Here is a 111921-nt window from a genome sequence, read left to right as displayed (position 1 = left end):
ATGTCGGCGGTACGCACGACACACAGGAACGTCCATTTCGGATCACTGGACAGCGTGCGGTTCCCCCACAGCCGGAAGCCGTTCTGCCGAATCACCGTGGCCACGTTCTTGCTGTTCAGCAGGTTCGCGCGGCTGGTGGTATCCCCCAGCACGAAATCGATCGGGCGAGCGGTGCCGGTAATGCCGCTGATAGTCTGGTTGGACGGCGACCACCAGAAGCCCAGCGCGTTGTCCACCTGCGCAATAAGGCCCGCAACGCACGAGCTGACGTAGGAAACCACGTTGTTGCCGCTCGAATCGGTTTTCGTAATCGGCGGATCAACCAGGAAGATGCGCTTGCTGCCGAAGTCGCCTGCGTAGGCAATGGCGTCTGCATCGGTCGTGCCGGGGCCGTCCGCAATCACGACGGCGCGCAGCGAATTCAGGATGGTTCCCTGCAGCACGCTAACCACTGCGTTGGCCACGGTGCCCACGGTCGATGCGAACGTTGCCGCCTGGGTCGGCGCGCCGGCGGATGCGGGCATTGCGAACGCGGGCGCCGCCGTGAACTGGTAGCCGTTCTGGACGATTTCCGTGGACTTCACGATGCCGCCCACGACAGTGGCCGTTGCGACCACGCCGGAACCACCACCGCCCCCGGACGGAACCAGTGCATAGGTGCCGTCCGTGTAGCCGGCGCCCCCTTCTTCGATGGACAGCGTGGATACGCCATCGGCAACGCGCTGGTGCGTGAAGCCAGGCGCAACGATAATGCGCGGCTTGAAGCCCAGGACGTGCTCGGCAGCCATGAGAGCCTGCAGGCCCGTATAGTTGCCGTTCACGTCGGTGCCGCCGATCACCAGCGCGCGCTGCGCGTTCACGTCCTGGGCCACGTCTACGCGGATCACGACGATAACGGCTTTCGCCTGGTTCAGAATGCTGTCGATTGCATCCGGCAGCGTGCCGTTATCGGCGGACGTGGTGAGCGCGACAAGCTTCGCTGCGTCGCTGCGCGAGCCTGCAATCAGGACGGGCGTATTGAGGGGGAAGGCGGTCGGGTCCGCATTCGGCGCAGTGCCGATAATGCCGATCACCGAACTGGACGCGATGCTAATGCTTCGCGAGCCGTCGTCAATGTCGAGAACTTCGACACCATGCAGAAAGTCAGTGGACATATGGCCTTTTGTGGCGGTCTGGTTTCAGATTGGCGCCATGATCGCTTTGCGGCCGCACACGTTCCACATGAGGGTTTCGGCATAAAAAAGGGCGCCCGAAGGCGCCCAGTGGCTGCTCCCGCCTGAATGTTATGCAGACACCGCCGCGACGGCGTCCGCCGTGGTCGCTGCATTCACCTGCGCGACGGCTGCCGCGTACTTCGACTGTGCCGCCGTGCGGAACGCCACCCAATCCACATTCACCTGCGCCACCTGTGCCGCCGTGTGCGCGGTGTACGCCCAGGTGCCGGTTTGATCCTCGCACCACAGCGGCGTGGCCCATGCGCCCGCCTGCCCTCCCGACGCGGCCACCGCGCTTTGCAGGTTGTCCTGGTCGTTCTTCTGCGACGGGTAAGTGTGCGGGGCGCCCAGCGCCGACGACGCGAAGCCCGCGACAAGCGCCGCACCGCACGCGGCCTGCAGCGCCGAAATCTTGACGGCCTTCGCGCTTGCGAGAACCACGGTCGGATCAACCGGCGGCGCAGCCATAACGGCAATTGCCACAGTGTCCACGACGTACGCACCAGGGCTGGCCAGGCATGCCTGCCACTGGTCGTTCGTGATCGCCAATTTCAGCGTGCCAGCGGGCGGCATGCCGATGGCGTCATCGTAGAAGCCGGTGATTGCCCCGGTAGCGTCATAGGATGCGTATTTCTGGCTCATGATTAATATCCGAGTACGAGAAGCATTGCGCCGGGAATTGCAGCGTTGTATGTGTTACCCACAGTGACGGCAGTCTTGGATGGGGTGGTCGGGTTCACCCGATACGTAGCCGTAAAGCCGCCGTCCACGGAGTTTGCAAACGCAACAAATCCCATCGTAGGGAACGCTATTGGCAGCGTAACCGACACGCTCCCCTGCGCTCCGATCGACCCGAGCGTCATCCACTGGATAATCAGACCGCCTAACCACGTCGGGAACGCGATATAGCCATTCGCGCCCAGCGAAATCGAAAACCCCGCGCGCAGTTTCTTCGGCGTGACGATAGTGGTGTCGTCGGTGCCTGCGTTCGTGATCGCCTGCGTAGCCACCTTCGATGTGCCCTGCACGGTTTCCTGGGCCTGCTCGGCCTTCATCCACGCCGTGGTGGCCAGCGCCGTGCTGTTGTCGCCCGACGCGGGCGTGGTGCCGTTAATGATGCCGTTGGCGGCCGCCGTCAGCAGCCGCGCAAGCGCAGCGAGATTGGATGCGAGTGACATATTGTTTTCCCTCCCTTAGTTACCTATCGCCATCCACCACGTTTGTCCGCCCGTAGCGGCGCTGGAGGTGCATATGAACGCGGAATTACTGCTCGCGGAGACAGCCGCCACCACCCCGCCGATACCGCCAATGGCGACAGCCCGAACGGCAGTCGGGAAAGTAGTGGGGAAGGCAACGCCAGTTCCCCCAGGGGATGCCCCTGTAATCCCCCACTGGATAATCAGGGCGCCCAGCCATGACGGGAAAGCCACATAGCCGTTTGCCGCCAACGAAATCGAAAACCCCGCGCGCAGCTTCTTCGGCGTAACCGCCGTGGCATCGTCGGCGCCTGCATTCGTCAATGCCTGCGTGGCCACCTTCAGCGTGCCCACATTCGTTTCCGTCGCCGCCTCGCCCTTGAACCACGACGTGCTGGGAACGTTCTGGCTGTTGTCGCCCGCCGCTGGCGCCGACACCGTAGAACCGGCATACAGGGCAAGGGGGCCGCCCATCGTGTCGCCCGACTTCTGCACGGCGTTGGCCACGTTGAACGTCGAGAACAGATAGATTGTCAGCGTGTCCGCTGCCACCAGCGCCTGCGTGAAATTGATCGTCTTACCGTCCGTCGCCGTGAAGTCGGGCGCAGCCGCGGTGCCCGGCTCCAGCATGGAACCGTTCTTCTCGATCATGAGAGCGCCTGGCGTGTAGCCGCCCGTGATCGTGATGGACGGACCTGCCTGGCCACTAATCGGCACGGCACGGAAACCCGCCTGCCCGCCTGCGCTGGCGAATTTGATATTCGTTCCGTCCGACTGGACAATAACCGGCGAGCCAACCGGCAGCACGACGCCTGCGCCGACGCCGCCGGTTACTTCTGCCGTGATGTTGTAATTGCCCGTGGCTTCGTTGTCGATAATCCACTGCCCCGTCTGCGCCGGGAACAGCAGATTTTTCGAAGCTGGCAGCGCGCCGGTAAGCTTCAGCATGCCCACGCCATACTGCGCCGCTGTCAGGGCGGTATCGCCGGCCGCCGACACGTCCACGTTTTTGAGGCCGTTGAACGCCTGAAACAGCGCGGCCATATTGGCCACCTTCGTGGACATATCGCCAGTGGGCGCAGTCGGCACGCGAGCATAGCCGCCCGACACTGCCATGATTACCCACGCACCGCCATTCGCAGCGTTCAGCGCGGTATTCAGACGCGCACGCACGCCCGCACCTGCAGGCAGCTCGCCGCCCGACAGCGCCGCATGGTCGCCGCCGTACAGCGGCAGCGTGGCCAACGCATTGCCGCCCGCGTTCGTCAGCGCGACATTTACCGCGTTGTCGTTCGTGACGGCCACGCGGAAATTGATTTCCATCCCGTCTTTCAGCGCTGGAACGGGCAGCGGGTAGACAAGCGTGATAGCGTTTTTCGCGCCGCTGTCGCCAATGAAATTCAGCACGCCGTCCAGAATGCGATTCAGCAGGAAGCGCGTGCGATTCGCCAGCGATTTGGGCGGCGTGTTCATAACGCCGTTTACGCCACCCAGCGCGTTATCGTTGGTTTCCCACTGGTAGACGCCAGTGTCGAATTGGTCTACTTCGGGCAGGTTCGCCATTAGTCAACAGTGCCAAGGTTATAGGTTCCGTCCAGCTTCACGGTCCCGTTTAAGATGAAAGCCGCTTCCGTGAAATCCAGCGCTTCGAGATAGCAGCGCGCTGGCGCGGTGTTCGCTAGAATCCGCTTCACCTGCTCCACCTGGCTATTCGCAATCGGATTGGCAAGCTTCACGCGATACCACGCCCACTTCGTGCCGTCCGAGTCGCCCAGGTAACTGGTGCCGTCGAGATTGCGCGAGCCGTCCAGCATCCACGCGCCAGCGCCTTCGACCACTTCCGCGTTCGGATAACCTGCAGCGGCCAGCGCCATCTTTATGGACGCTGGCGTGCCCTTGATTCGATGCACGGCAACGCTGGACGCGATCACGGCGCGCTTAGTCGACTCGGGCCAGTTGCTGTCCCACTCGCCAACCGAATAGGCCCATGCGAGCCACGGCAGCAGTTCTACGGGGCACGTTTCCGCGTTGTAGAGGGATCGAATTGGCACCGGCACGTCAGACAGGCGTGCGAGGCTGTTCGCAATCGCGCGCTCTTGATTCGTCGCACTCGGCGGCAGAAGGCTAGGATCGGCCATCAGACTGCAGCCCCGCTAACCGTTATGCCAGTGCAATACGATGCATGCGTTTTGTCCGCTGCCATGTCGGCCTGAATGCCTCCGGCATTCAACACGACATTTTGCACGCCCGTGGCCCACAGCGCTGCATACACGCCCGCAAGCGTCGGCGCACCACCGCACTTATGCACGCTGTCTGCGTAGGCCTGCGCGTTCTGCTGCGCGAGTGCCAGCACCGCTGCCTGGTCGACGTTCGCGTAAATGTCCAGCGTCGCATTGATCGTATACGGCAGGATCGTGGCGAATTGCACAATTACCGTATCGCACAGCGGGCGCACGTTCTCAGCGCTCAGTGCCGCAGTGACTGCGGCCAGCAGCGTTTCGTTCGGATCGTTGTCCGCGCCACCGTCGCCGTTCGCATGCAGGATCGTTACCAGCACCGTGCCAGGCGTCGGGCTTGTCACGCTCACGTCCAGCACCAAACCGGACGCCGACAGCGCATAGAACTCGTATGCGCCCACGGGGCCAGCACTGGTGAAGCCTTCGAACGATTGCTGCGTGCGCGAGCGCAGAGCGTCGTTCGATTCCATGACGGCAGCCGTGGGCGGAACAGTGGTGTTGTCTGCCGACGTAACCGTCAGGCGCTCCACGTCGAACCCAGCCGCAAGCTGGTCCAGGTCGCCGTCCTGCGCGTAGGCGAGCAACAGCGCCTGCGCGGCTTCGTTCACGCGCTGGCGCAGCAGCGTTTCGCGATACGCGGCCACCTGCAGAACTTTGTATGTCGGATCGGACTCCACCAGCGCGGAAAACGTGGTGTCGCGCGACATGAGATCAGTCAGCATGTCTGCGAAAATCGTGTCGAAATCCAGCGGATCAATGATCTGCGGCGGCGGCAGCGTCGAAAGATCAACGGCAATGTAGGCGCCCGACATTACGACACCCTGATTCCGTCGAGCGTGATGGCCTGGCCATCCGGCTTATAAATGCCGTACAGGTCCAGCACAACTTGCCCAGGCTGCGCGCTACTGGCGACAACCTGCTTTACCTGAAAACGCGGCTCCCACTTGCGGATCGCGTCTGCCGTCGCTGCATAGATGCGCGAAAGCACGGCCAGATTCATGGGCGCATCCACAAGCTCGGGCAAGTCGCTGCCGTAGTCGCGACGCATCACGCGGCTACCTTTCGGAGTATTGAGGATATCGGTAATAGACTGCCTCAGGTGTTCGATACCTGAAAGCGGCTTTCCCGTGGTCGCGCTGGTCCCGTTCATGGGCGGAATTCTGGCTTTCGCCAGCATCCCGTTCCACATGAGGGTTTCGCTTTACGCCTCGGCGGCGCTTGTCGGCGGCCCGTCGTGTTCAGTGTGGTGGTGCGACTTCACGCCGATACCGTCCACGTTCACGTCGCCGCCGGTCACGTTGACACCGCCCACAATAGCATTGGCGCCCCCGCTGTTGCCCGCTGCCCCCGAAACACCAGCCATCCAGGTAAGCAGCTTGGTGACGGTCGCCGCGCCCATGAATGTGGCCTGGTCGCCGTCATGCTCGATCTGCGAAACCTTGAGCGCCAGTTTGCCGTCCGTAAGCGTCATGGACGAGCCGCCCACCTCCACCGTGAAGCTGCCGCCGCTGGGTATCTGCAACAGATACGCGTGCGCGCTCTTGTCGTACTGCTCCACCGCCCCGTCGCTGTACGTGCGACGCCTTACGTTCGGGTCCGTCGTCGGTGCGGCGTAGGCGTCCTGATACAGTGAAAACAGGATGATGGCCTGCGCCATGTCGCCATACGGCGCGAATACCAGCACCTGTTCGCCCGGAGAGGGTGCCCACCAGTCCGCATCAGTGCCGGCGCGAATCGTGGCCCATTGCATCGGGTCCGACTGCACGCCGCCTATCTCTACGACGGCCGTATCTGTTCCCGCCACGAGCTGCACCACGGTGCCGATGCGCAGAAGCTGCGATATCTGGCGCTGCAGCTCGCCAATGTCCTGCATCATGATGGCGCACCCGGCGGCATGACGGGCTGATAGGCCGATTCGTTGCCGGCGCCGATATCGGGCGAAAAGCTATACGTGGGATTGGCTGGCGTCGTGCCGTCGAAGTCCGCAGCCCATATGTCCTGCCCAAGTTGTAGCACCTGCGTCCACTCCACACGCCAAACCACATAGCGGTCGCACCCCGGCGCGAAGTCGTCACGGTAAGCGCCGATCACCTGCGCCGCCTCAGTCCACACATTGGCGCCCGTGAATCGCTTCAAGCGAAGCCACGCGGCGAGCGCACCGGCTGCCGTGCGCGCGGCGGTCTTTGCCTTCGTCGTGCGGTAGCCGATGATTACGCGAGCCTCCAGCCTGCCGCGCATCGAAAGCTGCCCCGTGCCACGATCTTCCACGCCTTCGTTTTCGAATTCAGTCAGGTCAAGAAGGATCGCCGGAAGATCGACGCCCTCCAGCTCGTCGCGGTCGGTTTCCTCGCGGTCGAATTCAACCGTCTTGAAGTCAGGGAACGTAGCCTGTATCTGTGCCACCACGGCGTCCTGATAGGCCGAAATGTCCACTACCGTTTCTGTCGCCATGCCAGTTCGTGTTCGAATGTCTTGTAAAGCTGCGTCGTGAAGTCGGAGCCACCCAGCAGGTGATCTTCGATATAGGTCTGCGCGGGGTCGCCAAGCTCGACCGTGACTTTCTTGATTGGCAAGCGTGACTTGCCCTTTCGGATGAACACCTGCCGATTGCTCGACGCGGGGCCGTTGACGCCCGCTCGCCCGTTCGCGATGAAGGCGCTTTTCACGAAGCGGCCGCCATAGGCCGTTACGCCCTGCCTTGTTTGCCTCGCGTTCAGGTGGATCATTCCCATGGGGTCCAGTCCGTACCACACGCGTACGCCCTTGCCGCCCGCCACGCGGGCCAGCCGGAACGTTCGAAGGCGGCGCCGTACTTCCTTCTGCGGCAGCATCAGGTGCTGCGCCAGTCCGCGGACGGATCGCGTGGTAAGCCAACGCGCAACCTTCACACACGTGGACGCCAGCGCCGCGTCCACCTGCTTGGGCGTCGCCGCCAGAAACGCTTCGATATTCTCCAGACCGCTTTCGTTGACGGCGATATCAATCACAGAGACGGCTCCAGAATCACCACGGCGAAACCGTCGCCGGTACGCCTCGGCGTCTTGTGCGCCTCGTAGTTGCCACCCTCGACCACCAGCGCGTCGCCGCGCCGAACGCGCGACACGTCCGACCATTTGCACGTGAACGTGGGGCGCGTGGTGTCCTGTTCGAACGTGCCCAGCGCGGCAGACTCGCCCGGTTCCTCGAACACGCCCGCGATGTCCTCCAGCACCGTGCCATCGGCCAGCGTGAAGGTTCCGAGACTCGCGAATTCATCGGGGTTCAGGAACGCGTTTAAATCGTCCCAGGACGGCTGCGCAGGCATCAGGCGCCCTTACCCTTCGACACGGGGCGCGCGGGCTTGTCCGTGAGCGTACGCGCGGCCTTGCACGCCTTCAGGTCGCGCGCCTCACGCTCGGGCAGTTCCAGGCGGTCGCCGGTTTCCATCAGTTCGCCGCCCACCCATACAGGGCGAAGGATTTCCACCACTTCGCTACGCTCGAAAGCCATTTTCCTTGCTCACCTGTGAAACAGGCCGCTTTCGCGGCCTGTCGTTTCAATCTACTGCTGCCGTATCGGTAGCGCTCTCGTTACACCGCCGGTTTGCGGCCCAGCGCGAACGATTCGACGCGGCGCACCGCGAAATCCACGTCCTGGTGGACCACGACACGCACGCCGCCCGACTTCGAGAGACTGTACGGGTCAACCATCAGGTCCAGACCGCCCCACATGGCGATGATGAGGTCGGCGAAGTTGCCGAAGAACACATCACCGGCCGCGAGCTGGTTCGTGACTTCCGTGCGGTAGCCGTTCATCGTGTCGCCCGGCTCCCACAGCGTGGCGCCGGTCGGCGTGCCGGGGAATTTCTGCGTAGTTTTGGCTGCGCCCTTGGTCGCCGCGTCCAGGACATACGACAGATTGCCGATTGCCGCGTTTTTGCTGGCGATGGCCGTTTCCATCGCCACGATTTCGGCGTATGCCGGGAACTCGCCGACGAACGGCACAGCACTGATTCCTGCCGTGTTCGCGATGCCCAGCGGCTGGAAGTTGTTTCCCGTGCCGTAGTAACCGGCGTAGTCGATCGCCAGGCCAATCGCTTCCGCGAGGTCGGCGCGCACCAGCGCTTCCACGTCCAGACTCGATTGCTGCATCAGCTTGCGCGAAATATCGGTGTACGCCGCAACGGTCTTGGGCGACAGCGAAATCTGGCCCAGGTCCGGTTCCTGCGCAGTGGCGTCCGCTTCTTCGCCCACCCAATAGCCCTGCGAGCGCGCCGTTTTCTTCGGAATGTCCACGTTGCCGACCAGGCCGCCCAGCGTGCGGCCCAGCCTCATGATGGTCGTGGCATTGATAAGCATGTCGATGAACGCCGACGCCATCAGGTTCGTTGCCACCGATGCGGCACCCGTGTTGCCAGCGCCCACTTGGCCGTTCGAACCCATGTTCAGGGAGCGCAGCGAGCGCGCCAGCACTTCCGGCGGCACCATGATGCCCTGCGCCTGTTTGCCCAGCCGATCCGCTGCGGCGCGGCTCGCGTCGAACTCGAAAGCAGCCTCATTGCGCAGCTTCGCATCGCCCGGATTCGCCAGCGAGCGCAGCGCCCGCATGAAGCTGTAACTGCGGATTTCGTCATCGGTGAGGCCCACCGACGCGTCGCGCGTCTGCTCGGTGACGGGGCGCGACTGGCGCTTTTCGACGTGATCCAGCAGCGCGCGCTGGAATTCGGCCACGCTCTTGCCATCCTTGATGAACGAGCGCGCGAGGTCATGCGCGCCGTAGGTTTCGCCCATCGTGAGGATTTCGCTTACGCGGGTGCGCTCAGCGTCGCCTCCCTCACGGCGCACCGCGCTGGTGTCGATTTGCTGCGGCGCTGCGTGCGCCGGCTGGTTCTGCGTGTTCGGGTCCATGTGGCGGCTGCCTTCAGTTGGAGTGTGTTGCTGCGGATTTTGCGGTTGTGCTTGCACGGGTTCCACATGAGGGTTTCCGGGCGCGAGGGAGCGGCCAACGCCAACGGTGGTATCGGCGGGAACGGCGACCCAACTAATTTCGTAAGGCAGCCAAGACGTGACGGTGTACACGTCGGGGCCATCTTCGCTTTGCTCCGTCAGCACGATTTCCAGCACGCGGTATCCCACCGAAACATGCTTTCGGATGCCGTCGATAACGTCCTGGAAAATTTCCTGCGCACGCGCGCTGCGGCTGAAGCGGATCAGGGCGCGGCCCATGCCGTCTGCGTCGATGGTGGCCGACTCGATCACGCCGACTTGATCGGTCCAATCGTGGTCCATCAGATTGGCACCGAAGTTGTTCAGGCGCGACATATCCACCGCGCCGTCAGCGTGAGACAGGATTTCCATCCCGTACCACTGGCGCACAGGCGTTTCCGACGAAAACGCCACCTGCACGGTGCGCGCCTCCGCGTCGATTGCGCCCACTTCCATCTGGCGCACGAAGTCACCGCGGCCATTGATTTCGCGGACGGACAGGGCTTGTTTGATCGTTTGTGCCATCGTCGTTAGCTGTTCGGTTTTGCGCCTTCGCTGTCGGTCGGGGTCGCCAGCTTTTGGCCAAGGGTTGCCATGATGAAGATTTCTGGAATGCCGGCCGCCTTCATGGCTTCGATATCCGCCGCGAACTCGGCCCACACTTCCACCGGGTCACCGCCCCATTCGCGGATGATTTCTCCGGGGCTTTTCAGCAGTGCGTTTTTCGAATTCACTGCCGCGTCAACGTCGGCGGTCGGGTCGATCCACTGCCAGCGGCGCGGCTGCCAGCCGCAAGCCTTCAGCAGCTTCGCGTACAGCGAGGCAGCGAGGGGAACGCCGGTGCCCGATACGATGCGGCCTTTCAGCAGGCTGTATTTCAGCCACGCTTCGAACACCGGCTGCACCAGGTCTTCAATCAACCACTCCTGCAGTTCCTTCCAGTGTTCGCGCTCGTCAAGCGTCCCCTGCCGAATGCTGGAGAAATTGACGCCTTCCAGGTCGTTCGCGAGATTGTTGTACGCCACGCCCATACCGGCGGTCGCGCCGCGCAGAAGGGTTTTGTATGTGGGCAGGAATTCGCCAACCGGGTATTGCGGAAGCCATTCCTGCAATTCGGCGCCATCCGGAAGCACGGGAAACGTGCCGGGTTCTGCGTCAATCTCCAGCGTGGGTTCTTCGCCTTCTTCCCACGCAGGCGCTTCGCCGTCCTTCCACTGGACGAAACCCATTTTCGATGCGCCCACGCGCGCATTGATAACGGCGGCATCTTCGAAGCCCTTCATGTGGCGCATGCGGAACAGGGCTGTGGCCATCCACGGCAGCCCGCGCTTTTGCCCCACCAAATCTTCTAGATAGCCGTGAATCATTTCCTCGGCGGGGATGCGGACGTGCCCGACACCGCCGTATTGATATTCGGCCTCGCCGTCGTCAACCGTCGTCAGGTGGTACGCGACGGGGCGCCCGTACTGCGTGAACTCGATACCGTGGCGAATGAAATTCTTGCCGTTGTATTTGTCCACGTTGTAGTCGATAGGGATGCGCAGCGGGTCGATAACCTGCAGCGCGAAACCCCACGGGCCAGCCTCGGCGCCCATGACGATGCGCACGAAAAATTCGCCGTCCTGCGCAGCGCTTTGCACGCATTGGCGCTGGATCGCGTTCCACGAACGCTTACCCGTAACACTCGCGTTTTTCTTGTGGCCCCACTCTTCCCATGCGGCCTTCAGCGCAGCGCTTGTGTCTGCATCCGCACCGCCACGGGGCTTTTTTACGGATACCTTGAGAACAACGCCATTCGGCCCCACGACGTTCTGGCGACACAGCCTCAAAAACGCCTTGGCGTAGTCGTTGTTCATGCACTGCTCGCGCGAGCGTGCGACGAGCGTGCGCAGGTTGCGCGTGATGATCCAATCCGCCGGAACGGAGAATGCCGCCCAGCTTCCGTTCAGGCGATCATTGTCCGCAGCCTGAAACGAGAACGCCGAACGGATAGCGCGCTGCGCGACGCGCATGCTGCTGCGCAAGGTCGTATTGGGCGACGCTGCAGGCAGCGGCGTGGCGGGCAACAGCCCACGCGAGCGGATGAAATCGAATATCGCCATCAGAAGGTCACCTTCACCTGGCGCCCGAACAGTGCGCCACGTTGCGCGGCCTTAAGGCGCTGCAGCTCTGCGCGATAGTAGCTGCGCAGCTTGAGAAGATCGCCAATCGGCGTTCGGTGAAGCTCGCGATTGTTGATCGTGTAGCGCTCCTGGTCCATCGTGGCGCGCTTCTCGATCACAGCTTCAATGGCAGCCAGGACGCGCTGGGCGTGCACGCGGGCGTCGGTTCCGTCTGCCATCGTGGACAGGTCAGCCTCGACCGTAACCATCCCGCTTTCGATTTCCAGCACGGTGCCGCTCGACACGGCGCGAAGGGAGAACAGATACTGGCCTGCGGGCCACGCGGCGGTGGTTGCGGCGTCCACCAGTAACTGGTGCTGGCTGCCGCTGTCCGTGCTGCTGAAGCCAATCGCCTTCGGCCCACACAACAGCGCCTGCACCTGCCACGTGGGGGCTTGGTACAGGTCCAGCTTTACGGTCAAATCGAACGTGACGCCCGCTCGAATGGTTCCGGGGAATTGGCCGCTCATGTCTTACCAGTTTGTGGCGAACCCTCCACGGCGTCGGCCAGCGGTAAGCGATTTCGCCCGTTTAATGGGCTTAGTTTCCCCTTGCGGCTTGTCCGGTTCCACATGAGGGTTTCGCGCTTTCGCCTGCGTTGCGTCGCGCGCGTCGGTAAGCAGCTTGGCCAGCTTCACTGCGACTTCACCGGCTGTAATCGGCTCTTTTTCGGTGTTTTCAGCCGTTTTCGCCGTTTCTGGCGCAAAAACCCCTGTTTCGGAGTCCAAAATCAGCCGCTTTGCCAGCGATTTCATGCTGGGGTTCATGATGCGTAGCGCAGCGAACGCGTACACGCGGCAGTCCAGTGCTTCATTGCGCGCCTTGTCGGGCTTCTGCCACGTGCGGACAGGAAAGCCGCGCACGAAATTCGTTACCAGCTTTTCGGCGGTAAGTTGCTTGAAATAGTCGCTTTCGTGGTCTTCATCCACAGGGAAACGGCAGAAGCCGGGGCCGTCCTTCTGCAGCGCGAGGCGGCGCATTACTACCAGCTTCCCTTCGTCCACGCCCACATTGAACAGGTCAACCTTGCGGCTGCGTTTGCCGGATTGCTTGCGCTGCGGCTTCTCGACCACCGCGCGGCCCCAGCCGGGGATGCCCTTCACTGCGAAGATGCGGCGCCCCTTTCGGGCGCGAATGTAGTCGTATGCGGCCTGCGTGTAACCCGTCGTGCCGCCCGTGTCCACGCATGTGGCCTGCACCGTAAGCGCTACGCCGCTTTCGTGCTGCCATTCTTCGGCCAGAAGGTCGTCCAGGTCGTTCCATACGTCGTTCGCCAGCGGATCGCCCCACAGCACGCGATACGCTACAGACCACGAACGTTCAAACAGCCCCCACGCCACGATTTCGACTTCCAGGCGATCGGTTTGCATGTCAACCCCGGCAGTCAGGTAAAGGGCATGCATCGGCACGGCTGCCGCGTACACTTCGCGCCGGTTGTAGAGCGAATCCGGGTCGGCCTTCTCGGCGGTTTCTTCGAATGTTTCGGCCAACGACACGTTGACGAACGATTGCAAGTCGCCTGCGGCCAGCTTGTTCAGGTAGGACTGGACGATATCGCGCAGCCGGCGGAACGTTGAAAGCATTTCGGGAGCGTGGAACGATGCATGGCCCTTGAACGGCTTCGACGCCTTCCAGCCGCCGCCGTTCTGCTCTGCCGCGCGGATCGCTGCGACGCGCTGGCCATCGTCCCACAGGCTGCCGCAATGCTCGCACGTGTAGCGCGCGGTTTCCGGTTCCTGCTCGCCTTCCAGATTGTCGCGGCCATTCCAGATAACCTGCGGCCACTTCAGGTATTGCTGTTCGCCGCAGTGCGGGCACGGCACGTAATAGCGTCGCTGGTCGCCAGCGAGATAGGAAGTCTCGATACGCGAAGCGCCTTTGATGGTCGGCGTGCTGCTCTCGGTGCGCAGCTGCAAATCACCGAACGTGGCCGCGCGCTGGGCTAGCAGTTCGAGCGGATCGCCTTCGCCCGTGTCGGCCAGCATGCCGTCCACTTCGTCCGCCTGGGTGACTGGCGCAGAGCGGCCGCGCAGCGTGCGTGGCGAGCCCGCCCAGCCGAACATAAGCCAGCCGCCGATATACGAAATGATGCGGCTGTTGTTCGCGCCCTCGCGCCCTCGCGCCTTCGCCATGCGGGCGGTAATCTTAGGGTTCGCGTCCAGCATCGGGCGCAGCTTCGTTTCCTGGAACGTCTGCACGTCGCCCTGCGTCGGCTGGATGAAAATCTGCGAGCGCGGATCGTGTTCGATGAAAAAGCCGCTAATCACCTGCTGGACGGTGGTTTTCCCAAGCTGCGCGCCCGTCATGTATGACACGCGCTGAATCCCCGGCTCCACAATCACGTCCAGCATGCCGCGCTGGTACGGCGCATTGTCGAAGCGGATAAACCCCGGCACGGCATTACCGGCGGGGATTTTCAGGTTAGCTTCGCCCCACTGCGACGGCAGCATGGGGGGCGCCGGCACAAGGTTGCGCGCGGCGCGACGCATGGCGCGCGCGATGGCTGGAATGTTGCTGAACTGGTGGCACACGAAATGGCAATCAGACGCTGGGGGCTTGGGCGCGCTTCACGCGTGCGACGGTTCGAATAGCCACGCATGGCAGGTGCAGCGTGTATACGGTGCCGATAAAATCGCCATCGCGAATATCGTATTTCCCAATGCCGAAAAAATACGTGTAGCGGTTCCCGTCCGCGAATGTGTTGTACCAAAGCTCATTCGAGAATGACACGCTAAGGCGCCACCGGAAAAAATTGAAAACCTTTTTCTTCGTCGTCATTCGTCGTCGCTCCAGTTAATGCATTCATTGCGCGAAGCGGCGCGCATGCGTGCATCGTGGCGTTTCGTGAGGCGCCGGTCTGCCTCGCATGCCCAAGCGGCAACGACGAACACGGACACGGGAAACGTGATCGTAATGAACAGGCAAAACACGACGCACAGCAAGCTACCAAGCAGCGCGTGCGCTTCGTCCAGCAAGTCGCGCCACCCCTCCCACGTGAAAAGGCAGACAGGAATGGCCTTGGCCGATTTCTCTAGGTAACGCCGGTATGCTTTCAGCCACGTTTTCATTCTTCGTCGTCGTCCGGTTCTTGTTCGTCGGCTTCCAGGATCGCTTCCACGTCCGCAGACGTTTCAAGCGCCAACGCTATTTCCTCGCGCAGCACTTTTTTGAAGGCGGTTTCGTTCGTTTCGCCCAGCAGCCGCAGGACGGCGCGCTGGGGAATGTTCAGCATGTTTGTGCGGATGGCGGCCATAAGGCGCGCGGTGGCTTTCTCGAATTCGGCCACGGGCGCCACTTCGTCTTTCGCCTTCGATAGCTCCAGCTCGGCGCGCACGGTGTCGGCGGTGGCGCGACGTAGGTCCAGTTCTTCGCGCGTGGTCGGCGTGGTGGCTGCGGCTTGGCGTGCGCGTTCATCCTCGCGCCAACGGGCCACGTCGGCGGTGTTGAATGACCATTCGATGCCCCGCGCGCCGCGCTGCAGGACGGGGCAATTACCCCGCACCCAGGTGTCGATGGTCGTCAGCGCAACGCCGTGAATCTCGGCAAGCTCGCTGCGATTCACGACTTTCCCTCGCCCCTTTGGCGCCATATGTTTACTACTTCTCGAAAATCACTTTCGCGTTTACACTCAAAAACCTACGCGTCGCGATATAGTTGTAGTCCGCGATCAAAAAATCCTCTCAGAAATTTAATCTCGCGGTGTCTTGGGCCCCGCACCCATGCCGGCCCAGGAAGGACCCACAGTTATCCACAGGCCCACTTATCCACAGCCCCACCATCCTCACCTGTGGATAACTACGCAGTGCGAACCATGGTTACGGAACAATGTCAATACCATTCTGCGATTTGATTGCATCAATCAAATCCGCGTCACGCTTCTGGCACGAATGGTATTGAGTAGCGCTGTCCACATGGTTCTGCAGTAGCGTCACCAGCCTCGCGTCACTTGCCGCCGGAAGTGTTGCCGGGCACTCCACCAGCAGCGACTGGCGAATCGTCGGGTGTTTGTCCACCGGAATTACCGATGCCTGCGTTTGCGTCGTTCCAGATGCGCAGCCCATCAGCAGACAGGACAGCATCAGCAGCACTGCCACTGCCAGCCACGTCAGCATCGCCGTTGCGCTGAACCGATACAGGGGCATTCTTCGCATAGTCTTGAACTCGCTTGGTCAATTGATCGTGCACCGTGGCAACATCGGCCTGGTGCTGGTCTGCGGCTGCTGATACCACCCCTGCCGCGTGATAGTTCGCCAGCGCATCGCTGGCCGCTGCTGCAATGGTCGCGGTTTGCGCTTGGCTCACCGCTGCCGTTTGCTTGTCCCACTTGTCCTGCACTTCGGCCATGCCAGCCGTATGGCCTTTGCTGTAGATGAAGCCAGCGAAAGCGGCTATCGCCAGCACAACAATGGCCACAATCGCCAGCTTCAAGTACAGGCTGAACGGATTGGCTGCGCTCACTTCCTCAACATCGCCCAAGAGGCTCATACCTGCTCCACCCTCATGAAATGCGCCGGCGTACACGCCGACTGATTAGCGTCCAGATGGCCGCACACGTAACCGCCAATGAACGCGGAAATGCAAATCAGCCACAGCCCGAAGGTGTTCATGCCAGCACCCCGCCCGCTTGCTGATACGCCATCGTCAGCGCGGCCATCGTGTTCTGCCGCTGGCCGTAGTTATTCCCCGGAAGCGACGCCCAGCGCGACGTACACGCATAAACCGCATCAGCAAACTTCCCCGCGTCGATCAACGGCAGCGCCCTGCATTCACGGATCATCTGCAGCGCGATCAAATCCTGCGATACAGGCCCGAAGTCGGGCAGATTCAATTGCGCGATGTACGCCGTGGCGAACTTGTACAAATCCTGATAACGCCCCGCAGCCGTCGAATTCAGCGCAGCGTTATAGATATTCGGATGCGTCGCGTAGCTCGGGAACGTAAGTAGCGATGCGGCAATGCCCTTACTCGGGATCGGACCATGCGAACCCACCAGCACGTTGTAACCGTCATCGCTATTCGCGAGCGTCCACGCGTCGATTTCGCTCACTGCGATCATGTCGAGAAACGCCACACGGTTTGCGCCGCCGGCCTGTTGAATACAGATTCGTGCCATTACCTCGGGTTCCTTGCGAATGCGATGAAATCAAGCACACGCTTTTTCAACGTGCGCAGGTAGTAATGCCGGACGCCCAGCGCCGCGAAACACACCACCAGCGCCTGATACGTCCACATCGTTGCGCTATGTACGACGATGGCAAGCGACAGCACCGCGATAGCTGCATACACCAGCTTGCCCACGATGCCGTCGTTCACGCTTCGCGAAAAACCACACCAGCACGCCCACACGATCAAAGTGAAAGCGGCTATCACGGTTAGCGTGTTCATTGGCCACCACCCCCGAACCGGCTGCGCACCAGTTGCCACAGGTCGGCTTCCTTGATGGCTCGAATCACAGCGGACAGCATCGAACCGCCGAACGCGCCGACGAGAAAGCCAACGCCACCAGCGGATTCGGGATTGATATGGAAGTAGCGCATCACGGGCACTGTGAGGAAGTAGCCGCACGTGACGCCCGTGAAAACGAACATGGCAAAGCCGCGCTTCGTTTTCAGGTCGTCGTGGAATGGCACCGCGACTACCGCACCGAACAGTGCCGCAATCGCCCACTCCGCACCTGGGAAATACTTGTGGATGAACTCAAGCACAGGCAGCCCCGTGCGTCGTTTTTTGCATAGTAGAAACCCCGTCGTGGATCACGTCAGGATTTTGTGCTTCGCATTCCCGTGTTTCCACTGCAGGGTTTTTCTTCGGTCGACCACCTTTGTTGCCCGAACACCCCGCAGGCTGGAGGCATTCGCCGCCGAAGTGATGGACCATCTTCGCGGCATCTTCGAAGCCCAAAAGATGCACCAGCAGATGGTCATGCGTGATTCGCTTCGGCACGTAGAGCATTGGCCGATGCGCTTTCTTGCCGGGATTGCCCGAATAACACGTGGGCAGATTGCGCACCAGATACAGCGCCTTTTCAGCGCCGATCACGTCCGCGATTTCTTGTACGCTTTTGGGCAATTCGCCCGTGGTCACTCGTTCGGATTTACTCACTCGTCGGTCCAATCATGAAAGGCGGTTCGTGGGCGGGGCTGTTCTTTTGGGGTCGATGGCACCAAGAATTGATGCCGTCATTGGATAACGACAAACGAGATGCCGTGATGCGTGAGCCAGTCACCGAGCGCATGGCGCAAGGCAGGATCGCGCGGCCATACAAACTCAATCTGCAAATCGCCCGTGCCATCGACAATCTCACCCGAGTGCGGATAGCCGTCAAACTGGATCAGCGCTGCACTCGATTCCCCGTCGACCGTTCGGCGCGCCGTTTCAAGCAGAGATTCCGGCACGTCGGCGTATTGGATGTAAGCGTGTGCACTCACTCGTTGGCCGTCCATTCACGATCGCTGCTAGCAAAGAAAGCCGCCAACGACTTCCTGTTGTCCTTGAGCAACGCCAGACACCAGACGTATTCGCCATCGATCAGCTTTCCGGTTGCGCGAAGGTGCTGCCTAAATTCTTCCTTCACGAACGCTTTTGCCCAAACGCAGCTCTCGCTAAGGACGCCCTTGAATTCGTGGCGCCGCAAGCCGTGAACCAACGTCTGCGTCGGCTGCTCAATCTCTCCGATTCCCGAACGGCGGCCGATGCTGAACACACCGATTGCCGGCATCTGAACCAACAAGGAAATTGGCTTCATGCGGATTCCCCCTTGAGCGATTCCGACAGCCATCGCCATTCGCCCGATTGCCTAAACTCACGCGTCGCCTCGTTATTCCTCGATAGGTGCGTGCTGATCGGCATCCATGCCAGTTTTTCCGTCGCCCACTGATTCGGCCTTACGTCGCACTTGTACATACCAGGAACCTCAACCAGCGCGGCGACCTCCTGTACGTCGCCACGAGAGTCGCGCGCTTTGCACCTCTGGAGCCCGAGTGCGAGCAGAACAGTGCTTCGCGCGACCCGCACAGTTTCCGAACGCAGCCCGACTAGATGCACCGTGGCCCGAGATCCGGGCCACATAACCTCGACGCGCACCGGCTCCATCAGGCGAATTCCATTGATTCGTCGTTCGATCAATCCACCCTCATCTTTTCGGCACGTACCGGAAACCACTGCTCGTAACCTTGATCCCATACGGCAAATTTCGCCGCGCGGGTCGCCGGGCCCTGATCGATCCATTGGTGACATGACGCACAGCCCGGCACGGTGTATTCGTGCTTCGCCTTTATCCCCATGCCCTTACCGTGTCTCGATTGATTTGAGTGACACGGCACAACCGTCGCCGTCGAATGCAGGCATACACCGGGAACGCGCAGATAGCACGGCTCACCGCGGCACGCCGCCAGATACTTCGCGCCGTCCGCCACGGTCGGCTTATTCACTCGACGTTTCATCGCCTTGCGCCGCAGCACTGTGGCGCGATTCGCAAAGCTGCTGAACGACGAGCTCGCCTTACGCGCGAAGCCACTCCGCTTCATTGATCCTCCGGAAGTACGCGCAGCTCGACCGGCGCACCGCTCGCCGCAATGAGCGATTGCCGACCAGCGCGCCAGAAGAGAAACCCGACTGCGCACAGCGCGTCGGACACGTCAGCACCAGCAAACTCACGCGCGAACCACGCGTCGTACTCTTCGCGCTCGGTCATACGGCCACTTGCTGAATGAGGGTTGCAAAAGGGTTCTGCGCGGCGCCTGCGCGAATACTCTTCCGGGCACGCCACGCACGAGACGCCTCAGTTTTGGTCCTGGGCGCTGGCTTCGAGACGTCCGGTAGATCCGCCATATCCCAGCGCATTACCCAGCGGTGGTATCCGCGTGCCCAGCCCGCTATGCGGAACTTCTTGCCGTGGTATTTCCTAATGGCGTCGCCGACAGATGACTCATCGGCGCCGATCTCCTCCGCAAGCTGCTGCACCGTCATCGGCACATCGCGACCAAGGCACACTTCGATGGCGCGCAGGATCCACGAGTAGCCAGTACGCCCCTTCGTGCCGCACCGGGCTTTGCCCGTGATCCCGAGACGAAACGCCTCGGCGCGGGCCGCGATGTAGCCGCGATGCGGAAGCAACCGGTCGACAGCCGCTTTCACGGATTCCTTGCTGCGGTAGATCTTGCGCAGCGTGGCGCGCTCCATCTCAGTCCAGTCGCAGTGAGCGGAAAGCGAAATGCCGAGATTCGATGCCTTGGTCTTCGCCGCCGAGAATGTGCGCCCCGGAAGGAGATGCATCTGGGTGGCGAGCGGCTTTTCGCTCGCGCCTATCAGGCGTAACGCCGCAACTTCCTCGTCAGTCCAGCTCGGCGTGCGCACCTTGCGCGGCGTGTCGTTCCTTGCCATCAGATTTCCTTGATCGTGATGTCGTGCACGGCCAGCATTTGCTTACGCTTTTGCACGTATGTCCGGTTCTTGCGCGTGGCGATCGATTTCACATCCTCGACAACCCGCCTGCCCGTCTCCGCGTCGACGTAGACGAAGTCGGCGACGTACTTCGATGCGCGCTCCCACGTGCCGTCGTCTCGGCGCTTGCGCGGCGTGAGTTCAAACGCCACCTGCAGCTGCAGATCGCGGATCTTGCCCGCCGCCTGCAACTGGATCAGGTGGAACCAGTGCGAGCGCTCTTTCTCGCTGTCGAACTTGATGCCCTCGTGCTCACACTTCCGATTGCCGTACTTCAGCGCTCTCCTCGGCTTCGACATGCCGAGAGTCGGCGCGGCGTCGCGGCGATACGCGGGCGTCAGCGCGTGGCCCGCGCCATCCCCATCAGCGATCTCGTCAAAGCCGTGCGCGGGCTGCACGCCGAACTTCTCGGCCAGCTTCTTCTGCGCGTAGCCCGTGCTCGGCGCGTCGTCGCGCACGCGCGCAGTGCCAACCATCTTTGTGCCGGCCGGGACAACCATCGGCCACGATGTAGCGCGCCTCGTCATTTCCTCGCCTCGCGCCGGTAGTACGAGTCGCAGCCACAGCACGGGCAGACGTGCTGCTGCGCGTTAGCAAAGCGCTTGTGTGGCGCGCTGACGAGATCCGAATGCATACCCTTCCAGCCGCATTTGCGCGTCTTGCTGCACTCGATCGGCTCGTCACGCGCCTCGCGCGCCGCCGCGTTCCACTCTTCCGGCGTTGCGTTGTCGATGCTCATTGCCTTTGGCTCCATTTCGGCGGGTTGAGGGTGCATTGCTGGTGCCCTGGCACGAACACGTATTCCGGCTTGTGCTCGCAATTGCGGTAGCCAAGGCGGTACATCTTTTCGTAGCCGGGCGCCGTGGTCGCGTGCTTGCAGTCGTGGCAGGCATTCATGCCGCCTCCGCAAGCGCGGGCTTCTCGCGCGGAATGTCGTTGAAGTAGGCGTACAGGGCTTCGTAGCGCTCTTCGCTCTCGCGGCTCACCGCGCGCAGAAGCTCTTCCATCCATTCGCCCGGGCCAGCCAGCTTGCAGACCTTCGCCTTGAACTGCTCAAAGAACTGGAATTTCGAGCGGTCGACGCCGAGCTGAGCACCGCGAGCGAGATAGCCGCTTTCCGTTTTCCACCAGTCGGACGGCGCCGCCATCGCTCCGCTCGCGCCAGCCTGCTGCTCATCCTTCACGGGGAACAGACCCGTCCAGCCGCGCAGTACCGCTTCTTCGATGCATGCCCTTGGGTTGTGGCCCTGCTCGCGCAGCTTCGTCAGCTTGCGGATGGAGACTAGAGCTGCGACGCGTGTCCACGGCGCATCCTTCGCTTTCGCCTCGCGGTGCTCGCACCACATCGACCATTCGTCCGCGGTGAGCCAGTCGGGAAGTTCGATCGATCGCAGTTCGGCATTCAACGCAACTCGCGGCGCACGCCGCGCAGGTTGATTGTTCCCTTCCTGTTCCTCATTGTTACTAATCGTTCCGTGTCCCGTTTTTGGGACTGTTTCAGGTGGAATTTGGGACTGTTTGGCGTCGGAATTGGGACTCTTTCCGGTTAAATTCGGAACTGTTCCGCTTTTGGAACTGTTCCGCTTTTGGAACTGTCCCGTTTTCGGCACTGTTGTCGATTCCATCGCGCCGATGCGCACCTCAACGCCGCGAGCAAGGTTGATCTGGTACACGATGACCTGTCGCGTGCGGCCAGTGCGCTCGCCCGTGTCGCTGATCCAGCCGTCAGCCTTCAGGCGATCGAGGTTCGCCAGCACAGTTTTACGGTCCTGCTCCGTCCATTCGACCAGGCGGTCAACGCTCGGATAGGCGATGAATTGCTCATTGGCGTAGTCGCACAGGGCCATGAGAATTGACTTCGCCGGCCCCTTGCCGACCTTCTGATGGCGCGCCCATGTGGTTGCATCGAGGCTCATGTCTTCCTTAGTGGCCGCAGGGAATGGAACCGTCGTCGTGCTGCTGCGCGCCACATGACAGGCACGTCTTCCGCTCACAATCGAGTGCCGCCCACTCGATTTCGTGTTCAATGCGGTTATCCGCCGCATCGGTGCCCGCGGTCAGGAAGGCTTCGTTGCTCATGCTGCTTGCTCCGTTTGCCGGCCATACTTGCGCTGCAGATAGACCTGCCCGCGTCCAGTAACCAGCGTTTTGAAGGTGGGATGCGGCTCCTTGGCCGCGTCGAGCCAGACGTTCTCGACCAGGCGGAAATAGCCCCGGTCGATGTAGTTCTGGTAAGGCTGGTTTTCGGCCATCAGGATGTGATCGGCGCGCAGTTGCCGGAAGAGCCGGTTCTGGCCAATGCCGAGCACGCGCGCCATATCGCCGACGCTGATAGCGTCAGACGTGTTGCGCACCGCTCGCGCGAAATCAACAGCCGGCTGCTGATGCTCAAGCTGAAGGCGCTGGACCTCGATCTGCTCCGCCTGATCCGCCGCAAGGCGTAGCGCGTCGGCGAACGTCTGGGGTACGGCCGGCGCGGCGCCTGCCGCCTGCGATTCGAGTTCCTGCCAGCGATCCACCAGGCGCGCAGTGAATTCGGGCGAGAGCTGCGCGACGATTACGTAGCTGTCGCGCTTGCCGACGCAATAGACGATGCCCGGGCGGCCGCCATTGGACTTTTCCGCCAATGACGTAAAAGTGATCAGGGCGCGGTCACGCAGGCGATCCATCGTGAGCTTGACCGTGTCGTGCCGGGATTCGACAAGCTCAGCAATCTCCCGGCTCGACATGGTGATCGCGCCAGCATTCAGAACGTGGGTGTTCAATCTGGAGATCTCCCGCGGCGCGGTGCCGCATAGGACTGCTAATCTGAGGCAGGAGGCGGCTGGATTGCCAACCACCTCTTGTTACGGATCAGCTTTGATTCCAGCTTGTCGGGCCGCCGTGGCGGCCTACTCCTCCCCTATCTGTCCCTGTTTAGGCCGTGAATCAAAGGCAACCACGAGGGGGTGAAGCGCCCCGTACGCGCCCCTCAGTACGTAATTTCCGAGCAATTCGGGCGTCGAGACACCCTTTGCTGCCGCTCGCACTGCCAGATCAGCCGCCTCCGGTTCCGGAAGCTCCACCGTCAAGCTGGTCTTGCAATGTGTCATACGGCCACCCGCGTCCCAAAGTGGGCCGCTTCGGCACTGCGGTCGAGAAGATTCGCTGGCAAATTGCCAACCGTGCCAAACAACAAAAGGTCTGTGATGCGAGCCAGCGCCGCCGAATCGCTTTCGATCCCATGCAATGCCTTGAACGCCTGCATTCCCTCGTACGCGCGGTCAGACAACCGCGTCTTCACCTCATTGCGGTATTCCGTGCGACGTGACATAACTCCCTCCATTTCTCCAATTGAAACTACTGATCTGGTGCGAGCCTGTTATCGCGACACGTCACGAAGCTCGCGCAACCGCCGCCAACTTCGAACCTTTGTTGATTCCGCCAACAGGAGGCTGAACGTCATCGGAGGCGTCCAACCCCTCGCGATTGGGGACGCACAAAACGGAACGAAGGCTTGCCCAATTCTCATTCGGATTGAGGCGTTCGCACGCAACCCCTGTCGCACTCTCGATGGCTGCGCACATGCTCGCGTCAGTTACAACGCCCGATCTCTTCCAGTAGGAGACCATCTGCTGGGTGGAGCCGATAAGCGCGGCGAGCGCCTTCTGGGACCCGGCGCGGCTTATTGCGTCGTCGATTCCAGTCGTTGTGGGGTTCGTGGGTTCGCTCATTTTTTGCAGGCCTGTTTCTACAAGCGAATTTGTAGCACGTTACAAACACTTTTGCAACATACTTATACAAAATCCTTTGTATGAATACCTTCGCAGACCGCCTGGAATGGGCGATGAAATTGGCTGGGCTTGACCCACAATCTGATCAGAGTGAACTCGCGCGGCGGGTTGGGGATGGCTGCCAGCCGCAGAACATCCAATACTTGCTAGATCGAAACAAGAACGCCAAATCGAGCAAATACACGCCCCGCCTCGCAGAAGTGCTCCGAGTCGACGTGAACTGGCTCGCTTACAATCGCGGGCCAACCCCAACTCTTCCGTCAACCAAATCACTGACTGGCAATCAAGAAGGCCTGGTGACGGGATCGCATGAAAAAGCGAATTCAGGTAGGCTCGCAAGCGAACTACAAAGACCAACCGAAGAAGAGTTTGCGTACGTGCCTCAACTTGACGTATCAGCCGCATGCGGTGAAGGCCGGTTCCAAGACCATATTGTTGTTAAGGGTGGCTTGGCCTTCAAACGTTCTAGTCTCAGGGATTTCGGCGTCCCAGAAAATGCAGCGCGCATTATTTACGCGTCCGGTGGGAGCATGATGCCTACGATTCAGGACGGCTGCGTTGTGTTGATCAATACGGCGGACACCAGCCCGGTTGAGGGAAAGGTGTACCTGATATGCAAGCCGGATGGCGGCCTTGTGCTTAAGCGGCTGATCCGTGACTACCACCCAGCGTTGGGTGGTCAAGCGTGGATTATGCGCAGCGACAATCCCGACAAAATATCGCATCCAGACAAGGTTTTACCGCCAGATGATCGAACGATGATAGCGGGCCGCGCCGTTTGGAATGATAATCGTCTCTGAGCGCTCCTGAGTCCGCTTCTGTCATCGCGCGTTCGAAGAAAAATTATGCGAAGTGAATTAAAACTCATTAACCGAGGTAATGATGAATATCTGGGGATATTTAGCGATTCTTGCACTGAATTTTGTTGTATCCGCTTATTCGGGCCGAAAAGGAAAGAATAAATTTGTTTGGTTTATCATCTCCATCTTAATCAGCCCCTTCGTGGCAGCACTCATCTTATTCTTCCTCAAGCCAAGCGGCGCGGCTGCCGATCAGCCGCCTAAGTCCAGTAAAGATCTACTTGGAGCTGGCATTGCGCTCACCGTCATTTTCTTCGTCATCATCGCGGGAAGTGACCTTGGAGAGCGGTCGACATCGCCTTCCCGGCAAGTTGAAGCAACCGCATCCAACACACCAGCTCCGGTGGCTGCCGCACCCACGCCTGCAGTTGCTGCTGATGATGATGCTTCACGCTTTACCGTCTCAAGTTTCACCCTGCATCGGAATGAATATGGTGGCGTAAGCGTCGGAGGTGTTCTGCAGAACAATACTGGCAAGGAATACTCTTATGTTCAGATTGAACTTAATGTCTACGACAAGGACGGCACGCAGCTCGGTAGCGATCTGGCAAACGTCAACAACCTTGAGCCGCATGCGCGCTGGAAATTCGAGACACCCATCATCCAGGAGGGCGCGGACAGCGTGAAGATTAAGAACATCACCGCCTTCTAAGCACCCATTCCTCAAGCGCCCCGGTCGGGGCGCTTCCTCCCCTTTCCTCATCTCGCGTACGGCCTCCGCTTCGCGCTACGCTGGCATCTACAAATTAAATTGTAGAAACCTCTTGCCAATCTACAAACGTATTTGTAGAATTCATCTCAAGCGCTCCCCAAGAGCGCCCAGCGTCAGAAGTGGGCTAAGCGGAGAGCATTGCCGCACAGTGCTCTGTACTTAGCCCACCTCTCACCACCCCGCCAGATCGCTGGAGTGAGAGATGAATGCCCGCAAAGCCCTTCGCCGTGCAGCTACAAAGTCTCTCGATGGACATTGCCGATTCGTTGCTCATGTCGGCTGCTATGTAGTTGTCCTCACTCTCAGTGATCTGGCTCGTTACCCAACGGCACGTATCCATTTGGCCTTCTCGGGCGGCAAGCTCGTCGCGCCGAGAGGACTGGAGAGTTGAGATGGCACGCAAAACGGTAGCTCAGGGGGACATCGGCCTCTATCGCGCTGGATGGAATTGCGCAATGCGCGGCGGTCGTCCCGAATCGTTCTCATTTTTCTATCTGCAGGGCTTCCGTGATGCGAAGAGGCCGCGCAATGACTAACTATCGCGTCTGGATCGGCGCTGGCGTCGCGGTCGCGATTTGGTTGTTCAGCAATTCGCATTTCGACTCCAGCGCCGCCATTTTCACGGTCTGCACCGCAGCTCGTTGCACCTGACCCCGTAGAGGCTCACCAATGGACATAGTCGAAGTTGTTTGCATCGCAGTTCTTATCGGATTGGCTGTAGGCGCAGCGGCCGGCGTTTTCGTTGGAAAGCGCCCGAGGATCGAGCGCGAATCGCACCCGTTCGATGAGCCGCTCAGCACGCGTGACGATGAGCAATACCCGCGCCGGTACGAATAATCCAATTGGAGGAAATCATGCCCCGAACGAAGATGAGTGACGAAGCGCGCGCCGCGAAGCAGCGCGCTCGGGCCGAAAAGAGGGTCGCTGAGCGCGAAGCCGCTAAGGCTGCGTTGCGAGAACAGATTACCTCGCTCGCCAGCCACATCCCCGAACACGTGCGTCAGGGGGGGGTGCAGACAGTTCACGCGTGGAAAGCCGCTCTCGACAAGGCCACTGGCGTCGCAGAGTTGATGCGCGTGTCTGTAGACCGTCTCAAGGATGTTTCGGACCTCCTCAGATCTCAAGTTGAACATCACGCGGAATAGAGCGAAACGCAATTCTCGATAAGGATACCAAATGAAGATCACCACCGACCTGCTGCGCCAATGGGAAGCCTGTACGGATGGCTATGGCTGGTTCATCCGTAAGTTTCCGCAGGGTGCCGATTACGGCGTCGTGCAGCAGGCGCTGCGCGATGACAGCCGATTCGACGATTCGTCGTGGCTCACCGATCACGCCTTCGGTCATCTACTGGTCGAGCCGGCGGCTGTAGGAGACATCACTGCCGACGCGAAGGCCGCGAGCGACAAGCTCATCGCCGACACGACGGCGCTCAAGGTTGAGGTCGAGAAGGTGGGCGTACCGGCCGAGAGCGATAACAGCGGCGACTACGCGCGGATCGGCTCCAGCGGCTACTCCGCGCAGATCGGCTCCAGCGGCAACTACGCGCAGATCGGCTCCAGCGGCAACTACGCGCAGATCGGCTCCAGCGGCGACTACGCGCAGATCGGCTCCAGCGGCAACTCCGCGCAGATCGGCTCCAGCGGCGACTACGCGCGGATCGGCTCCAGCGGCGACTACGCGCAGATCGGCTCCAGCGGCTACTACGCGCGGATCGGCTCCAGCGGCAACTACGCGCAGATCGTGGCCGCTGGCGAAAACGCCGTCATCGCGGTTGCTGGGTTTGGCGCGCAATTCAAGGTCGGCCCCAATGCATCCGTATCAGTCGCCTATCTCGACTCCAATGAGCGCGCCCGCTTCGCGGTCGGGTACGTCGGCGAGAACATCAAAGCCGATACCTGGTATCGCGTTACCGAGTCTGGCGTTTTCGAGGAGGTTGAGACTGGAGAGCTGGCCGACGCAGCGTGACCGCCATGCCCATGCGCGCTTACCCAGCATTACTCGCAGTCGCGGCTACCGTGACCGCGGCGTGCCTCTCAATCATGGCTGGCTGGCAGCGTGGCGGCTTTTTGGCTGAGCGCGCTCTGTGGGTCGCCGTAGGCGTCGTGCTCGTCGTCGCGGCTCACCTGCTGCCCGCCCTCTGCCGGCCGCACGGCTGGTCCGTTCGGGTGATCGGCGCGGTGCTGTGGGTCAGCTGCATGGCCGCTACCTGCTACGGACATGCCGTCTTTTTCCTTATGGCGCAGAAGCATGCGGGTGAACTGCGCGCCGCCGCGGTGCTGGTAGTCACGGCACAGGGACGCGGTCTGGCCGAGATCGCACGTGACCGTGCAGACGCAGTAACGCGACTGGCCCGCACCAATGCGCGTCGCTGCGTCGAGCCATGCCCAAGCCTGACCGCCGAGCGCACCGCTGCTGCTGCTCGCGTCGGCGCACTGAACATCGAGCAAGCCGAAGCGCGCCGCGCTGAGGCCGCACAGGACCGCGCCACCGCAGCCCGAGCCTCCGCCCTGGCTGATCCGGTTACCGGCGCCCTGACCGAATTTGGCGTGGCCGCGCCGCGCGCCGAACTCGTGACCGGCCTCGCCTTCGCCGCCGTACTGGAAGCCGTCGCGTGCTTCTGCTGGCTGCTCGCACTTCGCCCTACTGACCTGACTGAAATCGCGGTAACGCCCGCCACTAAAGGCAGTCACGCCGAGTCAGTAACGGCAGTCACGTCCGCGAGTAACGCCGTTGCGCCGGTCGCGGAGCCGGTCGCAGTCGAGGCCGCCCCGGTGCTTCGCCTGCCAGTAGTCGAGCAGGCAGACGACGTGACCCGAGTCATTACCGCAGTAGCAGCCGGCCAGCTGCGCGCGACGGTGACCGAGATCCGGAAATTCCTGGGCTGCTCTCAGGCACGCGCCGCAGCAGTCCGCAAGCAGATCGAACCCTCAACCATCTGAATGGGCTGAATCATGAAAAAGACCGCAATCATCGCCGCCGTTCTCATCGCTATCGTCGGCCTCTCTGGCTGCAACAACGATGCCGATGTGGCATCGCAGAACCTGTCGACGGCCGCCGACAACTTCCAGATCAACCGCCGCATCGTGTTCTACAACGGCTTCACCGGCGAATACATGCTGACCATCGAGGGCTTGTGTTCGAAGGACAACTCCAGCACGGACACGAAGCTGGCGATCATCTGCAAGACCGGGCCCAACGAATACAAGAAGCATTTCCTCGGGCTGTCGAACAACGTGACGTACTTCATCGAGCAGCTCGATCCCGCCGCCGCGAGCACCTACCACTACAAGGTGGTGTTCAAGCCGTCCGTGATCGTGCCGGACATCTCCATCAAGTGATCCCCACCACGTAACGGCAGAGAGATATGAGCCAAACCATCGCCGTCCTATTTGCGCGCCCCGACAGCATCTACAAGACGCTGCCCAACTGCGATGTGTGGGACATCGACCGCGACGCGCGCAACTGGCCCGGTGGATCGCCTGTGGTAGCGCACCCTCCATGCCGCGCATGGGGACGGCTCGCACATATGGCAAAGCCCCGGCCCGATGAAAAGGACCTCGCACGCTTCGCGGTGGCCATGATTCGAAAATACGGCGGCGTGCTCGAACACCCGTCGGCGTCTCGCCTGTGGGTAGACCAGCAGCTCGGCACAGTCGCCCAGCCCGACGCGTGGGGCGGTTGGACGCTGCCAATTCATCAGCATTGGTTCGGCCATAACGCCGAAAAATCGACGCTGCTCTATATCGTCGGCTGCCCGCCGGCGGAAGTGCCGGAGATGCCTATGACCCTCGGCGAAGCTCCGATGGTCGTGAGTACGTCCGGCCGACGCGCTGACGGGTCGCGCAGTCACCGGCGCCCCGAAATAAAAAAAGACGAGCGCGAGCACACGCCTATCGAGTTGGCGAAATGGCTCGTCGAGTTGGCGCTGCGCTGCCGAGTCACCGAAGCAATGACCGCCTGAAACGAGGAAACGATGAAAGCCGAACTGACCACGGGCGAGATCGTCACCCTGCCGAAGGACTGCAACTGCTCCACGCACAACGATCCGCACTGGACGTACATGGACCGGGTAACGCGCGCCATCAATCGAGAGTTGCTTGACCCCACCGACAAGACACCCGAACAGCGCTATTACGGCGCGATTGGATTTGCAAAAGAAGACCTCGTTCGCGTCGAGGCGAAGCTTCGCGATATGCAGCAGCGCGGGATCGTGCGCCTGATTCCCGAGGCGTCCGATGAGCCCACCGACGAGCAGCGTGCACAGCTTGAAGAAAACCGGCAATGGCTGCTTCGACGATACGAAGCGGCGCAGCCGAAGCCGGCCGAGGCGCCGAAAACGGACGACGAGGTGCGACGCGAACGTAATGACCGCCGCGACGAAGTTCGCGAGCATGCGAAGTCCGCTCTTTGAACGCATAACGAATCGAGGAAACGATGGATACGAAACAACTGATCGCAGACGCTGAAAAGCTCGCCGCACGACTCGAAGCTGACTCTGACCGCTGGGTGGCCACCGATGACCGCTTCGACGCATTCCGCCTGCTACGCAAGCTGAGCGCTGCTCTCCCTTCCGATGTAGCGCAAGCGCCGGTAGCGTGGCTTGTCCGCTGGCCCAATGGTCAATTCGATCTGTTCGCGGATGAAGGAGAAGCGCTCGGCGAGGCCGAGAATTTCCGTGCTGTTCCGGAGCCGCTCTACGCAGCTCCCGTAGCAGCGCAAGCGCTGCTTACCAACGAGCAGCGCACCACAATCCAGACCGCAGCCGATACGGCGCATCGCGTTCTGTGCGCAGGCGGCGACTACGGTGACGAACTGAGCGACGCTGGACTTCGCCGTGACTTGAAGGCCGCACGTGATGCGCTGCGTGCGCTCGCCGCCGCTCCCGCGCAGCAGGCGGTAACGCTGCCGGACGCTGCGCGCGAACAGGCGTTTGAAGACTTCACGGCAGGTTACGACCTCGAATCGAGCGAATGGCTCGACATGGACGCGCAGCAGACGTTTGTTCATGGATGGGATGCCGCGGTGGAAGCCTTTGCATTGGCACAGGGAGGCACCCAGTGAGCGACGTGGTTGAACAAAAACTTGTGCTCGACCCGTGCTGCGGAAGCCGCATGTTCTGGTTTGATCGTCAGCACCCCAGCGTGATTTTCGGGGATCAGCGTCGCGAGACGATAACGGTGACGGACCGATCACACCGCGACGACGGCACTCGCACGCTGCATATCGAGCCTGATGTCCTGATGGACTTTCGCGATCTGCCTTATCCGGATGGTTCGTTCAAGCTGGTTTCGTTCGATCCGCCTCATCTGGTGCGTGCTGGCCCGAAAAGCTGGCTCGCGGCGAAGTACGGAAAGCTCGGCGAGGACTGGCGCGAAGACATTCGCAAGGGCTTCGCAGAGTGCTTCCGTGTCTTAGCGGAGCACGGGACGCTCGTTTTCAAATGGAACGAGACGCAGGTGAAGGTCGCAGAAGTCCTCGCGCTGACGCCCGAGAAACCCTTGTTCGGGCATGTATCCGGCCGTCGTGGCCTCACACATTGGCTCGTGTTTATGAAGCGAACCGACGCCGCCCTGCAATCCCATTCCGAAGGAGAGAATCAATGAAGCTGACCGACGAACAGCGCGGCACGATTCAGCAGGCCGCAGACACAGCGCATCGCGTTCTGTGCGCCGGCGGCGACGACGGCGACGAACTGAGCGATGCAGGCCTTCGCCGTGACTTGAAGGCCGCACGCGACGCGCTGCGCGCGCTTCTCGCCGCTCCCGTCGCTCCTGCTGCGGTAGCGCCACTGACAAAGGAGCAGAGTGAGGTCATCGCCGACGCCGAGCGCGTGCTGTGCGAGAACTGGGAGCACGAGACGGCCGATCGCTTGCACGAGGCGTTCGCTTCCGCGGCGGCGCGAGCCACAGTGAAGGGTGATACGCAAGGATTTATCCCGGGGCGCCTCACCGCCAGCCAAACTATAACCAGTCAATATGCGCATGGCTGGAACGATTGCCTTGCGGAGATCGAGCGAAACCTGTCTCAACAGCGCTGCACCGACGCGACGCCGCAAGTCGTAGCACTGTCGGATGAACAGCGCGCGACGCGTGACACCCGTTTCACGCATCCGGGATGCGAGTGCTGCGCGTGCCCGGCTGGCGTTTGTCAGGCAGAGGCGGCGCGGCACGACGAGCGCGCGGCGTTGACTGACCAGCAAATCTACGACAAGTTTTATTTTCTGGAAGGGCTTGTAAGCGAGGGAACGTACCGAAGAATCGCTGACGCAGCTATCGAGATTTGCAGATCGGCAGTATCGCAATCCACGGTGAATGGCAGCGAGACGGATATGCGCGCCGTGACGGAAGATCGCAAGGCCGTAGTAAAGGCAGAGCGGGCCATTCGCAATAACCCGTCAGCAACTCTCTCGATCGTTCGCGGGTTGCAGGCCGCTTTGGATGAGGCTCGCGCGGCAGTATCGCAAGCCACGAAGGGCGACGATCAGGAGGCGTTCCCGTATCAACAGACGTTCAACGCCATTGCGGCCGCAACGAAGATCGATGGTGGCCATATCGGTATCTCCGTGATCGCCTTCCGCGAAGCGTTCGGCGCGACAGCACCGCAAACTGGGGCGATGCTGGATGAGCCGGGCCTGACGAATCCCCTTGCGCCTTACGGGATGCTCGTGCGGGCACTCCGTATCGTCGCGAACACAACGTTGCTCGACATGGCGAAGAGCCTATCCAGTACACCGGCAACGCTCTCGGCCGTCGAGTTTGGACACAAGCCGCTGACCGACGCGATGGTCGCCGCTACTGCGGCGTTCTTCTCCAGCCTCGGCATCCATGACACGCTGCACGCACTGAGTGCCGCCCGCGACGGAGCCGCCGATGTTCGCTGATCTCATGCTCGTTACCTCGTGGTTCTCTGCAATGTCCGTTTTCCAGTCAACGTGGGCATTCATTACGTTAGCGTGCACGAGAGGTAACCGCTCTCCCATAGATGGTAACCAGAAAGGAGGTGCTGCATGAGCGAACAACTGATGAAACAGGTGGACCTTGTGCACATCACCGGCAAAAAGCGCTACTCGAAACAGGTCGAATGGTTCAAGCGCATGTTCAGTGTGGATGTGGTGCGTCGCGACGACGGTAGTATCGTGATGACGTGGGCGACTTACGAGTCGCTAAGCGCGAGGCGCGTTGGCATCATGCCCACCTCTTCCCATGGGCCCGCACCCGTTGAGTTGTGTTTCGACTGATGGCAACCGAGCGCAAGAAAGCGAAGTATCCACGCGTTTATCCGAAGCATGGCGCCTGGTATTGGGTCGAGCCACGCACCGGAAAATGGATCAGACTGTGCGCGCAAACTGACAGCGAGACACTGCTTGTCGAGCGTCTCGCTGTTGAGCGCAAGCGATTCGAGAGGCCGGATGGTACTGGCGACATGCGACCGCTGATCGATGAGTATGTGAGAAAGCACACAGCGCTGCACAAGGAAAAGGCGTGGCCGAGGTATGGTAAGTACGCCGGTAACGGCTTTCGGAATGCCAATTTGGCCGACATTAGGCCGACGCATGTGTCGAGCTGGCTGAAAGTGAAATATGAGGGAAAGCTCCACATGCAACGCACGATGCGCGCGTTTCTCTCTGGATTCTTTCAGTGGTGCGTCGATGCGGGAAAGATCGACTCTAACCCATGCCGGGAGGTGAAAATCAAGAAGCCCAAGGCGAGCACGGTTTACATCACCGACGAACATTTCGCAAAGATTCGCTCGATGATGCTGTCGTACAGCTACACCACGAAGGATGGACGGAGTATCGTCTCGCCAGTTTCCACCGGCCCGATGATGCAGTGTTTCGTGGATCTGTGCTACCTGACTGCGCAGCGCTCGACGGAAATCCGACTGCTGAAATGGAAGGATGTCGACCAAGAGCGCGGTGTGATTCACTTTCTGCCGACAAAGACCGAAGACTCAAGCGGCGCCGCAGTCGACTTTGTGATTTCGCCAGAGATTGCCGCGGTGCTCGATCGTGTGCGCGAGATCGATGGCGGCATGCAGCGCATCGGCGACGCGAACGTGATACACGCGCTCGACGGTGGCCAGTACGACAACACGGCGATGCGCTCCGCGTGGAAGCGCGCAACCGAACGCGCCGACCTGGACGGTTTGGGTTATACCGTCAAGACTATCCGGGCGAAGGCGCTCACTGACGCCGCGCGTGCTGGCTACGGCATCGAGGCGCTGAAGGAGGCTGCAGCGCATACTGATACAAAGACGACCGAGATTTACCTCAAGCAAAAAGACGTTCCGGTTGCTGATGTGCGGCTGTCAATCCCGGTCATGAAGTCAGCCTAGCGCGCCGTCACGCCAGATATTTATTAGACAGCCGTTAGACTTTGCATTAGACAGTGCGCATACTGATACGCTTAAATGGCTGTCAACGCTTGAAGAAAAAGGCGCCGAAATGCACTCAACCATGCTGATTTTTCGACAGTTGATCGACCCGCAGTCGTCCACGTATACCTATCTGCTTGCCGACAGCGAATCGGCCGAGGCGGTGCTGATCGACCCGGTGTTCGAGCAAGCGCGACGCGACGCCGCCCTGATCGAGGAACTCGGCGTGCACCTGCTCTACACGATCGATACGCACGTTCATGCCGATCACGTCACCGGCGCGTGGTTGCTCAAGCGGCTTACGGGCAGCCAGATCGCCGTTTCCGCCGCGAGCGGCGCACAAGGCGCCGACCGCTACCTGGACCATGGCGATCGCTGCCATTTCGGCGCACGCCACCTCGCCGTGCGCGCGACGCCGGGGCATACGCGCGGCTGCATCAGTCTCGTGCTCGATAGCGAAAGCATGGCCTTTACGGGCGATTGCCTGCTCATCAGGGGAACGGGCCGAACCGACTTTCAGCAAGGCGATTCCCGCGTGATGTTCAGATCAATCCATAAACAGCTGTTCACGCTGCCTGCGTCCACCCTGCTGTTCCCCGGTCACGACTACCGCGGGTTGACGGTGACGAGCGTCGGCGAAGAGCAGCGCTTCAATCCGCGCCTTGGCGGCGATCTGTGCGAGGACGATTTCACGGGTTTTATGCACAATCTGAATCTGCCGCATCCACGGCAGATTGCCGTCGCCGTGCCTGCAAACCTGAAATGCGGCGCTGCGGCGTGCGACCCGACCCAGATCGCGGAACCCGATTGGGCCGTGCTGACCTACACCTTCGCAGGCATATGGGAAATCAGCCCGCAGTCGCTCGAAGAGCAGCTCGCGGCCGTGCAGATCATCGATGTCCGCGAGCCCGACGAATATGAAGGCCCGCTGGGGCGCATTCCCCATGCGACGCTGATTCCGCTGGGCGATCTTGCGCAACGTGCCGGAGAAATTCAGCTTGATCGCCCGGTCGTGACCGTCTGCCGCGCGGGAGGCCGTTCGGCACAGGCAACGACGATCTTGCGCAAGGCCGGTTTTCCGGCCGTCGCCAATCTGGCGGGCGGAATGCTGCGCTGGCGTGCGGAAGGCCGCATCGTCGAAAACGCCAGCCCCTGAATTTTTTGTGCGGGGCGGGAGCATTTCGTACGCAAATTCATGCGCGAACGCAGACGCAAAGTTTCTTCGTCGGCGTTTGGCGCGGCGAGCCGGTCGCGTGCCTCGCCGCCGTTGCCTATGACGAACGCTTTGGCTTTGTCGGTCTCTTCATCGTGAAACCCGGGTTTCGCGGCAAAGGCTTCGGCATGCGAATCTGGCAGTACGGCCTGCGTTACCTTGGAGAACGCAACGTCCGTCTCGATGGCGTCATTGCCCGGCAGGCGAACTACAGGAAGTCCGGGTTCCGGCTCGCGTACCGCAACATCCGCTATCAGGGGCGCGTGGACAGAGTCGGGTGCGCACACGTGGCGGCAGCGGCCGACGTGCCGTTCGAGCAGTTGCTCGCCTACGATCGCCGGTGCTTTCCCGCCGCGCACGAGCGTTTCGTCTCCGCCTGGATCGCGCAGCCGGATGCGGTTGCGCTCGCGACAGTCGACTCGGGCCGTGACCCCGGATACGGCGTCGTGCGCCGCTGCAAGGTGGGCCGCAAGATCGGCCCGCTCTTCGCCGACGACGCGGGCGTCGCCACTGGGCTGTTTCGCGCGCTGGCGGCGAGCATGCCCGGCAAGGCCATCGTGCTCGACGTGCCGGAAACGAATCCTGCGGCCGTCGCGCTGGCGGCACGGCGCGGCACGGCACAGCACAGCACAGCACAGCACAGCACAGCACAGCACAGCACAGCACAGCACAGCACAGCGAGCGTCTTCGAAACCGCGCGGATGTACACGGAAAACGCGCCCGCAATTGCGATCGATTGCGTGTTTGGGGTGACGTCGTTTGAGCTGGGGTGATGGGGCGGACGGGTCTGGGCGTTACCGGTCAGCTTCTAAAGCTCAAGCCGCTGAACATATCCCGTGAGTTCGAGATAGCCGCGTCCTATCGGTTTTGCGGCGCTTGTGCTCTCCGAAACCGGCCTGCCGGTTGCCGCACCAGCCTGAAACGCCGTCACCGCTCCCTCCCAATACACCGCGCCGGTGCTCGCGCGGCTGTCGAATTCCTGATCGTCCATTAGCGGCACGAGCGTCAGATGCAGGTCCTGCGCGTCGACGCGCATCGCTACCGGATAATGTGCGCCGGTATGCGGTGAACGCCACCGGCGCAGCGGCGTGAAGCTCACGCTCCCGGGGGATAGCGCATGCGTGCTTCCATCGGCGGCGCGCAGCGTGCCGCCTGCCCAGAACTTGCGGCCTGCCTTGTCGCGGATCTGAATGGCCATCAGCGCGCCGCCGTCATCGAGATCGATGCCGATCCAGTCCCAGCCGACCGCGCCGTCCGCGAGCGGCGCCGACGACCATTCGTGATCGAGCCATGCCTGCCCGCGCACGCGCTCACCACTGCCGGGCGAATGACCGCTGCGCTTGAGCACGCCGTCGACGCGCAGCCACGGCTCGCTGTAGTAGTAGCTGGCCTCGTCCGGAAGCGGACCTTTGCGGCTATACCCGCTTGCGCCGTTCACGAGCACCGGCTGCGTCGGCTCCAAAGTGAAGGCAAATGCAAAGCCGGGCGTGGCGACGTTCAGGTGGTAGCGGCCGTCCATGTGGCGCTCGAGCGACCACTCGTCAATGTGTACGGCAGTGTCCGTCTCCCTCGCGTCGGCCAGGCCGAAGCCGCGGCGCGCAACGCGCTGGTCGTACTGCAGGCTGCCCACGTGTGGATCGCTCAGCGCCATGTTGGCGAGCAGCAATTGATTCGGCGCGAAGCGGCTCGGATTCGCGTCGTCGAGGGCCGGGCGCGAGCGGAAGAACGTCGCTTCGAAGCCCAGTGATGCATCGGCAGCGGCGCTCGGCGAGGCATCCGTTGCCGCGTTGGCATGCGTTTGCAGCCAGCCGGTCACGTACCACCATTCGTTGCGAAAGCTCGAATGCGCGCCATAGTCGCGCGGGAACACAAGCGGCTGTCCGCTCGCCACCGCTGGAAATTCCGGCATGCGCGCCCACGCAGCACTTGGCGCCTGGGCGGCTAGCGGCCATAACAGAAAACTGCGCAGGAACGTGCGTCGTCTCATCGCGTCACCAGTCGTCGCGCACGGCGCGCACCGCATCGAACGACATCGCCGCGCGCGAACTCAAGAGCGCCGTGAGCGCAGCGGCAACGACGACCGCCGACGCCAGAGCGGCCAGCAACCCCCACGGCATGTGCACGCTCATCGTCCAATGAAACGATTGCGGGTTGACGACATGCACGAGCACCATCGCGAGACTCGAGCCCAGCGTCAGGCCGACGAGCACGCCGAGCAGCGCAACGAGCGCGCCTTCCATCGCGAGCATGACCGCGATCTGGCGACGCATTACGCCGATGTGCCGCAGCATGCCGAACTCGCGCGTGCGGGCGAGCGCTTGCGCGCCGAAGCTCGCGCCGATGCCGAACAGTCCGATGATCACCGCCACCGCTTCCAGCAGATACGTCACGGCAAAGCTGCGGTCAAAGATTCGCAGGCTCGCAGCGCGGATCTCGCGAGGCTGCGCGAACTCGAGATGCTGCCCACCGGGCAGGCTGGCGCGCAAGCGTGCGATCGCCTGCGCCGGCGCCACGCCCACGTCGAGCCATAAGGCGGCATCGGTCACCCGGGTGTCGCGAGTCAGCCGGCGATAGTCGCTCGCGTCGATCACGATGGCGCCGAACTGGCGTGCATAGTCGCGCCAAACACCTGCCACCGTGAACGGAAAGCGCTGTCCCGCCAGCGGCAGCGTGATGCGCTGGCCGGGGCGCATCCCATACAGATCGGCGACCGCCTCGCTGATCCACACCGGAGGCGGGTCGCCGGTTTGCGGCACAAGCGGCGCAGTCGTCAGCGGCAGGCGCGCGGCGGGATGGCGTGGATCGATGGGGCGCGCGAGCAGGCTGACGGGCGGCAGACGAGCGTCGAGCGAGATTTGCGTCGCGCGAAGAAACTCGGCGCGTGCAACACCTGGCGTGGCGGCAATGGCCGCCTGGTCGCCTGGCGACAGGAATGCGCTGTCGCCACCAGGCGAAGCGCGCAGATAGAGCGGCGCGGGCAGCAACAGCTGCAGCCAGTCGTCGACCGCGACGCGAAAGCTCGACACCATGATCGCCATTGCCGTCATCAGGCTGAAGCTCGTGACGATGCCCGCCAGGCCGATCGTCGCGCGGCCGGGGGCATTGGCGAGCTGCGACAGCACGAGCTGCGGCAACACATGGCTCGAGCGGGGCAGCACGGCGAACACGGCGCGCGCGACGGCCGGCATCGCGAGCACGCCGCCCAGGAGCAACAGCGCGATGGCGAGATAGCCGAACACCGGCAAGCCGGCCACGGGCGGTAGTAGCGCTGCTACGAGCCCGGCGCCGATCGCGAGCAGCGCCGCCGTAACGGTCCGCTTCGTCGTGAGCAGTGCAGTCGGCGCTTCCTCGTCGCCCGCTTTCAGCGCCCGTGCGGGTCGTGCCCGCGCCGCTTCGAGCGCCGGCGCGAGACTGCCGAGCACCGACGCGGCCACCCCCAGCGCAAAAAATGTCGCCGCGGGCATCGCATCGAAATGCACATGTGGTTGAACCCCTTCGAAATAGCCGCTGCCCAGATCGCCGCCCGCATAACGGAGCACGGCGGCCGCGAGCGCGAAGCCGACGGCGAGACCCGTGGCGGCGCCGAGCACCCCGAGGATTGCGCCCTCCGAGACGACGAGCCGCAGCACGCCACGGCGCGTCACGCCTATCGCGCGCAGCAGCGCAAACTGCGCGCGGCGCCGCAGCACGGCGAGGGCCTGCATCGTGAAGACGAGGAACGCACCCGTGAACAGCGCGACGAGCGCGAGCACGTTTAGATTCGCGCGATACGCACGCGACAGCATTGACGTGCGGTGTGCGTTGTCGCCCGGCGTGACGGCGGTGACGCCCGCAGGCAAGAGCGACGCGATCGAACGCGCGAACACTTCAGCGTCGACGCCCGGCTTGAGCTTGACGTCGATGCGCTCAAGCGTGCCGAGGCGCTGCAAGCGCCATTGCGCGGCGCCGATGTCCATTACGCCAACGCGCACCGCATCGCCTGATGCAGGCAGCACGCCCGCCACGCGCAGCGCGACCGAAGCGAGCCCAACCTGCACCGTCAGCGAGTCGCCGGGCTTGAGCGCGAGCCACGTCAGCGCGGCCGGCGAGAGAAGCACGGTGTCGGGGTCGAGCAGATCGAGGCCGGTGCCTTTTGTGCCATTCGTGCCATTCGTGCGATCCGTTTGCTCCACGCGTCCGACGAGATTCGGCGTGACGTAGCCCGCGCGAAACACATCGACGCCGAGCAGCTTCAATGACTCGTCGCGTCCCACGACGCGCGCATCGACCTCGACCACCGGGCTTGCCGCCGCGACGTCAGCCAGGCGGGCAATGCGCGGGTACAGCGCTTCGTCGAAGCCCGCGCGCGGGCCGCGCAGCTCGATATCGGCATTACCCATCAGCGAGTTGACGGTGGCCGACAGCTCACCCAGCGCCGCGCGATTGATCAACTGCACGGCATAGCCCATCGCGACGCCCGCTGCGATCGCGAGAATGCCGATCAACGTGCGCAGCGGATGCCCGCGCATTTCGCCGGCGATGAGCGCCGCGCCGACCCCGCCAGCGGGCATGCAATTGCCCGGGCGGCGCGATGACCGCGATGAAGCGCAGTCGCGCGATGGCCGCACGGCGCCGGGCCAGCGCATCGCCGACTACACTCGGCCTGCGCCCGGCGCGTACGGCTCGAGCCCGTCGGGCGTGAGCCGCAGCACGCGGTCGGCGCTAGCCGCCACTGCCGCCGAGTGCGTCGCGAGCAGCACGCCCGCGCCGTTCTTTTGCGCCAGCTCGCGCAGCAGCGCGAGGATGCGCATCGTCGTGTCGTGATCGAGATTGCCGGTGGGCTCGTCGGCCAGCACAAGACGCGGCTGATGCACGAGCGCACGCGCGATCGCTACGCGCTGCAATTCGCCGCCCGACAATTCGCGCGGCAACGCGTGTTCGCGCCCGCCGAGCCCGACCGCGAGCAGCACGAACGACACGCGCACCGGCACGTCTTTCGCGCGCATGCCGTTCAAGAGCAGCGGCAGCGCGATGTTCTGCGCGGCGGAGAGGTTCGGCAGCACATGGAACGCCTGGAACACGAAACCCATTTTCTGGCGGCGCTGCAGGGTGGTAGCGTCGTCGTCGAGCGTGGCGAGATCCTGTCCGTCGAAGACGATTTGTCCCGCATCCGGCCGGTCGAGTCCGGCCGCGAGATTGAGCAGCGTCGATTTGCCGACACCCGATTCGCCCATGATCGCGACGCGTTCACCTGCCCGCAGTTCGAGATTCACGCCGCGCAGCACGTTGCGCGGCGTGGTGCCGTTGTAGTGCTTCGACACGTTGGCGAGCGTCAGCATCATGGGTCGTCAACCCCTCAATCGCCGTTCTGATTCGCTGCGCCGGACCGGTAGCGCAGCAGATGATCGGTGCCCGATTCAGTAAGTCAGCCTTCGCCCGGGCAGCCCATCATCTGGCGCACGTTCGCGTGCTGGTGCGCCAGCTTGAAGCTGTCGAAAAGTGGTGTCTGCTGCGCGTGCGCCTCGGAATGCGGCCGAATCCGAACACCAGAAACGGATAATGCGTGTACCGCACCACGCCGGCCAGATCGGATTCGAGGATCTTGTTCAGCACTGCAACGACCGGCTCCTTCTCGATCTCAGTCATGTTGCCTCCAATGCAAGGCAAGTGAGCGGTGGCGGTAGTTCATAACCCCTCCGTCTCGCAGAAAGCGCTTGCAAGCGCGCTGACGAGTTCGATTGTTGCACTTATCACGGTTTGCCGCTGTTCATCCTGCTCTCCGCGGCCGCCCGGCGACTACGCGATTGCGGGCAGCGACCGCGAGCGGCCCTGACGCTGTCGACCAGCAGCACACAGAACGGCCCTTCGCGATAACGTCGCCTGCCCCGATGAACTCCGGAATGTGTCCCTGGATCGCGATTTCGAGGCGATACGATGGCTGTATCGCCGTACCCGCCATCGATCAGTCCGTGCCGGCCGGCCGGGAAATCCCGGTCAACGACATGGCAGGGCGATAACGCTCGACAGGACCGCTACTCGATATCGATAAGACGTGCCTCAAGCAGGCGCGCGAGCGCCAGGCCGCCTTCTCGCATGATTGAATCGTGATTCCAGCGGAACGCCAGCCGCGCGAGCGGCGCGAGCGCGACCGCGTTCATCCAGGTACTGGCAGTCCTGACGTGCCAGTCGTAGCGCACTACAGTGCGGCTGCCGTCGGCTGTGAAATGCCAGCGTCCCACGCCCTCCAGCGCGCCGCTTGCCTCTCCCTCCAGCGCAACGAGCGGCGCGACGCGCGTGACGCGCACGTCGATGATCACACGATAGGGCAACGCACCCTTCCACGTGTAACGATGCACGGCGCCCAAACCGTCGGTCCCGCCCGCCTGCAGTTCGCGCACCGCCTCGACATTCCTCCACCACCTCGGCCAATCAGGTGAATCGTGGATCGCGTCCCAAACCGGCTGCACTGGCGCCTCGATGCACCACAAGGTGGTCAAACGGAATTCCGCCATCGTTCTCTTCCTCCTTGTTTGCGATACGGCTACGCATGCATACAGGCCGGCTCCGCGCATTCACGTGTATTTGCGCGAGCATTGCAAGGTGCAAAGTAGTGCTCCAGAATCACCCATCATCCACGTCCGAGTATAGGAGGCGGCGATGCGCATACTGGTAATCGGGGCCACAGGGCTTCTGGGCACGGAAATCGTGCGGCTCCTGTCCCGCGACCACGAGGTAATCGGCGCGAGCCGGAAGGGGCCTGCGCTCACGGTGGACATTTCCGATAAGGCGTCGATCGTCGCGATGTACCGTCAGGCCGGCGCACCCGATGCGGTGATCTGCGTGGCCGGCACCGCGAAATTCGCGCCGCTCGACGTGCTGGCGGACGAGGACTTCGCATTCAGCCTGGCCAACAAGTTAATGGGGCAGATCAACCTGGTGCGCTGCGCGCCCCTGGCCGTCAAGCCGGGCGGCTCTATCACGCTGACGAGCGGTGTGCTCGCGCAGCATCCGATTCCGGGCAGCGCGGCGGTGAGCGCCGTCAATGCCGGCATCGACGCGTTCGTGCGCGCCGCGGCGCTCGAACTTGCCGGCAAACTCCGCGTGAATGCGGTGAGCCCAGGCTGGGTATCCGAGACCTTGCAGGCGATGGGACGTGATCCGGATGAAGGGGTGCCGGCCGCCGTCGTCGCGCAGGCGTACCGGAAGTGCGTGGTGGAAGACATCACCGGCCAGGTAGTGTCGGCCGCGTTGAGTCCGCAGTAGCGCAAACCTGTGCGATGACGGACACGCCGCTTCCGGACCGGGATTTCGTTTCCGATGCGCAGGCACGCTTCGATGCGCTCTCAAACTATCAGGTCACGCTGAAATCGACATCGGCGGGAGCAGAACCGGTGGAGGTACGCTATTGCTACCGCAAGCCGGGCTTCGTTCGGATTGACTTCATTCGTCCGCATGCCGGCGCGACACTCACCTACAACCCTGAGACGGGGAAGGTCAAGCTTTGGCCATTCGGTTTCGACACGTTTCCGCTCCTCATGCTGAGCCCCGACAGTCGCATCATCCAGAGCCCGCAGGGTCATCGCGTCGACCGGTCCGACATCGGCGCATTGCTCGTCAATGTCCGTGAACTCCAACAGCATGGCGACACGCAGGTCGTCGGCGCTGAGACTATCGGCGTGCGCCGAGCGTCGCGTTTGATCGTGACAGGCAGGCCCGGACACGTAGTGACCGGCGTGTTCCGCTATGAGTTGTGGTTCGATGTGAGCCATGGGCTGCCCGTCAAGGTCGCGAGCGAGGGTGCGTCACGTAAGCCGATCGAAACGGTGCTGATGGAGGACCTGCGCATCGACGTGCCAGGGTCGCAGATCAGACCGTTCGGCTAGCGTTCCTCGCCAAGCTTCAACGACTTTTTGCGGAAGGCGACTTCACCGCGACCATCGGACAGCTGGGTTACCTCCTAATGCTTTTCCTGAATGGGAACTGAGTTAAAACCGATTTCCCCGACCGATGAATGTCCATTTACATCGTGATCGCCGCTTTGCGCCAATGACCGGTTTCGAGTGCGTCTCGTGATTGCGATCACTGCCAGAACGACTGGCGCAACTGCCAGGCCTTCAGCCAGCTCTGGCTGGATGGGCAGACTGAGCACGTGCAAAGCCTTGAATGCAGCCGCCGCCAACGAAAGTACGTAGTAGGATATCGCGGCAACCGACAGGCCTTCGACAGCATGTTGCAAATGCAACTGGTTCCGTGCCGTGCGCTCCATGCCAGCGAGCAAATGGGTGACGTCCTTTTCCTGCGCGAGATTGACTCGCGTGCGTAACAAATCGACGGCGCGCGCAATACGGGAAGCGAGCAGTTCGTGCCGCGCCCAGACACTGCGACAAGTCTCCATAGCAGGCGCGAAGCGGCGTTCCATAAACTCCTGAAGCGTCGGCATACCTTCGATGCGCTCTTCACGCAGCTCCTGAATTCGCCCCAGCACCAGTTTCTCGTAGGCGCATGATGCGCTAAAGCGTCCGCCCAAGCCTGAAAGTGACTCGACGCGAACCGCAAGGTGCGTCAGCTTGACAAGCAGCTGTGAGTCGTCCCCCTCCGCACCATCCGCCTCCATGCGTTGCATCAACGCATGAAGCAAGGCGTGAATCTCATCCAGGTCACGGCTCATTTGACGCGCGCCAGGCAGCGCCAGGAGCGCCATCATCCGGTACGTTTCAATTTCGTACAGTCGCTGCAGCAGCCGGCCACCTTGCTCGTCTCGAAAACCGTCGTCGATGACAAGAAATCGCGTGAAGCCATCGGGCCGCACACACCAGTCACAAAACACCTGACCTCCGCCGAGCACGTTACTACCAACGAGTATCGGCCCATCGATCCATTGCCGTACCGCGCCCCGTGCCGCGCGCGCCTCTTCACCCGTGAGAAGTTCCATGCGTGACGCGACGAGACGGCTACCGGCGAGCTGCGCAAACCAGTTGGCTGGAACACCCTGGATGGCGACATCGTTGAAAAAGTCTTTATCGCAGCGAGACTGGACGAACGTAAACGTCGAAAATTCAGTGTGACGCTCCCATTTGAGACGCCACCCGTACGGAGATTGAACGGAATAGTGTGTGGCACCTTGCGCTGGCATCGGGATTCCTGCGTCACAGCACAACGTCTGCAATAGAGCTTCATGTAACCATGGTTTTTGTTCAGCAAAGACTGCATAGTGTACGAGCGAGACGGATTCCGTCAGTTTAAGAAACGGACGTGCATGCAGTTCTGCGGCCAGCGTGGCGCGTAGCGGATGATCCAGGTATTCCGGGGTCGGCATTTTCACGATGTTATTCACGCAATGGGAGTGATGCTTCGAAAAGGTGTCACGATTGATTCCCCGTTCTTTATGTCCGCCTCGTTCTTGTTTGCACGACCCTGCTTCCGGAATCGGAGCCGCGTGAACGGCAGGCACGCACCGCGCGGCTGCCGCCGGCACTCAACGTCTTGAGCGGGTCCGTTGCCACCATTCATGGTGATCAAGATTGCGCAGAAGATCAGCACGACGCCGCTCACGGAGGTAGTGCGCAGTCACACCGGCCATAGCGATAACAAGCACGATCGTGCCAACAGCCATACCCAGCCAGGTTTGTGCCAAATCCGTCTCCCCGGTTACACCCCGGATCATCGCCTCGTGATGCCGACAGTTCGCATCGGGAATATAGCCCTCCCCGGTAACAGGCAATCGGCCATGTGCCACCGTTCAGCGCGCGCGGGCAATCGCACGCAGGACTGCGTCGCCTCGCGGGGTCAAGCGAGGTATAGGCAGACCCGCTTCGGGCGGCTCGATCGCAATCAGATCGAGCTCACGAAGCACGCCAAGCTCCAGGCGGTCCGCCTCCATCCACTCAGGCGCATCCTTCACCAGCATCAACGTGGCAAGTTCGTGGGGACTCAGCATGGCATTCCCTGGCGTCGGGGCGTTGGGAAAAAAACCGGTATCGAGCGGCGATCCGGATGGCGTGCAACGCTAGCACTACGGCCTTCGTCGCCTGCGCGCAGTCGGCGCCGCGCCGGCGACAGAATCCACATCCTTGCGTGCACTGTCCTGCAAGGTCGCAGGGGGTATCGCAGCGACGGCGCAATCCGAATCATCGGAAACCGGAATGGCGGACTTCATCATGACGTCGACGATCCTGACGCTCCTGGCCATCGCAGCGATTGCCGCTGTCGCGTGCCGGACCGTTTCGACATAACCATCGAGGGCGAACCGGTTCAGCGCCGCCGAAGTCTGCAACGTCATCTCGATTACGGTGCTGGTGGGCACGGCGAACTGCGCAGCAAACGGCGGCAACCCGCCGGTCTGGCTCCAGGCATGCGGCACCGGCGTCTGCAACGGCAGCAGGCTCTCCCGGTTGTTCTGCACGCCAACGAGGACCGCTGCGTACATCGAGAGGTTCAACCGCGCGAGTTCACTGAAGCCGGCAACCATATGGCCGGCCAGGAAGGGGAACGCAGCCGCACAGGCTGCGGTCGTGGCAAATGTTCTCTGGTCAGAACCGGTCACGATGGCTCCAGGTAGTCACCAACAGGCATGGCCGCCGCCACTGCGGCCGATCGTCGACATGCTGGCACCAGCGAATCTGTGCCAGGCCCGCCGATCAATCTAGAGGCATCATTCTAACTTTGTTAAATCCTCGCTATTAGTCTGTGTTGTCCAGGAGTTTCCCCAATATGTGGGATTCGGCGGCTGTGATGATTCGCCCGGCTACCGCGGTCGACGCGCGGTCACGGAGCACTACGCGCTACCCGGATTGCGATGGCGGGCAAACGCCCGCGAGCACGCCTGCAAGAGCCTGGCACGGTCACTCGCGCAAAGACACGGCACCGCGCGGCCCGCTCAGCTTTCTCCCGGCATCGGGAGATCGGGCCGCACGGCGGCCAGCGCCGCGTGCAGTGTCATGTAGATGTTTTCCGTGCCGATGACCGGCGTGATGCCGTGCCGGTCCATATCCGAGCGCAGATAGCGATTCACACGGCCGAACACGAGCCTCACGCCGCGCTGGGCGAGCATCCCGCACAACGTTTCGATCGAGCGGCCAGCCGAATAGTCGAGATCGGCGATCGCCGCCGAAGCGACGACCACGCAGTGCACCGGTGTCGGCGCACCGTCGATCAGGCGGCGCACCTCATCGACGAACAGGTGGTCGTTCGCATAGAACAGGTCGGCGCCGAAGCGATAGACGATCAGGCGCGGCCCGGTCTGCATGCCGGGCTCCGCAGGCCTGGTCTCCGGTCACGCGAGGCGGCATCGACCGGGCACTTTGCAGCGGCTGCCCCGCGCAATAGAACCAGGCCCCTACTCCGATGGCTGACGTGTGGTCCTGGTCAAAGACGCAAGCCGTTCGACTGTGAAACTGACGCGGCGACCGAGTGTCTTTCCTGCGGCGAGAACCGTCAGCCCATGCACATCCTCTCCCTGCCCGATATAGCTTTGCTCCGATTGCTCATTCACTACCTGAAACGAAAACGAGTCGTCTTCGCGATGAGCGCAGAGTCTGTAGCAGTCGGTATTTCCCACAATCGCGAGGGAAAACTGCCGCGCTGGCCATTCGACCAGCGCCTTTCCGCCCCAGCGAGTGAAGGCATGGTCGATTTTCGTCGCTGACAGACGGTGGGTCACCCCAAACTGCCAGGCGAATGGCGTGGGAACGAGTCGTGGAGCGCTGCCGGCCCCTCCTGCAATCCAGATGCCACCAGCGGGTGCACTGATGCGTGCATGCGGGTCCCGCACCAGGACAGCCTCAATATCGATTCCGCACCGTAACGGCGTACAGCCGCTATTCTCGAGCTCGACGGTTATTTCGAGCGTGGGACCGTCAAGCTCGTAGGTCTGGACCGCCCGACAGCATTCCGCAACGCCGGTCCGCAGGCGAAGTGATGTCTCTTCGGCAAAGTCGACTTCCCAGTCATCCACGAGTGCCGCACTGGACACCGGAAGCGGTCTACCTGCACCAGTTGCCCACACTCCGGATGACATTGCCCGACTCTGGACGACCTGCGCCACATCTGGAATCCGGATCACGGGTTCACACGAGAGCTCACGGGAAACCGGAAGATGGCTCCGCTTATCTGGCCGCCGAAAGACGGGCGTCCACATACCGCGGTCATTCCAGTCCATCTGTACAATTCCGCCATGCGTTCCGGCCTTGACACCGAGCCTCAGATGCGCATTGGACAGCGTCAACGTCGTTTGGCGAAGCGCGCTCTCTGCTTCGCCACATTCAGGCTCGCCAGGTCGACGCGCCTTCGCGAAGACCAGCTTTCGTGAATCCGCTTCCCGTGTATCGAGCACGTCCCTCTCCTCCATCAGACAGTCTGGATGGCAACCCGGGATGGTTCAGGTCGTCGTGACGAGTTCACCACCGCCGCGCCCGTCCTGCCCGCGCTGGCCGTCATGCGACGGCTTCCCGGTTTTCGGCCCCAATCCCGCGCCACCGGTACGACGGCGTCCGGCATGCCGCTCGATGACCCGCTGAAGCAGACAGAGACAGGATCAGACTGCGCGCTTGCTGCGACGGAACTGGTCGAACAGCACCGCAAGCAGCAGGATGCCGCCGCGAATCAGGTACTGATAGAACGTCGGCACATTCATGAGGCTCATGGCGTCCTGCACCGCGCCCATGATGAGCACGCCAACCAGCACGCCCGAAATCGTCGCCACGCCGCCCGTGAGCGACACGCCACCCAGCACGCACGCCGAGATCACGCCGAGTTCGAGACCCACCGATGTCTTCGGGTCGCCGAGGCTCATACGCGAGGCCAGCATCACACCCGCAAAGCCCGTAATGAGCCCTTGCAGCACGAACACTGTGATCTTGATGCGCGTAACCGGCAGACCCGCAAGCCGCGCCGCTTCGCTATTGCCGCCCACCGCGAGCACGTTCTTGCCGAACACGGTTTTCTTCAGCAGGAAGCCGAACACCACGAAACCGATGATGTTGCTCCAGATCGGGAACGAGATGCCGAGGAACGAGCCACCGCCCAGGTCGAAGAAGCGCTCTTCCGAGATCATGACGGCGTCGCCGTTCGAGGTGAGAAACGCGAGACCGCGCACCGCTTCCATCATCGCGAGCGTGGCGATCAGCGAATTGATCCTGAAGCGCGCGATGAGCACGCCATTCACGAGCCCCACCGCGCCGCCCGCGAGCACGCCCGCGACAATGCCGAGCAGCACGCTATGTGACTGCGTGATGACGGTCGAAGCCACCACGCCCGAGAATGCCACGATGGACGCCACGGATAGATCGACCTCGCCGAGCGCGAGCACGAACATCATCGTGACGGCAATCGAGCCGATCAGCGTGACGGAGAGCAGCAGGCCCTGAATGTTGCGGGTCGTGAGGAAGTCGGGCACCGTCGCGGAAAGCACCGCGAACAGCACCACGAACACCACCACGATGCCCGACTTGTTGATCATGTCCCACGCGCGCGCGCGCTGGGGCGTAATGGGCGCGGTGGCCTCGTTGACGGTAGGGGTGCCTTGTGGCTGCATGGCTTCACTCATCTCGGGTTCATCGTTACGAATCGGCGGCGCCCTTCGGGCTGGAGCTCACGGTGCGCGCGACCGGTAAGGTAAAAACATTTATCGTGGCAGCGCCATCCTGATCAGTTCGTCAGGCGAGGCTTCGGCTTTCGGTACACTGCCGGCAATGCGGCCTTCGCGCATGACGATGATGCGGTCCGACACGCCGATAACTTCGGCGAGATCGCTCGACACCATGATCACGGTCTTGCCCGCTTCCGCGAGGTCGTACAGCAGGTTGTAGATCTCGGCGCGCGCCCCCACGTCGATGCCGCGCGTGGGCTCGTCCATCAGGAACACTTCGATGCGTTCGGCGAGCCAGCGCGAAAGAATCACCTTCTGCTGGTTGCCTCCCGAGAGCGTGCCGATGGCAGTGTCGCCGTTGCGCGTCTTGATCGCGAGTTTCCTGATGTAGTCCTGTGTAAGCGAGCGTTCGCGCTTCGCGTCCAGCAGGAAACGCGCGGGACTGAAATGGCGGCGCGCGCTGATATTGAGGTTGTCGGCCACCGAGGCGATTGCCACGATGCCTTCCTGCTTGCGGTCCTCGGGGCATAGCGCGAGACCCGCGCGCACGGCGTCGCGCGGGCTCGCGAAATTCACGCGCTTGCCGTCCAGTTCGACATAACCTGCACTTGAGCGCGTCGCGCCGTAAATCAGCTTCATGAGTTCCGACCGACCCGCGCCCACCAGCCCGAAGAAGCCGACGATCTCGCCGCGCCGCGCCCGGAACGACACGGGTTCGGCGAGGCCCGGCCCGAGCAGCCCTTTTGCTTCGAGCAGCACGGAACCGGCTTCGCGCACGCGATAGCCGTACACGTCCTCGATCGAGCGACCCACCATCGCTGCAATCAGGCGGTTGCGGTCGAGGTCGGCCACCGAATCGAAGGTTTCGATACGCTTGCCGTCGCGGAACACCGTCACGCGGTCGCAAAGCTCATAGACTTCGTCCATGCGATGCGTGACGTAAATGATTGCGCGACCATCGGCGCGCAGTGCGTTGATGATGCGAAAGAGGTTCTCGGTCTCGCGTGCCGAAAGCGAGCTCGTCGGTTCGTCGAAGGCGATCACGCGCGCGTCGCGCATCAGCGCCTTGCCGATCTCGATCATCTGACGCTGGCCAATGGAGAGATTCTTCACAGGCGTGCGCGGATCGATACGCTCGCCCAGCCGCTGCAATTCGTCCATCGCGCGTTTGACGAGCGTCTGCTCGTCGAGCACGCCGAGGCGGTTGGGCAACTGCCCGAGCATCAGGTTGTCCGCCACGGTCAGCTCGGGCACGAGATGCAGTTCCTGATAGATGATCGCGATGCCTGCGTCGAGCGCCGCCCGCGTGGTCGTGAAGCGCTGCTCCACGCCGTTCAGGCTCAACGTGCCGGCCTGCGGCTGGTTCACGCCCGAGAGCACCTTGAGCAGCGTGGACTTGCCCGCGCCATTCTCGCCCATCAGGCCGTGCACCTCGGCCGCGCGCACGTCGAGCGCGACGCGGTCGAGCGCCTTCACGCCCGGGAAGCTCACGGTGATGCCGTCGAGCTCCAGATACGCGCGCTGCCCCTGTCGAGCCCCCGCGTGGTGCGTACCTGCGGCGTTCGTTGCATCTGCATGTGTCATGGTTTCAGTCATTGCATCCCTGCCCTTGCCGTCGCCTCCGTATTGCTACGGGGTACTTAGATACCAAGTTCGCTGCGCACAGCCGTCCAGTTGCCGCGCGTCATCAGCTTGCCGGTGGTCTGAGTGTCGGCGGGCGGCTGCTTGCCGGTGTGGATCCAGTCGACAAGATTCTGCGCGCTGTCCTTGCCGTGGTTCGTCGAGCTCACGGCGATCGTGCCGTAAAAGCCGGTGGGTTCCTTCTTCTGGAATTCGGCGAACGCCTCGCCCGCGCCATTGATGCCCACGCCGATCACATCAGCGGCCGGAATGTGCAGCTGTTCCGTTGCGCGCACCGCACCCAGCACGCTTTCCTCGTTGAGTGCGAATACCACCCACTTCTTGATGTTCGGATGCTGTGCGAGCACCGGGGAGGCCGCGTTGAAACCGCCTTCGTCGTCGGTGGTCTTTTGCGGGGCATCGAAGATGTTTTCCTTCTTGAAGCCACCGGCCAGCAGCGTTTGGGTAGCACCGTCGGTGCGCAACTTCGCCGTGGGCAGTTCATAGTCGGTGATACGCAGCGCGCCCACTTCCTCCGGCTTCCAGCCCCGCTTCTTCATCTCGTCGCTGATCGCCTGTCCCACCTGGTTGCCGATCTTGAAAGCCGACATGCCCAGATGCGGCACACCCGCGAGCGGCTTGCCCGACGAGTCGACCAGTTGATCGTCCACCGTCACGAACTTCATGTTGTAACGTTTGGCGCGCGCCTGAATGGCCGGTCCAAGACGCACGTCGGGTGCGCAGATCACGAAGCCCTGCGCGCCTTGCGCACCGAGATTGTCGATCGCGGCCAGCACCTTTTCGCCGTCCGGCGTGCCGATGTTCACCACCGAGAAGTTCTCCTTCTGGCCGAGCGCCGTGGCAGCCTTCTGCTCGTTGATGAACCACGCCTGCTCGGGCATCTTCACAAGAAATCCGATCTTGGTGGGCGAGTCGGCGTGTGCCGCCATACTCATGCCGAGCGGCGCGACGCACAGGGCCGCGAACACGGCGCGAAGGGTGAACCGGCGGATGTTGCTGGTCATGCTGTGTCTCCTCTGATGACGCTTTTGCGTGGGGTGAAACGGTTACGCTCTGTGACGGAATGCTCAATGGCCAAACGCCTCGACTTCGATATGGCGCCCGAGCAGGAATGCGTCGGCCACAAGGCGCAGCGGACGCACGTCCACGTCGTCGGCGCCATGCGCGATCAACCAGTGAAAGCGCTCGTAGAGCGCCGAATATTCCCGTTCGGCGCCAGCTTCGACCGGCTCGCCTGCGATGGCGAGGCGCTTGCCGCCTTCGGAGATCGAGAGCAGGCCCTCGGTGGTCTCCACGTCGATTTCCCATTGCTCGACCGGGCCGTGGCGCCAGTCGAATTCGGCACGCACCGGCACGCCGTCGGTGTCGATGCACTCGAGTTCGGCGGCGATGGGCGTCGAACAGTCGGACGGTACATGCAGCGCCGCGCTGCGCAGCAGCACCTCGCGCGGCAGAATGCGCGTGACGATCGACAGCGCGTTGATGCCCGGATCGAACACGCCGAGGCCGCCCGGTTCCCAGATCCATTGCTGGCCCGGATGCCAGCGGCGCACATCTTCCTTCCACCGCACGTGCACGGCGCGGATCGTGCGCCCGGCCAGCCACGCGCGCGCCGGTTCGACGGCGCGCGCGCAGCGCGAATGCCATGTGGCGAACAGCGTGCGCTTGTGCTGCTTCGCGAGTTCGCGCAGCGCTTCCACTTCGCTCACGCTCGCGCCCGGCGGCTTTTCGAGCATCACGTGCTTGCCCGCTTCCAGCGCGGCGCGCGCCTGCTCGTAGCGCACCTGCGGCGGCGCGCACAGCGACACGGCGTCGAGGTCGCGCTCGGCGGCCAGCAGCGCGCCGATATCGGCGTAATTGCGCACGCCGTCCACCTGCGCGTTGCGACTCGCGGCGGCCACGAACTCGAAGCCCGCGTTACCCGCGATGGCGGGCAGATGCTGGTCGCGCGCGATCTTGCCCACGCCCACGATACCCAGCCTGTACGAGGCATTCATACCGATCTCCAAATCTTGTTTTATTTCGCATCGCGAATCGATGGGTCACTTGCCCCAGCGCAGCACCAGCGGATCGAGACGACGCGCGATATCGACCAGCTCCTTGCGTGTCTGCGGATGCATCGCGGGCAGCGGATGGCGCGGCAGCTCGCAGTCGATCACGCCGCCCTCCTTCATCAGCGCCTTGCAGGCGAGCAGGCCCGCCTGGCGGTTTTCGTGATTGATGAGCGGCAGCCACTTCTGGTAGAGCGTGAAGGCGTCGTCGAGACGGCCTTCGCGGTGCGCCACGATGATCGGGCGAATGCCGTCCGGGAATCCGCCGCCCGTCATCGCGCCGGTCGCGCCCGCGTTCAGGTCGGCCAGCAGCGTGATGCCTTCCTCGCCGTCCCACGGACCCTCGACCGCTTCGCCGCCAAGGCGGATCACCTCGCGCAGCTTGTTGGCCGCGCCTGGCGTTTCGATCTTGAAGTACGAGACCTGCTCGATCTCGCGCGCCATGCGCGCGAGGAACGGCGCGGACAGCACCGTGCCACTCGCGGGTGCGTCCTGAATCATGATGGGAATATCGATGGCGTCCGAGACGCCCTGGTAGAACGCGTAGATTTGCTGCTCGGGCACGCGCAACGTCGCGCCGTGATACGGCGGCATCACCATCACCATCGCCGCGCCCAGATCCTGCGCGCGCCTGCTGCGCGCCGCGCACGCGATCGTGCCGTAGTGCGTGGTCGTCACGATCACGGGCACGCGGCCCGCCACGTGTTCGAGCACGGTGCGCGTGATGATTTCGCGCTCGTCGTCGGTGACCGAGAACTGCTCGGAGAAGTTCGCCAGAATGCACAGGCCGTCCGAGCCCGCGTCGATCATGAAATCGACGGCGCGCTTCTGGCTCGCCAGATCCAGTTCGCCGGTTTCGGTGAAGGTGGTCGGCACGACGGGAAAAATGCCCGTGTAACGGGGCGTACGGCTTGCAGTCATGTTGTCTGTCCTGCTTCGAATTTTGGCGGCGGTGCGCTTCAGGCGCTCTCGGGCTGACCCGCGAAACGCCGCTTCACGTGCAGCGGATTCGCGTCGCGCAACGCGTCGGGCAACCAGCTATCGGCGAGATTCTGGTAGCAGACCGGGCGCAGGAAACGCTCGATCGCCGCCGTGCCCACCGAGGTGCTGCGGCCATCCGAGGTGGACGGGAACGGGCCGCCGTGCACCATCGCATCGCAAACCTCGACACCCGTAGGAAAGCCGTTGGCCAGCAGACGGCCCGCCTTGCGCTCGATGAGCGGCAGGAGCGCGCGCACGAGATCGCCGTCGGCGGCGTCCGCGTGCAGCGTGATCGTCAACTGGCCTTCGATATGGCGCAGCACGCGGCGCAGTTCGGCTTCGTCCGCGCATTCGACCAGCACGCTGCTCGGGCCGAACACTTCTTCGCCGAGCGATGCGTCGGCCAGCAGATCGCTTGCGCTCACGCGCAGCAGCGCCGCCTGCGCGCGGCCGGGTGCCGCCGCGCCGCGCGCGAGCGTCGTGACCTTCGGATGCTCGACGAGACGGCCGATGCCGTGCTCATACGCGCGCAGAATGCCCGGCGTAAGCATCACGCCCGCCGCCGCCGCGCTAAATTCGCGCGCGGCGTTCGTGGCGAAGGCCTCGAAGTCCGCGCCTGCGAGACCGAGCATCAGGCCCGGATTGGTGCAGAACTGGCCGCAGCCGAGCGTCGTCGATGCCGCGTATTCACGCGCCAGCGTCTCGCCGCGCGCGGCGAGCGCGCCCGGCAGCAGCAGGTTCGGATTCACGCTGCTCATTTCGGCGTAGACGGGAATCGGCTCGGTACGCGCCGCCGCCAGCTTCACGAGCGCAAGACCGCCCGCACGCGAGCCGGTGAAGCCGACCGCGCGGATCGCCGGATGCTGCACGAGCGCGCTGCCCACTTCGTGGCCCGCGTCGAACAGCAGCGAGAACACGCCTTCGGGCAGGCCCGCCGCCGCGACCGCCTGCTGGATCGCGCGGCCGACGAGTTCCGAGGTGCCCGGATGCGCCGGATGCGCCTTCACGACCACGGGACAGCCCGCGGCCAGCGCCGACGCCGTGTCGCCCCCCGCCACCGAAAACGCCAGCGGGAAATTGCCCGCGCCGAACACCGCGACCGGGCCGACGCCGATGCGCCAGAAACGCAGGTCGGTACGCGGCGGCTGACGTTCGGGCAGCGCCGGTTCGATCCGCACGTCGAGCGCATCGCCGCTGCGCACGAGCGTGGCGAACATGCGCAATTGATTCGCAGTGCGTGCGCGTTCGCCTTCGAGGCGCGCGCGCGGCAGGCCGCTTTCGGCCATTGCCCGTTCGATCAGTTGTTCGCCGAGCGCTTCGATGCGCGCGGCGCAATCGTCGAGGAATTGCGCGCGTTGTTCAGCGGGCAGCGTGCGATAGGAGTCGAAGGCGGCGTCCGCGAGTTCGCAGGCCTGTTCGACATCGCCTCGCAGCGCGCCGTGGAAAACCGGTTGCGCGAGGGGCGTGTTGCTCGCGGCGTCGATCGCCTGGAACGCCGCGCCTTCGCCGCGCTTCGCGCGCGCGCCGATCAGCAGCTCGCCGGTGAGAGTCGTCGTCATGATGGCAGTCCTTGCGCGTGCGTCAGTGCGAGTGGCGCGGCACGGCCGAGCCGCGCTTGCCCACGAGGAAGTCGAAGTCGCAGCCTTCGTCGGCTTGCAGGACGTGATTGACATAGAGGCGCGCATAGCCGCCCTTGCCCAGTTGCCCGGCGACGCCCGGCGCGGCGGCCGGATCGACGTCGCTCAGGCGGCGCTGCAGTTCCTCGTCGCCGATGTCCAGATGCAGACGGCCGTTCTCGCAGTCGAGCTCGATCCAGTCGCCGTTGCGCACCGCCGCGAGCGGGCCGCCCGCCGCCGCTTCCGGCGCGACGTGCAGCACCACCGTGCCGTAAGCCGTGCCGCTCATGCGCGCGTCCGAGATGCGCACCATGTCCTTCACGCCCTGGCGCAGCAGCTTGGGCGGCAGGCCCATGTTGCCCACTTCGGCCATGCCCGGATAACCCTTCGGGCCGCAATTCTTCATGACGAGGATCGAGTCCTTGTCGACGTCGAGCGATTCGTCGGCGATGGTCGCCTTGTAGTGATCGAAATTCTCGAACACCACGGCGCGGCCGCGATGCTTGAGCAGTTCGGGCGTCGCCGCCGACGGCTTCAGCACGGCGCCGCGCGGCGCGAGATTGCCGCGCAGGATGCAGATGCCGCCGTCCGCGATCAGCGGATTGTCGATCTGGCGGATCACTTCGTCGTTGTAGTTCGGCGCTTCGCGCACGTTGTCCCAGATGGACTTTCCGTTCACAGTGAGCGCATCCGGATGCGGCAGCAGGTTCGCTTCGCCCAGACGGCGCAGCACCGCCGGCAGACCGCCCGCGTAATAGAACTCTTCCATCAGGAAGCGGCCCGAGGGTTGCAGGTCGACGATGGTGGGCGTGTCGCGGCCGATGCGCTGCCAGTCTTCCAGTTCGAGCGGCACGCCGATGCGGCCCGCGATCGCCTTCAGGTGGATCACCGCGTTGGTCGAGCCGCCGATGGCCGCATTCGTGCGGATCGCGTTTTCGAACGCTTCGCGCGTGAGCACCTTCGAGAGCTTCAGGTCTTCGAGCGCCATCTGCACGATGCGGATGCCCGACATGTGCGCGAGCACGTAGCGGCGCGCATCCACGGCCGGAATCGCGGCGTTGTGCGGCAGCGAGACGCCCAGCGACTCGGCCATGCAGGCCATCGTCGAGGCCGTGCCCATCGTGTTGCAGGTGCCCGCCGAGCGCGACATGCCCGCTTCGGCCGAGAGGAAATGATGCAGGTCGATCTCGCCCGCCTTGAGCGATTCGTGCAGACGCCACACGGCCGTGCCCGAACCGATGTCCTTGCCTTCGAGCTTGCCGTTGAGCATCGGACCGCCGGTGACGACGATGGCGGGCACGTCCACGCTCGCCGCGCCCATCAGCAGCGCGGGCGTGGTCTTGTCGCAGCCGCACAGCAGCACGACGGCGTCGATCGGATTGCCGCGGACCGCTTCCTCGACGTCCATCGAGGCGAGATTGCGCGTGAGCATCGCCGAGGGACGCAGGTTCGATTCGCCGTTCGAGAACACCGGGAACTCGACCGGGAAGCCGCCCGCCTCATAGATGCCGCGCTTGACGTGTTCCGCGAGCAGGCGGAAGTGCGCGTTGCAGGGCGTCAGTTCCGACCAGGTATTGCAGATGCCGATGATCGGCCGGCCATCGAATTCGTGATCGGGGATGCCTTGGTTCTTCATCCAGCTTCGATACATGAAGCCGTTCTTGTCCATGGTGCCGAACCACTCTCGGGAGCGCAGTTTAAGTTTGGTATCCGACATTGCCAGTCTTCAGGTGAGTTGAGTTTTCGTGCAGTCTATGGACAAACCTGATAACCTTCCAATGAAATATCGGCTGCATCTCATACACATTTTCGTATTGGTATAAATACCGATCCGCACCATGCTGGACACGACTCCCGGATACCTCCGCACACGTCTGAGAACCAGGCAGCTTTTGCTCGCCGTAGCCCTCGCTGAGGAGGGCAACATTCACCGCGCCGCGGCGGCGCTCAACATGACGCAACCCGCAGCATCCAAGATGCTGCGCGAGCTGGAGGAAATGCTGGAGGTGATCCTTTTCGAGCGTCTGCCGCGCGGTGTGCGGCCTACGCTCTACGGTGATGCACTGGTCCGCCACGCACGCACTGTGCTCGGCAGCCTGGATCAGGCGCAGGAAGAGCTGATTGCACTGAAGGCAGGCCGGCTCGGCCATGTGGCGGTGGGGGCGATCACCTCCCCGGGCGTCCGTGTGCTGCCAGCTGCCATTGCCGCCGTCAAACGCAGGCATTCGAACGTACGCATCACGGTCGAAATCGACACGAGCAATGCGCTAATCGAGCGGCTGGCGCAGGACAAGCTCGATGTAGTGGTCGGACGACTGTCGGCAGAGCACGACAAGCTGCAGTTGCGCTACGAACCCCTGGCCGGTGAGCCAGTCAAGGCGGTCGTGCGGCGGGGGCACCCCCTTCTGGAGAAGGGCGAGATTGTGCTGCCCGAAGTCCAGCGCAGCGCGTGGATCGTACCGCCGGCGGGCAGCGTACTGCGTCACCGGTTCGAACTCATGTTCCAACGCGCAAGCCTTGCGCCGCCCTCCAACGTGGTGGAAACAGCAGCGCTTCTCTTCATCACGCGTGCGGTTGAGAAAAGCGACATGATTGCCGTCCTTGCCGAAGACGTCGCGCATTACTATGCAGAGCACGGGCTGGTCGAGATCCTGCCTCTGGCAATGGAATGCAAAATGGACGATTTCGGCCTGATTACACCCACCGAAAAACTCCTTTCGCCTGCTGCAGAGCTGATGATCGACGCGCTTCGCACCGCCAGTCTCGAAACCTACAATCGGCCGATCGCGGCTTGAAACAGGAGCGTCTGGCGGCGCACATCAGTTGGTCGTGGTAAGTGTGGTTACCGGTCCGACACTTGATGTTGCGGTGGTCCCGCTCGATCAGATTGTTGAGATATTTTGACGGTCGATCCTTCGCGTCTTCAGGCAGCAGGCCGGCTTCGGATTCCTGACCGATGGCTTCGCCACGCTGCAGATTCTCTCAATCGTCACGCAGCAGGCATCAATCAACATCGTACTCGCCGCCGGCATGACCTTCGTGATTCTCACGGGCGGCATCGACCTTTCGGCAGGTTCGATTCTCGCCGCATCGGCGGTCGCGGCCATGCTCTGCTCGACAATCGGGGGCTGGGGCTGGCTCGGCATCCCCGCCGCGCTCGGCGTGGGCCTTGGATTCGGCGTCATCAACGGCTCGCTGATCTCGCTCCTGCGCCTGCCGCCCTTCATCGTGACGCTCGGCTCGCTCACGGCGGTACGCGGCATCGCGCGCCTGATGGGCCACGACACCACCATCTTCAACCCCCAACTGTCGTTCGCCTTCATCGGTAACGGCACGGTGTTCGGCGTGCCCTGGCTCGTGATCATCGCGCTCGCGGTGGTAGGCATCTCGTGGTTCGTGCTGCGCCGTACGGTGCTCGGCTTCGCCCTCCAAGGTGTACATGCCGCCGACAAGCAACTGAAGTCGATCGGCATCACCGTTGGTTCGCTTGGCAATCCTTACTTCGTGACCATCGTGAAAGGTGCGGAAGCGAAGGCCAGGCAGATCAACCCGAACGCGAAAATCACGGCTGTGTCCGCCGACTACGACCTGAACAGGCAGTTTACGCAGATCGACAACTTCATCTCGGCGCACGTCGACATGATCCTGCTGAACGCCTCCGATCCGAAAGCGATCGAGCCGGCTGTACGCTAGGCGCGCGCCGCGGGCATCGCGGTGGTGGCCGTGGACGTGGCCGCGGCTGGCGCCAACGCCACCGTGCAGACCGACAACGTTAAGGCAGGCGAGATCTCGTGCGAGTACCTCTCGAAGAAGATCAACGGTAAGGGTAACGTGATCATCGAGAACGGCCCGCAGGTTTCCGCCGTGATCGACCGAGTGAACGGCTGCAAGCAGGTGCTCGCGAAGTCGCCTGGCATCAAGATCCTCTCCGACGACCAGGACGGCAAGGGCTCGCGTGAAGGCGGTATGAACACCATGCAGGGCTATCTCACGCGCTTCCCGCAACTCGCCGGCGTGTTTACGATCAACGACCCGCAGGCCGTGGGCAGCGACCTGACCGCGAAACAACTGCATCGCAGCAACATCGTGATCACGTCGGTGGACGGCGCACCCGACATCGAAACGGCGCTGAAGAGCGACACGCTGGTGCAGGCCTCGGCAAGCCAGGATCCGTGGAAGATGGCGCAAACGGCCGTGCAGGTCGGCTACGACATCATGAACGGCAAGAATCCCGCCAATCCGATGATCGAGATGGCGCCCCAGCTCATCACGCGCGACAACGTCAGCAGCTACAAGGGCTGGTCGTCGCCGCACTGAGCGGCTTTAATCGGCATTGCCCCTGAAAGGATCAAGGGGCAAGCCGCTACTTATATGCAAAGTAATGCTTATTTCTTGAGACTGGAACAACTCAGCCGGATGAATGGGGTGTGCGTAGCGCTCCCCCTATCCGTCCTTTCACGACGTGCTGCACTTTAATACCGCTTGACAGCATGCGGGCGCACGAGCAAGAACGTGGGCACCTTCGCATCCCGCTCGGTGATCACCTGCTCGCGTCTGCGTTCCTGGATGGGGTCATGGCCGCTATCGACCTGGTTGCGCATCGCCAGCGCGGTCGGTCAGCATGGGCATAGGGTATTTCCCCAGGATTTTGACCCGCCATCCAGCCCACCACTAGACACATGGCAGCAGTCGGACCAAAATGGATCGAGCCAGGCAAAACATATTGACAACCTATTGATTATAAAAAGAAACTTAGAGAAGCTTGTGGATCACACCGGATGAATCTCTAAAACAAGGGATCGACAAATGGATTTCACTCCCGAAGCCATCCGAACCATTGCTCTCGTCGGCCACGCTGGCTGCGGCAAGACATCGCTCGCGGAAGCGCTGCTGTACCAGGGCGGCACGTTACGGGCAGCAGGCAGTGTGGATCGCGGCACATCCCTGTGCGATTTCGATCCCCTCGAGCGCAAGTATCACCACTCGCTCAGTTCCTCCATCGCTCATCTGCATCACCGCGACACCCGCATCTATCTCGTCGACACGCCAGGCTATCCCGACTTCGCGGGGTTGTCGATCGGCGCGCTGCCCGCGGTCGAAACCGCTGCCATCGTCATCAATGCGCGCACCGGCATCGAAATGACCACGCGCCGGATGATGTCGTATGCGCAGGACCGCAAGCTGTGCCGGATGATCGTCGTCAACGGCATCGACGGCGAAAAGGTCGACCTGCCCGGACTGCTCGCGCAAATCCAGGAGATGTTCGGCAAGAACTGCCTGCCCATCAATCTGCCCGCGCATGGCGGACAAGACGTGGTGGACTGCTTCTTCAACCCGGCAGGCGACGCCGATTTTCTTTCCGTGGAGTCCGCGCACAACGCGCTCGTCGATCAGGTGATCGAACTGGACCCCGCGCTCATGGAGCTGTACCTGGAGCAAGGCGAAGCGATTCGCCCGGAGCAACTGCACGAGCCTTTCGAGCGCGCATTGCGTGAGGGTCACCTCGTGCCGGTCTGCTTCACTTCCGCCGCAACGGGCGCGGGCATTGCGCAATTGCTCGACGTTTTCGTCAGCCTTCTGCCGAATGTCACCGAGGGTAATCCGCCGCTTTTCTATCGCGAGGCGGGCGGCAAGATAGAACCCGTGCATGCGGAACCGGCGGCCGATAAACACGTGCTCGCGCACGTGTTCAAGATCGTGATGGATCCGTATATCGGCAGAATGGCCGTGTTTCGCATCCACCAGGGCACGGTCGTGCGGGACAGCCAGCTCTATATCGGCGATGGCCGCCAGCCGTTCAAGGTCACGCATCTGCTGACGCTGCAGGGAAAGGAGCATGCGGAAATTCAGCGCGCGGGCCCCGGCAACCTCTGCGCGGTATCGAAGGCCGAGGACATCGGCTTTGACGCCGTGCTGCACGACGCGCCCGAAGACGGCAACATCCACCTCACGCCGCTCAAGTTCCCCACGCCGATCTACGGTCTTGCAATCGAGGCGGCGCGTCGCGGCAATGAACAGCGCCTGTGGGAAATCCTGCAAAAACTCGCCGCCGAAGATCCCTGCCTGTTGATCGAACACCCGGCAGGCACCAACGAGACGGTCGTGCGCGGACTCGGCGAGCTGCATCTGCGCTACATGCTCGAGCGCCTGACCGAGCAGTACAAGCTCGAGGTCACGACCAGGCCGCCGACAATCGCGTGGCGCGAGACCATTGGCGGCAAGGCGGAGGGACATTGCCGGCACAAGAAGCAGACGGGCGGCGCCGGACAGTTCGGCGAAGTCATGTTGCGCGTGGAGCCGCTGCCGCGCGGCGCGGGGTTCGAGTTCGTCGATGCCGTCAAGGGCGGCGCCATTCCTTCGCAGTTCATTCCCGCCGTGGAAAAAGGCATTTTGCAGATCATCGAGAACGGACCGCTGGCAGGCTTTCCGATGCAGGACGTGCGCGTGACCGTATTCGACGGCAAGAGCCATCCGGTCGATTCGAAGGAAGTGGCGTTCGTCACGGCGGGCCGCAAGGCGTTTATCGATGCCGTGCTCAAGGCGCAGCCGATCGTGCTCGAACCGATTGTCGACATCGAGGTGATGACACCGGAAGCGGCGATGGGCGACATTATCGGCGACCTGTCGTCGCGTCGAGGACAAGTCAATGGCACGCGCGCGCTGGGCGGCAATGCGATGGTAATTGCGGGCAAGGTTCCGCTTGCAGAACTCGACGACTACCAGTCGCGTCTGAATGCACTGGCGGGCGGGCACGGCAACTACAGCATCCAGTTGAGCCACTACGATGTGGTGCCGTCAATCCAGCAGGAAAAACTGGCGGCACAACACAAGGCGCGCCAGGTTCCTGAGGAGTAGCACCGAAACGGTTTCGCACGCAACTTTCTTGCGCGACTTGCGATCCGGCGAGTCGTAACGCGACGCCAGATGAAGCGTACGCGCCGGTCAGCGCTCGCCGCGCCGGCCGTCCTCGCGCGCATGAAACACCGGCAAACGCCAGCCGAAATAGAGTGACGCGAGGCGCAGCAGCACGCAGGCAATAACTGCTATCCAGGCGGTCCAGCTCGACGACCATCCGGCCTCGGTCAGCCCCACTTCGAGCGTCGCGCCGAGCAGCGCCGCCGAAGCGTAAATCTCGCGCTCCAGAATGGCGGGCACGCGCGAGAGCAGCATGTCGCGCAATACACCGCCGCCGACTGCGCTCACCATCCCCATCAGAATCGCGAGTTCGGCGCTTTGGCTGTACGAAAGCGCTTTTTCGGCGCCCGTGACGGCAAAGAGCCCGAGGCCGATCGCATCGAAGAAGAGCACGGGGTGACGCAGGCGGCGCACCGTCCCGTACGCAACGATAGTGACTGCGGACGCAACCAGCGACACGGCGAGATAGCGCCAGTTCGACAATCCGGCAGGCGGCACGGCGCCGATGCAGATGTCGCGGAGGATGCCGCCGCCGCAGGCGACCATGAACGTCACGGTTGCGATACCGAACAGGTCGAGCCGCTTTTGACGGGCGGCCACGGCGCCGCTGATTGCGAATGCGAAGGTGCCGACGAGGTCGAGCACGGTATAGGCGGTATGAACGTTCACAGGGCCTCGTTGTCGGCGGGTGCCATCAGACTGGTCGCGAGTTTCGCCAGCAGACGGTCGAGCGTAGTGCGCTCCCGGTCGCTGAGCGCCGCGGCCATTTCCGCTTCCAGCGCCCGGCCCAATCGCTCCGATTCCTTCGCGACCTTCGTGCCCTCGCGCGAGGCCCGCAGCGCGACGCTGCGGCCATCCTGCGCATGCGTCTCGCGATGGATCAGGCCGCGCGCTTCGAGATCCGCGAGGATCTTCGAGAGCAGGGTTTTTTCGACGAGCGCGCGTCGCGACACGGCTTTCGGCGTGATGCCCGGCTCCGCGCAGACGAGACGCAATACGCGCAGGGCGCGCACGTCCAGGTCCCATCGTTCGCGATAAACGTTATTGGCCCGCTCGGTCAGCAACGCGCTCGCGAGATCGAGTCTGAAAGTGAGGAATACCGGATCCAAATGCACGCCTCCGTGATTGAGCCTCGGCCGGTTGGCCGCGAGTATAGAGGATTAGTTGAAAATTTCAACGATATGCCGAACGGGCAGGCGGCGAAGGTCGTTTTTTTTGTTCGCCCGGTTCGAGCGGGAGCCGTCCTCACATATGCACTCGCGATACGCGTAGCATGCGCACATCTCCGTGGATTCCCTGGTGCACATTGCGGCTGCGACGGTGATCCGGGCTCGGGCGCTCCCTGTTTGCGCATCTGCAGGATTCGACCCTGAACGAAGCGGTCTTCGGCTTTGGCGCAATCGCGGCGAAATACATTGTCGGGATCGTCGGCCAACTGCCCATATCGCCCCACATTCCCCCAATAACACGGCGCCGCAGGGACGACGCAAAGCATGCGAAAAACATGATCGGGACACGCGGGAAACGCCATCCGGCAAGCGAGGCCGTGCGCGCACGATTCTCATTTACGCCCCGGCGCACCCGCATTTCCTGCCCTTCGCACAAGATTCGCTCGCGCGCCTTGCCGGAAAGTCTGCACCAAACTCCAAAAAAAGCTGAAAATAGCGCGATAGCCGCAATCAACAACCGTGAGACAGCGAAACATGAGCACGAGCAGTCGCATGCAGTTTGTCACCGAACAACACCCCAATCCCACGCCCGCGGACCAGATCGCCGCCCGTCTGGAGAGCCCCGTCTTCGGTCGTGTCTTCACCGACCACATGGTCACGATCCGCTGGAGCGAATCGCGCGGCTGGCATGACGCCAAGGTCGAAGCGCGCCGTCCGTTCCAGATCGATCCGGCCTGCGCCGTGCTCCATTACGCGCAGGAAATCTTCGAAGGCATGAAGGCCTATCGCCACGAAGACGGCTCGATCGCGCTGTTCCGTCCGCAGGAGAACGCGAAGCGTTTCCGCACGTCGGCAGCCCGCATGTCGATGGCCGATCTGCCCGAAGAACTGTTCATGCAAGCCATCGAGGCGCTCGTCGAGATCGACCAGGCCTGGGTGCCCGGCGGCGACGGCAGCCTTTACATTCGCCCGTTCATGTTCGCGACCGAGAGCTTCCTCGGCGTGCGCTCCTCGGCGGAGTATGTGTTCTGCGTGATCGCGTGCCCGGTCGGCCCGTACTTCAAGTCGGGCAAGTCGGCTGTCACCGTGTGGGTGTCGGATCAGTACACGCGCGCCGCGCCCGGCGGCACGGGTGCAGCCAAGTGCGGCGGCAATTACGCCGCCAGCCTGATCGCCCAGACCGAAGCCTCGGCGAAGGGCTGCGACCAGGTGGTCTTCCTCGACGCAGCCCAGCACCGCTGGATCGAGGAACTCGGCGGCATGAACGTGTTCTTCGTGATGGACGACGGCTCGCTCGTCACGCCGCCGCTGTCCGGCACGATCTTGCCGGGTATCACGCGCGCGTCGATCATCGCACTCGCACGCAAGGAAGGCATCACGGTCAATGAAACGCCCTATGCATTCGACTCGTGGCGCGAAGACGCTGCAAGCGGCCGCGTGAAGGAAACTTTTGCGTGCGGCACCGCAGCAGTCGTCACGGCCATCGGCCAGGTGCGGCATGCCAACGGCGAATTCCCGATTGGCGATGGCGGCGAAGGCGAAGTCACGCGCCGTATCCGCACGCTGCTCACCGGCATCCAGCGCGGCAAGGTCGCCGATCCATCGAACTGGGTCTGGAAACTGGCATCGTCGAAGAAGGCGTAAAGCTCACGCCAGTCATGCCGGTCCGGGCGGTTTTTTAGCCGCGCATCGCGGGCCGGTCTCGAAGCAAAGCGGCGCGTGTTCTACGCGCCGCTTTGCTTCGTGCCGCTTTACGTCGTGCCTCATGCCGCCTCAGGCATCCAACCGTTGCGCCGAGAGCCGCAACCCATCGAACAGACGCTCAGCGACGCGCTCCGGAAATCCTTCGGGCAGCGCCGACGCAACCTGCTCGATCACGTCCGGCGTACGTTCAATGAAGCGATCGACGAGCAGCCCGGCGTCCGCGCCGTAGTGACACAGCTGCGCGGTCGTATCGAAATGAGCGCGCTTCACGTCGCGCATCCGATAGTGGCGCGTTCGTCCCCACACAGCCATGGCGAGCGTCGTCTTGTGCCATGACCATTGGCTGCCGCCATCGCCCTCGACGGGCCAGATCGACATCACGTCATAGAGCGGTGCAAGCTGAAAACGTCCGCCCGGCAGCAGGCGGATGCTGAAATTCTTCGCGTGGCCGTCCGGCGCCGCGAGCATCCAGAACGCGATCTGCGCGCCGAGAAACGTTTCGATATCTTCTTGCGGGCGCTGCGATTGCCGCAGGATACCGGCGATCTCGCGCATGCCGGGCCCGCCCTGCGATTCGTACTTGAGATGCGGCGGCACGCCGAGCGCCTGACAAAAATCTTCCTGCGGCAGACGCAGCAGTGCGCCGCTGCGCGACCATGCGCGATCGAAGCGCTCGACACAGAGCACCTTCTGCTCGCGAAAGCGCAGAATCTGCGCCGACGACACCGGCAACCCATACGCCTTCAGTACCGCGAGACAGAGCCATTCGTTTTCGACGGACGTCTGGAAGTCCACCTTGCGGCGCCCGATCAGGCCGAGCGGCAACTTGAGGATGTGCGTGGTGGGCGTCGCACCGCGCGGCAGGCACCACTGGCCCTCGCGATGAAGCAACGCGGTTTTTTCCTGCGCGCCCGCGAGCGAGATGCGCAGCTCATCGCTCTCGTCGCCCGCACCCGACACGGCGCCGGACGTTTCGAGCAGCAGGCGCTCGATAGCGGCATCGGTCATCGGCGTGCCTTCGACCGCGCCGACGTTCCCCGGCACTTCGTCCTCGTCGAGCAACTGCACGGCGCCCACGCAGTCGCGCCCAATCGCCTTGAGCAAATCGAACGCTTCCACAGTCTGCGTGCTGAAGCGGGTCGCAATACGGCGGCGGATCTGCGGGCTATCGGGCAACAGATTGTCGAAGTAGTTGTGAACGCGTTCGCCGCGCAGCGGGCGCTCGCCCACGCCGAACGGCAGCGAGAGCGACAACGGCCGCCCGGCGGCGGACTGCTTCCAGGCGGCGTCGTAGCGCAGCTCCATGTCGCCCGAGGGCGTCACGACCCAGGTGCCGACCCGTTCTCCGTTGGCCCAGATCGACAGTGCGCGCGAATGCGATTTGCGCCCCATCGGCTACCACTCGGGCTGTTCGGCGCGGCCGGAATTGGCCGTGCCGCGCGACTGCACGCAAAGTTCGAGGCCGTAGAGCGCGAGCAACGCCAGCATCTGGTCGAGCGAGATGCTGGCCGTGCCGGTCGTCTCCAGTGCGGAAAGCCGCGGCTGACCGATACCGATGCGCGCCGCGGCCTGGGCCTGGGTCATCCCGCCGGCCTTGCGTGCCGACTGCAGAATTTCACCCAGCCCCGCAGGCGTTTGGACGATGATCTTCATGAAATATTCCTGTGACGCATAAATCGATTATATGTCTGTTACCGATAATTTGCCAATATCACTCACATGAATAAATTCGGAATATCATCGACAGGCATAAAGCTGGACTTGCGTGGTCGCGCGAAAAAATCGTCTGCGCAATGGATCCGCGAGATCCGCGAATTCGTCTCACGCGGCGCACTTCCCTCCTGCGACCCGGCACGTTCATCGCGTGCATCCGGAACATTCGATCAAGACGCAACCCGCGCCGCAAAACTTTTCCACTGAAGAACGTATTCAACCATGGCGCGATGTTGCTATCGCCTCAGCATCGCACACGACACACGCGGCACACCTTCGACGATGCAATCAGCCCCATCGGTCAGACATAACGATGCCGATATTCCTGCGGCAAACGATGAATGCCGGCATACCGCAGTCGCGCCAGGCAAGTTGATTTGATGAAGACTCCCCAGGAATAAACGTCGTACTTTCCGACGTAGGCAAACGTCGAATCGACTGCACATTGACGCATGAAGTTTTCCTGCCAATGGCCCATTTCAAGGCCCTTTTCGCGAGCAATGACTTTGAGTACAGGGTTCGGTTTTCTACAATTCTAAAAATGGCGCGCTGGACAGATTACGGTCCTGAAGCGCGCCATTCGTAGCAGAGGAGGCCATGATGAGCTATCACCTTGAAGGTCGTCTGCTTGAGGTTTGCACCTGCCGGGTGCTGTGTCCTTGCTGGATCGGCGAAGACGCCGATTCCGGAACATGCGACTCCATTGTCGCGTGGCACGTCGATCAAGGCGCCGTCGACGGGGTCGATGTCGCGGGCAATACGTTTGCCGCCGTGTGCCACATTCCCGGCAACATCATGGAGGGCAACTGGACAGCCGCGATCTATATCAGCGACCAGGCCTCGAAGGAACAGGAGGCGGCGCTGATGAAAGTATTCACCGGCCAGGCCGGCGGTCCGATTGCGGAAGTCGCGAAATTGATCGGTACGGTGGTATCGGTCGAGCGCGCGCCAATCGGTTTCGACGTCGTCGGCGCAAAGGGCAACCTCAGAATCGGCACCGACTATTACGCCGATCTCGAGCCCTATACCGGTCCGACCGGCGCGAATACGACCTTGTCGGAAACCGTGTTCTCGACCGTGCCCGGCGCGCCGGTATTTGTCGGAAGAGCGCCGGTCTATCGCTCGAAGAACGCGGCGATGGGCATCGACGTCGACCTCAAAAATCATAACGCCCTGCAGAGCACCTTCATGTTCGAAGCCTGAGCGCGTCTCGGGACATCTGTCTCTACGCCGCCGTGTGCGAAGCACGAGCCGAATATGCGCGCCGCCTCGCAACATCGACGCATTTTCCTGCCCGTGCTGGGCGGCGTGATCGCGCTTGCGTGGATCACCTTATGGCTCTGGGCACGCAGCCCCTATGGACGCTATATGGACCACGGCGACTGGGCAGCCTCGGGACCGGCGGCATTTTTGTGCCAGGCCGTTCCCGGCGGCTCGCCAGTCGTGCAGGCCGCGCTCTACGCGCTGTCATGGACACTCATGATCACGGCCATGATGCTCCCTACCACACTGCCTCTCTTCAACACATTCGAGCGTGTGGTGGCGGGACGGCCCGACCGGTTGCGCCTGTTGTCGCTGCTGTGCCTCGGCTACGTTGCGGCATGGAGTGCGTTTGGATTGCTCGCGCACGGCCTGCACGCACTGCTGTTGAGCGGCGTTGCGCGCGTGCCTGCGATGAGCGCATACAGCTGGCTGATCGGCGCAGCCACGCTCGCCTGCGCGGGCGCGTTTCAGTTCAGCAAGCTCAAGTACCACTGCCTCGAAAAATGCCGTACGCCGCTCGGTTTTGTAATCAGCCATTGGCGCGGCCAGGCGCGCAAGCGTCAGGCATTCGCGCTGGGCGCGCGTCACGGGCTATTTTGCGTCGGGTGTTGCTGGGCGCTGATGCTGCTGATGTTCCTCGTCGGCGCGGGCAGCCTCGGCTGGATGCTGCTGCTCGCCGCTGTGATGGCCATCGAGAAAAACACGCCCTGGGGGCCACGGCTCAGTGCACCGCTCGGCGTCGCATTGTTGACGTGGGCGGTGCTGCTCGTGGCGAGCCATGCCTGAAGCATCGTCAACGCCATTCGTGCGCGTGAATATCGATCGCGTTTTCCGAAGCGTTCACGAACACGGCCCGCATTCACTTCAGGTGAAATTCCCCGCAACACGTCCATTGTGCGGACTTGCTGTGCGCAACGTCATCGAGACCTCGGTTACCATCCCGCTCATGATCGAATGGTTCGACGCCATCGCGCTGAACTGCCTCCCGCCTCCCGCACGTTTCTGGAATCGCTCATGTCAACCCAAACCGCGAAGGAAACATACGCGCTGCGTGAAGTCTGGCTGATCCGTCACGGCGAAACCGCGTGGAGTCTCTCGGGCCAGCACACCGGCCGCACCGATATCGCATTGACCGATCACGGCCGCGAGCAGGCACGCGCGCTCGCGCCTGTACTCGCCGCGCAACCGTTCGACTCGGTGCTGTCCAGTCCGATGATTCGCGCCACCGACACCTGCCGTCTCGCCGGACTTGGCGAGCGCATGATTGAAATGCGCGATCTGCATGAATGGGACTACGGCATCTATGAAGGACGAACCACCGCGGAAATCCACGCCACTACGCCGGACTGGAGCGTATGGCATTCGCCCATTCCCGACGGCGAAAATCTCGAACAGATTCAGGTGCGCGCGCAATCGGTGGTCGAACGGCTATTGACGATGACGGGACGCGTGGCCGTGTTTTCGCACGCTCACTTCCTGCGTGCGCTGGCCGGTTACTGGATGAGTGGTGAAGCGGCACTCGGCGCGCATCTGTATCTCGACACCGCGTCGGTCAGCGTGCTCGGCTTCGACCATGAAGATCGCGCCATTCGGCGCTGGAATACGCGGCTCGATTTAAGCTGATGAATCGTGCGATTCGCCAGGAAGAATTTGAATTAGATCGTTCAGATTCGAATCGTGAGCGGATAAATGCGCGGATAAATCAGTACTGCGTTTTAAATCGACAAAAAAAACGAGCAACGCATGGCCGCAGCCACTCGTTGCTCGCCCGGCCGGAACCCCGCCGCAATATCGCGGCAGGCGCACCGGCACTCACCTGTCAAGACAGCGGCCGCGCCGAAGGAGATCGTGAACCGCGCCGGAAGGCGCAGCCATCATCCTGCGCATCGCGCACGTCATCCGCCTTGACGGCATGCATTACGACGCGTTAACAGCGTCCTTGAATGCCTTGCCAGCCGTGAACTTCACCGTCTTGGCCGCAGCGATCTGGATTTCCGCGCCCGTCGCCGGGTTGCGGCCCACACGAGCAGCGCGCTGGCCGGTCGAGAACGAGCCGAAGCCGACGAGTTGCACGGAATCGCCCGACGTGACCGCGCGCGTGACGACGTCGAGGATCGCGTCGATGGCTGCGCCGGTGGCTGCCTTGGTCTCGCCCGTGCTTGCGGCGACTGCGTCAATCAGTTCCTGTTTGTTCATCTGCTACCTGTATTGAGTTGAGAAAACCTGCATACCCTACAGCACACGGGCGAAACAGGCAAATTACGTTGTATGTGGATACACGTATTTCGCCTGTCCGGCATGCGTTTTACCTTACGTTTCCGGAAGGTACCCGTTGCATGACGCAACTTCACCGCAGTATGCCGTTGCCGGATCAAACGTGCTAACTACATGGCCAGGAACGATTTATGCCCGCCCATGCACGCTCCGCCACGCCCATGCACATTCAGGCACCGCGGGCGCCGCTACAGGAACCAGCGATATTCACGGCTGTTGATCACATTCATGAAGTCGAGGTGATCCTGGCGCTTGTTTTCGCAGTAGACCATCACGAAATCGTCACCGAGCCCCTCGCACACCGCCGGATCGTGGCGCATCGCCGCGACGGCGGACAGCATGTCGCCAGGAAAATCCACGCCGCTCGACCGGTCGACGTTGAGCGGCGCAATCGGTTCGCGGCCCGCATCGAGCCCGTGTTCGATGCCCGTGAGAATTGCCGCCAGCACGAGGTAGGGATTCGCATCCGCGCCCGCGAGGCGGTGCTCGATACGCAGATTCGCATCGTCCGATTCCGGAATGCGGATGCAGGCATCGCGATCCTCGAAACCCCAGCTTGCCCGGCTCGCGGCATTCACCATGGCGCCGTAGCGCCGGAACGCGTTGTGATTGGGTGCGAAGATCGGCATGCAGTGCGGCAGCAGCGCCAGGCATCCGGCCACTGCGTGACGCAGTTCACGCTTATCGTTCGGTGCAAACACATTGCGGCCCGCCTCGTCGTAAAGACTCACGTGTACGTGCATGCCGCTGCCCGGCGCATCGAGCCACGGCTTCGACATAAAGCTCGCACGATAGCCGTGCTTCGTCGCCACGCCGCGTGTGCTTCGGCAGAAAAGCGCCGACCAGTCCGCGGCGCGAAGCGCGTCGTTGCAATGGCCGAAGTTGATTTCGAATTGACCCGGGCCGAGTTCTGCCGTGATGACGGTCGCGTCCACGCCCTGCTCGCGCGCCGTATCCACCATCTCGTGCAGCACATCCGAGAAACGCGAAACACGCTCGATATGCAAATTCGCCTGATCGTCCTCGTCGTCGCACAGCGGATCGCGAGCGTGTTGCGGCAGGCCGTCCTTCAGCTTGCGATCGAACAGATAAAACTCCAGTTCGAATGCCACGACCGGGCGCAGGCCGCGCCGGGTAAAACGCTTGAGCACGCGCGCAAGCACCTCGCGTGGCTCGAAACCAATGGGCGTATCGGTGCCATCGGATGTGATCAGCATTTGCGCGAGCGGCTGCTTTTCCCAACCCACGCGCTTGAGCGTGCCGGGTACGAGACGGCGCGTCGCATCGGGATCGCCGTCGCGAAGGCAGTAATCGCCAATCGGATACACGCCGCCCTGCGTGCCGAGCAGCACGGCGTTCTGCGGCAGCTTCAGCAGCGAGCCGGCCGCGACCTTTGCGAGCATTTCGATGGGGTAACGCTTGCCATAGAAATGTCCGGGAATATCGAGGCAGATTAGATCGACATAGCGTATATCGGGGTGCGCCAAACGAAACGCGCGCACTTCGTCGACAAGACCGGTTGCGAGAGATGTCACGGTTGTGTCCTCGGTTCCTCAATGGATAACGGTTTTTCTTCGTTGTTATATGCACTGCTTATTGTTCAATTGCGTCTTACCGACGCGCGCCGCCGGAGCGGCGCACATCGTATCAGGTGAACACCCAGAGCACCCGTGCGGGCTTGTCACCCAGATTCGCATAGCTGAACCGGCAGCGCGCCGGCAACTGGAAGCTGTCGTTCGGCTTGAGCGTTACGGGATCGTCTTCACCGTCGATCCAGACAGTCAGTTCGCCTTCGAGCACGAAACCGCCCTGCTCGTCGCTGTCGTCCACCGGACGTTCGCCGCTCGTCGCGCCCGGTTCCAGCAGACTCTCCAACATCGAAAACCGCGACGACATGCTGGGCGACACCAGCACGTCGGTAATGCCGCCCGCGTAGTACAGGATGCGCCGCTCGCCCGGACGCGTGACCCAGGGCAGCGCGCGCGGCTTGCTCACGCTGTAGAAGTACGTGGTGGGCGTCTGCAGCGCCTCGCCGATCGCGGTCAGATCCGCCACCGTAGGTCGCGACAGACCGCGCTCGACCTGCGAGAGAAACCCCACCGAGCGGCCGATGCTTCTCGCCAGTTCGCTCAGGGTCACCTTCTTGTGCTTGCGCAGATCGCGAATCAGGATCGCGAGGCCCTCTATCTCTTCCTGCTTGTCCATGCTTGCTTGCTCTGTCACACAACGTCGCGCAGGCGATACCACAGCTTGCCGAGCGCCTCCAGCGGCGCGGCAAACCGTTCGCCGCCCGGAAAGCGCGGATTATGAATGCTCTGGTAGAGCGTTATCAGGCGGTTATCGCCGAGAATCGCATCCGTCACGGCGCGCGCCGCCGCGAGTGTCGGCAACACGCCGTGACCGGAAAATCCCTGCAGCCAGTACCGCTGCCCTTCGCACCCGACATCGGGTGTGCGGCGAATGCTGATGTCGATGTGGCCGCCCCACGCATAGTCGAATTCGACGCCGCGCAACTGCGGAAACGCGCGTTCGAGATTCGGCCGGATTGCCGCGGAAATGTCGTTCGGAATGCCGCCGAGATAGGTGCACGCACCACCAAACAGCAAGCGATGATCGGGGCTCAGGCGGAAATAATCGGGCACGAACTGGTTGTCGATGACACAGCTATCGCGCGGCAGCAGCGATTTCGCAAGTTGCGGATCGAGTCGCCGCGTCGCAATCTGATAAGTGCCGACCGGCAACACGCGACTCGCCATTTTCGGGTCGAGCTTGTCGATATAGGCGTTGCACGCAAGCACGAGCGTGCCCGCACGCACGGTGCCGCGATTCGTGTTCGCGACAAAACCGGAATCGGTTTCGTGCCACGTGAGCACGCGGCTTTGTTCGAAGATTTGCCCGCCCGCCTGCTCGATGGCACTGGCAAGACCAAGCGCCAGTTTGAGCGGATTCAGATGCCCGCCCTCAGGGTCGTAAAGCGCAGCGCGATAGCGGCGACTGCCGATCCATTCGGGCATCTCTGCTTCGGGAATGAAACGCAGCTTGTCGTAACCCCATTTCTGCACGGCTTCTTCGCGCGCTTCCTCCAGCATGCCGATGCGGTTTGGCTTCACGGCCGCCCACAGGCTGCCTGGCCGGTAGTCGACATCGAAACCGTGCCGGGCCGGTAATTCACGCAATTCCGCGGCGGCCCAGCACATGCTGCCCCACAGTTCACGCGTGCGTTCGACACCTAACGAGCGTTCGAGCGGACCCATGTCGCACGACCAGCCGAGCAACGCCTGCCCGCCATTACGTCCCGATGCGGCCCAGGCCACGCGGCTCGCTTCGAGCAGCGCGACGCGCTTGCCTGCGCGGGCGAGCCGCAGCGCCGAATGCAGTCCGCTGAACCCGCCGCCCACGACCAGAACGTCGACGCTGCAATCGCCTTCCAGCGCGGCGCGCACGGGCAATGTGCCCGGATACGCACGCGCGTAATAGCTCTCCACATGCTGAGTCGATTCGACAAACATCGCGATGTCCGTGAAAAATTATTGTCTCAATTTCATGAAAAACTATCATGACAATTTCACGGATGCAAGTCGCCGTATTGTGCAGTGCATCCAACAGTAGATGGCGCAACATCTGCTGGAAATGCGCCGATCGGGGAAGTACGCGCCTATTTTGGCCCGGCAATCCTTTCGAATTATTTTCTATTTGCCGGGAGGTTTCTTCATCTTCGAAGAACGTGCTCCGCCGGCCTTCCGTATCGAGGACGCGATAAGGCGTGGGAACGTCGCGGCTCGACGTGACATCTATTGGGGTATGAGGCTCGCGGGCGCGAATTGCCCGCGGGTGTCACGAGAACCATACGGAGAATTCTTATGAACATCACCCAGGCAGGATTTCTGGCTGCAATCGCCCTCACCGCAACGACGGGCTGGGCACAAAGCGCAGGACCGACCGACCCGCAAATTGCGGCCATCGTCGTGACTGCAAACCAGGTCGATATCGATGCCGGAAAACTTGCCGAATCGAAGTCCGGGTCGAAGGATGTGAAGGCGTTTGCCGAGCGCATGGTGACGGACCATACCGGCGTCAACAAGGCCGCAACCGATCTCGTCACCAGGCTCAACGTCAAGCCGGAGAGCAACCCGACTAGCCAGAGCTTGCAGCAGGGCGGCGATGCGAACCTCGCCAACCTCAAGACGCTCAGCGGTGCGTCCTTCGATCGGGCCTACGTCGATCATGAGGTGACATATCATCAAAGCGTGATCGATGCGATGGACAAAACCTTGATACCGAGCGCCCATAACGCAGAATTGAAGGCGCTGCTGGTGAAGGTGCGGCCGGCGTTCGTGGATCACCTCGAACACGCGAAACATCTGCAGGCGGAACTCGGCAAGAGCGGTGGCTGAGCGATGCAAGGCAATCGCAACAACGCCGATACGGGCGGCCGGTGGTTCGCGCTGCTGCCGTCATGCGCGCTCATTGCGACGGCGCTCGCCGGTTTCGTGCCGAGCGCCCAGGCGCGCGCCGAAACGAAGGTGGTGACGATCGAAAATATGCAATTCAACCCGCCCACACTGACCGTGCACCGCGGCGACCGCGTTACGTGGCGAAACAACGACCTCTTTTTCCACACCGCAACGGCCGATGCGAAGACTTTCGATTCGGGAAACATTGCAGCGAACGGATCGTGGTCCTATGACGCGAGCAAGAAAGGCCGTTACCCGTATGGATGCAGTCTTCATCCGACGATGCACGGCGTATTGATTGTGCAATGAGAGAGCCGCAATGACGGAACCTGCCGCCTGGGTGGACGCACCGCTCGACGATGATCTGTCGATCGCACGCCGTGTGGCCGCTGGCGACCACACCGCATTTGTACGGCTGATGCGTCGTTACAACCAGCGGCTGTACCGCCTGGCGCGGGCCACGCTGCGCGACGACACCGAAGCCGAGGATGCGTTGCAAGACGCGTACTTGAACGCCTGGCGCTCGATCGCCGGATTTCGCGGCGACGCTGCGCTGTCCACGTGGCTGAGCCGGCTGGTGATCAATGCGTGTCTCGCTCGTATGCGGCGTCACGCGCGGCGGCAAAACGTCGTACCGATTGTGAGCATGGACACCCTTGAAAACGAAGAGATCGACGCCGTGCCTTCATTCGAATCCGACGCACCCGATAGAGCCGTCGCACGGGCACAAATGCGGGCACTGATCGAGCGCAAGCTCGATGCGATGCCGGAGGCGTTCCGGATTGTTTTCGTGTTGCGCTCGGTGGAGGAGATGAGCGTCGAAGAGGTCGCACAATGTCTCGACATTCCGGGGGCCACGGTGCGCAGCCGGTACTTCCGGGCGAGGGCCTTGCTTCGCGAGGCCCTCGCGCAAGAGATCGAACTGGTCGAGCGCGATCTTTTTGAGTTCGGCGGAGCGCACTGCGACCGCGTGGTGGCAAACGTGCTGTCACGCATTTCCTCGACGGACGGCGTGCAGGGAGATTGCACATAGGTAGCCTCCCCCGGAGTGAGTCCGTATGACTATCTGCACGCACGCCCGCAGGGTGACAGCGTGACGGGGGCAATACGAACTTCGCGGGACGAGGACAAACTGGCGACGCGCCGAGCGCGGTGTGAAAACTGAAAACTCTTCGTCTCAAGAATCACCATCACCATCGTGAATGGAGTCGTATAAACAAAATAAACTTCATCAATGCCGTCGCCGCCGCTAATCTGACGCTTCCTCTCTTTTTTCGGCGAAGCGTGCAATGGCGAAACTCTATCTGGTGCGGCACGGCCAAGCATCGCTCGGCGCGGAGGATTACGACCATCTTTCGGCTAAAGGCGAGCAGCAATGCAGCTGGCTCGGCGAACATTTCGCACGCAACGGCCTGCACTTTGATTGCGTCTTCAGCGGCACGCTGCGGCGTCACGCGCAATCGCTCGACGCGATTCGCCGCGCACTGCCGGGCGTTCCCCTCGCACACGAAGTTCACCCCGGACTCGACGAATACGATTTCCACGCGCTCTTTCGTGCACTGGGCGACGAACATCGCGATCTCGCCGAAACGTCCAAAAGCAATCCGCGCGAGTTCTTCAAGGCGCTTCGACAGGTGCTGCTTTTGTGGGTCGAAGGCGCCCTCGATGCACGCGTGCCCGAAACATGGAACGCATTTCAACGGCGCGTCGCGGGCGTGCGCGAGACCATCCAGCGCAGCGGTGCGAAACACGTGCTGGCCGTCACCTCGGGCGGCGTGATTGGCGCGTTGACCCAACAGGCGTTGCAGGCGCCCGCAGCGATGGCCATCGACCTCAACCTGCAGATCCGCAATAGCAGCGTCACCGATTGCTTTTTCAATCGCGAAACGTTTCAACTGTCGAGTTTCAATTCGATCTCGCATCTCGACGACCCGCTGCGCCACGCGTTTCAGACCTACGGTTGAATGCCAACAGATACGCACCCAGAGCCATGAACCGCGACTCCACCGCAACCTCTCTCGACCTCGATCGGCTTGCCGCTTACCTGCAGCAGCACATCCCGGGCTTTCTCGGGCCCGTGAAGGCCAGTAAATTCACGGGCGGCCAGTCCAACCCAACGTACATGCTCGACACGCCTGAGCAGCGCTACGTTCTGCGCCGCCAACCGCCGGGGCAACTGCTCAAGTCCGCGCACGCAGTCGATCGCGAGTACCGCGTGCTGCGCGCGCTCGCCGACACCGCCGTGCCCGTCGCGCGCACCTGGCATCTGTGCGAAGACCGCGAAGTCATTGGCAGCATGTTCTATCTGATGAGCTACGAGGACGGGCGCATCTTCTGGAACCCCGCCCTGCCCGAGATCGAGCGCGACGCGCGTCGCGACTATTACGCGTCGATCATGACGACGCTCGCCGCGCTTCACGACGTTGACGTCGACGCTGTGGGTCTGGGTGACTATGGACGCGCAGGCAACTATTTCCAGCGACAGGTCGAGCTTTGGACCAGGCAATACCGCGCCGCCGAGACCGAACCGATCGCCGCCATGGATGCGCTGATCGAGTGGCTCCCTGCGCATTGCCCGACCGACGCGCAACGCGTGTCGCTCGTGCACGGCGACTTCCGCATCGACAACCTCATCTTTGCGCACGACGCGCCACGCGTGCGCGCCATTCTCGATTGGGAACTCTCGACACTCGGCAATCCGCTCGCCGATCTCGCTTACTTCTGCATGTGCCTGCGCCTGCCGTCGAAGGGCAATATCGCGGGCCTGCGCGGCCTGGATCGCTCGGCGCTCGGCATTCCCGAGGAAGAAGAGATGGTGGCGCAGTACTGCGCGCTTCGCAGCCTGCCCCGTATCGAGAACTGGAATTTTTATCTGGCATTCAGCTTTTTCCGCCTGGCCTCGATTGCACAGGGCGTCAAGGCGCGCGCCCTGCACGGCAACGCCTCGAATGCGAATGCGCACGAAGTGGGCGGGATGGCCGGACCGCTCGCAGCACTCGCCGTGGAGTTGATCGACTGAAGCGCCACGCCATTGACCCGAAAGAAAGGAAACGACATTGAGCACGAATCTCTTTGACCTCACCGGCCGGATCGCTCTCGTGACGGGCGCAAGCCGCGGCATCGGCGAGGCGATCGCCAGGTTGCTCGCCGAACAGGGCGCCCATGTGATCGTATCGAGCCGCAAGCTCGAAGACTGCGAGTCGGTCGCGGCGTCCATCCGCGCGACCGGGGGCAGCGCCGAGGCTTTCGCCTGTCACGTCGGCCGCATGGAGGACATTGCCGCGACATTCGCGCATATCCGCGAAAAGCACGGCCGCCTCGACATCCTTGTCAACAATGCGGCGGCCAACCCGTATTTCGGCCATATCCTCGACACCGACCTCGGCGCGTACAACAAGACCGTCGAAGTCAATATCCGCGGATATTTCTTCATGTCGGTCGAGGCCGGAAAGATGATGCGCGCGCAAGGACGCGGCGCCATCGTCAACACCGCCTCGGTCAATGCGCTGCAACCCGGCGACATGCAGGGCATCTACTCGATCACGAAGGCGGCGGTCGTCAACATGACGCGCGCATTCGCCAAGGAGTGCGGCCCGTTTGGCATTCGCGTGAATGCGCTGTTGCCGGGCCTCACAAAAACGAAGTTTGCCGGCGCGCTGTTCGAGAACCGGGAAATCTACGACCGCTGGATCAGCGAGATTCCATTGCGCCGCCACGGCGAACCGCACGAAATGGCGGGCACCGTGCTCTATCTCGTATCGGACGCGGCGAGCTATACGAACGGCGAATGCATTGTCGTCGACGGCGGGCTGACGATCTGACGCACCGTCACATAAGCGCACACCACCGTACTCGAGCATACGTAAGGAACCCATCATGAATTTCGCTTACAGCACCAAGGTCGAAGATCTGCTGCGCCGCTTGCACAGCTTCATGGACGAATACATCGTGCCGCGCCAGCGCCAGTGGCTGGACGAAGTGCATGCGGGCCAGTATCCCGTGTCGTTCATGGAGGACCTGAAGGCCATCGCCAAAGCCGAAGGGTTGTGGAATCTGTTTCTGCCGCATTTGAAGGACGACGAGCCGGGCACGCGCCTCACCAACCTCGAATACGCACCGCTCGCGGAGGTCATGGGTCGCGTGTCGTGGGCTTCGGAGGTCTTTAACTGCAACGCGCCCGACACCGGCAACATGGAGCTGCTGCACATGTTCGCGACGCCTGCACAACGCGAGGCGTGGCTCGCACCGCTGCTCGAAGGCAAGATCCGTTCCGCGTTCGCCATGACGGAGCCCGACGTGCCCTCCTCCGACGCCACGAACATCACGACGTCCATTCGCCGCGACGGCGACGACTACGTGATCAACGGCCGCAAGTGGTTCATCACGAACGCGGCGCATCCCAACTGCAAGCTGTTCATCGTCATGGGCAAGACCGACCCGGACGCCGAAAGCCATCGTCAGCAAAGCATGATCCTGGTGCCCGCGGAAACCGCGGGCGTGACGATCGTCCGGAACATCCCGGTCATGAATCACGTCTCGCCGGAAGGACATTGCGAGGTCACGTTCAGGAATGTCCGTGTACCGGCGTCGAATCTGCTCGGCGAGGAAGGCAGCGGTTTCGCGCTTGCGCAGGCCCGGCTCGGGCCCGGACGTATTCACCATTGCATGCGTTCGATCGGTGCGTCGGAACTGGCGCTCGAACTGATGACCGAGCGCGCGCAGGAGCGCAAGACCTTCGGTAAATATCTGCATCAGCACGGTAGCGTGAGCGAGTGGATTGCGAAATCGCGGATTGAAATCGATCAGGCGCGGCTCCTCGTGCTGAAAACCGCCTGGCTCCTCGATACCGTGGGCGCGAAAGCGGCGCGCAAAGAGATCTCCATGATCAAGGCGCTGGTCCCGCAGGTGTATTCGACCGTGTGCGACCGCGCGATGCAGGTATTCGGTGCGATGGGGCTGAGTCCCGACACGCCGCTTGCCGATCACTGGACCTGGGCGCGCGCATTGCGTTATGCGGATGGCCCGGACGAGGTGCATCTCCAGGCTATCGCGCGCATGGAAGTCGGCGCCAGCAAGGAACGGCTCGGCGCGTCGGCGGCCTACCTGAACATTGCGCCGCGCGATTAAAGCGTCACTAAAGTACAACTGCGGCGCAACTGAAACGCTACTTCGATTCACCGGATCGGCACGGACGCATCCTCACACTCCCGCTCGTTTATGATGTCGGCAAACGGAGAGTCTGAATGCGTCCACTGAAGCTGGATCTGAATCTGTTCGTCGTATTCGCGTCGATTTATGAAAAGCGCAATCTAACGCGCGCGGCCGAAGCGCTTTTCATTACGCAACCCGCCGTGAGCAATGCGCTCGCGCGCATGCGCAAGGCGTTGAACGATCCGCTCTTCGTAAGCTCGCCGTCCGGAATGGTGCCCACACCGCTCGCCGAAAATATTGTCGGGCGCGTGCGCGAGGCACTGCAGCTGCTCGAAGCGAGCGCAACGGCGGGCGACGTATTCGTCCCTTCAACATCGCAACGCACTTTCCGTCTGAGCATGCCCGATTTGACGGAGGCGATTCTCTTGCCGACGCTCGGCGAGCTGCTTCAGCAACAGGCGCCCGGCATGAACATCGAATGCTACTTCACGCCGCGCAGCGAAGTGGCCGCGGCGCTGGAAACGGGCAAGATAGACTTTGCAATCGACGTGCCCTTTCTGGACGACCCGCATCTGCGCCAGGCGCCGCTCGGCAGCGACCGCTACGCTTGCATGCTGCGTCACGATCACCCGTTCAAGGGCGACACGCTGAGCATGGACGACTACCTCGCGCTCGGCCATATCCAGGTGTCGAGCCGCCGCCAGGGAAGCGGCTTCGTCGACGCGGAAATGAAAAAGCTCGGCAAACAGCGGCAGATACGCATGCGCGTGCAACATTACATGGTTGCACCGCTCGTCGCCTTGCGCACCGACCTTGCGCTCACCGCGCCGATGCAGCTTCTGCAACGCCATGACGCGCGTATTTTCGAATTGCCGTTTTCGCTGGCGAGGCTGGAATGGCATTTGTACTGGCATCGCAGCAAGGCGCAGGATCAGGCGAGCATATGGCTGCGAAGCAAGATAATCGACTTGCTGAGCGACCCGGAGATGCCAGCCGAAAAGCCGAAGCGCAAGCGTAAGGCTGCCGTGTAGCGACACGTGCTTCGACAATCCGAACACGTTCCGCGCGCAACGTTATCCAACATTGCCGGCCACAGAAAGATCAAAAACAAAGGCATTCCGTTTCAGTTTGATCAGCATCGCAGGCCGTGTGGAATGACCTTCTCGGCCCGCCGGATCGGCACCACTCATCCGGGAATGAAAGCAGTCGATGCAGCGCGCTTAACTGTGCGCAATTTCTCTTCGATCACGTTCACGAATCGATTGAATTAAGCGCCATTTCACTTATCCTGTTTCAATCGTCGTGCGATAGTCCAGACCAACAGTACGCTCCTCGGAGGTCGCGGCCAATGAGTCCCGTCATTGTCACCCTGCTCGTGCTCCTGGGCATCGCGTTGCTGTTCGCGCTTTGGCTCATGGGCATCTACAACGGGCTGGTGGTCGCCCGGAACCGCTTCGCGAACGCTTTCGCGCAGATCGACGTGCAGCTCAAACGCCGCTACGACCTGATTCCGAACCTGGTCGAAGCGGTCAAGGGCTATATGGGCTACGAGCGGGAGACGCTCGAAGCCGTCATCAAGGCCCGCAACGGCGCATTGGCGGCCGAGCAGAAAGTCGCGGCCAACCCCAGCGACCCGGAAGCCATGAGGGCGTTTAACCAGGCCGAGGCGCAGCTGGGCGGCACCCTGGGGCGGCTGTTTGCGCTGTCCGAGGCGTACCCGGACCTCAAGGCCAACCAGAACATGCTCTCCCTGCAAGAGGAGCTCACCTCGACCGAGAACAAGATCGGCTTCGCCCGGCAAGCGTTCAACGACGCCGCGACCGACTACAACATCCGGCGCGAGGTCTTCCCGGCTGTCATGGTGGCCGGCATGTTCGGCTTCAGGGAGGCGGCGCTGCTCGAAACCGCGGAGGCCGAGCGCGCAGCGCCCAAGGTGTCGTTCCGGTGACCCGGAGCCGCGACGGCTCTGTGCGCTTCATGCTCCCAAAGCCGGGCTGACCATGGCCATCAATTTTTTTCAGCAGCAGGATCTGGCGCGACGCAAGACCTTCGAACTGGTCGTCTATTTCGTCCTGGCGATCCTGATTCTGATCGTCCTTGTGTACGCGCTGCTGGTCGTGTTCAGCATGTATGGCACGCATGAGCCGGTGTCCTGGTGGCAGCCGGAGCTGCTCCTGCTCGCAGCGCCCGGAGTAGGCCTCGTGGTCGGCGGCGCCAGCGCGTTCAAGGTGTCCCAGCTCTCTTCGGGCGGCGAGGCCGTCGCCCTGATGTTGGGCGGTGTGGCGGTGCCCCGCACGACGACCGACGCGCGGCAAAAGCGCCTGCTCAACGTCGTCGAGGAAATGGCCCTCGCCGCGGGCGTGCCGGTGCCCCCCGTTTATGTGCTGGACGAGCCGGGCATCAATGCCTTCGCGGCGGGCTACGCGCCCGGCGATGCCGTGGTCGCCGTCTCCCAGGGCAGCCTCGACTACCTGAGCCGCGACGAGCTGCAGGGCGTGGTGGCCCATGAATTCAGCCACATCCTCAACGGCGACATGCGGCTCAATATCCGCCTGATCGGCCTGATCTTCGGAATCATGGTGTTGTCCATCATCGGCCGCAGCCTCATGTTCGCGTCCGGCAGACGCTCGGGGGGAAGGCGGGATTCCCAGGCCGGCGTGGCGATGCTGGGTCTCGGCGTGTTCGTGCTGGGCCTGGTGGGCGCGTTTTTCGGGCGGCTGATCATGGCGGCAGTGTCCCGGCAGCGCGAGTACCTGGCCGACGCCAGCGCCGTCCAGTTCACGCGCAACCCCGACGGCATTGCCGGAGCGCTCAAAAAGATCGGCGGACTGACCGAGGGATCGCGCATCGAAAACCCCCAGGCCGCCGAGGCCGGTCACATGTTTTTCGCCAATGCCTTCGCCGGTGGGGGATTCGCCGGACTGCTGGCGACCCACCCGCCTCTCGTCGAGCGCATCCGCCGGATCGATCCCGCGTTCGACGGCCAGTTCCCGGCGGTGCGACCGGTCGGCGTCGATCAGGAAGAACGCGAAGGCCGTCGCCCTGGCCGTGTCCCGCCGTTCGGCGGCGCGCCGACGTTGCCCGGGCTGCCGCAGGTTCCGCTGCCGGTCCTGGGGTTCGCCGACGAAGCGGCGTCCCGCGTCGGCCAAGTCAATCCTGAATTGATCGGCTACGCCCAGGCGCTGCACGACGGCATGCCCGATGTGCTCCGGCACGCCGCTCAGGAGCCGTTCAGTGCTCGCGCTCTGGTGTACGCCCTTCTCATGGACCCGCGAGCAGACCTGCAGGAACGCCAGTTGACGCAGCTGAAGGCCGGCGCTGAGCCGCAGGATTTCGCGGAAACCGTGCGGCTGGTTGCCCCCGCCCTGGCGCTGCCGGACACGCATCGGCTGCCCCTCCTCGACCTCGCCCTGCCCGCGCTGCGACAGATGTCGCCTCAACAGCACCGGACTTTCCGCGCCCAGGTCGAGATGCTCATGCTCGCCGACCAGCGGCTGAGCCTGTTCGAATACACGCTGCGCTGCGTGCTGCATCGCCATCTCGACACCCAGTTCATGCCTCAGCGTCAAACGCGTCCCGTGCAAAAATCGCCGCAACAACTGGCGCATCCGCTGGCAACGGTGCTGGCGCTGCTGGCCTGGGAAGGCCAGCCGGAACCCGACCAGGCCGCCCTGGCCGCCCTGGCTTTCGATACGGGCATGCGCGGCTACATCGGCGGCGATCACACCTTCCACTTGCCGCCCTACGAGGCATGCTCACTCGCCGGGTTCGACGCGGCCCTGCAAACGCTCAGTCAATCCGTCCCGGCCATCAAGCGCCGGATCGTCGCGGCCTGCGCAAGCTGTATCCTGGCAAACGAGCAGGTCGACATCCGTGAAGCGGAGCTGCTCCGCGCCATTTGCGATGCGCTCGACTGCCCGCTGCCGCCGCTTGTCGTAGAGCATCGTCGTAGCGAAAGCGGAAAGACGATGAACGACATCGGCGAAAAACGCGTGGAGTAACATTGCGCCTCCACTCCCAGGCAACATCAAATCTGGATTCGGGCCTGGATTCGTGCATTACGGAGCCTCAGCGCGTTTGAAACGACTGAAGCGGAACTCAGGCTCATTGCGAGCGCAGCGATCATTGGCGAGAGCAGCAAACCCGTGAACGGGTAAAGCACCCCGGCAGCCAGCGGAATGCCGAGCGCGTTGTACACAAACGCGAAGCCGAGGTTCTGCTTCATGTTTGCGACGGTCGCCGCCGACAATTCCCGCGCACGCGCGATACCGCGCAGATCGCCCTTCACGAGGGTCACCTGCGCGCTGCTCATTGCCACGTCCGTGCCCGTTCCCATGGCAACCCCGACATCGGCCTTCGCGAGCGCCGGTGCGTCGTTGATGCCGTCTCCCGCCATCGCCACAACGTGCCCGCCTTGCTGAAGCTTCGTCACCAGATCGAGTTTGTCGGCGGGTTTGACCTCACCATGAAACTCGTCGACGCCGAGCTTCTCGGCAACGGCCTTCGCCGTCGCCACACCGTCGCCGGTCGCCATCACGACACGAATTCCGTTTTCCTTCAACGTCGCGAGGGCTTCCGGCGTCGTCGCCTTGATCGGGTCGGCCACGGACAACAAACCGGCCAGACTGCCATCGACCGCGAGGTACATGACGCTCGCGCCCTGTGAGCGCATGCGGTCCGCTTCCGTGGCCAGCAACTCGACAGAGACGGCATCGGTCTGCATCAGGGCCGTGTTGCCCAAGGCCGCCTTTTTGCCGTCAACACGCGCGCGCACGCCGATGCCGGTTGCAGATTCGAAGTCCTCGGCGCGCTCCAGCGCCAGGTTCTTTGCGCGCGCAGCCGCGACAATCGCTGCGGCAAGCGGATGCTCGCTTCCCTGATCGATACTCGCCGCAAGGCGAAGTACGTCGTCAGCGGTGTAACCATTCGTCCCCACTGCCCGCTCGAAGGCCGGACGTCCTTCGGTCAGCGTTCCTGTCTTGTCGACAATGAGGACGTCGACTTTGCGCAGATTTTCAATGGCGGCCGCGTCGCGAAAGAGCACGCCGTTTGAGGCGCCTTTGCCACTGGCAACCATGATGGACATCGGCGTGGCAAGTCCGAGCGCACAAGGGCACGCGATAATCAGCACCGCCACTGCGTTGATGAATCCAAACACCCAACCAGGCGCGGGTCCGAACAGGCCCCACACGATGAACGTCAGCAGCGCGACACCGACCACCACCACCACGAACACGCCCGCAACCTTGTCGGCCATGCGCTGCATCGGCGCTCTCGAGCGCTGCGCCTGCGCGACCATCTGTACGATCTGCGACAGCACGGTCTGCGAGCCGACCTTTTCGGAGCGGATCACGAGACTGCCGGTCGCATTCATCGTTGCGCCAACAACATGGTCGCCAACGCGCTTCGTCACGGGAATGGGCTCGCCGGTAATCATCGATTCGTCGAGTGAACTCGCGCCCTCGGTCACGACGCCATCCACGGGGACTTTCTCGCCTGGCCGCACGCGAAGCAGGTCGCCCACATGCACGTGCGATAACGGGACATCTTCCTCCGAGCCGTCCGCGTTGATGCGCCGCGCGGTCTTGGGCGCGAGACCAAGAAGCGCCTTGATGGCGGCGGACGTTTGCGAACGGGCCTTCAGTTCGAGTAGTTGCCCAAGCAACGTGAGGGAAATGATGACTGCTGCGGCTTCAAAATAGACACCGACTCGCCCGTGAGCGCTGTACGTCTCGGGAAATATCCCCGGAAAGACGGTGGCGACGACGCTGTAGAAATAGGCTGCGCCCGTTCCGAGCCCGATGAGCGTCCACATGTTCGGACTGCGGTTGAGAAACGAGCGAACGCATCGCTTGAAGAATGGAAAGCCGGCCCATAACGTAACGGGAGTGGCCAGGACGAATTCAATCCAGTTCCCGGCCGACGTGGACATCAGTTCGAGTCCATGGCCGAACATCGCGAGGACGAAAACAATCGCAGTGAGCGGCAGCGTCCACCAGAAGCGCCGCCGAAAATCGACGAGTTCCGGATTCTCGCCTTCATCGATGCTGGGCAGAACCGGTTCCAGGGTCATGCCGCACTTAGGACACTGACCGGGGTGGTCCTGGCGTATCTCCGGGTGCATCGGGCACGTGTAGAGGGTGCCCGCAGGCGCAGTTGATAAAGACTCGGCGGGCGTGGCTTCGACGTACTTCCCCGGGTCCGACTGAAACTTTGTCAGACACGCATCGCTGCAGAAGTAGTATTGCCTTGCGCCGTACTCGCTGTGAAAGCGCGATTGATCCGTAACTTTCATGCCGCAGACGGGGTCATGAAGCGGTTCCTCAACACGCCTGTGCACGGCGTGATCTTCACTGTGATGGGCATGTCCGTCGTGCTCGTGCCCGGCGCCCGCAGGGTGCTCATCCATGTCGTGCGCATGATGCGTGACCGAGGATGATTGCCCGGAAATCCGTTGTTGATATGACCTGTCTTCGCTACGTTGACCGCTCATCGTGATACTCCTTTGCCATCTGCGCAGGGTCCACTTTCCGATTGGCTGCACGACCCGAATTTTCGCTCGAACGCCAGCAACCGGTTGTCATTCTCATCAGCCGCAGGCCGACCATCAGTGGCCGCCCTGCGAGCACCGTATCACCGACTCGTCACGACTGCTTTTCCAGTTTCACGATAACCGGCGTGCCGCCAATGTTTTCTATGCGCACCTTGACCTTGTCGCCTTCATGAACCTGTTTGACCATATCGGCGTCCTTCGCCTTATAGGCCATGATCATCGGCGGCATGCCGATGTTTTCCAGCGCGCCGTGTTTCAGCGTAATCATTCCGTTTGCTGCATTCACCTTCCTGACTTCGGCGCTTGCCAGCGCGTTGTTCATCGCCGGGTGCATGGCGGAAGGCTTCGCCGACATGTTCATGCCGGCCATGGCGTCAGCCGCGAATGCAGGGGCCGCTGCCGTGGCTGCAAGCGTGGCTGCAAACGCGGCTGAAAGCGTTGCGACAGCAACAATCGTCCTTTTCATTGAATCTCTCCGGTTTCGGTAGTGGGCACTTCTGTGCCGGAAGGAACTGCATCAAGTGACTGTGCGTCGTGTCTTTGCCTGACGCGACGGCGCTGCAACAGGAGCCAGGCGGCGGGAATAACGAACATCGAAAGGAGCGGTGCAGTAACCATGCCGCCCACCATCGGCGCGGCGATGCGCTGCATGACTTCCGAACCCGCGCCATGGCCGATCATGATGGGGATCAGGCCCGCCAGCACGACCGCAACCGTCATCGCCTTGGGCCGCACGCGTAACACTGCGCCCTCGCGGATTGCGTCGAGCAGCGTGGCTTCGGTCAGCGGCTCCCCGTGTTCGAGCCGCCTGTTCAGCGCCCCCTTTAAGTACAGGAGCATGACGACGCCGAATTCGGCGGCGACACCCGCGAGCGCGATGAAGCCGACCGCGGTTGCCACGGAAACCGCATGCCCCAGTATCCAGATGAGCCAGAAGCCGCCCACCAGCGCGAACGGCACGGTCGACATCAGCAAAAGCGCATCGGCGGCCGAATTAAACGTGAGGAACAGCAGCACGAAGATGACGGCGAGCGTGACCGGAATGACGGTGCGCAGTCTGGCCGAGGCACGTTCGAGGTACTCGAACTGCCCGGACCACGCAATCGAATAGCCGGGCGGCAGCACGACCTTTTCGGCAACGGCGTGTTGCATCGCCTTCACTGCAGACTGAAGATCCACGTTGCGGATATCGACGTAGACATAGCCGGAGAGCCGCGCGTTTTCGCTGCGAATCATGGGCGGCCCGTCGGCGATCCGGATATCGGCGACGTCACCAAGCTGGATCTGTGCGCCCCGGTCAGTCAGAACCGGCAACCGCCGCAGTTTTTCAAGCGAGTCGCGAACCTCGCGTGGATAGCGGATATTGATGGGAAAGCGCTCGCGCCCGGCAATCACTTCGCCAACATCTTCGCCGCCCACGGCCGTCGAGACGACCGACTGAATATCGCCGATCGAAAGACCGTAGCGCGCGGCCGCCTGCCGGTTGATGTCCACGTCGATGTAGCGGCCGCCGTTGAGGCGCTCCGCGAGCGCCGAGGTCACCCCCGGCACATCCTTCACCGCCGCCTCCACGTGCGTCGCGATTTCGTTGATCCGGGCGAGGTCCGGCCCGGAAATCTTGATCCCCACCGGCGTCTTGATGCCTGTCGACAACATGTCGAGGCGGTTGCGAATGGGCGGCACCCACACGTTCGAGAGTCCGGGCACCTTGACGGTCTTGTCGAGTTCATCGACGAGCTTTTCCGGCGTCATGCCCGGACGCCACTGGCTGCGCGGCTTCAACTGGATGGTGGTCTCGAACATTTCGAGCGGCGCCGGGTCGGTTGCCGTATCGGCACGCCCCGATTTGCCGAACACGCTCGCAACCTCGGGGACCGTTTTGATGAGCCGGTCGGTCTGCTGCAGCAGTTCGGATGCCTTGTCGGCCGAAATGCCTGGGAGTGCAGTCGGCATGTACAGCAAGTCACCCTCGTCGAGCGGCGGCAGGAATTCGCCGCCGAGGCGCGAGACGGGAATGGCGGTCAGCACCAGCGCAAGCACGGCAAGCCCGATGGTGAACCACGGGCGGCGCAGCGTCGCTTCGAGCATCGGCCGGTACAGGCGAATGAGCACGCGATTGATGGGGTTGGCGTTCTCGTGCGGAATGCGCCCGCGAATCAGATATCCCATCAGAACCGGCACGAGCGTCACGGAAAGACCGGCTGCCGCGGCAATCGTGTAGGTCTTCGTGAACGCAAGCGGCGAAAACAGCTTGCCTTCCTGCCCCTCCAGCGAAAACACCGGGATGAACGACAGCGTGATGATCAGCAGCGAAAAGAACAGGGCGGGCCCGACTTCCGCTGCCGATGTCGCGATGAGATCCCAGCGCTGCGCCGTCGTCATGGACCTGCCGGGATGCGCGTGATCGTACGCCTCGATATGCTTGTGCGCGTTCTCGATCATCACGATGGCCGCGTCGATCATCGCGCCGATGGCGATGGCAATGCCGCCCAGCGACATCAGATTCGCGTTCACCCCCTGATAGCGCATGACGACAAAAGCGGTCAGCACGCCGAGCGGCAGCGCCAGGATGGCAACGAATGCGCTGCGCAGGTGAAAGAGAAAGACCGCGCAGACCAGCCCGACGATGATGAACTCCTCGATGAGCTTGTCCTTCAGGTTGTCCACGGCGCGCTCGATGAGCCGGGAGCGGTCATACGTCGTCACAACCTCGACGCCGGGCGGCAACGACCGCTTCAGGTCGGCGAGCTTTGCCTTGACTGCGTCGATGGTCGTCAGCGCGTTTTTGCCTGAGCGCATGACGACGACACCGCCCGCGACTTCGCCTTCGCCATTCAGTTCGGCAATCCCCCGGCGCATCTCCGGCCCGACCTGGATGCGCGCGACGTCACCGAGCACAACGGGCGTACCGGCTTCGTTGGTCCGGAGCACGACGTTGCGAAAATCGTCGAGCGAGTGCAGATAACCCGACGAGCGGACCATGTAGTCCGATTCGGCCAGTTCGATCACCGAGCCGCCCGATTCCTGGTTGGCCTTGCTCAAAGCATCGGTCACCATCGACTGGGTGATGCCGTATGCGCGCAGCCTGTCGGGGTCGAGCACGACCTGATACTGGCGCACCATGCCGCCGATGCTGGCCACTTCCGATACGTCCGGCACGGACTTCAGCTCGAACTTGAGGAACCAGTCGTTGAGTGCGCGCAGTTCTCCCAGGTCGTGCTGGCCGGTGCGGTCGACCAGCGCGTACTCGTACACCCAGCCCACGCCGGTTGCGTCCGGCCCGAGCGAAACCGTCGCGCCTTGCGGCAGTCGGCTCTGCACCTGGTTCAGATATTCGAGCACGCGCGAGCGGGCCCAGTACTGATCGGTCTTGTCGTCGAACAGCACGTAGACGAACGCGTCGCCGAACGACGAATACGCCCGGATGGTCTTCGCGCCCGGCACGCCCAGCAGTGTCGTCGTGAGCGGATACGTCACCTGGTCTTCGACGACCTGCGGGGCCTTGCCCGGATACGATGCCTTGATGATGACCTGCGTGTCGGACAGGTCCGGCAACGCGTCGAGCGGCGTTTCCCTGAGCGAGTACACGCCCCACGCGGCGACAAGCACCGTCGCGAGCAGCACGAGAAACCGGTTCTGAATGGACCAGCGGATAAGACGGGCGATCATCTGGCGTCTCCCACGGGTTCGACCTTCGTCAGCAGGTATCCGTCGTCCGACTCGCGGAACACGAAGTGGACCGTCTGGCCGGGTTCGATGCCCGGGAATGCGTCGGGCGCGGGCTTGCCGAACGACATCGTCATCGCGCTCCAACCCAGCGCCTGCACCGCCTGATGCGAGAGCGTGATGTCGGCGGCCGTCACCTTTTCGACCTTGCCGGTGGTCTCATACGTCTGCGCGGCGGCGGCCGGTGCGGACGTCGGCGCGGCTGCACTCGCGCCCGCAGCGCCCTCCAGTCTCGGCAGGACCGATTTCAGGCTGGCTTCCGAGTCGATCAGGAACTGGCCGGATGCCACGACCGTTGCGCCCTCATCGAGTCCGCCGGTGACTTCCGTCTCGTTGCCGACATCGCGCCCGACGGTGACTTCGACGGGCAGCAGCCGACCGCTCGCGTCCTTGACGATGACGACCGACCGCCTGCCGGTGGTGATGACGGCTTCGGACGGCACGAGCAGGCGCAAAACCGGTTTGTGCGCGCCGACGTGCACGCGCATCAGCATGCCGGGCGTGAGCTTCTGCGCGGTGTTGTCGATTTCGAGGCGCGCCTGCAGCGTGCGGCTCGTGGTGTTGATGCCCGGAAGGATTTCGCGGATCTGCCCTTTGAAGTGCCGGGACGGATCGCCGGAGAAGGTTGCGTCCACCACCATGCCGGGCTGCACGGCCAACGCCAGCGCTTCCGGTATTTCCACGATGAGCCACAGCTTCGAAAGGCCCGCGACCTTCGCCAGGGTCTGGCCGGGCGTCACCTGTGCGCCGTCACGAACATTCAGCTCGCTCACGACGCCGGTTTCCGGCGACGCCAGGACGATGTGGGTCTGCGCCTGGCCGGTGCGGTCGAGGCTGGCGATCACGCCCTCGGGAATCGACATCGCCCGCATGCGCGCCCGCGATGCTTCCAGCAGGCTGTTATCCACGCCGTTATCCGGGCTTGCGCGCCTGAGCGCAAGATACTCTTCTTGCGGCGCAAGCCAGTCGGGGACGAACAGGGACGCGATGGGCGCGCCCTTCGCAATGCGCTGCATCGGGGCTCGGGCGAACAGCCGGTCGATGTACCCGGTGACGCGCGACTGCACGACATCGGCCTGCGATTCGTCGAACTGCGTGGTGCCGACGGCATCGAACCCTTCCGTCGTTTCTTCGCGGCGCACGCTCGCGTAACGGATGCCGAGGTTCTGCTGCAGGCCGGGGTCGATCTTGATGCCGCTTGTGTTGCCACTCGCGTCGTCACCTTCGTCCGCGAAGACCGGCTCGAGCTGCATGTCCATGAAAGGCGACTTGCCGGGCTTGTCGAAATGCTGGTTGGGCGACATCGGATCGCGCCAGTACAGCACTTTCCTGCCTGTTTTCGGGTCGATTTTGTCAGCGGGATTGACCGCTGCACCCGCGCTCGCGCCCGCTGTTGCTCCCCTGGTCGCGGCGTGCCGCGCGCCCGCGAAATAGCCGATTCCCACCAGCGCCGCAGCCACCAGCAGCGCCACGATCGCGCGCACCGGAATGTTCTTCGTCATGTTCTTCTCCTTCATTGGGCCGGCGTCATCGTCTGCGGCACGACTTGATACTCAAGCTGCGCCCAGGTCTGCGAGACCTCGCGTTTGAGATCGAGCACCTGAAGCTGCGCGTCGATTTGTGCGCGACGCGCGGCGAACGTGTCCGCCAGCGAGCCGGTTCCGGCCTTGTAGGCGGCGCTCGCCAGTTCGACGCGCTGGCCGGATGCAGGCAGCAGCGATCGCGTGAGATTGGCGATGCGTTCGCGGCCGCTCGCGAGCGTCGAGGTTTCGATGCGGATATCCGTCTGCACCTGTCGAAGCACGTCTTCGTACATCAGACGCGCTTTGGTTGCGAGCTCAGCTTTTTCGGCGACGTCGCGGTCCTCGATGTTTTTGCGGTTGACCGGAAGCGGAATACGCACGCCGATCGAGGCAAACCGCGAATTGCCGCCGCCCTGCAGGTAGGAGACGTTCCACGTCCAGTTCGGCGTGCGGTCGCTGCTGGCCGCGGCGCGGTCGGCATCGGCCACGTCGATGTCTCTCTGCGCGGCCACGAGCGTCGGCTGGACGCGCCGCAGTTCTTCCGGCGCCAGCGTGGAAACGTAGGATTCGGGCGCAGGCGGCTCGCCCGCCACATCGGCAACGGGGGCCGCAGTCCAGCGAGACAGCGTGATCAGCGCGGTCTGGAAGGTCTGTGTGGCCTTGAGCAACTGGTCTTGCGTCTGCGCGAGGATCGCCTTCGCCTGCACGACGTCGGCGGCCGTGGCTTTCGCGCCGCGATACGACGCCTGCGTTGCCGCGAGTTCGTGGTTCATCTGCTCCAGCAGTGCCTGCTGCAGCGAGACAGCCTGCTTCACGTAGATGGCGTTCAGCCATGCGTCCGCCGTCTGCTGGCGAACGTTCGCAAGCTGTCCGAGGTACCCGGCCCGTTCGCGGCCCACGACCTCGTCGGCGAGCGCCGAGCGCAGCCGCCGCTTTGCGCCGGAGACCCATTCCTGCTCGATGCCGACACGGCGCATCGTCAGTTCGTTCTGGCCGATCGTGAATCCTTGCGGTCCGTTGATGGGCAGATTGTCGACGCCGGCCGATAGCGCCGGTTCCGGTAGCTGGCCGGCCTTGACGGCCGCCTCGGAGCTGGCGCTCACGGATGCCTGCGCCGCCTGGATGGCCGTGGAGCGGTCGGTTGCGGCCTGTAATGCCGCATCAAGCGTGACGGGTGCTTGCTGGGCGTGCGCGCAGGCGCTCGCCCATATCAGCGCCGCGCCGAACGTACGCGCGCGCTGCGTCGCACGCCGCGACAGCAGCGTGCCAAAAGTGAGTGACATGCTCTAACCCCACAGAGCGGAATCCAAAGGGACTCCACGTCCTGGATACAGGACGACCTCGCCGCGAACGCGGCGAACCAGTCAGGTTGGGATCAGATGGATCGAGGGGGACGCCAGAAGCCGCCCGGCTCACGGACGGAAAGCGACGCTGCGTAGTGGAAGACGACCTGATTGCCGGCAGGCATGGGATGCGTGACGGTTGGCCGCACGGGCGGATAGAAGATGCTGCCGAACTGGCACTGGGCCATGGCGCTGCACACGGCGTGCCTGGCCTTGCCCGACTTCGATGACGTCGACGACTTCATCATCATGTCGCAACCGGCCGGGGCGGCCGGGCTGACGCCGTGATCGTGCATCGGCATCGACTCCTGCATCGGACATTGTCCTGCCAGGCCCGTGGCTGCCAGCCCGCTCATGGGCAGCATCGCGCACAGCAGCAAAACGAGGAATGTCCGAAGAATCTTCATGGCGGCCAGTTGTTCTGCCGCCGATTCTAACCCAATTTCACAGCCGTTTTTGTCGATGTGCTTGTGCGCGCGCAACCAGTTGCACGCCTGGGCAGTGGTAAAAACACGCCTCAGATTGATAGCTTTCTGGTTCAGCCACAGGCGCTCAATTGCGACGCCGTATGTGAACAGGTCCTTGCGCGAGGCGCGAATTACACGCCGCGCGTTTTGCGCGTTAACCGGCGCACGATCAGCAACGGCAATCGCAACAGAAACCCGGCGACGAGCCGCAGATGCATCCACGTCAACAGCACGTTGTCGCGTACGTAATTGAAATGCGACACGCCGCCTTCGTGAGCCTTGTAATAACGCACCGGGGCGTCGATGTTGATCGGGCGCACGCCGCGCCAGCACAGCCGCACGGCAACTTCCGGGTCGAAATCGAAACGGCGCATCCACCCGTGTTTATGCATGATCGTCGCCAGCGGCGCGATCGGGTACACGCGAAAGCCATACAGCGAATCGCCGATGCCCGCCCATAACGTTTCGACGTTCGCCCACAGGTTCGAAAGACGCCGCCCCTGCACGCGCACGCGCGGCGCACTCGCATCGAATTTCGGCCTGCCGAGCACCATCGCATCGAGGTCGGCCTTCGATGCCGCCATGAACGCGTGAATCAAATCGGCGGGATGCTGACCATCGGAGTCCATCACGAGCACGTGCGTGAAGCCGCGCGCGGCGGCGGCGTCGATTCCCGCGAGCACGGCCGCGCCCTTGCCCTGATTGCGCGGCAGCACGATGACGCGCAGCCCCGGATCGCGCCCGGCCATCGCCAAAAGACGCTCGGCACTGCCGTCGGTGCTGCCGTCCACGATCACCCAGACCGGGTTCCACTGTTCGCGCGCCATGCGCACCGTTTCGTCCACTTTCATTCCAGGGTTGTAACTGGGAATGAGGACGAGGTGAGTGGATGAAACGTCGGCGCCAGCCGTGGAACCACCCGCGCCACGATTCATGCGATACCGCCATTGATCTGCAGGACCTGGCCCGTGACATAGGCGGCGGCATCGGACACCAGGTAGGCGACCATCGCCGCGACCTCTTCGGGCTGGCCCGCGCGCCGCACCGGAACCAGTTGCTTGATGCGCTCGGATGGGAAGGCCTGCGCGGCCATCGGCGAGGCGACGATGCCGGGCGCAACGGCATTCACCGTGATGCCGCGCGACGCCAGTTCGAGCGCAAGCGACTTCGTCGCGCCGATCAGGCCGGCTTTCGCGGCCGCGTAGTTCGTCTGGCCGCGATTGCCCATCACGCCCGCCACCGACGCAATATTGACGATGCGCCCCCAGCGCGTGCGGATCATCGGCAGCAACAGCGGCTGCGTGACGTTGAAAAAACCGTTGAGCGAGACATCGATCACGCGACGCCACTGCTGTTGTGTCATTCCGGCCATCGGGGCGTCGTCGTGAATGCCCGCGTTATTGACGAGAATCTGCACCGGCGCCTCGTCGGCCAGTTGCGCGAGCGCGGCTTGCGCCGCGCCGGCGTCGGTCACGTCGAACGCAATCGCATGGGCGACGCCGCCCGCCGCGACGATGCGCTGCGCGCACGCTTCGGCCTGGGCGAGATTGTGGTTTGCGTGGAGCCAGACCTCATGACCGGCGTGGGCGAGCGCCTCGCCGATGGCCTGCCCCAGCGCGCCGCTGCCACCCGTCACGAGCGCGCGCATCGACTCATCACTCCCATTTGAGGTGCTCCCCGTGTGAACGACGTGCAGTGTGCTCAGCGCGTGCGATGCGCGGCGATATACGCGCTCAATGCGCCGAGCGTCGCGAAAATCTTTTCGTTGTCCGGATTATCTGAACGCAATTCGAAGCCATACTTCTTCGAGATCAGCAGTGCAATTTCCAGAATGTCGATGGAGTCGAGTCCGAATCCGTCACCGTACAACGGCGTGTCGGCCGATACGGATTCCGGCTGGATGTCTTCCAGGTTCAACTCGCCGATCATTAACGTAGCGAGTTCCTTTTCCAGTTCATTCATGATGCTTTCAGACGGGGATTTTGTGCGAGGGCGCGTGGGCTGCGCAGCTAACCCGGCATTCAGCCCCCACTTGAATAGTATATTTTGGGAACGCTAAATTTGCGTGCATTCTAGCTGAAGGGATATGGCCCGTATAGCGAGAATGGTTACAGACAGTTCGACCCTCTTGTGTGCCGGACTTGCTCGCGTAAATGTACGAAACGCCTCATCCGATAGCGGCAAATACCGGCTGATCCGGCATGCGGCGCCGTTGTCTTTCCGGCGATATCCCATACAAAACGTTACAAAATCCGTGCCCACCCGGTGGTCTCCCCCCTCGCGGCACTCTAAAATGTGGCCGCTGACACGCACCGGCAAATCCCCCGCCGAAAGCCTTTCGTATGGCTCGATGGTTTGACCCGATGGCTCGCGGATCGGTCTAACCCATACCAACCGATTCCAACCGGTTTCGAGGTCCCGCCCTGACGTTTCCAGACATGCAGCACAATTTATCCCTTTTCCTGCTGGTGAGCCCTTCCCCCTGCCGCAGCCCGTCGCGCTGCGGCTGGAAGGACCCTGTGCGACCGGCGCCGACGCGCGCCGAGGCAAGCCGGTGCGCGCGCTGAAGCCCATCGCGCGCGGCGGCGCTGCGTTCGCGGGATTGCTGGCCTACGAGGCCGGCGCGCACCACGCGGCCGCAACACCGGGCGAACATGGCTTCGGGCTCGCGCTCGTGCTTGCGCCGCTGTTCGCGATCGCGTTGTCGGCTGCGGCGCGCTCGAAGCGGCGAGGCTGGTTGCTGCCGCTGTGGGCGCTGGCCTGCGCCGCGCTGTGGATTGCGCGCGGGCCGCTCGCGCAGCACTTCGCGTGGGGCCTGTATCTCGAGCACGCCGGTTTCAACCTGGCGCTCGCGCTGCTGTTCGGCAGCACGCTGCTGCCCGGCCGCGAACCGCTGTGCACGCAGTTTGCCGCGCTGATGGACGGCTCGCTCACGCCGCCCGTCAAGCGCTATACGCGACAGATCACCGTGGCGTGGACGCTCTTTTTCGTTGCGATCGCCGCAATTTCGACGGTGCTGTTTGCGACGGCGCCAATCGTCGAATGGTCGACGTTCGCCAATTACTTCGCGTTGCCGCTCGTCGGCGTCATGTTCGTGGCCGAGCACGTCTGGCGCCGCTTCGCGCTGCCGGACACGCGCGGCGCGGGCATGCTGGATGCTGTGAGGGCATATCGGCAGACGATGGCGCTACGCGCGGGCCGGGCGCCATGATGTCGCCGCGCCCTCCTCGCAACCGTTTTTGCTGACGTCATGTCGAGTTATCCGCTGCTATTTCACCCGGCACCCGGCCGGACCATCGCCTGGCGCGACGGCGCGCCGGTTTCCGTGCGCACGTTCCTCGCGGATGTCGCCCGGGTCGCCGCCGCGCTCCCGTCCGGCGGCCATGTATTCAACGTCTGTATCGACCGCTACCGGTTCGCGGTCGGCCTGTGCGCGGCGCTCGTAGCCGGCAAGATCAGCCTGCTGCCGTCGACGCAAACGACGGAAATGGTGCGCCAGCTGGCGTCGTTCGCCCCGGACACGTTCTGCCTGCACGATGCGGCCGACTGCACGATCGACTTGCCGCGCTTCCGGTTTCCGGAGCCTGGCGCGCCCGGTGCGCACGATATGCACGACGACATCGCCGTGCCGCAGATCGACGCTGCGCAGGTCGTCGCCTACGTCTTCACATCGGGCTCGACCGGTACGCCGGTGCCGCATCGCAAAACGTGGGGACTGCTCGTGCGCTGCGTGCGGGCCGCAGCCGAACGGCTCGGCCTGGCTGCCGACCCGGATTCGGATGGCGGTTCGGATGCCGGAGGGTACACGCTGATCGGCACGGTGCCCGCGCAGCACATGTACGGCTTCGAATCGACGGTGCTGCTCGCGCTGATCGGCGGCCTCGCGTTCAGCAATCGCCAGCCGTTCTACCCGGCCGACGTGCGCGCCGAACTCGAAGCGGTGCCCGCGCCGCGCGTGTTGGTGACGACGCCCGTGCATCTGCGCGCGCTGCTCGCCGCCGACCGGGCGCTGCCGGGCGCGTCGCTGGTGCTCTCGGCCACGGCGCCGCTGCCGCCGACGCTCGCCCGCGAGGCCGAGGCGCGGCTCGCCGCACCGCTGATCGAGATCTACGGCAGCACCGAAACCGGCCAGATCGCCACGCGCCGGACCGCACAGGGCGATCCGTGGCACCTGCTGGCGGGCGTGCGCCTCGACACGACTCCGCAGGCACCCGGCGACGGGCAGGACAACGGCGCGAGCGACGAAGCTGGCAACGCAGCGGGCAACGAAGCGGGCAACGACGGCGGCCCGTGCGCCTGGGCGTCGGGCGGCCACATCGAAGAACCGGTGCCGATGGGCGACGCCATCGAACTGCTGGACGACAGCCATTTCCTGTTGCACGGTCGCAAGACGGACCTCGTGAATATCGCGGGCAAGCGGACGTCGCTCGCGTACCTGAACTATCAACTGAACGCGATCCCCGGCGTCGAGGACGGCGTGTTCTACATGCCGGACGAAGCGCCTTCGCAAGCCGGTGCGGCGGCAGATACGGACGCTGCGGCGAAGTTGGGCAACTGCACCGGCAACAACGTGGACAACCCCGCGTGCGGCGGCCCGGTCGCGCGCCTGGCCGCGCTGGTCGTCGCCCCGCAACTGAGCGCCGCCGACCTGTTGCACGCGCTGCGCGAGCGCATCGATGCGGCGTTCATGCCGCGCCCGCTGCGGTTCGTCGACACGCTGCCGCGCAACGCGACCGGCAAGCTGCCGCGCGACGTGCTTGCAACGCTCGTCGCGCAGCGCCCGAACGAGGCGCAACCGTCGTATGAGACAGAGCCTGCGCTGCAACACGCTGCCGGTCGCACCGCGCCGCTCACGTTCACGATTCCCGCCGGCCACCCGGCCTTGCCTGGCCACTTCCCCGGACAACCGATCGTCCCCGGCGTGGTGTTGCTCGATCACGCGCTCATGGCGCTCGGCGCGGCGTTGAACCGCTCGTTCGACAGGTGCCGCATCAACTCGGCAAAGTTTCTGAGCCCTGCGGCGCCCGGCGAAACGCTCGATGTCGGGTTCGAAAGCACGGCGAGCGGTGCGATCCGCTTCACGGTGAGCGCCGGTCAGCGCGAGGTCGCAAGCGGCGTACTGTCCGCACCGGACGCAACCCAGGCCCACGGAGCGGCAAGCGTATGAAGCTCAACAGATGGGCTCAACACAAGGAGCGCAGCAATCTCACGCTGCTGCGCGTGATGACGTGGCTCTCGCTGCACTTCGGGCGGCGGGCGGGCCGGATCGTGCTGCACGCAATCGCCGCGTATTTCTTCCTGTTCTCGCCGCCGTCGCGCGGGGCGTCGCGCTGTTATCTGCGCCGCGCGCTCGGCCGCCCGGCAAGATGGCGCGATGTATACCGGCACGTGTTCACGTTCGCGTCGACGATTCACGACCGCATCTATCTGCTGAACGACCGTTTCGACTTGTTCGATATCCGCGTGCGCGGCGAAACACACGTCATTGACGCACTCGCTGGCGGACGCGGCGCGTTCCTGGTCGGCGCGCATCTCGGCAGCTTCGAAGCGATCCGCGCGGTCGGCCGCACGCAGCCGGACCTGCGCGTCGCCGTCACGATGTACGAGGACAACGCGCGCAACATCAACGCGATCCTCGCGACCGTGAATCCCGACGCGAAGCCGGAGGTGATCGGCCTCGGGCGCGTCGACGCGATGCTGAAAGTGAGCGAGGCGCTCGATTCCAACACGATGGTCGGCATGCTCGCGGACCGCTCGCTGCTGCGCGACAGCGGCTCGTCGACGCAGACGATGCCTTTTCTCGGCGCGCCGGCCGCCTTCCCGCTCGGCCCGCTGCACATGGCGGCCATGCTCAGGCGCCCGGTGATCTTCATGACCGCGCTGTACCGCGACGACAATCGCTACGACATCCACTTCGAGAAGCTCGCCGATTTCACGGACGTGCCGCGCGAGCGTCGCGCAAGCGAGGTGCAGGCGGCACTGACGCGCTATGTCGCGCTGGTCGAGCAGTGCTGCGTCTCCGCGCCCTATAACTGGTTCAACTTCTTCGATTTCTGGCAGGAGGCCGACGCGCGCCGCCATGAGGAGATCGCGCGCGAAATCACACGTGAAATCACGCGCGAAGCCCCGCGCACGCGAACCGTCATGCCACGCGTGACCTCCGACACATGACGACGATGCAACGCCCTCTCCCTGTGCGCGCACGCTTCGCCACCGCGGCGGTTGCGCTGTCCACCATTGCCGCGGCCTTTTCGCTCGCCCTCCCATGCGGCGCCGCCGCAGCGGCCACAACTGCTGCCCCGGACGCCTGGACGCTCGACCGGCTGATGGCCACGCTCGCGCAAAACCGCTCGGGACACGCGACGTTCACCGAAACCAAGTACCTGTCGATCGCATCGCGTCCGGTGGAATCGTCAGGCGAGCTGATGTTCGCCGCGCCGGATCATCTGGAAAAGCGCACCGTCAGCCCGACGCCCGAAGATCTGGTGGTCGAGGGCGACCGCGTGACCGTCGCGCGCGGCGGCCATCGCTACACGCTGGCGCTCGATCAATATCCGGAAGTGGCCGCGTTCATCGAGAGCATCCGCGCGACGCTCGACGGCAATCGCTACACGCTCGAACAGCTGTACAAGGTTGCGATTGCGGGCCAGGGCGACGGCTGGACGCTGACGCTCACGCCGCTCGACGCGCGCATGCTGAAGGTCGTCAGCACGATCACGCTCGACGGCACGCGCGACCAGTTGCAGACGGTCACGATCCGGCAGGCCGACGGCGACCATTCGGTGATGCGTCTGCGAGACGCATCGGCCCGTTAGAGCCGGTCAGAACCCGCTTGGTCACACTTAGTCACGCTTATTAGTCACGCTCAGACCCGCCGATCATGATGCTGCAGAGCCCGCCACGTCTCACCGCGCATCGACGCCTGCGGGCGTTGCTGGAGCGGCGCGCCGTGCTGCTGTGGCTATTGTTCCTCGCCGCGTGCGGCATCGCGATCGCTCACGCGCGCTTCACGGCGGACCTGTCCGCATTCCTGCCGCGCTCGCCGGATGCCCGCCAGCAGGTGCTCGTCGATCAGTTGCGCGACGGTCTGCCCTCGCGGCTGATCCTCGTTGCGATCGTTGGCGGCGCACCCAACGACAGCGCCGCCAGCGCCGCGCGCGCAACGCTGTCACGCGAGCTGGCAGCCGCGCTGCGCCGCGATCCGCAGTTCGTGTCGGTCAACAACGGCGAGCCCGTGAGCAACGCGCGCGATCAGCAGTTCATCTTCGATCACCGCTACCTGCTGAGCCCGGCAGTCGCGCCCGCACGCTTTTCCGCCGCCGGACTGCACGCCGCGCTCGGCGAGAGCCTCGATCTGCTCGCGTCGTCGGCGGGGCTCGTCGAAAAGGCGTTGCTGCCGCACGATCCCACCGGCGAAGTCGCCGCGCTCGTGAGCCAGCTCGACAGCGGCGCGCTGCCCGCGTCGAGCCATGGCGTGTGGGCGTCGCGCGACGGGCAGCGCGCCGTGCTCGTCGTGCAGACGGCCAGCGCCGGTTCGGACACCGATGCGCAGGCCCGTGCGATAGCCGCCGTGCGGCACGCGTTCGAGGCGGCGACGCGAGCGCAGCCGAATGCGTCCGACTACAGGCTGCTGATGACGGGCCCCGGCGTGTTCTCGGTCCAGACGCGCGACGCGATCCGGCATGACGTCGAGCGGCTGTCGTCGATGAGTCTCGTGCTGGTGGTCGCGCTGCTGCTGACCGTCTACCGCTCGCCGCTTACGCTCGCGCTCGGGCTGCTGCCGGTGCTGTCCGGCATCGCGGCCGGGCTCGCGGCGGTAAGCCTTGCGTTCGGCACCGTGCACGGATTGACGCTCGGCTTCGGCACCACGCTGATCGGCGAGGCGGTCGATTACTCGATCTATCTGTTCGTGCAGTCCTCGCCCGCGCGTGCGGCGAATGTCGCCAGTGCGGCTTCGACACGCGTATGGATCGAACGCTACTGGCCCACCATCCGGCTCGGCGTGCTGACCTCGATTTGCGGCTTCGCGTCGATGCTGTTTTCCGGCTTCCCAGGCCTCGTCCAGCTCGGGCTCTATTCGCTCGCCGGGTTGACGGCGGCGGCGGTCGTCACCCGTTTCGTGCTGCCGTCGCTCGGCAGCCACCGCCGCGCCGTACGCGACACGTCGCGTGCAGGCGCGGTGCTCGCGCGCGCGTTGCGGTTCGCGCCGCGGCTGCGCTGGCCGTTCGGCGCGCTGCTCGTGGCGGCCATCGCGGTGCTCGCGGTGCATCGCGGCAACCTGTGGAGCCACGAACTCGCCGCGCTGAGCCCGGTGCCCGCGCAGAGCCTGGCGCTCGATACGAGCCTGCGCGCCGACGTCGGCGCGCCCGATGTGCGTTTTCTGGTGGTGGTCCCCGGTGCGAGCGAACAGGCGGCGCTCGAAGGCGCGGAGAAAGTGTCGGCGCAATTGCAGCCGCTGGTCGATGCCGGTGTGCTCGCGGGCTTTGAAAGCCCCGCGCGCTTCCTGCCGAGCGACGCAGCGCAGCGCGCGCGCCAGGCGAGCCTGCCGGACGCCGACGTGCTGACCGCGCGCATGCGCACGGCTGTCGCGAACCAGACGATCGACGTGAAGCCGGATCTGTTCGCGCCATTCATCGCCGACGTGAGCCGCGCGCGCGCGCAACCGCTGTTGCGCCGCGCCGATCTGCAAGGCACCTCGATGGCGCTCGCCGTCGATGCCCTCTTGAGCGAGCGCGACGGGCACTGGAACGCGATGCTCTCGCTGCGCACGCCCGCGCAGACAGACGCACAAACGGACGCGCGCGCAACCAATGTCGCGAACGCCGCGCAACAGCCGAGCCTCGACGCCGCGCGGATTCGCGCCGCCGTCGCGCGCGCCGGGGTGCCCGGTGCGCTGTTCGTCGACCTGAAGGCCGAAGCCGACCGCCTCTATGTCAACTACCTGCGCGAAGACCGGCGTCTCGCGCTCGCGGGCTTCGTGGCCATCGCCGCCCTGCTGCTGGTCGCGCTGCGCTCGCCGCAGCGCGTCGTCCGGACGCTGGCGCCACTCGTCGCCGCCGCGCTGGTCGTCAGCGCCGGCATCACGCTCGCGGGCACGCCGTTGACGCTGCTGCACCTGATCGGCATGTTGCTGATCGTAGCCGTCGGTTCGAACTACGCACTGTTCTTCAACAAGCCCGCCCACGCAGCCGATGGCGCACCGACGATCGCACCGCAAACGCTCGTCTCGCTGCTGATCGCGAATCTCGCCACGGTGGCGGGCTTCGGGCTGCTGTCGCTGTCCCACGTGCCGATGCTCGCGAGCTTCGGGCTGACCGTCGGCCCCGGCGCGATCCTCGCGCTGCTGTTCTCGGCGATTCTCGCGCCACCGGGCGTGCAAACCGCCGTGCAAAAAGCAGCCCGCAGCGGAGAGGCGACATGAACAACCCGTCGCCGACCGAAGCCGCCGTCGCCGCAACAACGCGCGATATCGCGCGGCGCTGGCGGCCCACGCCGCTGATCGCGGGCGCCTCGGCGCTGCACGTCGGCGCAGCGTCAGCCGTGGCACTCGCCCCGGCGACGTGGCCGTGGGCGGCGGGCAGCGTGATCGCGTCGCATCTCGTCCTGGTCGCGGCGGGACTGTGGCCGCGCAGCGCGTTGCTGGGACCGAACTGGACCGTACTGCCCGAACACGCCGACGGCCAGATCGCAGTCACCATCGATGACGGCCCGCATCCCGAAGTGACGCCCCGGGTGCTGGATCTGCTCGACCGCCACGGCGCTCAGGCGACGTTCTTCTGCATCGGCGACGCGGCGCGCCGCTACCCGCAGTGGATCGAAGCGATCGTCGCGCGCGGCCACGCCGTGGAAAACCACAGCCAGCAGCACCGCCACAATTTCTCGCTGCTCGGCCCCGGCGCGCTGCGGCGCGAAATCCAGACCGCGCAGAACACGCTGGCCGAAATCAGCGGGGTCCGTCCGCTGTTATTCCGCGCCCCGGCCGGGCTGCGCAATCCGTTCCTCGAGCCGGTGCTGTGCGAACTCGGTCTCACGCTGGTGAGCTGGACCCGGCGCGGCTTCGACACCCGCACACGCGAGCCCGCCGTCGTGACCGAACGTCTGCTGCGCGGACTCGCGCCGCGCGACATCCTGCTCCTCCACGACGCCAACGCGGCGCGCGACGCGCGCGGCGAACCGGTGGTGCTCGGCGTACTGCCCGCAGTGCTCGAAGCCGCCGCCAAAGCGGACTTGCGCTGCACGACGCTGCGCGCTGCGCTCACACCCCCTGCGCCCGCCACGCCCGCTGCACTGGCGGCCGTCCCCGCCGGAACACGCGCCGCGCCGGGCCAGCTTGCTAATATTCACAGCGACGGCACCCGCACAACCGCGTGCCCGACGCCTCACATCAGCCACGGGAATCGACCACGTTGAAACCTCTCCTGCTCACGCACTTCACGGCCACAAGTTGCCTCGGACGGGGCCTCGACGCCACGCGCGCCGCGCTGCGCGCCGGGCACGGCGGCCTTGCACGCTGCGACTTCGAGGACGTGACTCTCGACACCTGGGTCGGCGCGGTTGGGGACGTCGATGCACATCCGGTTCGCGCCGATCTCGCCGACTACGAGTGCCGCAACAACCGCCTCGCGCAGATCGGCCTCACGCAGGACGATTTCGCGGGCCACGTCGAGCGCGCCGTCGCGCGCCATGGCGTCGAGCGCATCGGCGTATTCATCGGCACGAGCACGTCGGGCATCCTCGAAACGGAACGCGCCTACCAGCGGCGCGACCCGGCGACGGGCGCGCTGCCCGCCGGCTTTCACTATGCCGAGACGCACAACACGTACTCGGCGGCCGCTTTCGTGCGCGCGTATTTCGGGCTGCGCGGCCCCGCGATGGCCATTTCGACCGCCTGCTCATCGGGCGCGAAGGTCTTCGCGACGGCGCGCCGGATGATCGAAGCGGGCCTCATCGATGCGGCCGTCGTCGGCGGCGTCGATTCGCTGTGCCTGACCACGCTGTACGGATTCAATTCGCTCGAACTGCTCTCGCGGCAGCCGTGCCGGCCATTCGACACCGCACGCGACGGCATTTCGATCGGTGAAGCGGCGGCATTCGCGCTGCTCGAACGCACGAGCGATGCGCCGCTCGCCGACGACACCATCCTGCTGCTCGGCGTCGGCGAGTCGAGCGACGCACATCACATGTCGTCGCCGCATCCGCAAGGGCTGGGCGCGCGCATGGCGATCGAACAGGCGCTGGCGTCGGCGGGCCTCGACGCGAACGCCATCGACTACATCAACCTGCACGGCACGGCCACGCCGAGCAACGATGCTGCCGAAAGCCGCGCCGTCACCGCGCTGTTCGACGGCACGCCGTGCAGCTCCACCAAGGGCGCGACCGGCCATACGCTCGGCGCGGCAGGTGCGCTCGAAGCGGTGATTTCGGCGCTCGCCTTGCGCGATCAGCAACTGCCCGCCGGCATCAACACGACGCAGGTCGATCCGATGCTTGCGCCACTCGACTACGTGTTGACGAGCCGCGCCGCGCGCGTGGGCGTCGTGCTCAGCAACTCGTTCGGCTTTGGCGGCACGAATTGCAGTCTCGTGCTTGGCCGTGCCGGGCACGCTCACTTCCGGGTTCGCCATGACCCGGCTTAGCGCATTCATCGAAAGCGTCGGGCTGCTCGGGCCCGGACTGCACGACTGGCCGCACGCGGCGCAGGTACTCGCGCAACGCGCGACCTACGCGAGCGCCCCCACGACAGTGCCGACACCCGCCTGCCTGCCGAGCGCCGAGCGGCGCCGCACCGGCGCGGCCGTGCGCGTCGCCCTCGCGGTCTGCCAGGAAGCCGCGGCGGCAAGCGCGCGCGACCCCGCCACGCTGGCGAGCGTGTTCACCTCATCGGGCGGCGACAGCTACAACTGCCACGCCATCTGCGAAGCGCTCGCGGGCCACGACCGGCAATTCTCGCCGACCCGTTTTCATAACTCGGTGCACAACGCGCCCGCCGGTTACTGGGGCATCGCATCGGGCGCGATGGCGGCGTCCACTGTGCTGTGCGCGCACGACGGCAGCTTCGCCGCGGGCCTGCTCGACAGCCTGTGCCAGGTCGCGGTGGATGCGACACCCACGCTGCTGGTCGCCTTCGATACCGACTACCCGGAGCCGATGCGCGCCGTGCGACCGATTCCGGGGATATTCGGCGTCGCCATGGTGCTGGCGCCGCAAGCCAGTCCACGTGCGCTCGCGCGAATCGAGGCGCGGCTCACCGATGCGCCGTCCACCGTCCTCGCAAGCCAGGCACTGGAGCAGTTGCGCCGGGACATTCCTGCCGCGCGCGCATTGCCGCTGCTCGAAGCGCTGGCGACGCAGCGTCGGGCGAGCGTGGTGCTCGATTACCTGTCCGACACGCGCTTGCAGGTCGATGTCGTTCCTTCGGACCTGGCAGGACACAGCGCGCTCGCGTCATGAACTCGCCCGATACGCCACTCACGACGCCACCCGCGCCGCTCGGCCGCGAATGGATTGCCGCGCACATCCCCCATGCGGGCGCGATGTGTCTGCTCGACGCAGTTGTCGCCTTCGATGACGAACGGATTCGCTGCACCGCCACGAGTCACCTGGATGCAGACAATCCGCTGCGCGCGAACGGGCGGCTTGCGGCGGTATGCGGGATCGAATACGCGGCTCAGGCCATGGCGGTGCACGGCGCCGTGCTTGATGCCGTAGTTGATGCCGTACTTGATGCCGTGCCTGGCGCCGGACCTGGCGCGGTGCCTGGCGCGGTGCGCGAGCGTCCGCGCGTGGGCTACCTTGCCAGCGTGCGCAGCGTCGAGGCCTACGTCGAGCGTCTGGATGACCTCGACGCCCCGTTGACGATCGAGGCCGAGCGCGTGAGCGGCGACACGCATACGATTCTTTATCGCTTCGCGATCCACTGCGGCGCACGCCTTATCCTGGCGGGCCGTGCCGCCGTGATGCTCGATGCGAATGCAAACCCGAAAGGAACCACTGCATGAAAATCCGGAAAATCCTGCTGGCGGCCGCGGTCCTCGCATCGATGAGCCAGGTCGCGCACGCCGATCTCCACGAAGTCGGCCACGATATCAAGACCACCACCGTCGACGCGGGGCGGAAGGTGGGCCATGCCGCGCGCGACGCCGGCCACGCGACGGCCCACGCCGCCAAAACCGTCGGCCACGGCATTGCGGATGCGTCGAAACACGGCTATCACGCCGTCAAGGACGCATTCCACAAGCACGACTCCAAATAACGCACCACATAGCGCACCAACCGGCATCGCGGCGGCCGCAAGGCGAATCGAGGCGAACCAGGGTGAACCAGGGCGAATCAAGGTGAATCGCGCTCCATCTCGACTTCGGCCCGCAGACTCTCCACGTCGCGGTAAATCGACGCGACAGCGATCACACGTCCGGCTCGCTTGTAGCGCAGCACGCAGTCGCGCGCCGCAATACTGCCTTCAATCAGGAGTTCATCCCAGCTTTCCGCGTGCCCGACGTAGTTGATCGGAACGTCGTAGTGCTGGCTCCAGAAGAACGGCACGACATCGAATTTCTCGTGTCCGCCGATCAGGTTCATCGCTGCGGTTTGCCCCTGACGTTGCGCGACGACCCAATGCTCGACACGAATATCCGCGCCGCTGTACGGATCGGGCCAGCGAGCGATATCGCCCGCGGCGAATATGCCGGGCACGCTCGTCTGCAAGCAGGCATCGACCACCACGCCCCGGTTGACCGCAAGGCCGGCTTGCTCGGCCAGCGTCAGTCGCGGCCGCACGCCGACACCGGCCACGACCAGGTCCGCCTCCACGCTGCCGCCCGCTTTGAGCGATACCCGCTGCGCGTCGATGGCGTCGACGGTGTTCTCCAGATGAAACACGACACCGTGTTCCTCATGCAGCTGCCGCACGAAATCACCCATCTCCGGCCCCAGCACGCGCTCCATCGGACGCCGCTCGGGCGCCACGACGTGTACCTCGAGTCCACGCGTGCGCAATGACGCCGCCACTTCCAGTCCGATGAAGCTGGCTCCGATCACGACCACGCGCCGCGCACTCGCCGCGCGAGCGATGATGGCGCGACTGTCGGCCAGCGAGCGAAGCGTATAAACGTGCGGCAAATCCATGCCTGGGATCGGCAAGCGAATCGCTTCCGCGCCGGTCGCCAGCAACAGGCGATCGTAGGGCACCTTGCTGCCATCGCCGAGTTCCACTTCCTGCGCGGCGATGTCGAGGCGCACAGCGTTGGCCTTCAGCCGCAAATCGATGCGTTGATCCGCGTAGAAGGCATCGTCGCGAAGCCAGACCCAGTCCTCGGGCGCGCTGCCGGCCAGGTAGTCTTTGGAGAGATTCGGACGGTCCACGGGCGCTGCGTCGTCGTCGCTCAGCATCGTCAGACTGCCTGCGTAACCGAGCCGCCGTAGACGCTCGGCAGCGGCAAAACCCGCCGCCCCTGCGCCGACGATGACGATCTTCTGCGGCGCGCCAGCCGGCACGGACACGGAACTGGCGGCTGGAGCAAGCTTGTGCAGCACAAACACCTTGTCGCCGCGAATGGCCGTGGACCAGCACGAGACAGGACTCAGCGCAGGCGCGCGCACCGCCTCGCCCGTACGCAGGTTGAAGCACGCGTGATGCCATGGGCACCGTACCGTGTCCCCGACGATCAACCCTTCGGAAAGCGGCCCGTGATAGTGCGTACAGGCCGCATCGACCGCGAGGAATTCATCGCCAACCCGCGCGATCATGACCGCGTCGTCACCGACATGTCCCGCCAACAGGCCGGTTGTGTCGAAAGATTCGATGGGCACGCCCTGGGCCAGGTCGGGACCGTTTTCACTTGCTGTATCACTGCTCATGCGAACCTCCGCGAGTCAATGGCGCAACGAGCCCCGCGCGCCGCGAGCGGATTGGCCGGGCACGGCGCCTGCCGCGCCCTGGCCCGCGTGTGCGCCGCCAACTGGATGAGTGGCTTGTCGATCACCGGCAGCATTTCCTTCGGACTCGCTTTGGTCGCCGGTAGAAAGCGCGTGTCGATTCCCGCTGCCGGGAACACTGCCTTATGAACACCAGGCATGATGACCTCACCCTTTCTGGTAGAGCCCGACGCAACGTTAGCCAACTTCAAACCAGTACGGCCCGCGAGACCTGCGTTCATTGTAGAACCAGCGTCGACGCGAGGTGAGTGCGTTCAATGCGGCAGGTCGCGTGTTTTGACGCGCAATGAATGAATTGATCGACACGATTGCGAAGCGAGCCGCCTGCGCGGAAATCGCCTTTCAAAGCGGAGGTTTTTCGCATCGGCGTGACCGGGCGACATCCCGGCGAGCGAGACGTGACGGCGCTCGTGAAGCGCGCCGATCCGGCCTTGTATCGTGCGAAGGAGACCGGGCCGGGAGAAACCGGGGCGAGGTGGGTTGATATCGCTCGCGCGTATTGCGTGTTACAGAAGCCGTGCCGCAAGGTCGGCCCGGTTCCCCCTGTCACCGTAGCGCAAAGGATTCACGCCGCCATCTCGCGGTCATCACGATTTGGCCGATCCTTGTTTTGCGGCCGTATTCGTGGCCGTCTTCGTGGCCGTCTTTGCAGCCGCCTTCGTGGCCGTACGCGTGGATGTCGCGCCGCGCCCCGTGCGCTGCACGGCGGCATCCGTATCCAGTGGCTTCTGCGTAACAGCGTCGCGTTCCTGCGCGCGCACACCCTGCGTTGCCCGCAAAGCATCCAGGTGACCTTCGAGCACGCCCGCCCGATGGCGCAAATCGCCCAATTGCGACTGCAAAGACTGGATCTCGGCGCGTGCATTTTCCTCGGCGCGGGCAACGCGTTGCAGTTGTGCGTTGGCGGTGCGCTCGCGCTCGATTTCCAGCAGCACGCGCTTTTCCGACGCCTCAAGACGCGTCTGAGCGAGTTCCGTGCTCGCCCGCTGCGTATCGAGTTGCGCGGCAAACCCGGCGCGCGCTTGCGCGAGCGCCGCATCGCGCTCGCGGACTTCCTGCTGCAGGCGCGCAAGTTCGCTCTTTAGCGCGCCGTTCTCAGCCTCGGTCGCGCCTTGCGCCTGCTCCAGTTCGTGAATGCGAACCTGCGCGGCGAGCAACGCACCCGTACGCTGCTCCAGCGCGAGTTCCGTGCGCACGAGATCGGCCTCGCGCGCGGCGACCGACACTTGAGCCGCCTCGCGCACTTGCTCGACCTCTTCGCGCAACGCGGCCAGCGACGCCTGCGCTGCCGCATTCGCGCGCGTCCAAAGCGCACCGATGAATTCGCCCGCGGCGCCTTGCAGGTCCTCGGGCAAATCCGCATGCTCGATTCGCACACGGCTCTTTTCGCGCAAATCGGACCAGAATTCGGCCAGCACGGTAGTGGGCGTGCCCATGCTGCCGCGCCGCACCAGCTGATAGAGCCGGTTGGCCGTAGGCGTGATGCCGAAGCGGAAAAACATGAGCGCACACACTTCGCGATAGAGCTCGCGGGTTTTCGGGAACTCGGCCTTCAACCGCTCGATTTCGGCGGCAAGGCGGGTTTCGTCGGCAATCGCGTCTGGCATGGCGTGGAGAATGAAAGGGACTTTCCCGTCCCGAGGCTGCGGCGGAAGCCGCGAGTCGGCATCAGTGTGCCCGGCTGAAGTTGCGAACGCTCATCGACACCAGCGAGAGGGGAAGTCCCTTTCATTCTCTAGTCGGAGGGGGAAAGACAGCGGCTTACTTCGCCGATGCGAGCGAGCTTAACCAGCCATTTATCACCACCATCCCGGTATTTATTGGTCATGGCGTTGCACTGCTACCGATCAACAAGGAAATCGAGGCGGCGCTAACTTCACAGCGTGTGCGACAGAGTGGAGCCATCGAATATATCTCAGATATCGAACGGAGTTAATCGGGCTGACGCATTTATGGTTATTTGATAACGTGCGTCATCATTGCCATCGCGCATTTGTACTGTTTTGCGCCCTGTGCCGGCCTACCACTGGTAGCCGCCGCCGAGCACAACGGCAACGTCGCTACGGGAATTGGTAGTCAGCGCACCCTTGAGCACCCATTTGCCGTTTTCGGTGATCGTGGATACCCCCATCGCGATCCCTTCTTCACCGTGGAATGTTGAGCCCGCAACGGAAACCATGCTCTTGCCGGGGCCCGTTGGTTGAGGCAGGCCGGCAACCGCCATTGCAGACGCGACGCCGCCGTACATGTCGTCTCTCAAGCGGCTAACGCCCTCCTGGAGGTTGTTGAACTGCTGGTTGGACTGCATCGCAACCGCACCGAGCTGGTTGACGTCGACCGCGTCGGTACCGTTGACCCCCGGCGCGACGTTCGAGATCGTTCGTTCCGAACCAGGCGCGCCTACCGATACCGTGTTGGGCGCCGACGCCACCGAGTTCGCACCCAGTGCCACCGAGTTCGTGCCGGACGCGATTGCGCCATTGCCGAGCGCAGTGCTGCCCGTGCCGTTTGCGGAAGCGCCGTTACCCACCGCGGTGCTATTCGTTCCCGAGGACACCGTGTTGACGCCCATTGCGATCGAGTTACTGCCCGTCGCGCCGTCGTTGTTATAGTTGCCGCCCTGCGTGCCGCCGTCGTTCACGCCGTAGTAGTACGCGCCGGATCCGTTGGCGGCTGCGGCCAGCGCATCGCCCACGTTGTCGTACGTATGGTTGTTGACGACGTAGCTCGGCGCCCCGACGGTGCCATCCGCGCTGTTGTGGGTCGATCCGCCGCCGAGGTTTTTCGACACGGTGTCGCCCAGGTTATTGATCGCAGCATCCAGCGAGCTCAATGCCTGATTCGTTGCGTAAAGCTGCGAACCGTTCACCGCATCGGTACTCGCCGCGCTCAGTTGACCCGCCGCTACGTTCGTGATCTGACGTTCGGCACCAACACTGCCTATGCTCACCACGCTCATCGGCGCTGCGCCCGCGTAGGTGTACGTCGTGCCGTCGATCGTCCCGCTCGCCGTCGGGTTGGCCGTGCCTGTCACCGAGTTCGCACCCAGCGCCACATCGCCGGCGTTGTTCGCCACCGCGCCCATGCCGATCGCCACCGAGTCCTGACCGACCGCCTGCGAGTCCGTGCCCGTGCTGTTCGCGTGAAAATACTTCGCACCCGTCGCGTAGAGGTTATCCACCTGATCGCCCAGACCGGTGATGTCGGCGGTGTTCTGCGCGACGTTCTGGTTCGTCGCGTTCAGTTGCGATCCGTTCACCGCATCCGTACTCGTCGACGACAGATCGCCCTGCGCCACGTTCGTGATCTTCGTGCCACCGGTCACGCCGCCATCGGTCGACGTCGCGCCGCCCAGCGTCACGCTGCTGTCGTTCACCGAGCCGTCCGGGTTCGTGCCGTACTTCACCGCCTGGTCGTTCAGTTGCTGCTGTGCCGTGTTCAGCGAATCGACCGCCTGGTTGGTCGCGTACAGCTGCGAACCGTTCACCGCATCTGTACTGGCCGCGCTCAGTTGCCCCGCCGCTACGTTCGTGATCTGACGTTCGGCACCGGCACTGCCTACGCTCACTACGCTCGTCGGTGCTGCGCCCGCGAAGCTGTAGTTCGTGCCGTCGATCGTGCCGCTCGCCGTCGGGTTGGCCGCGCCTGTCACCGAGTTCGCACCCAGTGCCACATCGTTGGCGTTGTTCGCCACCGCGCCCATGCCGATCGCCACCGAATCCTGCCCCAC

At 63.4% G+C, this 111921-nt stretch carries 118 protein-coding genes and 4 pseudogenes (1 of these 122 only partly in view); 46 read left to right on the top strand and 76 right to left on the bottom strand.

The window, feature by feature from the left end; translation table 11 throughout:
* The 37 genes from Q0L30_RS06710 to Q0L30_RS25775 form a co-directional block, all read right to left on the bottom strand.
* Positions 1-1154, bottom strand: partial view of a phage tail sheath subtilisin-like domain-containing protein gene (locus tag Q0L30_RS06710; protein ID WP_296652899.1) — the 5' portion only. Its footprint begins 304 nt before the window's first position; 1154 of the gene's 1458 nt are visible here — the first part of the coding sequence; the start codon lies at positions 1152-1154; its stop codon lies beyond the left edge, outside the window.
* A gap of 129 nt (positions 1155-1283) precedes the next feature.
* Positions 1284-1856, bottom strand: a complete 573-nt coding sequence (locus tag Q0L30_RS06705) for a hypothetical protein (RefSeq protein ID WP_296652897.1) — start codon at positions 1854-1856, stop codon at positions 1284-1286.
* Positions 1857-1858: 2 nt separating this feature from the next.
* Positions 1859-2392 (bottom strand): hypothetical protein, encoded by a 534-nt coding sequence (locus Q0L30_RS06700; protein WP_296652894.1) that lies wholly within the window; start codon positions 2390-2392, stop codon positions 1859-1861.
* Between the two features lie 15 nt (positions 2393-2407).
* Positions 2408-3973: a hypothetical protein gene (locus tag Q0L30_RS06695; RefSeq protein ID WP_296652891.1), complete on the bottom strand. Its 1566-nt coding sequence runs from the start codon at positions 3971-3973 to the stop codon at positions 2408-2410.
* The gene (locus Q0L30_RS06690; RefSeq protein WP_296652889.1) at positions 3973-4548 is read right to left on the bottom strand and encodes a phage tail protein I; all 576 of its coding nucleotides are present in this window, start codon (positions 4546-4548) and stop codon (positions 3973-3975) included. The genes Q0L30_RS06695 and Q0L30_RS06690 overlap by 1 nt, the downstream gene beginning before the upstream one ends.
* Positions 4548-5459 (bottom strand): baseplate J/gp47 family protein, encoded by a 912-nt coding sequence (locus Q0L30_RS06685; protein WP_296652886.1) that lies wholly within the window; start codon positions 5457-5459, stop codon positions 4548-4550. The genes Q0L30_RS06690 and Q0L30_RS06685 overlap by 1 nt, the downstream gene beginning before the upstream one ends.
* On the bottom strand, positions 5459-5797 hold the full coding sequence (locus Q0L30_RS06680) for a GPW/gp25 family protein (protein ID WP_296652884.1): 339 nt from the start codon (positions 5795-5797) through the stop codon (positions 5459-5461). The genes Q0L30_RS06685 and Q0L30_RS06680 overlap by 1 nt, the downstream gene beginning before the upstream one ends.
* A gap of 51 nt (positions 5798-5848) precedes the next feature.
* Entirely contained in the window at positions 5849-6523 is a 675-nt protein-coding gene (locus Q0L30_RS06675) for a phage baseplate assembly protein V (protein WP_296652882.1), read from the bottom strand.
* On the bottom strand, positions 6520-7098 hold the full coding sequence (locus Q0L30_RS06670; protein WP_296652879.1) for a hypothetical protein: 579 nt from the start codon (positions 7096-7098) through the stop codon (positions 6520-6522). The genes Q0L30_RS06675 and Q0L30_RS06670 overlap by 4 nt, the downstream gene beginning before the upstream one ends.
* Positions 7080-7634, bottom strand: coding sequence for a hypothetical protein (locus Q0L30_RS06665; protein WP_296652876.1), 555 nt, complete (start codon positions 7632-7634; stop codon positions 7080-7082). The genes Q0L30_RS06670 and Q0L30_RS06665 overlap by 19 nt, the downstream gene beginning before the upstream one ends.
* The gene (locus Q0L30_RS06660; protein WP_296652874.1) at positions 7631-7951 is read right to left on the bottom strand and encodes a hypothetical protein; all 321 of its coding nucleotides are present in this window, start codon (positions 7949-7951) and stop codon (positions 7631-7633) included. Before Q0L30_RS06660 ends, Q0L30_RS06665 begins: the two co-directional genes overlap by 4 nt.
* Positions 7951-8136, bottom strand: coding sequence for a hypothetical protein (locus tag Q0L30_RS06655; RefSeq protein ID WP_296652872.1), 186 nt, complete (start codon positions 8134-8136; stop codon positions 7951-7953). The genes Q0L30_RS06660 and Q0L30_RS06655 overlap by 1 nt, the downstream gene beginning before the upstream one ends.
* 80 nt (positions 8137-8216) lie before the next feature.
* Complete coding sequence (locus Q0L30_RS06650) at positions 8217-10136, bottom strand: phage major capsid protein (protein WP_296652867.1); 1920 nt, start codon at positions 10134-10136, stop codon at positions 8217-8219.
* A gap of 5 nt (positions 10137-10141) precedes the next feature.
* The gene (locus Q0L30_RS06645) at positions 10142-11677 is read right to left on the bottom strand and encodes a phage portal protein (protein WP_296652865.1); all 1536 of its coding nucleotides are present in this window, start codon (positions 11675-11677) and stop codon (positions 10142-10144) included.
* A 35-nt stretch (positions 11678-11712) separates the two neighbouring features.
* A complete protein-coding gene (locus Q0L30_RS06640; protein ID WP_296652863.1) occupies positions 11713-12243 on the bottom strand; it encodes a hypothetical protein in 531 nt (176 codons plus the stop codon).
* A 3-nt stretch (positions 12244-12246) separates the two neighbouring features.
* Positions 12247-14223 carry a phage terminase large subunit family protein gene (locus tag Q0L30_RS06635; protein WP_296652860.1) on the bottom strand — a complete coding sequence of 659 codons (1977 nt, stop codon included), beginning with the start codon at positions 14221-14223 and terminating at the stop codon, positions 12247-12249.
* A gap of 91 nt (positions 14224-14314) precedes the next feature.
* Positions 14315-14551, bottom strand: a complete 237-nt coding sequence (locus Q0L30_RS06630) for a hypothetical protein (RefSeq protein WP_296652857.1) — start codon at positions 14549-14551, stop codon at positions 14315-14317.
* Positions 14548-14841, bottom strand: a complete 294-nt coding sequence (locus Q0L30_RS06625) for a hypothetical protein (RefSeq protein ID WP_296652854.1) — start codon at positions 14839-14841, stop codon at positions 14548-14550. The genes Q0L30_RS06630 and Q0L30_RS06625 overlap by 4 nt, the downstream gene beginning before the upstream one ends.
* Positions 14838-15335: a terminase small subunit gene (locus tag Q0L30_RS06620; protein ID WP_296652851.1), complete on the bottom strand. Its 498-nt coding sequence runs from the start codon at positions 15333-15335 to the stop codon at positions 14838-14840. The genes Q0L30_RS06625 and Q0L30_RS06620 overlap by 4 nt, the downstream gene beginning before the upstream one ends.
* A 380-nt stretch (positions 15336-15715) precedes the next feature.
* Positions 15716-16258: a hypothetical protein gene (locus Q0L30_RS06615; RefSeq protein ID WP_296652849.1), complete on the bottom strand. Its 543-nt coding sequence runs from the start codon at positions 16256-16258 to the stop codon at positions 15716-15718.
* A 118-nt stretch (positions 16259-16376) separates the two neighbouring features.
* Positions 16377-16886: a glycoside hydrolase family 104 protein gene (locus tag Q0L30_RS06610; RefSeq protein WP_296652847.1), complete on the bottom strand. Its 510-nt coding sequence runs from the start codon at positions 16884-16886 to the stop codon at positions 16377-16379.
* Complete coding sequence (locus Q0L30_RS06605) at positions 16886-17086, bottom strand: hypothetical protein (protein ID WP_296652845.1); 201 nt, start codon at positions 17084-17086, stop codon at positions 16886-16888. The genes Q0L30_RS06610 and Q0L30_RS06605 overlap by 1 nt, the downstream gene beginning before the upstream one ends.
* Positions 17087-17154: 68 nt before the next feature.
* A complete protein-coding gene (locus Q0L30_RS06600) occupies positions 17155-17478 on the bottom strand; it encodes a hypothetical protein (protein ID WP_296652842.1) in 324 nt (107 codons plus the stop codon).
* Positions 17471-17875 (bottom strand): hypothetical protein, encoded by a 405-nt coding sequence (locus Q0L30_RS06595; RefSeq protein ID WP_296652839.1) that lies wholly within the window; start codon positions 17873-17875, stop codon positions 17471-17473. The genes Q0L30_RS06600 and Q0L30_RS06595 overlap by 8 nt, the downstream gene beginning before the upstream one ends.
* 77 nt (positions 17876-17952) lie before the next feature.
* Complete coding sequence (locus Q0L30_RS06590; protein ID WP_296652836.1) at positions 17953-18216, bottom strand: phage portal protein; 264 nt, start codon at positions 18214-18216, stop codon at positions 17953-17955.
* Complete coding sequence (locus Q0L30_RS06585) at positions 18198-18518, bottom strand: hypothetical protein (RefSeq protein WP_296652834.1); 321 nt, start codon at positions 18516-18518, stop codon at positions 18198-18200. The genes Q0L30_RS06590 and Q0L30_RS06585 overlap by 19 nt, the downstream gene beginning before the upstream one ends.
* A 376-nt stretch (positions 18519-18894) precedes the next feature.
* Positions 18895-19299 carry a nuclease domain-containing protein gene (locus Q0L30_RS06580; protein WP_296652832.1) on the bottom strand — a complete coding sequence of 135 codons (405 nt, stop codon included), beginning with the start codon at positions 19297-19299 and terminating at the stop codon, positions 18895-18897.
* Positions 19296-19466: a hypothetical protein gene (locus Q0L30_RS06575; RefSeq protein WP_296652827.1), complete on the bottom strand. Its 171-nt coding sequence runs from the start codon at positions 19464-19466 to the stop codon at positions 19296-19298. The genes Q0L30_RS06580 and Q0L30_RS06575 overlap by 4 nt, the downstream gene beginning before the upstream one ends.
* A complete protein-coding gene (locus tag Q0L30_RS06570; RefSeq protein ID WP_296652824.1) occupies positions 19463-20128 on the bottom strand; it encodes a hypothetical protein in 666 nt (221 codons plus the stop codon). Before Q0L30_RS06570 ends, Q0L30_RS06575 begins: the two co-directional genes overlap by 4 nt.
* A 26-nt stretch (positions 20129-20154) precedes the next feature.
* Positions 20155-20691: a DUF1064 domain-containing protein gene (locus Q0L30_RS06565; RefSeq protein ID WP_296652822.1), complete on the bottom strand. Its 537-nt coding sequence runs from the start codon at positions 20689-20691 to the stop codon at positions 20155-20157.
* A 47-nt stretch (positions 20692-20738) separates the two neighbouring features.
* Positions 20739-20954: a hypothetical protein gene (locus tag Q0L30_RS06560; RefSeq protein ID WP_296652819.1), complete on the bottom strand. Its 216-nt coding sequence runs from the start codon at positions 20952-20954 to the stop codon at positions 20739-20741.
* Entirely contained in the window at positions 20951-21112 is a 162-nt protein-coding gene (locus Q0L30_RS06555; protein ID WP_296652816.1) for a hypothetical protein, read from the bottom strand. Before Q0L30_RS06555 ends, Q0L30_RS06560 begins: the two co-directional genes overlap by 4 nt.
* A complete protein-coding gene (locus Q0L30_RS06550; protein WP_296652813.1) occupies positions 21109-22131 on the bottom strand; it encodes a helix-turn-helix domain-containing protein in 1023 nt (340 codons plus the stop codon). The genes Q0L30_RS06555 and Q0L30_RS06550 overlap by 4 nt, the downstream gene beginning before the upstream one ends.
* Before the next feature lie 7 nt (positions 22132-22138).
* Positions 22139-22294 carry a hypothetical protein gene (locus Q0L30_RS06545; protein ID WP_296652811.1) on the bottom strand — a complete coding sequence of 52 codons (156 nt, stop codon included), beginning with the start codon at positions 22292-22294 and terminating at the stop codon, positions 22139-22141.
* Positions 22291-23055: a phage antirepressor KilAC domain-containing protein gene (locus Q0L30_RS06540; RefSeq protein ID WP_296652808.1), complete on the bottom strand. Its 765-nt coding sequence runs from the start codon at positions 23053-23055 to the stop codon at positions 22291-22293. Before Q0L30_RS06540 ends, Q0L30_RS06545 begins: the two co-directional genes overlap by 4 nt.
* A 248-nt stretch (positions 23056-23303) precedes the next feature.
* A complete protein-coding gene (locus tag Q0L30_RS06535; protein WP_296652805.1) occupies positions 23304-23528 on the bottom strand; it encodes a hypothetical protein in 225 nt (74 codons plus the stop codon).
* A gap of 61 nt (positions 23529-23589) precedes the next feature.
* A complete protein-coding gene (locus Q0L30_RS25775) occupies positions 23590-23928 on the bottom strand; it encodes a transcriptional regulator (RefSeq protein WP_367277787.1) in 339 nt (112 codons plus the stop codon).
* Positions 23929-24008: 80 nt separating this feature from the next.
* Between Q0L30_RS25775 and Q0L30_RS06530 the strand changes: the two genes are divergently transcribed.
* The 3 genes from Q0L30_RS06530 (at position 24009) to Q0L30_RS06520 (ending at position 26211) form a co-directional block, all read left to right on the top strand.
* Entirely contained in the window at positions 24009-24788 is a 780-nt protein-coding gene (locus tag Q0L30_RS06530) for a S24 family peptidase (RefSeq protein ID WP_296652801.1), read from the top strand.
* Between the two features lie 79 nt (positions 24789-24867).
* Positions 24868-25500: an FxLYD domain-containing protein gene (locus tag Q0L30_RS06525; RefSeq protein ID WP_296652799.1), complete on the top strand. Its 633-nt coding sequence runs from the start codon at positions 24868-24870 to the stop codon at positions 25498-25500.
* 588 nt (positions 25501-26088) lie between these two features.
* Positions 26089-26211, top strand: coding sequence for a hypothetical protein (locus Q0L30_RS06520; RefSeq protein WP_296652796.1), 123 nt, complete (start codon positions 26089-26091; stop codon positions 26209-26211).
* A gap of 12 nt (positions 26212-26223) precedes the next feature.
* On the opposite strand, the gene Q0L30_RS06515 is transcribed toward Q0L30_RS06520, so the two are convergent.
* Positions 26224-26376 (bottom strand): hypothetical protein, encoded by a 153-nt coding sequence (locus Q0L30_RS06515; protein WP_296652794.1) that lies wholly within the window; start codon positions 26374-26376, stop codon positions 26224-26226.
* Between the two features lie 38 nt (positions 26377-26414).
* Between Q0L30_RS06515 and Q0L30_RS06510 the strand changes: the two genes are divergently transcribed.
* The 13 genes from Q0L30_RS06510 to Q0L30_RS06450 all read left to right on the top strand — a co-directional run bounded on the left by Q0L30_RS06510 (position 26415) and on the right by Q0L30_RS06450 (position 35922).
* On the top strand, positions 26415-26705 hold the full coding sequence (locus Q0L30_RS06510) for a hypothetical protein (RefSeq protein ID WP_296652793.1): 291 nt from the start codon (positions 26415-26417) through the stop codon (positions 26703-26705).
* Positions 26706-26736: 31 nt separating this feature from the next.
* Positions 26737-27528, top strand: coding sequence for a hypothetical protein (locus tag Q0L30_RS06505; RefSeq protein ID WP_296652790.1), 792 nt, complete (start codon positions 26737-26739; stop codon positions 27526-27528).
* Between the two features lie 74 nt (positions 27529-27602).
* Entirely contained in the window at positions 27603-28502 is a 900-nt protein-coding gene (locus Q0L30_RS06500) for a hypothetical protein (protein WP_296652788.1), read from the top strand.
* Between the two features lie 12 nt (positions 28503-28514).
* Entirely contained in the window at positions 28515-28901 is a 387-nt protein-coding gene (locus Q0L30_RS06495) for a hypothetical protein (RefSeq protein ID WP_296652786.1), read from the top strand.
* 26 nt (positions 28902-28927) lie between these two features.
* A complete protein-coding gene (locus Q0L30_RS06490) occupies positions 28928-29524 on the top strand; it encodes a hypothetical protein (RefSeq protein ID WP_296652784.1) in 597 nt (198 codons plus the stop codon).
* Positions 29525-29536: 12 nt separating this feature from the next.
* Positions 29537-29974, top strand: coding sequence for a hypothetical protein (locus tag Q0L30_RS06485; protein WP_296652780.1), 438 nt, complete (start codon positions 29537-29539; stop codon positions 29972-29974).
* Between the two features lie 23 nt (positions 29975-29997).
* On the top strand, positions 29998-30624 hold the full coding sequence (locus Q0L30_RS06480; RefSeq protein WP_296652777.1) for a hypothetical protein: 627 nt from the start codon (positions 29998-30000) through the stop codon (positions 30622-30624).
* Positions 30625-30674: 50 nt separating this feature from the next.
* Positions 30675-31166 (top strand): class I SAM-dependent methyltransferase, encoded by a 492-nt coding sequence (locus Q0L30_RS06475; RefSeq protein ID WP_296653039.1) that lies wholly within the window; start codon positions 30675-30677, stop codon positions 31164-31166.
* On the top strand, positions 31163-32443 hold the full coding sequence (locus Q0L30_RS06470; protein ID WP_296652775.1) for a hypothetical protein: 1281 nt from the start codon (positions 31163-31165) through the stop codon (positions 32441-32443). Before Q0L30_RS06475 ends, Q0L30_RS06470 begins: the two co-directional genes overlap by 4 nt.
* A 126-nt stretch (positions 32444-32569) precedes the next feature.
* The gene (locus Q0L30_RS06465) at positions 32570-32800 is read left to right on the top strand and encodes a DUF4224 domain-containing protein (RefSeq protein ID WP_296652773.1); all 231 of its coding nucleotides are present in this window, start codon (positions 32570-32572) and stop codon (positions 32798-32800) included.
* On the top strand, positions 32800-33897 hold the full coding sequence (locus Q0L30_RS06460; protein WP_296652770.1) for a tyrosine-type recombinase/integrase: 1098 nt from the start codon (positions 32800-32802) through the stop codon (positions 33895-33897). Before Q0L30_RS06465 ends, Q0L30_RS06460 begins: the two co-directional genes overlap by 1 nt.
* Before the next feature lie 124 nt (positions 33898-34021).
* Complete coding sequence (locus tag Q0L30_RS06455; protein WP_296653036.1) at positions 34022-35092, top strand: MBL fold metallo-hydrolase; 1071 nt, start codon at positions 34022-34024, stop codon at positions 35090-35092.
* Between the two features lie 5 nt (positions 35093-35097).
* Positions 35098-35922, top strand: a complete 825-nt coding sequence (locus tag Q0L30_RS06450) for a GNAT family N-acetyltransferase (protein ID WP_367277785.1) — start codon at positions 35098-35100, stop codon at positions 35920-35922.
* Positions 35923-35957: 35 nt separating this feature from the next.
* On the opposite strand, the gene Q0L30_RS06445 is transcribed toward Q0L30_RS06450, so the two are convergent.
* The 5 genes and pseudogenes from Q0L30_RS06445 to Q0L30_RS06425 all read right to left on the bottom strand — a co-directional run bounded on the left by Q0L30_RS06445 (position 35958) and on the right by Q0L30_RS06425 (position 41640).
* A complete protein-coding gene (locus Q0L30_RS06445) occupies positions 35958-37136 on the bottom strand; it encodes a carotenoid 1,2-hydratase (protein ID WP_296652767.1) in 1179 nt (392 codons plus the stop codon).
* Between the two features lie 4 nt (positions 37137-37140).
* The gene (locus Q0L30_RS06440; protein ID WP_296652764.1) at positions 37141-39699 is read right to left on the bottom strand and encodes an FtsX-like permease family protein; all 2559 of its coding nucleotides are present in this window, start codon (positions 39697-39699) and stop codon (positions 37141-37143) included.
* 81 nt (positions 39700-39780) lie between these two features.
* Complete coding sequence (locus Q0L30_RS06435) at positions 39781-40467, bottom strand: ABC transporter ATP-binding protein (protein WP_296653033.1); 687 nt, start codon at positions 40465-40467, stop codon at positions 39781-39783.
* 184 nt (positions 40468-40651) lie between these two features.
* Positions 40652-40774: pseudogene (locus Q0L30_RS06430) on the bottom strand (bacterioferritin); the annotation flags it as partial.
* A gap of 386 nt (positions 40775-41160) precedes the next feature.
* Complete coding sequence (locus Q0L30_RS06425; RefSeq protein ID WP_296652761.1) at positions 41161-41640, bottom strand: SRPBCC family protein; 480 nt, start codon at positions 41638-41640, stop codon at positions 41161-41163.
* Positions 41641-41785: 145 nt separating this feature from the next.
* Here Q0L30_RS06425 and Q0L30_RS06420 point away from each other — a divergent pair, with 145 nt between their 5' ends.
* Positions 41786-42391: a short chain dehydrogenase gene (locus Q0L30_RS06420; protein ID WP_296652758.1), complete on the top strand. Its 606-nt coding sequence runs from the start codon at positions 41786-41788 to the stop codon at positions 42389-42391.
* A 14-nt stretch (positions 42392-42405) separates the two neighbouring features.
* Positions 42406-43011 (top strand): DUF1571 domain-containing protein, encoded by a 606-nt coding sequence (locus Q0L30_RS06415; protein ID WP_296652754.1) that lies wholly within the window; start codon positions 42406-42408, stop codon positions 43009-43011.
* Positions 43012-43085: 74 nt separating this feature from the next.
* Here Q0L30_RS06415 and Q0L30_RS06410 read toward each other — a convergent pair whose 3' ends face one another.
* The 12 genes and pseudogenes from Q0L30_RS06410 to Q0L30_RS06355 form a co-directional block, all read right to left on the bottom strand.
* Complete coding sequence (locus Q0L30_RS06410; RefSeq protein ID WP_296653030.1) at positions 43086-44444, bottom strand: DUF3422 family protein; 1359 nt, start codon at positions 44442-44444, stop codon at positions 43086-43088.
* A gap of 423 nt (positions 44445-44867) precedes the next feature.
* Positions 44868-45065: a hypothetical protein gene (locus tag Q0L30_RS06405; RefSeq protein ID WP_296652751.1), complete on the bottom strand. Its 198-nt coding sequence runs from the start codon at positions 45063-45065 to the stop codon at positions 44868-44870.
* 75 nt (positions 45066-45140) lie between these two features.
* On the bottom strand, positions 45141-45671 hold the full coding sequence (locus Q0L30_RS06400) for a hypothetical protein (RefSeq protein ID WP_296652749.1): 531 nt from the start codon (positions 45669-45671) through the stop codon (positions 45141-45143).
* 333 nt (positions 45672-46004) lie between these two features.
* A pseudogene (locus Q0L30_RS06395) lies at positions 46005-46388 on the bottom strand (sodium-independent anion transporter); the annotation flags it as partial.
* 75 nt (positions 46389-46463) lie between these two features.
* On the bottom strand, positions 46464-47459 hold the full coding sequence (locus Q0L30_RS06390) for a hypothetical protein (RefSeq protein WP_296652746.1): 996 nt from the start codon (positions 47457-47459) through the stop codon (positions 46464-46466).
* A 201-nt stretch (positions 47460-47660) separates the two neighbouring features.
* Positions 47661-48671, bottom strand: coding sequence for an L-arabinose ABC transporter permease AraH (gene araH, locus Q0L30_RS06385; RefSeq protein ID WP_296652744.1), 1011 nt, complete (start codon positions 48669-48671; stop codon positions 47661-47663).
* A gap of 78 nt (positions 48672-48749) precedes the next feature.
* Positions 48750-50297, bottom strand: a complete 1548-nt coding sequence (araG, locus tag Q0L30_RS06380) for an L-arabinose ABC transporter ATP-binding protein AraG (protein ID WP_296652741.1) — start codon at positions 50295-50297, stop codon at positions 48750-48752.
* Between the two features lie 56 nt (positions 50298-50353).
* Positions 50354-51358 carry an arabinose ABC transporter substrate-binding protein gene (locus tag Q0L30_RS06375; protein ID WP_296652739.1) on the bottom strand — a complete coding sequence of 335 codons (1005 nt, stop codon included), beginning with the start codon at positions 51356-51358 and terminating at the stop codon, positions 50354-50356.
* A 63-nt stretch (positions 51359-51421) separates the two neighbouring features.
* Positions 51422-52351 carry a Gfo/Idh/MocA family oxidoreductase gene (locus tag Q0L30_RS06370; protein WP_296652737.1) on the bottom strand — a complete coding sequence of 310 codons (930 nt, stop codon included), beginning with the start codon at positions 52349-52351 and terminating at the stop codon, positions 51422-51424.
* Between the two features lie 45 nt (positions 52352-52396).
* The gene (locus Q0L30_RS06365) at positions 52397-53326 is read right to left on the bottom strand and encodes a dihydrodipicolinate synthase family protein (protein WP_296652734.1); all 930 of its coding nucleotides are present in this window, start codon (positions 53324-53326) and stop codon (positions 52397-52399) included.
* A gap of 38 nt (positions 53327-53364) precedes the next feature.
* A complete protein-coding gene (locus tag Q0L30_RS06360; protein WP_296652730.1) occupies positions 53365-54945 on the bottom strand; it encodes an aldehyde dehydrogenase (NADP(+)) in 1581 nt (526 codons plus the stop codon).
* Between the two features lie 22 nt (positions 54946-54967).
* Positions 54968-56719: an IlvD/Edd family dehydratase gene (locus Q0L30_RS06355; protein WP_296652727.1), complete on the bottom strand. Its 1752-nt coding sequence runs from the start codon at positions 56717-56719 to the stop codon at positions 54968-54970.
* Positions 56720-56840: 121 nt separating this feature from the next.
* Here Q0L30_RS06355 and Q0L30_RS06350 point away from each other — a divergent pair, with 121 nt between their 5' ends.
* From Q0L30_RS06350 to fusA, 3 genes and pseudogenes are all read left to right on the top strand, one after another.
* Positions 56841-57797, top strand: coding sequence for a LysR family transcriptional regulator (locus tag Q0L30_RS06350; protein WP_296652724.1), 957 nt, complete (start codon positions 56841-56843; stop codon positions 57795-57797).
* Between the two features lie 115 nt (positions 57798-57912).
* Positions 57913-59319 (top strand): annotated as a pseudogene (locus Q0L30_RS25770) (substrate-binding domain-containing protein).
* 489 nt (positions 59320-59808) lie between these two features.
* Complete coding sequence (gene fusA, locus Q0L30_RS06335) at positions 59809-61857, top strand: elongation factor G (protein ID WP_296652721.1); 2049 nt, start codon at positions 59809-59811, stop codon at positions 61855-61857.
* A gap of 87 nt (positions 61858-61944) precedes the next feature.
* Here the strand turns inward: fusA and Q0L30_RS06330 are convergent, their stop codons facing one another.
* Entirely contained in the window at positions 61945-62586 is a 642-nt protein-coding gene (locus Q0L30_RS06330) for a trimeric intracellular cation channel family protein (RefSeq protein ID WP_296652719.1), read from the bottom strand.
* A complete protein-coding gene (locus Q0L30_RS06325) occupies positions 62583-63026 on the bottom strand; it encodes a MarR family winged helix-turn-helix transcriptional regulator (protein WP_296652717.1) in 444 nt (147 codons plus the stop codon). Before Q0L30_RS06325 ends, Q0L30_RS06330 begins: the two co-directional genes overlap by 4 nt.
* 594 nt (positions 63027-63620) lie before the next feature.
* Here Q0L30_RS06325 and Q0L30_RS06320 point away from each other — a divergent pair.
* Positions 63621-64730 carry a branched-chain amino acid aminotransferase gene (locus Q0L30_RS06320; RefSeq protein ID WP_296652716.1) on the top strand — a complete coding sequence of 370 codons (1110 nt, stop codon included), beginning with the start codon at positions 63621-63623 and terminating at the stop codon, positions 64728-64730.
* Positions 64731-64859: 129 nt separating this feature from the next.
* On the opposite strand, the gene Q0L30_RS06315 is transcribed toward Q0L30_RS06320, so the two are convergent.
* Positions 64860-66182: a type II toxin-antitoxin system HipA family toxin gene (locus Q0L30_RS06315; protein ID WP_296652713.1), complete on the bottom strand. Its 1323-nt coding sequence runs from the start codon at positions 66180-66182 to the stop codon at positions 64860-64862.
* Between the two features lie 3 nt (positions 66183-66185).
* Positions 66186-66443 (bottom strand): helix-turn-helix transcriptional regulator, encoded by a 258-nt coding sequence (locus Q0L30_RS06310; RefSeq protein ID WP_296652712.1) that lies wholly within the window; start codon positions 66441-66443, stop codon positions 66186-66188.
* A 660-nt stretch (positions 66444-67103) separates the two neighbouring features.
* Between Q0L30_RS06310 and Q0L30_RS06305 the strand changes: the two genes are divergently transcribed.
* From Q0L30_RS06305 to Q0L30_RS06295, 3 genes are all read left to right on the top strand, one after another.
* Positions 67104-67706: a DUF1326 domain-containing protein gene (locus Q0L30_RS06305; protein WP_296653027.1), complete on the top strand. Its 603-nt coding sequence runs from the start codon at positions 67104-67106 to the stop codon at positions 67704-67706.
* 54 nt (positions 67707-67760) lie between these two features.
* Entirely contained in the window at positions 67761-68552 is a 792-nt protein-coding gene (locus Q0L30_RS06300; RefSeq protein WP_296652711.1) for a DUF2182 domain-containing protein, read from the top strand.
* A gap of 228 nt (positions 68553-68780) precedes the next feature.
* A complete protein-coding gene (locus Q0L30_RS06295; RefSeq protein ID WP_296652708.1) occupies positions 68781-69389 on the top strand; it encodes a histidine phosphatase family protein in 609 nt (202 codons plus the stop codon).
* A 294-nt stretch (positions 69390-69683) separates the two neighbouring features.
* On the opposite strand, the gene Q0L30_RS06290 is transcribed toward Q0L30_RS06295, so the two are convergent.
* From Q0L30_RS06290 to Q0L30_RS06275, 4 genes are all read right to left on the bottom strand, one after another.
* On the bottom strand, positions 69684-69962 hold the full coding sequence (locus Q0L30_RS06290; RefSeq protein WP_028207645.1) for an HU family DNA-binding protein: 279 nt from the start codon (positions 69960-69962) through the stop codon (positions 69684-69686).
* Between the two features lie 266 nt (positions 69963-70228).
* On the bottom strand, positions 70229-71575 hold the full coding sequence (locus Q0L30_RS06285; RefSeq protein WP_296652694.1) for a glutamine synthetase family protein: 1347 nt from the start codon (positions 71573-71575) through the stop codon (positions 70229-70231).
* 112 nt (positions 71576-71687) lie between these two features.
* Entirely contained in the window at positions 71688-72245 is a 558-nt protein-coding gene (locus tag Q0L30_RS06280) for a helix-turn-helix domain-containing protein (protein WP_296652693.1), read from the bottom strand.
* A 14-nt stretch (positions 72246-72259) separates the two neighbouring features.
* Positions 72260-73549, bottom strand: a complete 1290-nt coding sequence (locus Q0L30_RS06275) for an FAD-binding oxidoreductase (protein ID WP_296652690.1) — start codon at positions 73547-73549, stop codon at positions 72260-72262.
* Positions 73550-73900: 351 nt separating this feature from the next.
* On the opposite strand from Q0L30_RS06275, the gene Q0L30_RS06270 reads away from it, so the two are divergent.
* From Q0L30_RS06270 to Q0L30_RS06225, 10 genes are all read left to right on the top strand, one after another.
* The gene (locus Q0L30_RS06270; RefSeq protein WP_296652688.1) at positions 73901-74434 is read left to right on the top strand and encodes a DUF4142 domain-containing protein; all 534 of its coding nucleotides are present in this window, start codon (positions 73901-73903) and stop codon (positions 74432-74434) included.
* A gap of 3 nt (positions 74435-74437) precedes the next feature.
* On the top strand, positions 74438-74803 hold the full coding sequence (locus tag Q0L30_RS06265; RefSeq protein ID WP_296652686.1) for a cupredoxin family copper-binding protein: 366 nt from the start codon (positions 74438-74440) through the stop codon (positions 74801-74803).
* 10 nt (positions 74804-74813) lie between these two features.
* Complete coding sequence (locus tag Q0L30_RS06260) at positions 74814-75527, top strand: RNA polymerase sigma factor (RefSeq protein ID WP_296652684.1); 714 nt, start codon at positions 74814-74816, stop codon at positions 75525-75527.
* Between the two features lie 256 nt (positions 75528-75783).
* A complete protein-coding gene (locus Q0L30_RS06255) occupies positions 75784-76458 on the top strand; it encodes a histidine phosphatase family protein (RefSeq protein WP_296652682.1) in 675 nt (224 codons plus the stop codon).
* Positions 76459-76484: 26 nt separating this feature from the next.
* Positions 76485-77513: a phosphotransferase gene (locus tag Q0L30_RS06250; RefSeq protein ID WP_296652678.1), complete on the top strand. Its 1029-nt coding sequence runs from the start codon at positions 76485-76487 to the stop codon at positions 77511-77513.
* A gap of 37 nt (positions 77514-77550) precedes the next feature.
* On the top strand, positions 77551-78315 hold the full coding sequence (locus tag Q0L30_RS06245; RefSeq protein WP_296652677.1) for an SDR family oxidoreductase: 765 nt from the start codon (positions 77551-77553) through the stop codon (positions 78313-78315).
* Between the two features lie 55 nt (positions 78316-78370).
* Positions 78371-79621 (top strand): acyl-CoA dehydrogenase family protein, encoded by a 1251-nt coding sequence (locus Q0L30_RS06240; RefSeq protein WP_296652674.1) that lies wholly within the window; start codon positions 78371-78373, stop codon positions 79619-79621.
* Between the two features lie 116 nt (positions 79622-79737).
* The gene (locus tag Q0L30_RS06235; RefSeq protein ID WP_296652672.1) at positions 79738-80676 is read left to right on the top strand and encodes a LysR family transcriptional regulator; all 939 of its coding nucleotides are present in this window, start codon (positions 79738-79740) and stop codon (positions 80674-80676) included.
* 317 nt (positions 80677-80993) lie between these two features.
* Positions 80994-81593 carry a LemA family protein gene (locus Q0L30_RS06230; protein ID WP_296652670.1) on the top strand — a complete coding sequence of 200 codons (600 nt, stop codon included), beginning with the start codon at positions 80994-80996 and terminating at the stop codon, positions 81591-81593.
* A 52-nt stretch (positions 81594-81645) separates the two neighbouring features.
* On the top strand, positions 81646-83646 hold the full coding sequence (locus tag Q0L30_RS06225) for a M48 family metallopeptidase (RefSeq protein ID WP_296652667.1): 2001 nt from the start codon (positions 81646-81648) through the stop codon (positions 83644-83646).
* Between the two features lie 26 nt (positions 83647-83672).
* Here Q0L30_RS06225 and Q0L30_RS06220 read toward each other — a convergent pair whose 3' ends face one another.
* A complete protein-coding gene (locus tag Q0L30_RS06220; RefSeq protein ID WP_367277788.1) occupies positions 83673-85985 on the bottom strand; it encodes a heavy metal translocating P-type ATPase in 2313 nt (770 codons plus the stop codon).
* Between Q0L30_RS06220 and Q0L30_RS06215 the strand changes: the two genes are divergently transcribed.
* Positions 85956-86084, top strand: coding sequence for a hypothetical protein (locus Q0L30_RS06215; protein WP_296652660.1), 129 nt, complete (start codon positions 85956-85958; stop codon positions 86082-86084). The genes Q0L30_RS06220 and Q0L30_RS06215 overlap by 30 nt on opposite strands.
* A 205-nt stretch (positions 86085-86289) precedes the next feature.
* On the opposite strand, the gene Q0L30_RS06210 is transcribed toward Q0L30_RS06215, so the two are convergent.
* The 8 genes from Q0L30_RS06210 to Q0L30_RS06175 form a co-directional block, all read right to left on the bottom strand.
* A complete protein-coding gene (locus Q0L30_RS06210; protein WP_296652658.1) occupies positions 86290-86664 on the bottom strand; it encodes a copper-binding protein in 375 nt (124 codons plus the stop codon).
* Positions 86661-89867 (bottom strand): efflux RND transporter permease subunit, encoded by a 3207-nt coding sequence (locus tag Q0L30_RS06205; RefSeq protein WP_296652656.1) that lies wholly within the window; start codon positions 89865-89867, stop codon positions 86661-86663. Before Q0L30_RS06205 ends, Q0L30_RS06210 begins: the two co-directional genes overlap by 4 nt.
* Complete coding sequence (locus Q0L30_RS06200) at positions 89864-91426, bottom strand: efflux RND transporter periplasmic adaptor subunit (RefSeq protein ID WP_296652653.1); 1563 nt, start codon at positions 91424-91426, stop codon at positions 89864-89866. The genes Q0L30_RS06205 and Q0L30_RS06200 overlap by 4 nt, the downstream gene beginning before the upstream one ends.
* An 11-nt stretch (positions 91427-91437) precedes the next feature.
* Complete coding sequence (locus Q0L30_RS06195) at positions 91438-92730, bottom strand: TolC family protein (RefSeq protein ID WP_296652651.1); 1293 nt, start codon at positions 92728-92730, stop codon at positions 91438-91440.
* Between the two features lie 92 nt (positions 92731-92822).
* Positions 92823-93479 carry a hypothetical protein gene (locus tag Q0L30_RS06190; protein ID WP_296652648.1) on the bottom strand — a complete coding sequence of 219 codons (657 nt, stop codon included), beginning with the start codon at positions 93477-93479 and terminating at the stop codon, positions 92823-92825.
* Positions 93389-94192 (bottom strand): glycosyltransferase family 2 protein, encoded by an 804-nt coding sequence (locus Q0L30_RS06185; RefSeq protein WP_296652645.1) that lies wholly within the window; start codon positions 94190-94192, stop codon positions 93389-93391. The genes Q0L30_RS06190 and Q0L30_RS06185 overlap by 91 nt, the downstream gene beginning before the upstream one ends.
* Positions 94189-94905, bottom strand: a complete 717-nt coding sequence (gene fabG, locus Q0L30_RS06180; RefSeq protein WP_296652643.1) for a 3-oxoacyl-ACP reductase FabG — start codon at positions 94903-94905, stop codon at positions 94189-94191. The genes Q0L30_RS06185 and fabG overlap by 4 nt, the downstream gene beginning before the upstream one ends.
* Positions 94906-94958: 53 nt before the next feature.
* Positions 94959-95282: a phosphopantetheine-binding protein gene (locus tag Q0L30_RS06175; RefSeq protein WP_296653025.1), complete on the bottom strand. Its 324-nt coding sequence runs from the start codon at positions 95280-95282 to the stop codon at positions 94959-94961.
* 529 nt (positions 95283-95811) lie between these two features.
* Here Q0L30_RS06175 and Q0L30_RS06170 point away from each other — a divergent pair.
* From Q0L30_RS06170 to Q0L30_RS06125, 10 genes are all read left to right on the top strand, one after another.
* Positions 95812-96468, top strand: coding sequence for a hypothetical protein (locus Q0L30_RS06170; protein WP_296652638.1), 657 nt, complete (start codon positions 95812-95814; stop codon positions 96466-96468).
* 39 nt (positions 96469-96507) lie between these two features.
* The gene (locus tag Q0L30_RS06165) at positions 96508-98424 is read left to right on the top strand and encodes an AMP-binding protein (RefSeq protein ID WP_296652636.1); all 1917 of its coding nucleotides are present in this window, start codon (positions 96508-96510) and stop codon (positions 98422-98424) included.
* Positions 98421-99428, top strand: coding sequence for an acyl-CoA synthetase (locus Q0L30_RS06160; RefSeq protein WP_296652633.1), 1008 nt, complete (start codon positions 98421-98423; stop codon positions 99426-99428). Before Q0L30_RS06165 ends, Q0L30_RS06160 begins: the two co-directional genes overlap by 4 nt.
* Positions 99425-100072 (top strand): outer membrane lipoprotein carrier protein LolA, encoded by a 648-nt coding sequence (locus tag Q0L30_RS06155; protein WP_296652630.1) that lies wholly within the window; start codon positions 99425-99427, stop codon positions 100070-100072. Before Q0L30_RS06160 ends, Q0L30_RS06155 begins: the two co-directional genes overlap by 4 nt.
* Positions 100073-100137: 65 nt before the next feature.
* Positions 100138-102678: an MMPL family transporter gene (locus Q0L30_RS06150; protein WP_296652627.1), complete on the top strand. Its 2541-nt coding sequence runs from the start codon at positions 100138-100140 to the stop codon at positions 102676-102678.
* Positions 102675-103667, top strand: a complete 993-nt coding sequence (locus tag Q0L30_RS06145) for a polysaccharide deacetylase family protein (RefSeq protein ID WP_296652625.1) — start codon at positions 102675-102677, stop codon at positions 103665-103667. The genes Q0L30_RS06150 and Q0L30_RS06145 overlap by 4 nt, the downstream gene beginning before the upstream one ends.
* The gene (locus tag Q0L30_RS06140) at positions 103664-104893 is read left to right on the top strand and encodes a beta-ketoacyl-[acyl-carrier-protein] synthase family protein (RefSeq protein ID WP_296652622.1); all 1230 of its coding nucleotides are present in this window, start codon (positions 103664-103666) and stop codon (positions 104891-104893) included. The genes Q0L30_RS06145 and Q0L30_RS06140 overlap by 4 nt, the downstream gene beginning before the upstream one ends.
* Entirely contained in the window at positions 104880-105707 is an 828-nt protein-coding gene (locus Q0L30_RS06135) for a beta-ketoacyl synthase chain length factor (protein WP_296652620.1), read from the top strand. The genes Q0L30_RS06140 and Q0L30_RS06135 overlap by 14 nt, the downstream gene beginning before the upstream one ends.
* On the top strand, positions 105704-106255 hold the full coding sequence (locus Q0L30_RS06130; RefSeq protein WP_296652617.1) for a hydroxymyristoyl-ACP dehydratase: 552 nt from the start codon (positions 105704-105706) through the stop codon (positions 106253-106255). The genes Q0L30_RS06135 and Q0L30_RS06130 overlap by 4 nt, the downstream gene beginning before the upstream one ends.
* Positions 106252-106509 carry a hypothetical protein gene (locus tag Q0L30_RS06125; protein ID WP_296652614.1) on the top strand — a complete coding sequence of 86 codons (258 nt, stop codon included), beginning with the start codon at positions 106252-106254 and terminating at the stop codon, positions 106507-106509. Before Q0L30_RS06130 ends, Q0L30_RS06125 begins: the two co-directional genes overlap by 4 nt.
* Before the next feature lie 77 nt (positions 106510-106586).
* Here the strand turns inward: Q0L30_RS06125 and Q0L30_RS06120 are convergent, their stop codons facing one another.
* From Q0L30_RS06120 to Q0L30_RS06105, 4 genes and pseudogenes are all read right to left on the bottom strand, one after another.
* Positions 106587-108113, bottom strand: coding sequence for an FAD-dependent oxidoreductase (locus Q0L30_RS06120; RefSeq protein WP_296652611.1), 1527 nt, complete (start codon positions 108111-108113; stop codon positions 106587-106589).
* Between the two features lie 95 nt (positions 108114-108208).
* Positions 108209-108331, bottom strand: a pseudogene (locus Q0L30_RS06115) (UTP--glucose-1-phosphate uridylyltransferase); the annotation flags it as partial.
* A gap of 447 nt (positions 108332-108778) precedes the next feature.
* Positions 108779-109798: a DNA-binding protein gene (locus Q0L30_RS06110; protein WP_296652608.1), complete on the bottom strand. Its 1020-nt coding sequence runs from the start codon at positions 109796-109798 to the stop codon at positions 108779-108781.
* Positions 109799-110211: 413 nt separating this feature from the next.
* Positions 110212-111921 (bottom strand): YadA family autotransporter adhesin (locus Q0L30_RS06105; protein ID WP_296652605.1); only part of this gene is annotated, 1710 nt, incomplete at its 5' end.

It is taken from the genome of Paraburkholderia sp., assembly GCF_024281035.1.
Classification (GTDB): Bacteria; Pseudomonadota; Gammaproteobacteria; order Burkholderiales; family Burkholderiaceae; genus Paraburkholderia.
This window is presented reverse-complemented; position numbering and strand designations above follow the sequence as displayed.

Coding starts and splice junctions, on each gene's coding strand:
- Q0L30_RS06465 (WP_296652773.1), top strand. CDS start 32,570: ATGAGCGAACAACTGATGAAACAGGTGGACCTTGTGCACATCACCGGC.
- Q0L30_RS06120 (WP_296652611.1), bottom strand. CDS start 108,113: ATGAGCAGTGATACAGCAAGTGAAAACGGTCCCGACCTGGCCCAGGGC.
- Q0L30_RS06225 (WP_296652667.1), top strand. CDS start 81,646: ATGGCCATCAATTTTTTTCAGCAGCAGGATCTGGCGCGACGCAAGACC.
- Q0L30_RS06670 (WP_296652879.1), bottom strand. CDS start 7,098: ATGGCGACAGAAACGGTAGTGGACATTTCGGCCTATCAGGACGCCGTG.
- Q0L30_RS06360 (WP_296652730.1), bottom strand. CDS start 54,945: ATGACGACGACTCTCACCGGCGAGCTGCTGATCGGCGCGCGCGCGAAG.
- Q0L30_RS06435 (WP_296653033.1), bottom strand. CDS start 40,467: ATGCTGACGCTCGCCAACGTGTCGAAGCACTACAACGGCACCACGCCG.
- Q0L30_RS06485 (WP_296652780.1), top strand. CDS start 29,537: ATGAAAGCCGAACTGACCACGGGCGAGATCGTCACCCTGCCGAAGGAC.
- Q0L30_RS06700 (WP_296652894.1), bottom strand. CDS start 2,392: ATGTCACTCGCATCCAATCTCGCTGCGCTTGCGCGGCTGCTGACGGCG.
- Q0L30_RS06160 (WP_296652633.1), top strand. CDS start 98,421: ATGAAGCTCAACAGATGGGCTCAACACAAGGAGCGCAGCAATCTCACG.
- Q0L30_RS06315 (WP_296652713.1), bottom strand. CDS start 66,182: ATGGGGCGCAAATCGCATTCGCGCGCACTGTCGATCTGGGCCAACGGA.
- Q0L30_RS06295 (WP_296652708.1), top strand. CDS start 68,781: ATGTCAACCCAAACCGCGAAGGAAACATACGCGCTGCGTGAAGTCTGG.
- Q0L30_RS06495 (WP_296652786.1), top strand. CDS start 28,515: ATGAAAAAGACCGCAATCATCGCCGCCGTTCTCATCGCTATCGTCGGC.
- Q0L30_RS06145 (WP_296652625.1), top strand. CDS start 102,675: ATGAACAACCCGTCGCCGACCGAAGCCGCCGTCGCCGCAACAACGCGC.
- Q0L30_RS06355 (WP_296652727.1), bottom strand. CDS start 56,719: ATGTCGGATACCAAACTTAAACTGCGCTCCCGAGAGTGGTTCGGCACC.
- Q0L30_RS06520 (WP_296652796.1), top strand. CDS start 26,089: ATGACTAACTATCGCGTCTGGATCGGCGCTGGCGTCGCGGTCGCGATT.
- Q0L30_RS06675 (WP_296652882.1), bottom strand. CDS start 6,523: ATGATGCAGGACATTGGCGAGCTGCAGCGCCAGATATCGCAGCTTCTG.
- Q0L30_RS06410 (WP_296653030.1), bottom strand. CDS start 44,444: ATGCCGACCCCGGAATACCTGGATCATCCGCTACGCGCCACGCTGGCC.
- Q0L30_RS06320 (WP_296652716.1), top strand. CDS start 63,621: ATGAGCACGAGCAGTCGCATGCAGTTTGTCACCGAACAACACCCCAAT.
- Q0L30_RS06125 (WP_296652614.1), top strand. CDS start 106,252: ATGAAAATCCGGAAAATCCTGCTGGCGGCCGCGGTCCTCGCATCGATG.
- Q0L30_RS06235 (WP_296652672.1), top strand. CDS start 79,738: ATGCGTCCACTGAAGCTGGATCTGAATCTGTTCGTCGTATTCGCGTCG.
- Q0L30_RS06630 (WP_296652857.1), bottom strand. CDS start 14,551: ATGACGACGAAGAAAAAGGTTTTCAATTTTTTCCGGTGGCGCCTTAGC.
- araG (WP_296652741.1), bottom strand. CDS start 50,297: ATGACACATGCAGATGCAACGAACGCCGCAGGTACGCACCACGCGGGG.
- Q0L30_RS06680 (WP_296652884.1), bottom strand. CDS start 5,797: ATGAACGGGACCAGCGCGACCACGGGAAAGCCGCTTTCAGGTATCGAA.
- Q0L30_RS06500 (WP_296652788.1), top strand. CDS start 27,603: ATGGCTGGCTGGCAGCGTGGCGGCTTTTTGGCTGAGCGCGCTCTGTGG.
- Q0L30_RS06505 (WP_296652790.1), top strand. CDS start 26,737: ATGAAGATCACCACCGACCTGCTGCGCCAATGGGAAGCCTGTACGGAT.
- Q0L30_RS06370 (WP_296652737.1), bottom strand. CDS start 52,351: ATGAATGCCTCGTACAGGCTGGGTATCGTGGGCGTGGGCAAGATCGCG.
- Q0L30_RS06275 (WP_296652690.1), bottom strand. CDS start 73,549: ATGTTTGTCGAATCGACTCAGCATGTGGAGAGCTATTACGCGCGTGCG.
- Q0L30_RS06440 (WP_296652764.1), bottom strand. CDS start 39,699: ATGCCCGCTGGCGGGGTCGGCGCGGCGCTCATCGCCGGCGAAATGCGC.
- Q0L30_RS06705 (WP_296652897.1), bottom strand. CDS start 1,856: ATGAGCCAGAAATACGCATCCTATGACGCTACCGGGGCAATCACCGGC.
- Q0L30_RS06365 (WP_296652734.1), bottom strand. CDS start 53,326: ATGACTGCAAGCCGTACGCCCCGTTACACGGGCATTTTTCCCGTCGTG.
- Q0L30_RS06230 (WP_296652670.1), top strand. CDS start 80,994: ATGAGTCCCGTCATTGTCACCCTGCTCGTGCTCCTGGGCATCGCGTTG.
- fusA (WP_296652721.1), top strand. CDS start 59,809: ATGGATTTCACTCCCGAAGCCATCCGAACCATTGCTCTCGTCGGCCAC.
- Q0L30_RS06155 (WP_296652630.1), top strand. CDS start 99,425: ATGACGACGATGCAACGCCCTCTCCCTGTGCGCGCACGCTTCGCCACC.
- Q0L30_RS06165 (WP_296652636.1), top strand. CDS start 96,508: ATGTCGAGTTATCCGCTGCTATTTCACCCGGCACCCGGCCGGACCATC.
- fabG (WP_296652643.1), bottom strand. CDS start 94,905: ATGCGCGCGCTCGTGACGGGTGGCAGCGGCGCGCTGGGGCAGGCCATC.
- Q0L30_RS06575 (WP_296652827.1), bottom strand. CDS start 19,466: ATGACCGAGCGCGAAGAGTACGACGCGTGGTTCGCGCGTGAGTTTGCT.
- Q0L30_RS06130 (WP_296652617.1), top strand. CDS start 105,704: ATGAACTCGCCCGATACGCCACTCACGACGCCACCCGCGCCGCTCGGC.
- Q0L30_RS06415 (WP_296652754.1), top strand. CDS start 42,406: ATGACGGACACGCCGCTTCCGGACCGGGATTTCGTTTCCGATGCGCAG.
- Q0L30_RS06110 (WP_296652608.1), bottom strand. CDS start 109,798: ATGCCAGACGCGATTGCCGACGAAACCCGCCTTGCCGCCGAAATCGAG.
- Q0L30_RS06150 (WP_296652627.1), top strand. CDS start 100,138: ATGATGCTGCAGAGCCCGCCACGTCTCACCGCGCATCGACGCCTGCGG.
- Q0L30_RS25775 (WP_367277787.1), bottom strand. CDS start 23,928: ATGAGCGAACCCACGAACCCCACAACGACTGGAATCGACGACGCAATA.
- Q0L30_RS06590 (WP_296652836.1), bottom strand. CDS start 18,216: ATGGACGGCCAACGAGTGAGTGCACACGCTTACATCCAATACGCCGAC.
- Q0L30_RS06545 (WP_296652811.1), bottom strand. CDS start 22,294: ATGAGCAACGAAGCCTTCCTGACCGCGGGCACCGATGCGGCGGATAAC.
- Q0L30_RS06310 (WP_296652712.1), bottom strand. CDS start 66,443: ATGAAGATCATCGTCCAAACGCCTGCGGGGCTGGGTGAAATTCTGCAG.
- Q0L30_RS06580 (WP_296652832.1), bottom strand. CDS start 19,299: ATGAAGCGGAGTGGCTTCGCGCGTAAGGCGAGCTCGTCGTTCAGCAGC.
- Q0L30_RS06445 (WP_296652767.1), bottom strand. CDS start 37,136: ATGAGACGACGCACGTTCCTGCGCAGTTTTCTGTTATGGCCGCTAGCC.
- Q0L30_RS06375 (WP_296652739.1), bottom strand. CDS start 51,358: ATGACCAGCAACATCCGCCGGTTCACCCTTCGCGCCGTGTTCGCGGCC.
- Q0L30_RS06510 (WP_296652793.1), top strand. CDS start 26,415: ATGCCCCGAACGAAGATGAGTGACGAAGCGCGCGCCGCGAAGCAGCGC.
- Q0L30_RS06560 (WP_296652819.1), bottom strand. CDS start 20,954: ATGAGCATCGACAACGCAACGCCGGAAGAGTGGAACGCGGCGGCGCGC.
- Q0L30_RS06695 (WP_296652891.1), bottom strand. CDS start 3,973: ATGGCGAACCTGCCCGAAGTAGACCAATTCGACACTGGCGTCTACCAG.
- Q0L30_RS06525 (WP_296652799.1), top strand. CDS start 24,868: ATGATGAATATCTGGGGATATTTAGCGATTCTTGCACTGAATTTTGTT.
- Q0L30_RS06585 (WP_296652834.1), bottom strand. CDS start 18,518: ATGAAGCCAATTTCCTTGTTGGTTCAGATGCCGGCAATCGGTGTGTTC.
- Q0L30_RS06690 (WP_296652889.1), bottom strand. CDS start 4,548: ATGGCCGATCCTAGCCTTCTGCCGCCGAGTGCGACGAATCAAGAGCGC.
- Q0L30_RS06250 (WP_296652678.1), top strand. CDS start 76,485: ATGAACCGCGACTCCACCGCAACCTCTCTCGACCTCGATCGGCTTGCC.
- Q0L30_RS06260 (WP_296652684.1), top strand. CDS start 74,814: ATGACGGAACCTGCCGCCTGGGTGGACGCACCGCTCGACGATGATCTG.
- Q0L30_RS06270 (WP_296652688.1), top strand. CDS start 73,901: ATGAACATCACCCAGGCAGGATTTCTGGCTGCAATCGCCCTCACCGCA.
- Q0L30_RS06475 (WP_296653039.1), top strand. CDS start 30,675: ATGTTCTGGTTTGATCGTCAGCACCCCAGCGTGATTTTCGGGGATCAG.
- Q0L30_RS06405 (WP_296652751.1), bottom strand. CDS start 45,065: ATGCTGAGTCCCCACGAACTTGCCACGTTGATGCTGGTGAAGGATGCG.
- Q0L30_RS06195 (WP_296652651.1), bottom strand. CDS start 92,730: ATGTCACTCACTTTTGGCACGCTGCTGTCGCGGCGTGCGACGCAGCGC.
- Q0L30_RS06185 (WP_296652645.1), bottom strand. CDS start 94,192: ATGAATCGTGGCGCGGGTGGTTCCACGGCTGGCGCCGACGTTTCATCC.
- Q0L30_RS06215 (WP_296652660.1), top strand. CDS start 85,956: ATGAAGCGGTTCCTCAACACGCCTGTGCACGGCGTGATCTTCACTGTG.
- Q0L30_RS06660 (WP_296652874.1), bottom strand. CDS start 7,951: ATGCCTGCGCAGCCGTCCTGGGACGATTTAAACGCGTTCCTGAACCCC.
- Q0L30_RS06280 (WP_296652693.1), bottom strand. CDS start 72,245: ATGGACAAGCAGGAAGAGATAGAGGGCCTCGCGATCCTGATTCGCGAT.
- Q0L30_RS06210 (WP_296652658.1), bottom strand. CDS start 86,664: ATGAAAAGGACGATTGTTGCTGTCGCAACGCTTTCAGCCGCGTTTGCA.
- Q0L30_RS06425 (WP_296652761.1), bottom strand. CDS start 41,640: ATGGCGGAATTCCGTTTGACCACCTTGTGGTGCATCGAGGCGCCAGTG.
- Q0L30_RS06555 (WP_296652816.1), bottom strand. CDS start 21,112: ATGAATGCCTGCCACGACTGCAAGCACGCGACCACGGCGCCCGGCTAC.
- Q0L30_RS06240 (WP_296652674.1), top strand. CDS start 78,371: ATGAATTTCGCTTACAGCACCAAGGTCGAAGATCTGCTGCGCCGCTTG.
- Q0L30_RS06300 (WP_296652711.1), top strand. CDS start 67,761: ATGCGCGCCGCCTCGCAACATCGACGCATTTTCCTGCCCGTGCTGGGC.
- araH (WP_296652744.1), bottom strand. CDS start 48,671: ATGAGTGAAGCCATGCAGCCACAAGGCACCCCTACCGTCAACGAGGCC.
- Q0L30_RS06685 (WP_296652886.1), bottom strand. CDS start 5,459: ATGTCGGGCGCCTACATTGCCGTTGATCTTTCGACGCTGCCGCCGCCG.
- Q0L30_RS06640 (WP_296652863.1), bottom strand. CDS start 12,243: ATGAGCGGCCAATTCCCCGGAACCATTCGAGCGGGCGTCACGTTCGAT.
- Q0L30_RS06420 (WP_296652758.1), top strand. CDS start 41,786: ATGCGCATACTGGTAATCGGGGCCACAGGGCTTCTGGGCACGGAAATC.
- Q0L30_RS06535 (WP_296652805.1), bottom strand. CDS start 23,528: ATGTCACGTCGCACGGAATACCGCAATGAGGTGAAGACGCGGTTGTCT.
- Q0L30_RS06460 (WP_296652770.1), top strand. CDS start 32,800: ATGGCAACCGAGCGCAAGAAAGCGAAGTATCCACGCGTTTATCCGAAG.
- Q0L30_RS06610 (WP_296652847.1), bottom strand. CDS start 16,886: ATGGCACGAATCTGTATTCAACAGGCCGGCGGCGCAAACCGTGTGGCG.
- Q0L30_RS06635 (WP_296652860.1), bottom strand. CDS start 14,223: ATGCTGCCGTCGCAGTGGGGCGAAGCTAACCTGAAAATCCCCGCCGGT.
- Q0L30_RS06625 (WP_296652854.1), bottom strand. CDS start 14,841: ATGAAAACGTGGCTGAAAGCATACCGGCGTTACCTAGAGAAATCGGCC.
- Q0L30_RS06550 (WP_296652813.1), bottom strand. CDS start 22,131: ATGAGCCTCGATGCAACCACATGGGCGCGCCATCAGAAGGTCGGCAAG.
- Q0L30_RS06655 (WP_296652872.1), bottom strand. CDS start 8,136: ATGGCTTTCGAGCGTAGCGAAGTGGTGGAAATCCTTCGCCCTGTATGG.
- Q0L30_RS06650 (WP_296652867.1), bottom strand. CDS start 10,136: ATGGCACAAACGATCAAACAAGCCCTGTCCGTCCGCGAAATCAATGGC.
- Q0L30_RS06255 (WP_296652682.1), top strand. CDS start 75,784: ATGGCGAAACTCTATCTGGTGCGGCACGGCCAAGCATCGCTCGGCGCG.
- Q0L30_RS06205 (WP_296652656.1), bottom strand. CDS start 89,867: ATGATCGCCCGTCTTATCCGCTGGTCCATTCAGAACCGGTTTCTCGTG.
- Q0L30_RS06305 (WP_296653027.1), top strand. CDS start 67,104: ATGAGCTATCACCTTGAAGGTCGTCTGCTTGAGGTTTGCACCTGCCGG.
- Q0L30_RS06200 (WP_296652653.1), bottom strand. CDS start 91,426: ATGACGAAGAACATTCCGGTGCGCGCGATCGTGGCGCTGCTGGTGGCT.
- Q0L30_RS06135 (WP_296652620.1), top strand. CDS start 104,880: ATGACCCGGCTTAGCGCATTCATCGAAAGCGTCGGGCTGCTCGGGCCC.
- Q0L30_RS06490 (WP_296652784.1), top strand. CDS start 28,928: ATGAGCCAAACCATCGCCGTCCTATTTGCGCGCCCCGACAGCATCTAC.
- Q0L30_RS06615 (WP_296652849.1), bottom strand. CDS start 16,258: ATGAGCCTCTTGGGCGATGTTGAGGAAGTGAGCGCAGCCAATCCGTTC.
- Q0L30_RS06265 (WP_296652686.1), top strand. CDS start 74,438: ATGCAAGGCAATCGCAACAACGCCGATACGGGCGGCCGGTGGTTCGCG.
- Q0L30_RS06290 (WP_028207645.1), bottom strand. CDS start 69,962: ATGAACAAACAGGAACTGATTGACGCAGTCGCCGCAAGCACGGGCGAG.
- Q0L30_RS06470 (WP_296652775.1), top strand. CDS start 31,163: ATGAAGCTGACCGACGAACAGCGCGGCACGATTCAGCAGGCCGCAGAC.
- Q0L30_RS06350 (WP_296652724.1), top strand. CDS start 56,841: ATGCTGGACACGACTCCCGGATACCTCCGCACACGTCTGAGAACCAGG.
- Q0L30_RS06565 (WP_296652822.1), bottom strand. CDS start 20,691: ATGGTTGGCACTGCGCGCGTGCGCGACGACGCGCCGAGCACGGGCTAC.
- Q0L30_RS06530 (WP_296652801.1), top strand. CDS start 24,009: ATGAATACCTTCGCAGACCGCCTGGAATGGGCGATGAAATTGGCTGGG.
- Q0L30_RS06480 (WP_296652777.1), top strand. CDS start 29,998: ATGGATACGAAACAACTGATCGCAGACGCTGAAAAGCTCGCCGCACGA.